The following is a 113,361-nucleotide window of genomic DNA, read 5'->3' as shown; positions in this document are numbered from 1 at the left end:
ACGGAGCAGATGAAGATGTTCCTGACCCGCATCGGCTTCAACTCCAAGGCGGTGGTGACCGGCGACATCACCCAGGTGGACTTGCCGCGCAGCACCAAGTCCGGTCTGCGCCACGCCCTGGAAGTGCTGCAGGGGGTCGATGGCCTGTCGTTCAACTTCTTCGAATCCAAGGACGTGGTGCGCCACCCCGTGGTGGCCCGCATAGTGCAGGCCTACGAGGCGTTCGACGCCCGGCAGGCGAGCGAGAAGAGCCCCCCCACTACCCGCAACGAGAACACCAGCAAAGAGAGTGCCCAATGAGCGTGACCCTGGATCTGCAGCTGGCCTGCGCCAGCACCGACGGCCTGCCGACCGAAGCCCAGCTGCAAGGCTGGCTCGATGGCACCATTCTGGGTTTCCAGGAGGAGGCCGAGGTGACGGTGCGCCTGGTGGACGAGGCGGAGAGCCGCGAGCTCAACCTCACCTACCGCGGCAAGGACAAGCCCACCAACGTGCTATCCTTCCCGTTCGAGGCTCCTCCCGGCATGGAACTCCCCCTGCTCGGGGATCTGGTGATCTGTCGCCAGGTGGTCGAGGCCGAGGCCCTCGAGCAGAACAAACCCCTCGAGGCCCACTGGGCTCACATGGTTGTGCACGGCAGTCTGCATCTGCTAGGTTATGACCATATCGAGGACGAGGAGGCCGAGGAGATGGAGCAGCTCGAACGCGACATCATGCAGGAGCTCGGCTTTGCGGATCCCTACCTCGACGACGACGTAGAAGAGTGACAGGCCGGTAAGGGGGTCACCGTCTTGAAACAGACAGCCGCCATCCTTATATCGGCAAGACAACATCCCGAATGTTCACACGAGTAACCAAGAGAGAAAATGACCGACGATCACCCTAGTACCGGCTCGCCGAAGAAAACCTGGCTCGACAAGCTCAGCCAACTCTTCCAGGGCGAGCCAAAAGACCGCAATGATCTGGTGGAAGTCATCGCCGATGCGGAAGAACGCGACCTCATCGATCAGGACACCAAGGACATGATCGAGGGCGTGCTCGAAATTGCCGAGCTGCGCGTGCGTGACATCATGATCCCCCGCTCCCAGATGGTGACCATAGAGAAGTCCCAGCCTGTGGACGACTTCCTGCCCGTCATCATCGAATCCGGCCACTCCCGCTTCCCGGTGATCAACGAAGACAAGGATCACGTGGAGGGCATCTTGCTCGCCAAGGATCTGCTGCCGTTCGGCTTCGGCGGCCATCACGCCAGCGAGCCGCTGCAGCTCGAGAAGATCCTGCGCCCCACAGTGATAGTGCCGGAGAGCAAGCGGGTCGATCGCCTGCTCAAGGAGTTCCGCGAAGAGCGCTACCACATGGCCATCGTGGTAGACGAGTTCGGCGGCGTCTCGGGTCTGGTGACCATAGAAGACATACTCGAACTGATTGTTGGCGAGATAGACGACGAGTTTGACGACATCGAGGATGAGCCGGAAGAGATCCGCCGCATCAGCAAACGAGTCTTCTCCGTCAGCGCGCTGACCGAGATCGAAGATTTCAACGACTTCTTCGGCACCCAGTTCAGCGATGAAGAGGTGGACACCGTGGGCGGCCTGGTGATGCATGCCTTCAGCCACCTGCCCAAGAAGGGCGAGGAGATAGAGCTGGACGGCTACCTGTTCAAGGTGATGCACGCGGACCGTCGCCGCCTGCAGCAGTTGCAGGTGAAGATCCCGGAGAATCACGCGGCGGCCCAGCCGGAGTCCTGATCCCGCGCTCCCCGCGCCGTCAATCAACGCCCCTGCTTTCAGGGGCGTTTGTCATTCTGCCGCCCCCACCCCCTCCCATTCCCCTGCTGCGCGCCCCTTCGACATCCGGCTGGCCGGGAGGCTCGCCGTTGGCGCGGTTTGCGGTTAAGATGTCGGCCATTCCACTTTTATTCAGCCCAATTCGAGCCCCGATCCCCCGTGAAATCGAAACTTCTGACAAGCCTGTTCGCCCTGGCCTCTGGCGCCATCGCCGTGCTGGCCTTCTCCCCTTTCGGCTACTGGCCTCTGGTGATCCTCTCCCTGCTCGGCCTCTATGCCCTGCTGGAGAAGGCCAACCCCAAGCAGGCGGCCTGGCGCGGCTTCGGCTATGCCATGGGGCTGTTTTTGCCCGGACAGTGGTGGATCCATGTCAGCATGACGGAGTTTGGCGGCATTCCGCTGCCGGCGGCCTTCGTGCTGCTGGCCGGCCTCTGCGCCTATCTCTCCCTCTATCCGACCCTGGCCTGCTGGGCCTTCGCCCGCTTCTTTGGCGGTCGCCACTGGAGCCGCTGGCTGCTCGCCTTCCCGGCACTCTGGCTGATGGCCGACTGGCTGCGGGGCTGGGTGATGACCGGTTATCCCTGGCTCTGGTTTGGCTACACCCAGATAGACGGCCCGCTCAAGGGCTTCGCTCCCATCCTCGGGGTGCAGGGCATCACCCTCGCCCTGCTGCTCACCACCTCCGCCCTCTGGCTCACCTGGCAGAGCCGCAAACCGGCCTGGCTTCTGCTGCCGGTCGTGCTGGTTGGCGCCGCCCAGGGGCTGATGCAGCTCAACTGGGTGACCCGGGGTGAGCCGGTCAAGGTGGCCCTGGTGCAGGGCAACATAGCCCAGTCCCTCAAATGGGATCCCGAGGCCTTGATCCCCACGGTGCGCACCTATCAGGATCTCAGTCGCGAGAACCAGGACGCCGACATCATCATCTGGCCGGAATCGGCGATCCCGGCCATAGAGAAGGAGATGGGCACCTATCTGGAGAGCCTGGACAAGGCGATGAAGGTGAACGACACCGGCCTGCTGGCGGGGATCATCCATTACGATCTGAAGCAGCAGCGCTTCTACAACACAGTGCTCGGCATGGGGGTGCAGGATCTGGACGGCAAGGAGTCCTATCACTACGAGCACAAGAACCGCTACTACAAGTACCACCTGCTGCCCATCGGCGAGTTCGTGCCCTTTGAAGATCTGCTGCGCCCCATAGCCCCCTTCTTCAACCTGCCCATGTCCTCCTTCAGCCGGGGTGACGAGGTGCAGCCGAACCTGATCGCCAAGGGGCTCAAGTTTGCCGCCGCCATCTGCTACGAGATCATCTTCCCGGACGAGGTGCGCCGCAACGTGCAGCCGGACACCGACTTCCTGCTGACGGTCTCCAACGACGCCTGGTTCGGCACCAGTATAGGCCCCTGGCAGCACATGGAAATTGCCCGGATGCGCGCCCTGGAGCTGGCTCGCCCGCTGCTGCGTGACACCAATACCGGCATCACCATAGTCACCGAGATCGACGGCAGCATCATAGGCCAGATCCCCCAGTTCGAGGCCGGGGTATTGCGTGCCGAGGTGCGTCCGGCCCACGGCTCTACTCCCTATCTGCGCTTTGGCAGCTGGCCCATGTACGCGCTGGCCGCCCTGCTGCTCGGACTGGCGCTGGTGCTGCGGCCCCGCGCCCACCCCTGGGCTCGCCAGCGTTAAGCCAGCCTGGCTCATATAAAAGAGGCGCCCCATGGGGCGCCTCTTCTCAATATAGCGATCTGACACTCTCTCCGAATCTGTTCACGAGCTGTGACGAGAGGTCGTCAGCAAGGTAAAGAGCAGCGCAGGAACCGGAGTGTATGTGAATACATGAGGATTCTGAGCAGCACATGAGCCTTGATCACGGCCTCGCAGTAAGATCGTGGGCAGGTTCTCAAGGGGAGAGCGGCTCCCGGTGATACTCGTCGGCCCCGCACTCCGGGCAGGTGCCAAGCTGCTGCGGGTGCAGCACAGTGTGGCGCCACTCGCAGTGATCGCACACCAGCACCCCCAGCCCCACCCAGTCGCCGGCCCGATAGACCCCCTTGTGTTCCAGCTCGTCCGCCAGCTCGCTCCACTCCACCTGGGCGCGGTCTGTCACGTCCGCCAGCCAGGACCACACTGTGTCTTTCAATGCCAGCATAAAGGCGGACTCGGGCACCTCGGCGCGACTCTCGTCATAGTTGCCGAGATCCCGCTTCACGTATTCTGCGATCAGCGCCAGCTCGTCCTGGGTCAGATCGCCGGCCGCCTCCAGATAGGCCTGTACCTTGGCGATCATCCGGTTGAGGCGTTCCCCCTGAAACTCTTCGGTCTCCTCCCACTGCTTCTTGAGCTGGGCGATGAAGGCTTCATACCCTTGTCGACGTTTGTCCATGGCCATTACTCCTCTGCTGAACCCTGATCGTGCCCGGCCTGAGCCGGAGACTGAGCCGTGCTGGCGGTGGTTGCCGCCCTCTGTCACCCTTGCTGCTCCGCGAAACCTCGATGCTGCCCGGGTCGGCCTGAGACTGGGCGGATGCTGGCGGTTGTTGCCGCCGCAGGATATGGGTATTCTATCGGGATTTCCCAGCTGATTTATCTATTCATTTCACAGATCCGGATGTCACCAATGCAAGAGCAATACGTTCCCCAATCCATAGAACCAGCAGTGCAAAAGCACTGGGATGCCAAGAAAACCTTCAAGGCCGTGGAGAAAGTAGACAAGGAAAAGTTCTACTGCCTCTCCATGTTCCCTTATCCGTCTGGTCGTCTACACATGGGGCACGTGCGTAACTACACCATAGGTGATGTGATCTCCCGTTATCAACGGCTCAATGGCAAGAATGTGCTGCAACCCATCGGCTGGGATGCCTTCGGTCTGCCGGCAGAAAATGCCGCCATCAAGAACGCCACTGCGCCGGCCCCCTGGACCTACGAAAACATCGAATACATGAAGAACCAGCTCAAGATGCTGGGTCTGGGTTATGACTGGGACAGAGAGCTGGCCACCTGCAAGCCGGACTACTACCGCTGGGAGCAGTGGTTCTTCACCAAGCTCTACGAGAAGGGTCTGGTCTACAAGAAGACCTCCTCCGTCAACTGGTGCCCGAACGACATGACGGTGCTGGCCAACGAGCAGGTGATCGACAACTGCTGCTGGCGCTGTGACACCCCGGTGGAGCAGAAAGAGATCCCCCAGTGGTTCATCAAGATCACCGACTATGCCGAAGAACTGTTGAACGACATCGACAATCTGGAAGGCTGGCCGGAGATGGTCAAGACCATGCAGCGCAACTGGATTGGTCGCTCCGAAGGGGTCAACATCAGCTTCAATATCGACGGTCAGGATGAGCAGCTGGAGGTCTACACCACCCGTCCTGATACCTTCATGGGCGTGACCTATGTAGGTATCGCCGCCGGTCACCCGCTGGCCGCACAGGCTGCCGCAACCAATCCTGAACTGGCCGCCTTTATCGAGGAGTGCAAGCACACCAAGGTCGCCGAGGCTGACATGGCGACCATGGAGAAGAAGGGCATGGCCACCGGCCTCTACGCCATTCACCCGCTCAATGGCCGCAAGGTACCGGTCTGGGTCGCCAACTTCGTGCTGATGAACTACGGCACCGGCGCCGTGATGGCAGTACCGGGTCACGATCAGCGTGACTTCGAATTCGCCACCAAATATGGCCTCGACATCAAGGCGGTGATCAAGCCGGCCGATGGCGAAGTGGACGTGAGCGCCGCCGCCTACACCGAGAAGGGCGTACTGTTCAACTCCGGCGAGTTTGACGGTCTCGACTTCCAGGGCGCGTTTGACGCCATCGCCAACAAGCTGGAAGCCCTCGGCCACGGCAAGCGTACCGTCAACTTCCGTCTGCGTGACTGGGGTGTCTCCCGTCAGCGTTACTGGGGTGCCCCCATCCCCATGCTGACCCTGGCTGACGGCACTGTGGTGCCGACCCCGGAAGATCAACTGCCGGTGCTGCTGCCGGAAGACGTGGTGATGGACGGCATCCAGAGCCCGATCAAGGCAGACCCCGAGTGGGCCAAGACCACCTACAACGGCCAGGAAGCCTTCCGCGAAACCGATACCTTCGACACCTTCATGGAGTCCTCCTGGTACTACGCCCGCTACTGCTCTCCGGACTACGACAAGGGCATGCTGGACCCGGCTGCTGCCAACCACTGGCTGCCGGTGGATCAGTACATCGGCGGCATAGAGCACGCCTGTATGCACCTGCTCTACGCCCGCTTCTTCCACAAGCTGCTGCGTGACGCAGGGCTGGTCAACAGCGACGAGCCGTTCAAGCGCCTGCTCTGCCAGGGCATGGTGCTGGCCGACGCCTTCTACTACAAGGACGAGAAGGGCGGCAACGTCTGGGTCAGCCCGACCGACGTCAAGGTGGAGCGTGACGACAAGGGTCGCATCACCAAGGCCGTGGATCTTGAGGGCCGCGAGGTGATCCACTCCGGCATGACCAAGATGTCCAAGTCCAAGAACAACGGCATAGACCCTCAGCTGATGGTGGAGCGTTACGGCGCCGATACCGTCCGTCTGTTCATGATGTTCGCCTCCCCGGCCGACATGACCCTGGAGTGGTCCGACTCCGGCGTAGAGGGCGCCCAGCGCTTCCTGCGTCGCCTGTGGCGCACCACCTTCGAGCACGTCTCCGGTAGCGCCGTTGCCGCGCTGGATGTGGCCGCCCTCTCCAACGAGCAGAAGGCGGTGCGCCGCGAGTTGCACAAGACCATCGTCAAGGTGAGCGACGACGTGGGTCGCCGTCAGACCTTCAACACCGCCATCGCCGCCATCATGGAGCTGATGAACAACCTGGCCAAGCTGGGCTCTGACGAGCAGGACCGCGCCCTGATGCAGGAAGCGCTGGAAGCCGTCGTCGTCATGCTCTACCCCATCACCCCGCACATCGGCTTCGAGCTGTGGAAGATGCTGGGCAAGGAAGGGGACATAGACGTCGCGGTCTGGCCGGTGGCGGATGAAGCCGCCATGGTCGAGACCGAGAAGCTGGTGGTGGTACAGATCAACGGCAAGATGCGCGGCAAGCTGACAGTGCCGGCCGAGATAAGCCAGGCCGACGTCGAGAAGCTGGCCATGGCCGATGCCTCGGTGCAGAAGTTCACCGAAGGCCTGACAGTGCGCAAGGTCGTCTATGTACCGGGCAAGCTGCTCAACATAGTCGCAAACTGAGATTGACCCGCACTCCCGCCCTCCTTCCCCTGTCGGGGGAGGAGGGCGGCAGGGTCTGAATCTATATGTGACGGCGGGCAAGCGCCCGCCGTTCTTCACTTGATGCAAAGAGGAATTCACATGGGCATGTCCCTCACTCGCTGGATTGCCATCATGCTGACGGGCCTGCTGCTGCAGGCCTGCGGTTTTCAGATGCGGGGAACCGCCATCCCCCCCGAGCTGATGACCATGAAGGTGGTCGGTGACAACAAGAGCGACTTCTATCGGCTGGTCACCACCCGCCTCAAGGCCTCGGGGGTGACCCTGGCGGACAAGGAGGGCATTCCGGTGCTGACCCTGTCCGGGGTACGCAGCAGCAGCCAGGTTGCCTCCGTCGACTCCATCGGCCAGGACCGCGAGTACCTGCTGGGTTACAGCACCCAGTTCACCGTATCCATGCCGGGCAAACCGACCCAGGTCTTCCCCATCACCTTCAACCGCAGCTTCCTGAACAAGCCGGATGCGGCGCTGGCCTCCTCCCGCGAGCAGGAGCAGCTTGGCAAGGAGATGCAGGAGCAGGCTGCCAATCTGGTGATCCGCCAGCTGAGCCAGGTCAAGTTCTGATGCGGGTATCCTGATGAGAATCTACCCCGAGCAGGTCGCCGACCTGGTGATCCATCAACCTGAGCCAGGTCAAGTTCTGATGCGAGTCTGCCCAAAGCAGTCTGCGGAACACCAACTCAACCAGGGCAAGTGCTGATGCGGATCTATCCCGAGCAGTTTGCGGACCATCTCAAGGCAGGGCTCAAGCCCTGCTATCTCGTTTTTGGTGACGAGCCGCTGCTCAAGCTCGAGGCCATAGACGCCGTGCGTCAGGTGGCCCGCAAACAGGGGTTTGATGAGCGCCACAGCTTCGTGGTGGAAGCCGGGCTGGACTGGAATCAGGTCTATGACGCCTGTCAGGCCATGAGTCTCTTCTCGGCCCGCCAGATCATCGAGCTGGAGCTGCCCGCCAAGGTCGACAAGGACTTGGCCGCCCGCATCACCGAGATCGGCAAGCAGCTGCATCCCGACCTGCTGCTGGTGCTCTCGGGGGGGCGTCTCAATCAGACCCAGATGAAGGCAGCCTGGTTCGACAAGCTGAGCCAGAGCGGCACCTATGTGCCGGTCAATCACCCCGAACCCCGCTTCTTCCCGCGCTGGATGAGTGCGAGGTTTCAACGCTTTGGCCTCAAGGCGCTGCCGGATGCGGTCAACTTCATGTGTCACGCCTTCGAGGGCAACCTGCTGGCCGCGAGCCAGGAGATAGAGAAGCTGACCCTGCTCGGCCCGCCCCAGCCCATCAGCGTCGCCTATCTGCAAGAGACCATCATACGCCACGCCCACTTCACTCCCTTCCAGCTCGTCGATACCCTGCTGGAGGGCAAGGTGAACCGGGCCCAGCGCATACTGCTGGCGCTGCGGGCCGAGGGTACCGAGCCCGGCATGCTGGCCTGGACCCTGTGCCGGGAGCTGGAGCAGCTCACCGAGCTGGCCCTGGCCGCCCGCGCCGGTCAGCCTCTGGTGGAACACTTCAGCCGGTTGCGCATCTGGCAGAGCCGCCAGCAGCTCATTCAGCAAGCCCTGACCCGGCTGCCCGTTGGCAAGATACAGCAGCTGTGGCAACTGATGGCCCGGCTGGATGACGCCCAGCGCAGGTTCGACACCGAGCAGGCCTGGCTGATGCTGCAGACCATAGCCCTGGGCTTTCGCGATGGCACGCCGCTGCCCCTGCTGGAGGCGGATCCATGCTGAGCGCCCCCATCGAACGCCAGGCCGGCCCCTTGGCCCCCGTCCATGATCTGACAGGGGGAGCCTCATGCTGAAGGCCCCTATCGGCATCCTGGGCGGCACCTTCGACCCCATCCACATAGGTCATCTGAGGCCCGCCATCGAGGCCCGCGACGCCCTGGGCCTGGCCGAGGTGCGCCTGCTCCCGAACCATATCCCGCCCCATCGCGCCAATCCCTTCTGCTCCAGCGAGCAGCGGCTCGCCATGGTCGCGCTGGCGGCGGCGGAGAACCCGGGCTTCGTGGTGGATGAGCGGGAGCTGCAACGGGACAAACCCTCCTGGACCATAGACACCCTCATCGAGCTCAAGCAGGAGCTGCCGGATACCCCTGTCTGTTTCCTCATGGGCATGGACTCCCTGCTCGGCCTGCCGAGCTGGCATCGCTGGCAGGAGCTGCTCGAACATGCCCACCTGGTGGTGAGCAAGCGCCCGGGCTGGCAACCGGATTACCCGAGCGAGGTGGCCAGCCTGCTGGCCCGCCACCAGACCCGGGATGTGCAGGATCTTCATCGACACCGTCAGGGCCATGTCTGGATCGCCGACAACCTGCCCATAGAGCTGTCGGCCACCCGGCTGAGGGCCCTGCTGGCGGCGGGGCAGGATCCCAGATACCTGCTGCCGGCCCCGGTCGCCGACTACATCCGGCGGCACCGGCTCTATCAACCATCGCCAAGCCGGTGAGCGGCGCCAAGCGGGTTTGTCAGCCGACACCCTGAGGCGCACCCGGCACGAGCTTGACTATTGTCCCGCCCGGTTGCGCACTATAGTGATCAACAGGGGCCTGCCTTGCCCATGGGTGGCGGCCCCGGATCCATTCCCCTTTGCCAGACTGGGAAACGGGAGTGACCATGATATAATCCGCCGCCCTCTGGCGCCGGAAGATAGGAGAAGACATTGCAAGGCCAAGAACTGCTCGCCTTTATCGTCGACAAGATCGATGACATGAAAGGCCGCGACATCATCACCCTGGATGTACGCGGCAAATCCAGCATCACGGACACCATGATCATCTGCTCCGGCAACTCCAATCGCCACGTCAGCGCCATTGCCCACAACCTGGCCAGTGAGGCCCGCCATGCGGGGCTCGACCTGCTCAGCGTGGAAGGTCAGCTCACAGGTGAATGGGTGCTGGTGGACATGGGTTCCGTCATCGTCCACGTGATGCAGGATGAGTACCGCGACTTCTACCAACTGGAGAAACTCTGGGGTGGCACCCAGGTGCAAGCGTAACGAACGATGAAGATCCAGTTGATTGCGGTGGGCACCAAGATGCCTGCCTGGGTAGAGCATGGCTTCGAAGAGTACCGTCGCCGTTTCCCGAAAGACATGCCGTTCGAACTCGTCGAGATAGGCGCGGGCAAACGGGGCAAGAATGCCGACATTCCCCGCATCCTGCAAAAGGAGGGGGAAGCCATGCTGGCCGCCGCCGGCCGCTCGCGCATCGTCACCCTGGACATTCCCGGCAAGCCCTGGACCACGGAGCAACTCGCCGTGTCGCTGGAGGCCTGGAAGCTCGATGGCCGGGATGTGGCGCTGCTGGTAGGCGGGCCTGAAGGCTTGTCCCCCGAGTGCAAGGCCGCCGCCGAACAGAGCTGGTCCCTGTCACCCCTGACCCTGCCCCATCCATTGGTGCGGGTGCTGGTGGCCGAGAGCCTCTACCGCGCCTGGAGCATTACCACCAATCATCCGTATCACAGGGAATGAGCCATGACCCCTTGGAACATCACTCCCTCATACACCCAGTACCACAGGGAATAGTCCATGTGGTACCCGCCCTTGCTCCCCGTCAGCCATAAGGTAACGGCATGCTGAAGAATCGCATCGAAATGCGCGATCACAGTGCCGAGGGACGTCTGTTCTTCCGGCGCACCCTGGTAGCCTACATCGGCATGGTCGTCCTCATGCTGGTGCTGCTGGGTAATCTCTACTATCTGCAGGTAGAGTCTTACGAAACCTATCAGACCCGTTCCAACGACAACCGGATCCGGGTCGTGCCGGTGGCACCGCCACGGGGCCTCATCTATGACGCCAACGGCGTGCTGCTGGCGGAGAACCGCCCCGTCTACAGCCTGGAGATAGTGCCGGAAGAGACCGAGGATCTGGAGAAGACCGCCGATGAGCTGATCACCCTGCTGGCCCTGCCGGAAGGGACCAAGGAGCGGTTCCTGGCCGAGGTGAAACGCCAGCGCCGCTTCAAGCCGGTGCCCCTGTTCGAGAAGCTGACCGAGTACCAGGTCGCCCTCTTCTCGGTCAACCAGCACAACTACCCGGGCGCCAGCATAGAGGCCTATCTCAAGCGCTACTATCCCTTTGGTGACACCCTGACCCATGCGCTGGGCTATGTGGCCAAGATCAACACCCGTGATGTGGAGCGCCTCGACAAGGAGGACAAGCTCGCCAACTATGCCGCCACCAAGGACATCGGCAAGCAGGGGGTGGAGAAGTTCTACGAGGATCAGCTGCACGGCGTGGCGGGCTACCAGGAGGTCGAGGTCAACAACCGCGGCCGGGTGGTGCGCACCCTCAAGTTCCAGCCGCCGGAGCCGGGCAAGGACATCTACCTCAACATCGACATCCGCCTGCAGTTGAAGGCGCAGGAGCTGCTGGCCGGCCGCCGGGGTGCCATCGTCATGATGGATCCCAATACCGGCGCCATCCTGGCCATGGAGTCGAGCCCGAGCTACGACCCCAACCTGTTCGTGACCGGCATCTCCAACACCAACTACTCGGCGCTGCTCAACGATCCGGCGCGCCCGCTGGTGAACCGCACCACCCAGGGCATCTATGCCCCCGCCTCCACCGTCAAGCCCATGATGGCGGTGATGGGGCTGAACGAGGGGGCCATCACCCCCAACTATCGCTACTTCGGCGGTCCCAGCTTCTCCATCCCGGGCACCACCAAGAAGTTTCGTGACTGGCGCCGCTGGGGCCATGGCTGGCTCGACGTCTATCGCGCCATCGAGGTGTCAGCGGACACCTACTTCTACGATCTCGCCTACCGGGTCGGCATCGACAAGATCCACGCCTACATGACCAAGTTCGGCTTCGGTCAGTACAGTGGCGTCGACCTCTATGAAGAGACCAAGGGGGTCATGCCGTCCCGCGACTGGAAGATGGCGCGCTGGCGTCAGCCCTGGTATCAGGGGGACACCATCTCCATCGGCATAGGCCAGGGCTACTGGAGCTCCACCCCGATCCAGCTGGCCAAGGCGATCAGCATACTGACCCAGAACGGTCACGACGTGACGCCGCACCTGCTCAAGAGCACCGCCTCGGTGGATGGCGTGGTCAACGCCCCCATCAACCCGAACGTGGCCATCGCCGCCAAGAGCGACACCTACTGGCAGGTGGCCAAGGACGGCATGTGGCGCGTCATCAACGGCCATGAGGGGACGGGACGCCGCGCCTTTGCGGGCACCCCCTACAAGGCGGCGGGCAAGTCAGGTACCGCCCAGGTGGTGGGCCTCAAGGAGAACCAGGTCTACAACGCGGCCACCACCAAGGTGGAGCACCGCGACAATGCCCTCTTCGTCGCCTTCGCCCCGTTCGAGGCCCCCAAGGCAGTGGTGGCCCTGGTGCTGGAAAACGCCGGTGGCGGCAGTGCCATGGGGGCGCCGGTCGCCCGCCACATGCTGGATGCCTACCTGCTGCCGCCAGAGCCCCAGCTGCCGCCGGCGCCCGACAAGCCGTCCACCCCTGGCCCGGATCAGCGCGAGGCTGTGCCCAATGAATAACGCCGCACTCTTGCCTCCCCTCCCGAGGCCATCCATGCAGAACGAGGTCTTCTCTCATGAGTAACTCCGCCCGTCAGCAGAGTATCTGGTACAAGCTGCACATCGACCTGCCGCTGCTGCTCGGCCTGCTGGCGCTGATGACCCTCTCCATGGTGGTGCTCTACTCCGCCTCGGGCCAGGACTTTGACTCCATAGTGCGCCAGCTGGTGCGTGGCGGCCTCGCCTTCGGCCTGATGATAGGCCTGGCCCAGCTGCCCCCCTCCCTCTATGCACGCTGGTCCGTGCCCCTGTTCACCCTGGTGGTGCTGCTGCTCATCGCGGTGGACGTGTTCGGCCATATCGGCAAGGGGGCCCAGCGCTGGCTGGACCTCGGCTTTATGAAGTTCCAGCCCTCGGAGGTGATGAAGCTCTCCATGCCCATCATGGTGGCCGCCTGGCTCAGCCGGCACTCCCTGCCTCCCAAGTTCAGCCATGTGCTGATCGCCCTGGTGATGGTGCTCTTGCCCACCCTGCTGATCGCCGCCCAGCCCGATCTCGGCACCTCCATCCTGGTGGCGGCCTCCGGCTTCTTCGTCATCTTCCTGGCGGGGATCAGCTGGTGGCTGATCGGACTGGCGGTCTTGCTGATCTGCGCCTTTATGCCGGTGCTCTGGTTCTTCCTGATGCACGACTACCAGCGCCAGCGGGTGCTGATGCTGCTCGACCCTGAGAAGGACCCCCTCGGGCGCGGCTACCACATCATCCAGTCCAAGATAGCCATCGGCTCCGGCGGCGTGTTCGGCAAGGGCTGGCTGCAGGGCACCCAGTCCCAGCTGGAGTTTTTGCCGGAGCGCCACACCGACTTCATCTTCGCGGTGTTCAGCGAGGAGTTCGGCCTGGTGGGGGTGGCCCTGCTGCTGGTCATCTATCTCTACATCATCAGCCGCTGCCTGTTTATCTCCATGCAGGCCCAGAACAGCTTCGAACGCCTGCTCGGCGGCGCCCTGACCCTCACCTTCTTCGTCTATGTGTTCGTCAACATGGGCATGGTGAGCGGCATACTGCCTGTGGTGGGGGTGCCCCTGCCCCTGGTGAGCTATGGCGGCACCTCCATGGTGACCCTGATGGCAGGCTTTGGCATCCTGATGTCCATTCAGACCCATAGAAGGCTACTGGCCTGATGAGATGGATATATTCTGCCTGTCGTGGAGGCCCCCTGCCGCAGGTGAGCTATGGCGGCACCTCCATGGTGACCCTGATGGCAGGCTTCGGCATCCTGATGTCCATCCAGACCCATAGAAGATTGCTCGCCTGATGAGATGGGGGTTCGGGATGCTGGCTGCCTGGTCGCTGACGGCGGTTGCGGCCCCGGAGCCACCCCAACTGGCGCAACTCGCCCTGCAGCACTCGGTGCCGCTGGCCGAGTTGCAGGCCGCCGCCGCCCAGGCGCGACTGCGTCAGGAGGTGCTCGACGCCATCAGCCGCCCCTGGGAGGCCAAGCCCTGGCATAGCTACCGACCGCTGTTCGTCACCCCGGAGCGGATCCGGGACGGGGTCGGCTTCTGGCAACGCCACGCCGCCACCCTGGCCAGAGCCGAGCAGCACTACCGGGTGCCCGCCGCCCTCATCGTCGCCATCATCGGTATCGAGACCTTCTATGGCCGCCAGATGGGTCGCCATCCGGTGCTCGACAGCCTCTATACCCTGGGGTTCCACTACCCCGCCCGTGAGGAGTTCTTCGCCAAGGAGTTCGCCCAGCTGGTGCTGCTTGCCCGGGAGGAGAAGTGGCCACTCACCTCTCTCAAGGGCTCCTATGCCGGCGCCATGGGCATGGGCCAGTTCATGCCCTCCAGCTATCGCCACTACGCCGTCGATTTTGACGGGGATGGCAAGCGGGATCTGTTTGCCAACCCGGCGGACGCCATCGGCAGCGTGGCCAACTACTTTGCCGAGCACCGCTGGCGCTGGGGGGAGTCTGTGGTGGAACCCGCCTTGATCGGATTGGCGCCAGTAGGTACCCTGCTGGGGCCCGAGCCCGAGCTCAAGCAACGCTGGGCCGAACTGGCCGCCGCCGGGATTGAACTCGCCACCCCGCTGGCACCGGACACGCCGGTGAAACTGCTGGCATTGGAGCAGGCCGATGGACCGGAATACTGGGTCGCGCGCCACAATTTTTATGTGATCACCCGCTACAACCGCAGCCCTCTCTATGCGATGGCGGTGCATCAACTCAGTCAAGCAATCCAGGACGCTTATGCATTACAGCCACAAACTTCTCCCCCTCACGCTGACCTTGTTGCTGGCCGCCTGTAGCAGCCAACCTGAGCAGGCTCCCCCGCCGCCGGTCCCGGTGCAGCCGGAAAAACCCCAGGTGATCGAGATACCGCAAGCCACAGGCGCCATCCCGCGCCCCGAGCCCATGAGCGAGAGCGGCAACCGGGACTACTGGATCGGCAAACAGAAGTACGAGGTGTGGCGCGACATCAAGCACTACAGCGAGGAGGGCACCGCCAGCTGGCTGTCCCAGGATCTCGATGGCAACAAGACAGCCAACGGCGACGTGCAGGACAGCACCCTGTTCAGCGCCGCCCACCGCAATCTGCCGCTGCCGAGCTATGTGCGGGTCACCAACCTGGACAACGGGCTTGAGACCATAGTGCGGATCAACGATCGCGGCCCCTTCGGCAGCGAGCGCCTGATCGATCTCTCCCATGCCGCGGCCAAACAGCTGGAGATGGTCGATGGGGGCGAGGCCAGGGTGCGGCTTGAGCTCATCAGCGATCAGCCGGATCAGATGGTCGAGATGGTGCCCATGATGCCGATGGCGCCCATGCAGCCGCCTGCCCAGGAGGCCGCCTTCCTGGGTGAGGCCCAGCCTGCGGCGGCTGCCACCGTCACCCCGGCCAAGGCCGCTCCCACGGCGGCTGCCACGGCGACCAGCACCCTCTCCACCCCCAAGGCCGCCAGCGGCCAGGGCAAGATGATCCAGGTGCTGGCCAGCGGCTCCCAACCCAGGGCCGAGGCCATGGGCAAGGTGATGACCCAGCGCTACGGCGTGCCCTACCAGGTGGTGGCCCACGACGCCATCTTCCGGGTGCTGCTGGGACCGGTCGCCGCCGATCAACAGGCAAGCCTGCTGGAACAGATCCGGCAGGGGGGGCTGGAGCAGGCCTTCATCGTTCCCTGATGGCAGGGCTCACAGAGTGAATCGTCACTCTCCCCCGGCGTCACGTCGTTTCCCGGCGTAACGCCGACAACCGATGGATAAAAAACCAGACCAGATGGCATGCCGGACTATGACCGCCCGGCACATCTGGTATAGTGGAGCCCGCTTTTTTTCAACTTGGGTAATCCCCATCCAGGCACCAGGAATTTCAAGATGTCCAAATTTGCCCGTTCCGTTATTCTGGCCTCCCTGCTAAGCGCGACCGCCCAGGCCAACCAGCCGGTACCGACGCCGGATTCGGCTCTGCCGACTGCCCAGCCGGTCCCCACCCTGAACAGCGCCCCCATGGTGGTGCCTGCCGCGCCGGAGATCTCCGCCAAGGCCCATATTCTGATCGACTACTTCTCCGGTCAGGTGCTGGCCGAGCAGAACGCCGACGAGCGCCTGCCCCCCGCCAGCCTGACCAAGATGATGACCTCCTACATAGTCGGCAACGAGCTGCTCAAGGGGAACATCAAGGGCACCGACATGGTGACCATCAGCCAGAACGCCTGGTCCAAGAACTACTCCGACTCCTCCAAGATGTTCATCGAGGTGGGCAAGCAGGTCTCCGTCGATGACCTCAACAAGGGCATCATCATCCAGTCCGGCAACGACGCCTGCGTCGCCATGGCCGAACACCTGGCGGGCAGCACCGACTCCTTCGCCAGCCTGATGAACGCCTGGGCCGCCAAGCTCGGCATGAAAGACTCCCAGTTCAAGAACCCCCACGGTCTGGATGCGGAAGGTCACTACAGTACCGCCCGCGACATGGCACGCCTGGGTCAGGCCCTGATCCACGATCAGCCTGAGGAGTACAAGATCTACTCCCAGAAATCCTTCGTGTTCAACGGCATCACCCAGCACAACCGTAACCGCCTGCTGTGGGATCAATCCCTGCAGGTGGATGGCATCAAGACAGGCCACGTCAGCCAGGTCGGCTACAACCTGGTCTCCTCCGCCACCAACAACGAGGGCATGCGCCTGATCGCCGTGGTGCTGGGCGCCAGCAGCGAAGGCTCTCGCGCCGCCGAGAGCAAGAAGCTGCTCACCTACGGTTTCCGCTTCTTCCAGAGCCTGACCCCCTACAAGGCGGGTACCGAGCTGGTGACCCAGAAGATCTGGATGGGCGACAAGTCCGAAGTGAAGCTCGGGGTCGATCAGGATGTCTCCGTGCTGGTCACCCGTGGCCAGGGCAACAACCTGAAGGCGGACTTCCAGCTCGAGAGCGAGCTGAAGGCCCCGCTGGCCAAGGGTCAGCGCGTCGGCACCGTGTTCCTCAAGCAGGGCGACAAGGAGATCAAGCAGGTTCCGCTGGTCGCCCTGGAAGAGGTGCAGGAAGGTGGCCTGATGAGCCGTCTGTGGGATTACCTGGTGATGCTGGTCGCCAGCTGGTTCAAGTAATCTACCGCACAATCCCGAGCAAGCAGCGGCGCCAACAGGCGCCGCTGCTGTCTTTGCCGCGCCGGGGCAGTGAATAACCCTGCAATCTGCAGGTTCCGCCGACGCTCCATTTGTGGTAAAAAGCAGCATTCCCACGTCCTGTCGACCTGGCGGGCCTTGATCCCGCGCCGGGCAATGCCCATATAAGATGGAGCCGTGCCCATGGTTGACGCGACTGGCGGCCCGAGTCCTTCGGCCAGACAAGATGCAAGATGAAGTCGTTTCGTGACGACGCTAAAGGTGAGTGAGATGAATACCAAGTTTGATGAGCTGCTGGAGTTCCCCTGCAAGTTCCCGTTCAAGGTGCTTGGGGTGGCCGATCCCGCCCTGCCGGATCAAGTGGTTGAAGTGCTGCAGCAACATGCCCCAGGTACTTACAGCCCGACCGTTCAGCCCAGCTCCAAGGGCAACTACCACTCGGTCCGCGTAACCGTGACTGCCCAGAGCAAAGAGCACATCGAAGCGATGTATCACGCCCTTGGCAAGATCGAGCTGGTGAAATACGTACTGTAATTTCTCTCTCGCCCCGCCATCGGGGCGAGCGATTATTTGCCATTCTGTTTTGCCGACGCAAGCGCCTGCCTGTGAGGAAAAGATGTCACCCCAGATCCCCGCCCAGCCACAACTGCTCGTCAGACACCTGGGTCGTCGCCCCTACCAGCCGGTATGGGACGCCATGAAGGCCTTCACCGACAGCCGCACCAGCGAGACGCCTGACGAGTTCTGGGTGGTGGAGCACGATCCCGTCTACACCCAGGGCCAGGCCGGCAAGGCCGAGCATCTGCTCGCCCCCGGTGACATCCCCGTGGTGCAAAGCGATCGCGGAGGCCAGGTGACCTATCACGGCCCCGGCCAGCTGGTGCTCTATGTGCTGGTGGACGTGCGCCGCAGCAAGCTCTCGGTGCGCGAGCTGGTGACCTGCCTGGAAACCGCCATCATCAACACCCTGGCCAGAAGCGACATCCAGGCCTATGCCAAGGCCGATGCCCCCGGCGTCTACGTGAAGAACGATCTCGGCATCGAGGCCAAGCTCGCCTCCCTGGGCCTGCGGATCCGCAAGGGCTGCTCCTTCCACGGACTCGCCCTCAATATCAACATGGACATGACCCCCTTCCTGCGCATCAATCCGTGCGGTTATGCGGGCATGGCCATGACCCAGACCAGCGCCCTGGGCGGCCCGCAGAGCGTGGCCGAGGCGCAATCCATCCTGGTGATGGAGCTGGCCAGCCTGATTGGCTATGAAACGATCACGAATACCGAAGAGGCAGCATGAGCAAGCCCATGCCGCGTGGCCATGAGGGCCCCGAGAGGACCCTGATGGCTATCAATCAGACAATAACAAACACCGAGAGTGAATCATGAGCAAACCCGTTCGTATGGAGCCGGGCGTCAAGCTGCGCGATGGCGACAAGATGGCCCTGATCCCGGTGAAATTCATGCCGGATCCCAACGAGGAAGTGCTGCGCAAGCCGGACTGGATGCGGATCAAGCTGCCGCCGTCGAGCCAGAAGATCGAGCACATCAAGAGCACCCTGCGCAAGAACAAGCTGCACTCGGTCTGTGAAGAGGCCTCCTGCCCCAACCTGGCGGAGTGCTTCAACCACGGCACGGCCACCTTCATGATCATGGGCGCCATCTGCACCCGCCGTTGCCCCTTCTGCGACGTGGCCCACGGCCGCCCGCTGGCACTGGATCCCGAAGAGCCGAAGAAGCTGGCGCTCACCATCAAGGAGATGGGGCTGAAATACGTGGTCATCACCTCGGTGGACCGCGACGATCTGCGCGACGGCGGTGCCCAGCACTTCGCCGACTGCATCAAGCAGATCCGCGAGCACAGCCCCCAGACCCGCATCGAGATCCTGACCCCGGACTTCCGCGGCCGCATGGAGCAGGCGCTGGAGGTGTTCCGCGAGACGCCGCCGGACGTGTTCAACCACAACCTGGAAACAGCACCGCGCATGTACCGGGTCGCCCGCCCGGGTGCCGACTACAAGTGGTCCCTGGAGCTGCTGCGCCGCATCAAGGAGATGCACCCTCATGTGCCGACCAAGTCCGGCGTCATGATGGGCCTTGGCGAGACCAACGAAGAGATAGTCCAGGTGCTCAAGGATCTGCGCGAGCACGGCGTCAACATGCTGACCCTGGGCCAGTACCTGCAGCCGAGCCGCCACCACCTGCCGGTGAAGCGCTACGTGCCGCCCGCAGAGTTCGACGAGCTGAAAGACGTCGCCATGGGGCTGGGCTTCTCCCACGCCGCATGCGGCCCCTTCGTGCGCTCCTCCTACCATGCGGATCTGCAGGCCAAGGGCGAAGAGGTCAAATAACCTCGCCCGAAAGAGGGGTTGAATAACCTCTCCTGCTAAAAGAAGAGCGCCCAAGGGCGCTCTTCTTGTTGAACATGTCAGACTCGACACTCCCGGCCAACCCCTTGGCTAATACCCAGTTCCGGGGTTAAGGTGGCGACTCCCTTTCCTTGAGTGAAGCTCCGATGCCAACCCCTATCGTTCGTCTGATCCCCATGGATGAGGCGGCTTTCCCCGCCTATCGCGACTACTTCATCGACGACTACGCCCAGGATCTTGCCAGCAATCACGGGCTGACCCTGGCCGATGCCCGCCAACAAGCCGAGGCTTCCTTGCTGCAACACCTGCCCCAAGGAGCCGCCACGCCGGGCCAGAGCCTGCTCTGCATCATCCCTGTGAGTGACAATGTCGGGAGCGCAGTCGCGACGACGGCGGGCATTGCCGGCTATCTCTGGCACAGCATCGACAGCGCCGCCCACACCACCTTTATCTATGACTTCTACACACTCCCGACCCATCGTGGACTGGGATATGGCAAGGCCGCCATGGCGGTGCTGGAGGCCGACTTGAAGTGCCTTGGCGTCAGCCAGATCAAGCTGAGAGTCGCCTATGACAATCCGAGGGCCAGAGCGCTCTACGAAGAGATCGGCTTTCACATCACGGGCTACAACATGGCCAAGACGCTGGCTTGATGGCTCCCGCCATCAACCCTCTTCCGCCATGCCGTGGCGAGCCGACGCTCAGAGCGAGATGCCGGAAAACGACATGAAGCCGAGCGACATCAGCCCCGCCACTATGAAGGTGATGCCGATACCGCGCAGCCCCTCTGGCACGTCCGAGTACTTCATCTTCTGGCGCAGGCCGGCGATGGCGACTATGGCCAGCAGCCAGCCTAGCCCCGACCCCGCCCCATAGACCACGGATTCGATGAAGTCGTAATCCCGCTGGGCCATGAACATGACGCCGCCGAAGATGGCACAGTGCACAGTCAACAGCGGCAGGTAGATCCCCAGGGCCTGATGGAGCGCCGGGAAATGCTTGTCCAGCACCATCTCCATCACCTGCACCAGGGCCGCCAGCACGCCTATGTAGATGATGAAATCGAGAAAGCTGAGATCAAATTCCCCGAGGAAGGTACTGTCCGGGCGCAGTATATGGCGGTAGATCAGGTTGTTGAGGGGAATGGCGATCACCATGACCACCAGCACCGTCATGCCAAGGCCGAAGGCAGTGTTGATGTTCTTCGACACCGCGAGGAAGGTACACATGCCGAGAAAGAAGGCCAGGGCCAGGTTTTCCACAAAGATCGACTGAATAAACAAATTGACGTAATAGTCCATGAAGGTTGCTCACCACTTGATTGTGCAAAGAGAGGGTCCGCCCCTGACCAGGGGCCAGCGGCAGGAACCGGATGACAGTCAGCACGGGCGCGATCGCAGATGACGGGGATCGGCGGATCAACAGACAGGGATCAGCGGCAGAGATGGCGTCGGCGTGTGCCCGGCGAGGGGAGCGACACTAGTCGCCGTGGCAGAAGCGAAATTGCAGGTGATGGCAGAGCAGTTGCCGCTGGTGCAGATGACCGAGGCAGTTCGGCCACTGCCTGAGGTAGATGAGGGGCAGGAAGAACAGCAGGCCGCAGAGCAGACCGAGGATCTCGTGCTGAAACCAGGCCAGCAGCATCTGGTAGAGATCCGGGTCCCTGGCCCCTTCCAGCCGCCGCCCCTGCTCGAAGCTGAGCCGCCACTGGGAGGCCGGAGGCAGGCTGAGGTTGTCGGCCAACCCAGGCGCGGGGGGCTCGTGCAGCTGCATCGAGGATGTCGATGTCCCCTGGGCCGACAGCGCGGACGCACTGACCCCTGCCGCGACAGAGGCGGCAAGCCACAGCAGGCAGGCGACGGCGAGCGCCATCGGCCAGCACAATGGTCGGCCAAGGGGTGGCAAGGGGACAGGCTCCTTGAAAAGGCAAGGGGTTGAACGGGGCCGAATATATCAAAATCCCTCCTTATATTGAATTTTGGCATCCAGTAGCCGGAAAAATTCGATACAAAAAACCTGCTTTCCCCACAAAGGGGGCATTTTACACCCTCAATGAAAACAGCGGAGAACGACTCCCGTCCTCGCCCCTTGAGCCCCATTCAGTGAGGGCATAGCCGCTCTTGCAACAAAAACGGCCACCCTTGGGTGACCATTTTCATTGCCGGGCATGGCGCCTGCCTTACTAGAGACCGGCGGCCTCCAGATGCTCCACCAGCAGCTGGACGCTGCGGTTGCCGCGCCACTCGTTGACGTCGAGCCGGTAGACCAGCCGCACCCGTTTCACCGAGGCATCGGGCCAGCGCTTGAGATCCACCCCGAAGGCGATGGCATCCACCGCATGGCCGGAATCCGTGGTCAGCATCATCTTGAGGTGTTTCTCCCCCACCAGCCGCTGCTGCACCAGCACGAACTCGCCGTCGAACAGCGGCTCGGGGAAGGCCTGGCCCCAGGGGCCGGAGGCACGGATGAGCTCCGCCAGCTCCAGACTCAGCTCGTCCGGCAGCAGCTCGCCGTCGGTGAGCAGCACCCCGGTCAGCAGCTCCGGCGTCACCAGCTCGGCGATGACGGCTTCAAACGCCCGGCCAAACGCCGCTATATTGGCCTTAGGCAGGGTCAGCCCCGCCGCCATGGCGTGGCCGCCAAACTTGCCCATCAGGCCCGGATGGCGGGTATCGAGCAGCTCCAGCGCATCGCGCAGGTGCACCCCGGGAATGGAGCGCCCCGAGCCCTTGAGCTCGGTGTCGCTGCTCTGCGCAAACGCAATCACGGGTCTGTAGTACTTCTCCTTGATCTTGGAGGCCACCAGTCCCACCACCCCCTGATGCCACTCGTCCCTGTGCAGCACTATGCCGCTTGGCACCTCGCCATCGCGAAACCGGATCTGCTCCAGGGTAGCGAGCGCCTCCTGCTGCATCCCCTGCTCTATCTCCTTGCGCTCCTGGTTGAGGCTGTCCATCTCGGCCGCAAGCTGGCGCGCCAGGTTGAGATCATCGCTCAGCAGACAAGCGACCCCGAGGGACATGTCATCGAGACGGCCCACCGCATTGAGGCGGGGCCCCAGGGCAAAGCCGAGATCGGCGGCGCACAGGCGGCGGCCATCGCGGCCCGACACGTCCACCAGCGCCTGGATGCCGGGGCGGCAGCGACCGGCCCGGATCCGCTGCAGCCCCTGATGGACCAGGATACGGTTGTTGCCATCCAGCGCCACCACGTCGGCGACCGTGCCGAGGGCCACCAGATCGAGATAGTCCGCCACATTGGGGGCGCGAATGCCCTGGCGCTCATACCAGCCGCTCTGGCGCAGATGGGTGTTGAGGGCCGCCATCAGATAGAAGGCCACCCCGACCCCGGCCAGGGATTTGGAGGGGAAGTCGCAGCCACGCTGGTTAGGGTTTACTATCGCATCGGCATCAGGCAGCTCCTGGCCCGGCAAGTGGTGATCGGTAACCAGTACCCGCATCCCGGCCGCCTTGGCCGCCGCCACCCCGGCAATGCTGGAGATGCCGTTATCCACAGTGATGAGAAACTCGGCGCCCCGGGCCACCGCCAGCTCGACGATTTCGGGGGTGAGGCCGTAGCCGAACTCGAAGCGGTTGGGCACCAGAAAATCGACGTGATGGCCCCCCATGGCCCGCAGGGCCAGCACGCACAGGGCCGAGCTGGTGGCGCCGTCGCAGTCGAAGTCGCCGACGATGAGGATCCGCTGCTGCGCCGTCAGGGCATCCGCCAGCAGGGGCACCGCCTGCTCCATGCCAAACAGCCGCTGGGGCGGCAGCAGCTGGCTGGCGCTGCGCTCCAGCAGGGCGGGATCCTCCACGCCGCGACTGGCGAAGATTTGACGAAGCAGAGGATGCAGGGTGGCGGGCAGATGGGAATCATCAACTCGCGGACGACGACGGATTTGCAGGGGCATTGATGTGATCCAGTATCTTGAGCAGTTGTTCAGGGCTCTGATATCCCCGCACCAGATCCCCGTTTGGCAGGACCCAGCTCGGTGACGCCTTGATCCCGAGCCACTGGCTCAGGCCGATATGATGGGCAAGGATCTCATTACATCCGGCCGCAGGCAAACGATCACTGAGACTGAGTTCACCCAGCAGGGCGGGATCGCACCAGAGCGCCTGCGTTTCGGCCAGCTCGGCGAAGGGGGCCGCCAGGGGCAGCAACTGCACGCTCACCCCCCTGGCCTGCAACTGGGGCAGATCGTCCAGCACGGCGTGACAGCGGCGACAGCCGAGATCGGTAAACAGGGTAACCTGGTAGCGCTCGTTCGGCGCCTTGAGCCAGAGTCGCGCCTCGCCTACCTGCGCCAGCGCCAGCCGACGTTGTTGCTGCTGGCTCAGGCGGGTGAGGTTTTGCATGTCGTGGGCCAGATCCAGCATGGAGCCCTGCAGCACATAGTTTCCCCTGGCATCGCTATAGAGCAGCCCCTGGGCTGTGCCCAGCAGATAGAGCCCGGGCACCGGGGTCTCGTCCACCAGGAAGACCTGCACCCCGAGGCGCTGCCCTATGGTCTGTTTCAACAGCTGGGGATCCATCCCCGCGCTGGCAGCAAAGGTGCACAGCAGCATCATTCCCAGCAGTAAATGTCGCACTTGATGACTCACCTGGCATGATTGAATGGATTCATAAGGTAACTCAGTGCACATCCTTGCCCCAACCTCTTAATTAGCGATTGATTAATAGCGTGGATCGCAAAAAAATCCCGATCTGACAGGTTGCCAATTGGGCTAAGGCCCAGCAAGCTAATCAGGACGACGGGAGACACCATGGTCATCCCTCTGTTTTATTGATGTTTTATCGTCCAAACAGCGATGTGGTCGCACCGCATCCTGTCCATTTTTTAGGGGGAAAAATGAGTCTGATTCAAGAGTTCAAGGCCTTTGCGGCCAGAGGCAACGTCATCGACATGGCGGTCGGTATCATCATAGGTGCCGCCTTTGGCAAGATAGTCTCCTCCTTCGTGGGCGACGTCATCATGCCGCCCATCGGCCTCATCCTGGGGGGGGTGGACTTCAGCGATCTGGCAGTCACCCTGAAGGCCGCCGAAGGTGACATCCCTGCCGTGGTCATCGCCTACGGCAAGTTCATCCAGACCATCATCGACTTTCTGATCATCGCCTTCGCCATCTTCATGGGGCTCAAGGCCGTCAACACCCTGCAGAAGAAGCAGGCAGAGGAAGCCCCTGCCCCGGCCGGCCCCACCAAGGATCAGGAGCTGCTGACCGAGATCCGCGATTTGCTGAAATCCCAGCAGGGGAAATAGACGCCATCTCCTGTCGTGCAGTGATGAAAAAACCGCCATTTGGCGGTTTTTTATTGGCGGAGGCACGGGTCAGGCCCGGGGATGGTGCTCCCCATGGAGCGCCTTGAGCCGCTCGTTGGCCACGTGGGTGTAGATCTGGGTGGTGGAGAGATCCGCGTGCCCCAGCAGCATCTGCACCACCCGCAGATCGGCGCCGTGGTTGAGCAGATGGGTGGCGAAGGCGTGGCGCAGGGTGTGGGGGGAGAGCTCTCCCCTGATCCCCGCCCGCTGGGCATAGAGCTTGATGCGATGCCAGAAGGTCTGGCGGGTCATCATCCTGGCCTGCTTGGAGGGGAAGACCACGTCCGAGCTGGTGCCCCCCAGCAGCAAGGTGCGGGCCTCCCGATAGTAACGCTCCAGCCAGTGGACCGCCTCCTCCCCCATGGGCACCAGCCGCTCCTTGTTGCCCTTGCCCACCACCCGCACCAACCCCTGGCGCAGGCTGACATGCTCGGCGGTGAGCCCCACCAGCTCGGAGACCCGCAGCCCGGTGGCATAGAGCAGCTCGAGCATCGCCTTGTCCCGCAGCTCCAGCGGGTCGTCCACCAGGGGCGCCGTCAGCAGTGCATCCACCTCGGCCTCGCTGAGATCCGAGGGCAGCTTCTTGGGCAGCTTGGGGCCCTCCAGCAGCACTGTCGGATCGTCGCCGCGCAATTTTTCCCGATTGAGATACTGATAGAAGCGGCGCAGGGCCGAGAGGAAGCGGGCCGTGCTGCTCGCCGCAAACTGCTTGTCCACCCGCCAGGCAAGGTAGTGCTGGATGTCGTCCATCCCCGCCAGCAGCAGGGAGCCACCCTGGCCGTCGAGCCAGAGGGCAAACTTTTCCAGATCCGTGCGATAGGAGCTGACGGTGTTGTCGGACAGCCCCCGCTCCAGCCAGAGGGCATCCAGGAAGGGCTCGATAAGGGGATGGTTGTGCACGGCAGGGGCTGGCTTGGTCATGGGGTGTCGGTCTTGGGCAAACGGTGGCCCATTGTAGCCTGCCAGGCCGGCGCGCACATCAGGGGCTTGCGCTTCCCCGGCAGGCATACCAGGCGGTGAAGCGCGAGGGGCAATCTGCTAGACTGGCGCCCTCACTCGGGCGGTCCGGCCCCATGGTTGCCCGACACCCCCTTGCCTACTGCGATCAAGAGAAGAGCGATGAAGATAGGTTTGTTTTACGGCTCAACCACCTGCTACACCGAGATGGCCGCCGAGAAGATCCGCGCCCTCATTGGCCCCGAGCTGGTTGATCTCCACAACATCAAGGATGTGCCCCTGGCCCGCATGCAGGAGTACGACATCCTGATCCTCGGCATCTCCACCTGGGACTTCGGCGAGCTGCAGGAAGATTGGGAATCCCGCTGGGAAGACATCAAGGATGTGCCTCTGGAAGGACGCATCATAGCCCTGTTCGGCATGGGCGATCAGCTGGGGTACGGCGAGTGGTATCAGGATGCCCTCGGCCTGTTGCACGATCAGCTGGTGCCCAAGGGGGTCAGGCTGGTGGGTTACTGGCCCAACGAGGGGTACGAGTTCGATGCCTCCAAGGCGCTGATCGACGATGGCCGCCACTTCGTCGGCCTGGCTCTCGATGACGCCAACCAGTACGACCAGACCGAATCCCGCATCGAGCAGTGGGTCGATCAGATTCTGAATGAGATCCACGAGCTGCTGTGATCCAGGTAGCTTGCATGTTCGATGACCCCTTGAATGCGGAGCGACTATGGCCATCATCTTGTCGACGGCCCGGCTCCCTCATCGCCCCTCGAAAGCGGCGTTGATCTCCCCTGCCGGCAGCCGGCCACACTGGCTGCCGGGCGCAGTTATCGCACCGATTTTCTCGTTCGGTATCATCGCCTGACGCTATAGCGACTTTTTGCTGCTGGTCTGCAACAATGCAACCGACACCCCATAACACAATCAGAACGGGTGTCGGAAGCAAACAGGAAACAGACCAGAAAAGGAAATTCTATGACCTCACTCTCCCTGTTGGCCCCCTCCATAGCCCGCGACGTGCTCGATCACGCCCTGCGGCTGGGTGCCGACTTCGCCGAGCTGTTTGTGGAGCGCAAGCGCCGCAGCCAGCTCAGCCTGCTCTCCAGCCAGATAGAGAACATCAGCGGCGGCCTCGATTTTGGCATAGGCGTTCGCCTGTGCTACGGCCACAAGGTGCTCTACGGCTACACCAACCTGGCCAGCCGCGACGAGCTGCTGCGCATCGTCAGCCTGCTGGCGGCCAAGGACAGGCGTGACCCCGTGGTCACCGCCACTGCCTTCGATTTCACCCCCATCACAGACCGCAATCCGGTGGCCCTGCCGCTCTCGGCCGACAAGCAGCTGGAGCAGAAGATTGCCTATCTGCATGCCATGGATGCGGTGGCCCGCGCCGAGAGCGGCAAGGTGAGCCAGTTCTCCGGCAACGTGCTGGGCTGGGAGCAGGAGGTGGAGATCTTCAACAGCGAAGGGCTGCAGGTGAGCGATCGCCGCCACTACAACCGCATCATGGCCCAGACCATAGCGGTGGAAGGGAGCGAGCAGAGTGTGGGCTACGAGGCCCCCGGCGCCCTGATGGGCTGGGAGCATGCCGAGCGCATAGACCCGCGGGAGCTGGCCCTCACCGCCACCCGTCAGGCGCTGGTGAAGCTGGGCGCAGCCCCCTGTCCGAGCGGCACCCTGCCGGTCATCATGGAGAGCGGCTTTGGCGGCGTCATCTTCCACGAGGCCTGCGGCCACCTGCTGGAGACCACCTCGGTGGCCAAGAAGGCCTCGGTGTTCCACGACAAGATGGGCCAGCTCATCGCCAATCCGGCGGTCAGCGCCGTGGATGAAGGCTTGCAGAGCAACGCCTGGGGCTCCATCAACGTCGATGACGAAGGGATGGCGACCCAGCACACCCAGCTCATCAAGGATGGGGTGCTGACCGGCTTCCTGGTGGACAGAATGGGCGCCATCAAGACCGGCCATGCCCGCACCGGCTCAGGAAGGCGCGAGTCCTACAAGTTCGCCCCCACCTCCCGCATGCGCAACACCTATATCGAACCGGGCAGCCACAGCCTGGACGAGATGCTGGCCACCGTCGAGCACGGCATCTACGCCAAGAAGATGGGGGGCGGCTCGGTGCAACCGGGCACAGGCGAGTTCAACTTCAACGTGCAGGAGGCCTACCTCATCGAGCATGGCAAGATAACCCGGCCCCTCAAGTCGGCGACCCTGATCGGCACAGGCCCGCAAGTGCTCAAAGAGATCTCCATGGTGGGGCGCAATCTGGCCCTGGCCGCCGGCATGTGCGGCTCAGTCTCCGGCTCGGTGCCCACCTCTGTCGGCCAACCCGCCTTGAAAGTTGACAAGATCCTGGTAGGAGGGAACGCCTGATGAGCACACTCGATATGAATCAACTGCTCAGCCGCCTGCTGGAGAAGGTCGCCGACCTCGATGCCGAGGCGGACATCATCGCCAATCAGGACAAGGCCTTCTCCCTCAAGGCCGACAAGGGGGAACTCGGCGAATACAAGGTCACCAGCAGCCAGCAGCTCGGCATTCGCCTGATCAAGGAGGGTCGGGTCGGCATCGCCTACTCGGAGTCCCTCGATGAGCTGGCGCTGGATGCCATGCTGCAGGATGCGCTCGATGCCAGCCGCTTTGCCAAGGTGGACGCGGATCAGCGCATCTCGGTTGCCGGCAGCCGGATCAGCACCGACTGCGCCGAGATAAACCAGCCCGATACCACGGCGGTGGAGGAGAAGATAGCCCTGGCCCTGCGCCTCGAGGCGGATATGCTGGCGCAACCTGATGTGACCGGCGCCCCCTACAACAGCTTCTTCGAGGGGGAGAGCCGCCTCTGGCTCGCCAACAGCCTGGGCAGCCTCTGCCAGCACAGTGAATTCAGCGTCGGTTGCTATACCTCGGCGCTGGTGGAGCGGGATGGCCGCCAGTCGATGCACTCGCAAGGACAATATGGCCGCCGCTTCGACGAGCTGGATAGCCAGACCCTTATCGAACAGATCTACGCCGTGGCCCATGACCTGCTGCCGGGGGAAGCGGTGCCGAGCGGTCGCTACAGCGTCCTCTTCAGCACCAACTGCTTCGCCAGCCTGTTTGGCTGCTTCCAGGGGGCGCTGTCGGGCAAGTGGGCCCAGCAGGGGATCAACCCCTGGCGCAGCAAGGTGGGGCAAAGCGTGGCGTCCCGCTGGCTCACCCTGGAGAGCCGGGCCTATATGCCGGGAGGCATGAACATCAAGGCGTTCGATGGCGAAGGGGCAGCCACCTCGGATCTGCTGCTCATTGGCGAGGGGGAGCTCAAGACCCTGCTCCACAACAGCGCCACCGCCCGCCACTTTGGGGGGGTGAGCAATGGCTCGGCGGCCCGCAGCGCCCGCAGCGCGCTGGATGTGACCGCCCGCCACCTGGTGTTTGGCACAGGTCCTCACAGCGAGGGCGAGGTGCAGAGCGGCGACTATCTGGAGCTGGTCAAGCTGGACGGCCTGCACTCCGGTGCCGATGCGGTGAGCGGTGACTTCTCGTTTGGCGCCTCGGGCTTCCTGTGCCGCGATGGGGTGCGGCTCCAGCCGGTGCGCGGCATCACGGTGGCGGGTAACTTCTACCGCCTGCTCGGCGAGCTGGAAGCGGTCGGCAATGTGCTGCACCACAGCGATGGCAAGGGCTTCTATGCCCCCCTGATCCGTTTCGGTGGCTTGAATGTCGCAGGCAAGTGACAACCAAGGGATGACAAGGAGTGCCATGCTCCTCCATCCATCCGTTTCGGTGGCTTGAATGTCGCTGGCAAGTGACTGTATCTAGTGAGAAACGCAGTTATCTTCCCCACCCAAAAGCGGCGCCATCAGGCGCCGCTTTTTCATTGATGGCGTCCCTGTTCGGCCACTCCTACCCTCAAAGAGCCACCGACCGCATCGGTCGGGAACCGCTGGAGAATACGAAGATGGACAACACCCTGGTCTGGGCCGACATTCCGACACGGGATCTGGATCGCGCCATGGACTTCTACTCGGCCCTGCTCGATGTGCAGGTCACCCCCATACAGGAGGAGGAGATGCGGTTTGCCATGCTACGCCACGATGGCAGCAACGCGGCGGCCTGTCTCGGCCCCATGGACAAATACCACCAGCCCGGTGGCGCCGGTCCCCTCATCTATCTCTCCCTGGGTGACAGGTTGCAGGAGGCTGAGCAGCTGGTTCCCCGGCTCGGCGGACGGGTGCTCGAACCCCTGCATTCCATCGGCAGCGGCCACGGCTCCCGGGTCATCATAGAGGATACCGAAGGCAACTGGCTGGCCCTCTATGCCCCGCCCTCCCCTTGAGCCATATAAACAATAACGGCGACCCTGGGGTCGCCGTTATTGTTACCGAGCGTCTCGCAGAAGCGATCAGGCTTCAGGATTGAGGCGAGTCGGCATGCCGGTACGCTGTTCCAGCACCTGCTTGACCACATTGGAGTCGCTGTCCATGTGGGCGATGAAGCGGGTGGTGGCCGGAGTCATGGGGAGCGGCACAGAGGCGGTGGAGTTGAACTCCTCCTCGGTGCGCGACAGCGGCTCGTGCACTTCCATGTAACGACCGCCATCCGGCTCGACCGTGGTCTTGACCGGCTGGTTGACGAACTGGACGCGGGTACCGACCGGCACGTTGTCGAACAGGTACTTGATGTCATCGGCGCGCAGACGCACGCAACCGCTGCTCACCCGCAGACCTATGCCGAAGGTGGCGTTGGTGCCGTGGATGGCATAGAGGTTGCCGATATAGAGGGCGTGCAGGCCCATGGGGTTATCCGGACCGGCCGGCCAGACCGCGGGCAGTGTCTTGCCCTGGGCGGCGTAGCGACGACGGATGTTCTCGGTCGGGGTCCAGGTCGGGTTGGCGCGCTTGCGCTCTACCTTGGTGATCCAGTTCTCCGGGGTGTTGACCCCCAGCTGGCCGATGCCGATGGGCAGCACCTGCACCACGTTCTTGCCTTTCGGGTAGTAGTAGAGACGCATCTCGGCCACGTTGATGACGATCCCCTCGCGCGGTGCATTCGGCAGGATCAGCTGATGCGGAATGGTCAGCTTGCTGCCCGGCGTTGGCAGATAGGGGTCGACGCCCGGGTTCGCTTCCATGATGTTGGTCAGGCCCAGCTGGAAGTCGGCGGCGATCTGCTCCAGCGGACGGTTGTCTGCGGGCACCACGTATTCCTGGTTCTCACCGATCAGACGGCTGTTGGCGGCTGGCAGCGCGTATTCAACGGCGGCGGCCTGCTGGCTGACCAGGGTCAGAGTGCAAAAAAGGGCCGAAGCGGCAATGCGAAGGGGATTCATAAAATTCCTGTATGGTTTCCTGTACCTGTTGGCCTGAAGCCGGTTCATCCTCGGTCTGTCCCTTGTCACGAGTAGCGCTCGCCCGAGGCCAATACCGAGCGCGCATTCTTTCCCGAGTCGGACAAAATTTCAACTTGAAGAGGGGGCTTTTTCGCGGAAAAGATCCATTCTCCCCCCAACAATCGACCGTATCGGGTGCCTGTCAGCCTAACATCGCCAATCTGAGCGCAAAATGAACATGCATCCGGCCCGCCACCCTAGCCCCAAATTGCATGATGGCGCCGTCACGAGTACAATCTCGCACCCCTTTTATCAGGAGTATCGAGTCATCTCGTGCTCTGGGTGTACCTCATCGGGTGGCCGTGCGTCGAGTACGGTCGCACCATGCCGATGACCCTATACGGCGCCATCAGGTGGCGCCGTCCTGATTTGCAATCAGACAGAAAGAGTCCAACATGTTCAGACCAGAATTGCTCTCCCCCGCCGGGACCCTCAAGAATATGCGTTACGCCTATGCCTATGGCGCCGACGCCGTCTATGCGGGCCAGCCGCGCTACAGCCTGCGGGTGCGCAACAACGAATTCGATCACGAGAATCTGCAGCTCGGCATCAACGAGGCCCATGCACTGGGCAAGCAGTTCTATGTGGTGGCCAACATCCAGCCCCACAACTCCAAGCTCAAGACCTTCATCCGCGACATGCGCCCCGTGGTAGACATGAAGCCGGATGCGCTCATCATGTCCGACCCCGGTCTCATCATGATGATGCGCGAAGCCTTCCCGGACATGCCCATCCACCTCTCGGTGCAGGCCAACGCGGTCAACTGGGCCACGGTGAAGTTCTGGCATCAGATGGGCCTGACCCGCGCCATCCTGTCGCGCGAGCTGTCTCTGGACGAGATCGAAGAGATCCGCATGCAGGTGCCGGAGATGGAGCTGGAAGTCTTCGTCCACGGGGCGCTGTGCATGGCCTACTCGGGCCGCTGCCTGCTCTCCGGTTACATCAACAAGCGAGACCCCAACCAGGGCACCTGCACCAACTCCTGCCGCTGGGAGTACAAGGTGCACGAGGGCAAGGAAGATGACGTGGGCCAGATTGTCCACCGTCAGGAGCCCATCGCCGTGCGCCCGGACAACACCTTAGGCCTCGGCAAGCCGAGCGATGCCCTGGTGCTGCTGGAAGAGTCCAACCGCCCCGGTGAATACATGACGGCGTTCGAGGACGAGCACGGCACCTACATCATGAACTCCAAGGATCTGCGCGCCGTCGAGCACGTGGAGCGCCTGACCAAGATGGGCGTGCATTCGCTGAAAATCGAAGGCCGCACCAAGTCCTTCTACTACTGCGCCCGTACCGCCCAGGTCTATCGCAAGGCCATCGACGATGCGGTCGCCGGTCGCCCGTTCGATCCGACCCTGATGGGCACCCTCGAGAACCTGGCCCACCGTGGCTACACCGAGGGCTTCCTGCGTCGTCACAACCACAGCGAGTACCAGAACTACGACTACGGCTACTCCGTCTCCGACACCCAGCAGTTCGTCGGCGAGATCACCGGTCGCCAGGGCGACATGGTGGAAGTGGAAGTGAAGAACAAGTTCCTGGTGGGCAACAGCCTGGAGCTGATGACGCCGCAGGGCAATGTCAGCTTCAACCTGGAGCAGATGCAGAACCGCAAGGGCGAGCTCATCGACACAGCGCCAGGCAACGGCCACGTGGTCTATGTGCCGGTCCCGAAAGAGATCGACATCAACTACGGCATACTGCTGCGCAACCTGGGCGATCGTCAGGACACCCGCCAGCCCCACTCGGCGGCCTGAGATGGCGCTGCTCATCACCGACAAGTGCATCAACTGTGACATGTGCGATCCCGAGTGTCCGAACCAGGCCATCAGCCTGGGGGACAAGATCTACGAGATAGATCCGGATCGCTGCACCGAGTGCGTCGGCCACTATGAGAAGCCCACCTGCATCAGCGTCTGCCCTATCGATTGCATCATCTGGGATCCCGCCCACGTGGAGACCGAAGAGCAACTGATGGACAAGTTTGTGCTGATGCACAGGCAGTAAACCGGCATCAGCGTCTGCGCCTTGTTGACTGCATCCTCCGGGATCCCGCCCATGTGGAGACCGAAGAGCAGCTGATGGACAAGTTTGTGCTGATGCACAGGCAGTAATGCCGGACCTGCTGGTCACCCAGAAATAGAAAAAGCCGGGCATGCCCGGCTTTTTCTATTGCGCTGCCCTTCCCTCAGGGTTTGACCAGTTTTTGCAGCGCCTCAAGCTCGCGCTGGGCCTCCAGCAGCTCGGCCTGGGACTCCTCCAGCTTGACCTGCTTCTTGGCGATCTTGTCCGGCTTGCCCGAGACCCGGGCGCTCTGCAGATCCGCCAGGCGCTCCTCCACCTCTTGCTTCTGCTTGGCCACCTTCTCTTGCTGCTCCTCGAGGAGCCCGGCATCGGTGCAATGGGCCTCGATGTTGCGCAGGGCCTGCTCCAGGCCCGCCACCTGCTGCGCGTTATCGTGCGCCCGGGCGAAGCTCAGCTGCTCGGTCACCGCCTGATGCCTGGCCTTGCAGCCGACGTTTTCACTGCCATAGGCCTGTCCGGCCAACAGCAATAATCCTATTCCGGCAATCTTCCACATAACGACCTCTTTGCTCTGTCATACTGGATGGCCGCCTATGAAACCTGACTCATCTCCCGAGGTCAAGGCACAGGGAAAGGGCTACGACAGAGTTTGCACTGGGTCATGCCGCCGCCAAGCTGGCGACGCTACAATGCCCCTTTCAACCCGGAGAGTCCCATGAAGCAAGAGATCCTCATCATCGCCAACGGCGCCCCCTATGGCAGCGAGTCCCTGTTCAATGCCCTGCGTCTGGGGATAGCCCTCAACGAGCAGGAAGGCGTCATCCTGAAGATATTCCTGATGTCCGATGCCGTCGGCGCCGCCCTGGCGGGCCAGTCCCCTGCCGAGGGTTACAACCTGCGCCAGATGCTGGAGATCCTGCTGGCACAGGGCACCGTCATCCGACTGTGCAAGAGCTGCACCGACGCCCGTGGCATCAGCTCCCTGCCACTTATCGAGGGCATAGAGATAGGCACCCTGCCCCTGCTGGCCCAGTGGACCCTGGCGGCCGACAAGGTGCTGACCTTCTAGGGATCAGGGCTCGGCCCGGACCAGCGCAGGGCGTGAGGTCCGGGTACTCAGGCCATAGAGCATCAGGATCGCCAGGCAGAGCAGCGCCATGCAGCCATAGAGCCAGCTGCCCCCCCAGTTGGCCAGGATCCAGCCCCCCAGCAGGGCACCGATGGCGATCCCGAGCCCGGACATGGAGGCCGCCCCGAAGTAGCTGCCCTTGAGGTGCTCCGGTGCCATCTGATCGACCAGCACATTGAGCAGCGGGAACAGGATGCACTCGCCGACGCTCAGCAGGATCACCGCCACTATCCAGTGCAACCAGATGGCGGTATCCCCGAGCGCGAACTGCAGCTGGGCGCTGAGGAAGAAGGCGACCCCGAGCTGCAGTCGGCGCTTGATAGACCAGTTGGCGGTCAGGTGCAGCAGCGGGAACTGCAGGATCACTATGGTCAGCGCATTGGTGCTCACCAGCCAGCCGATGAGGCGCTCCACTTCCGGGGTACCGGCTCGGGTCAGATACTGGATGAGCGGTGATTCGAACTGGGCATAGACCAGCATCAGCAGCATGTTGGCCATCGTCAGCAGCAGGAAGCCCCTGTCCTGCCAGAGCACCCGCAGCACGGCGCGCATGCCCGGACCGGCGGCATGGCTTGGCTGACAGGCGGCCAGTCGAAAACCGACGAAGAAGATGAAGCCGAGCAGCAGATAGCTGGCACTGAGCAACAGGAAGGTCTCCTGCCGAGCGCTCAGGCCGTAGCTGACCCCGAGCAGGGGACCTATGGCCGCCCCCAGGTTGAGCAGAAAGTAACGCAGGTGCAGCGCCAGCTCGCGGGCTTTGGGCTCGGCCAGGCTATCGGCCATCAGCGCCTTGCCCGGCGAGTCGATGAGCCCGTAGGAGAGCCCGCTGCCGATCACCCCCATCGCCAGCCAGATCACCTGATGGGAGAGGCCGAGCAGGGCGACGCTCAGGGCGGACACCAGGCAGCCAAACAGCAGTATGTTGCGCCTCCCCCACTTGTCCGACAGCCAGCCGCCATAGAAGCTGACCAGGGTGGAGAGGGCCGCCGTGGCCCCCAGGATGAGGCCGATCAGGGTCGCCGAAAGCCCATAGTCGCGGTAGAGCAGGATGGAGAGAAAGGGCCAGACCATGAAGAAGGTGGTGCGCACCATGAAGGTGCCCAGGATGACGATCCAGACCAGCGGGGGAAACTGCCTGAGATAGGCCCATGACATGCTGCACTTCCTTTTGACAACGTGACAGCGAGTCGTCTCTTATAGCAACTGGCGCCAAAAGGAACAAGGCATCTTCTCCCTGGTCCCCTCAGGCAGACAGGCACAAAAAAGCCGACCCTGAGGTCGGCTTTTCACAGAGCGGATGCCTTATTCGGCAGCCGGCTCTTCGGCAACGGCCACGTCGGCAACCGGGGCGGCGGCTTCGGTCGGTGCATTCGCTTCCTTGATGGAGAGACGCACACGGCCTTGACGGTCCACTTCCAGTACCTTCACCTTCACAACGTCACCGATCTTCAGGAAGTCGGCCACGTTCTGCACGCGGGCATCGGTGATCTGGGAGATGTGTACCAGACCGTCTTTACCCGGCAGGATATTGACGAAGGCGCCGAAATCGGCCAGACGCACAACCTTGCCTTCATAGATGCGGTTCACTTCGATCTCGGCGGTGATGGCCTCGATGCGACGGATGGCTTCCATGGCGGCTTCGTTGGCAACGGCGGAGATGCGGACTGTACCGTCATCATCCAGCTCGATGTTGGTGCCGGTCTCTTCGGTCAGGGCACGGATCACGGAACCGCCCTTGCCGATGACATCCTTGATCTTCTCAGGATTGATCTTGATGGTGTGGATGCGCGGGGCGAAATCGGAGATCTCGGCACGCGGCGCCTGGATGGCTTCGTCCATGACCTTCAGGATGTGCAGGCGAGCGCCACGAGCTTGCTTGAGGGCAATCTCCATGATCTCTTTGGTGATGCCTTCGATCTTGATGTCCATCTGCAGCGCGGTGATACCCTGGGTAGTACCGGCTACCTTGAAGTCCATGTCGCCCAGGTGATCTTCATCACCCAGGATGTCGGACAGCACGACGAAACCTTCTTCTTCCTTCACCAGACCCATGGCGATACCGGCAACGGAGGCCTTGATCGGCACACCCGCGTCCATCAGCGCCAGGGAGGAACCACAGACGGAGGCCATGGAGGAGGAACCGTTGGATTCGGTGATTTCAGACACCACGCGTACCACGTACGGGAACTCGGCGGCGCTCGGCATCACGGCAGCAACGCCGCGCTTGGCCAGACGACCATGACCGATTTCACGACGCTTGGGGCTGCCCATCATGCCGGTCTCGCCGACGCAGTACGGCGGGAAGTTGTAGTGCAGCATGAAGCGGTCGGCACGGTGGCCAGCCAGCTCGTCGATGTTCTGGGCGTCACGCTCGGTACCCAGAGTCGCAACCACGATGGCCTGAGTCTCACCACGGGTGAACAGGGCGGAGCCGTGAGCACGGGGCAGGATGCCGGTGCCGACAGACAGGGCGCGGATCATTTCCGGATCGCGACCATCGATGCGCGGCTCGCCACGGACCACACGGCCACGGACGATGCGGCTTTCCAGGCTGTGGAACTCTTCGCCGATCTTCTTGGCATCTTCTTCCACGCCGGAGGCGATGACTTGCTCAACCACACGGGACTTGATGGCACCGATGGCGGCGTAACGCACGGCCTTCTCGGTGATGCGGTAGGCTTCACCCAGTTCGGCGGTGGCCAGCTCGGCAACCTTGGCTTTCAGCGCTTCGTTGACGGCAGGCGGGGTCCAGTCCCACGGCTGGGTACCCACGTCGGCGGCGAATTCGTTGATGGCGTTGATCACCACCTGCATCTGCTCGTGGCCATAGACCACGGCGCCCAGCATCACCTCTTCGGAGAGGATGGCCGCTTCGGATTCCACCATCAGCACGGCGTTGGCGGTACCGGCAACCACCAGATCCAGATCGCTCTGGGGCAGTTCGGTGGTGGTCGGGTTCAACACGTACTGACCGTTCATGTAACCCACGCGGGCAGCAGCAATCGGGCCGCCGAACGGGATACCTGAGATGGCCAGGGCAGCAGAGGCACCGATCATGGCTACGATGTCTGGGGACACGGCCGGGTTCACGGACATGACGGTGGCAACCACCTGAACCTCATTGAGGAAGCCTTCCGGGAACAGCGGACGAATAGGACGGTCGATCAGGCGGGAGATGAGGGTCTCACCTTCGCTCGGACGGCCTTCACGACGGAAGAAACCACCCGGGATACGACCAGCAGCATAGGTACGCTCCTGGTAGTTGACGGTCAGCGGGAAGAAATCACGGCCGTGATCGGCCTCTTTCTTGCCGACGACGGTCACAAATACGCAGGTATCGTCCATGCTGACCATAACGGCCGCAGTGGCTTGACGGGCCATCACACCGGTTTCCAGGGTGACGGTGTGTTGACCGTACTGGAATGACTTTACAATAGGATTCACGTGAATTTCCTTTTTACAATTTGGCGCTTTAAATTCGCGTGCAAGTATACTTGATTCGCATCAAAAGGTAAGCGGTGGCGCGCATTCTGTGAGGCAGGCAACGGTTTGCCGCGCGATAAAAATGATCCATAAAAAAGGGGAACCTCACGGTTCCCCTTTTTCGCGAAATCTGATGGTCGATTAACGACGCAGACCCAGCTTGGCGATCAGAGCAGCGTAACGCTGAACGTCTTTACGCTTCAGGTAGTCCAGCAGCTTACGACGCTGGGAAACCATGCGCAGCAGACCGCGACGACCGTGGTGATCCTTGGAGTGCTCCTTGAAGTGACCTTGCAGATGGTTGATCTGGGCAGTCAGCAGGGCAACCTGCACTTCGGGGGAACCGGTGTCGTTGGCGCAACGAGCGTTGTCAGCAACGATGGAAGCTTTGATCTCAGCATTTAGAGACATGGTATTACTCCAGTAGAGTGTTTAAAGGTTCACAGCCAATCTCTAATTCAGCCGTGAAATGAGGGCGGTATCATAATCGCAGCCGCCCCTTTTCGCAACGATAAAGAGGGGCGAGTTGCACTCCCCCTGGCCGGTGAGCCAGAGCGATACCGCCAGAGGATCACTCCTCGTTGTTATCGTCGTGATAACGCACCAGTCGCTTGGGGGCGACCCGCCCTTCGTCGTCGATTTCGCCGACGCCGATGAACTCGCGCTCAGGACCGACCGTCATGCGGACCTGGCCGCTTTGCGGCGCACCTGCCACCTGCACGGCCTGGCCCTGGTTCACATAGGCGGCCACGGCCGTCAGCATGTTCACCTCGGGCAGGGACGCCACTGCGGTATCCATCGGCAGCAGCAGGGGATCCAGCTGCTCCCGCGGCGGGATGCTCTCGGCCTTGGCCTGCTCGAAGATGCACTCGAGCTGATCCAGGGTCAGCATCCTGTCATAGGGATAGCTGGCCACCTGGGTGCGACGCAGCTGGGTGACGTGGGCGCCACAGCCCAGCACTTCGCCGAGATCGTCCACCAGAGAGCGGATGTAGGTGCCCTTGCTGCAATGCACCTCGAGGCGCACCTCATCCCCTTCGAAGCTCAGCAGTTTGAGCTCGAATACGGTGATGGGGCGAGCTTCCCGCTCGATCTCTATGCCTTCACGGGCGTACTCGTAGAGCGGACGACCGTTGTGCTTGAGGGCGGAGTACATGGACGGCACCTGCATGATGGGGCCACGGAACTGGTCCAGCGCCTCGATCAGGGTACCCACGGCCACGTTCACCGGACGGGTGGAGACCACCTCGCCGTCGGAGTCGCTGGTGTTGGTACGCTCGCCCAGCTTGGCGGTCACCTCATAGCGCTTGTCCGCCTCCAGCAGATACTGGGAGAACTTGGTGGCCTCACCGAGGCAGATCGGCAACATGCCGGTCGCCAGGGGATCCAGGGCGCCGGTGTGGCCGGCCTTGGCCGCGTTGTAGATCCGCTTGACCTTCTGCAACACATCGTTGGAAGTCAGACCGGTCGGCTTGTCCAGCAGCAGGATACCGTGTACGTCACGGCCCTTGAAACGACGTCTTCGAGACATCTCAGGCTTTGTCCTCAGTAGTATCATCCGGTGCGGCTTCGTCTTCTTCACGACCGGCTTCGGTCATGCGACGCTTGTCTTCACGCACAGTGTTGGTCACCAGGTTGGAGAGGCGCATCCCCTCGACCAGGGTCTGGTCGTAGTAGAAACGCAGCTCAGGCACCACCCGCAGACGCATGGCGCTGCCAAGCAGGCTGCGAATGTAACCGGCCGCCTCGGTCAGGCCCTTGAGCCCTTCCGCGATACGCTCGGCGTCATTCTCCAGCTGCAGGAAGGTGACGTAAATCTTGGCATAGTTGAGGTCCTTGGAGACTTCCACGTCGGAGACGGTCACCATGCCGATGCGCGGGTCTTTCACCTCGCGCTGCAGGATCAGCGCGATTTCACGCTGGATCTGCTGCCCGACCCGACGGGTCCGGCTGAATTCTCTGGCCATATTCTATCCTGCGATAAAAGGGGGCCGCAGCCCCCTATTTTGTCTAACTGTCGGCTTACAGAGTCCGTTGAATTTCAATGGTCTCGTAAACTTCGATCTGGTCGCCTTCGCGTACGTCGTTGTAGTTCTTGACCGCGATACCACACTCGTAACCGTTGCGGACCTCGTTGACGTCATCCTTGAAGCGACGCAGGGATTCCAGCTCGCCTTCATAGATAACCACGTTGTCACGCAGAACGCGAATACGGTTGGAACGCTTGACCACACCTTCGGTGACCATACAGCCGGCAACGGCGCCGAACTTCGGTGACTTGAAGACGCTACGGACTTCAGCCAGACCGATGATCTCCTGACGATATTCAGGAGCCAGCTTGCCGCTCATGGCCTGCTTCACTTCGTCGATCAAATCATAGATGACGGAGTAGTAACGCAGATCCAGGCTCTCGGACTCGATGACCTTGCGCGCAGAAGCGTCGGCACGGACGTTGAAGCCCACCAGGATGGCGCTGGAAGCAGCCGCCAGGGTAGCGTCGGTTTCGGTGATACCACCTACGCCGGAACCCACGATCTTGACCTTGACTTCGTCGGTAGAGAGCTGCACCAGCGCATCGCAGATAGCTTGCACCGAACCCTGTACGTCGGCCTTGATCACCACGTTCACTTCGGACACTTCGCCCTCGGTCATGTTGGCGAACATGTTCTCCAGCTTGGCCTTCTGCTGGCGAGCCAGCTTGACGTCGCGGAACTTGCCTTGACGATAGAGTGCCACTTCACGGGCCTTCTTCTCGTCACGTACAACGGTGGCTTCATCACCAGCAGACGGCACCCCGGACAGACCCAGGATTTCCACCGGCAGGGACGGGCCCGCTTCCTTGATCTCGCGACCCAGTTCGTCACGCATGGCACGGATACGACCGTATTCCAGACCGCAGAGCACGATGTCGCCCTGGCGCAGGGTACCTTCTTGTACCAGCACGGTGGCAACCGGACCACGACCCTTGTCCAGGAAGGATTCGATCACGACGCCGCTGGCCATGCCATCGACAACCGCTTTCAATTCCAGTACTTCGGACTGGATCAGGATGGCTTCCAGCAGGTCGTCGATGCCTTCGCCAGACTTGGCGGAGACGTGAACGAACTGGCTGTCGCCACCCCAGTCTTCGGACATGACGTTGTAACGGGCCAGCTCGGTCTTGACACGATCCGGATCCGCTTCGGGCTTGTCGATCTTGTTGACCGCAACCACGATGGGCACTTCTGCCGCCTTGGCGTGCTGGATGGCTTCGATGGTCTGCGGCATGACGCCGTCATCGGCAGCAACAACCAGAACGACGATATCGGTCGACTTGGCACCACGAGCACGCATGGAGGTAAACGCAGCGTGACCCGGAGTATCCAGGAAGGTGATCATGCCACTGTCGGTCTCGACGTGGTAGGCACCGATGTGCTGGGTAATACCACCGGCTTCGCCAGCGGCAACCTTGGCTTTACGGATGTAATCCAGCAGCGAGGTCTTGCCGTGGTCGACGTGACCCATGATGGTCACGACTGGCGCGCGCGGCTTGGCTTCGGAGGTCTCGTCACGATCGGACAGTACCGCCTCTTCCAGCTCGTTCTCGCGACGCAGCAATACCTTGTGACCCATCTCCTCGGCGACCAGCTGAGCGGTCTCCTGATCGATCACCTGGTTGATGGTCGCCATGGCGCCCATCTTCATCATCGCCTTGATGACTTCGACACCCTTGACGGCCATCTTGTTGGCCAGCTCGGCCACTGTGATGGTCTCGCCGATGACGACGTCACGGTTCACCACGGCGGCAGGCTTGTTGAAGCCGTGCTTCATGGCATTGGGCATGGCGACCTTGCCGCGCTTGCCTTTGCGAGCACGGGGGTTGCGGGAGTCACGGTCGTCTTCGCGGCGAGTGGCCTTTTTCGGGGCCTTGACTGCTGCAGCAGCCGTGCGACGACTGGTCTCTTCCTTCCGGTCCAACTCGTCTTCTGCGGCTTGCGCATGCTTGTTGGTGGTCAGATGGTAGTCACTGCTCTCTTTGGCACGAGCAGCTTCTTCTTCAGCCCAGCGAGGGCCGTTCTGTTCCGCCATGACGCGAGCCTCTTCGGCTTTCTTCGCGGCGAGTTCTTCTGCTTTTTGCAAAGCGGTTTGTTCCTGTTGGCGCTTCAGTTCTTCTGCTTCGCGCTTGGCCATCTTTTCTGCCTCTTGCTGAGCTGTGCTAGCGGCTACTTTGGCGGGCTGTGGAGCCTGTCGAGCCTTTGATTGTGCCTCGATCCGCGCCTTTTCCTCAGCTTCACGACGAGCCTGCTCAGCCTCACGGCGAGCCTTCTCTTCAGCATCGAGACGGGCCTTGTTTTCGGCCTCGTGACGAGCTTTTTCTTCTGCTTCCAAACGCGCTTTTTCCTCGGCTTCCGCCTGACGCTGTTCATCTTCCAGCGCCGAGCGTTTTACATAGGTGCGAGTCTTGCGCACTTCAACCTGCACTTCCTTATTCTTGCCGCCAGTCCCTTGAACACTCAGAGTGCTCTTGGTCTTGCGCTGCAAAGTCATGCGGGCTGGTGCGGTGATCTCGTCACCTCCATGCTGTTTTTTCAAGTGAGCCAGCAGAGTCTGTTTCTCAGACTCGCTGACGAGGTCGTCGGCCTTGCTCTTGCTGATACCGGCATCGACAAACTGCTGGAGAAGACGATCAACCGGCGTGTCGATGTCAGTGGCAAGTTGTTTGACTGATACTTCTGCCATTCATTTTCCTCCGTTTGATCTTATTCAGACTGCTCTTCTCCGAACCAACAGATATTGCGAGCAGCCATAATCAGCTCACCGGCTTTCTCAGCGGTCAGCTCTTCAATGTCGGCAAGGTCGTCGATACCTTGCTCTGCCAAATCTTCCAGGGTGCCGACGCCGCGAGCGGCCAGGGCATACGCCATTTCACGGCCAAGGCCGTTGAGATTGAGCAGTTCTTCGGAAGGCTCTACGCCGTCGAAGGATTCTTCTTTGGCCAGGGCCTTGGTGGTCAGGACATCCTTGGCACGCTTGCGCAGCTCTTCCACCATGTCTTCGTCCAGACCGTCGATGGCCAGCAGCTCATTGACGGGTACGAAGGCGATCTCTTCCAGGGTGGAGAAACCTTCTTCCATCAGCAGACCGGCGAAATCGTCGTCGATGTCCAGCGCGCTGGTGAACAGGGTCAGGATGCGATCGTTCTCGGCCTGGTGCTTGGCACGCATGTCCTCGACGGTCATGACGTTCAGCTCCCAACCGGTCAGCTGGGAGGCCAGACGCACGTTCTGACCGTTGCGACCGATGGCCTGGGCCAGGTTGGCAGCTTCCACGGCGATGTCCATGGTGTGGTTGTCTTCATCAACGATGATGGAGGCTACATCGGCAGGCGCCATGGCATTGATCACGTATTGGGCAGGGTTGTCATCGTACAGCACGATGTCGGCACGCTCACCACTCAGCTCGGCGGAGACGGCCTGAACGCGGGCACCGCGCATGCCGATACAGGCACCGATCGGGTCGATACGACGATCGTTGGTCTTGACCGCGATCTTGGCGCGGGAACCCGGATCACGGGCGGCGCCCATGATTTCGATCATCTCTTCGCCGATTTCCGGCACTTCGATGCGGAACAGCTCTTTCAGGAAGTCCGGGCTGGAGCGGCTGACGAACAGCTGGGAACCACGGGCTTCCGGGCGGACGGCATAGAGCAGGCCACGGATGCGGTCACCGGGACGGAAGGTCTCACGGGGCAGCATGTCGTCGCGGAAGATCACGGCCTCGGCATTGCTGCCCAGATCCAGGATCACGTTGTCGCGGTTGCTCTTCTTGACCACGCCGCTGATGATGGTGCCTTCCTTGTCCTTGAACTGGTCAACGACTTGGGAACGCTCGGCCTCGCGCACTTTCTGCACGATAACCTGCTTGGCGGTCTGGGTGGTGATGCGGTCGAAGGTCACAGAGTCAATCTGGTCTTCAACATAGTCGCCGATCTGGATATCCGGCTGCTCGATCTGAGCGGCTTCGAGAGTGATTTCCCCGTACGGGTTCTCCATGGAAGCCTGATCGGCCACCACGACCCAACGGCGATAGGTGTCGTAGTCACCGGTCTTGCGATCGATCTCGACCCGAACTTCAATCTCGCCTTCGTATTTTTTCTTGGTCGCAGTCGCCAGCGCAGTCTCCAGAGCCTGGAAAATCTTCTCGCGGGGGACAGCCTTCTCGTTGGACACAGCGTCAACGACCAGCAAAATCTCTTTATTCATATCCGATAGCCTCGTTAACCAAAGTTCGGCACTATGTTCGCTTTTTGGATATTGGTGAAAGCCAACACCTCGTCCTTACCATCTACTGTCAGGGTGACCATGTCCCCCTGCACAGCTTTGATTACGCCTTTGAACTTGCGGCGGTTGTTTGTTGCCATCCGAAGCGAAACCGCCGCCTCTTGGCCAACGTATTTTTCGAACTGGGCAACCTTGAACAGCGGACGATCCAGGCCCGGGGAGGAAACCTCGAGGTAATACTCCTCGGTGATGGGATCTTCAACGTCCATGATGGCGCCAACCTGGCGGCTCACCTCGGCACAGTCTTCCACCGTCACGCCTTGCTCTGAGTCGATGAAGACGCGCAAGGTCGAGTGCTTACCCGCACGGATAAACTCGACACCCCAAAGTTCAAAACCCAAGGCAACGACCGGAGCCTCGAGCAGATCGGTCAAACGTTGTTCCAACGTAGCCAAAGTCACCCTCCGAAAAACAAAAAAAGGGCATATAGCCCAGATAGATATCGATTCAGAGTAAATCGCACATAACAAAAAGCCCCGATGTCAAATCGGGGCTTGGCGCTTTACCCTGATTGTCGCCTCGCAGCGACCGCCTTCCTGAGCGTAGGAAATGCGTGAAATTTGGTTGCGGGGGCCGGATTTGAACCGACGACCTTCGGGTTATGAGCCCGACGAGCTACCATGCTGCTCCACCCCGCGTCCGAAATCGTGCGAGATTATAGCCAGATCATTCTCTTCATACAAGACTGAGTGACTATAATACACCCGGTTACCCGGGCTCACTGCTTAATTGGTGCCGTGGGCGGGACTCGAACCCGCACACCCTAGAGCACTACCCCCTCAAGATAGCGTGTCTACCAATTCCACCACCACGGCAAAAACTCTTTACTCGGGAACGTCAGTGTCTTTCTTCACTGGCGCTTTGGTCTGCTCAACTTGCTGAGTCTGTTGCAGATTTTCCCATTCGCTACCCTGTTTTACCTTGTTGCTTGACATGGATCCAAGCACCAGGCTGATCAAAAAGAACAGAGTGGCCAAAATTGCAGTTGTGCGGGTCAGGAAACTGCCTGAACCACCGGAGCCGAATACAGTATTCGATGCCCCTGCGCCGAAGGAGGCGCCCATATCAGCCCCTTTACCTTGCTGAATCATCACCAGACCGATCAGAGCCAGTGACACCAGCAGATAAACGACTAAAAGAATCTCGTACATTTAACTTGCACCCTTTGCCGCTTCAACAATTCCTAAAAACGCATCGCTATCGAGGCTTGCTCCACCTATCAGTCCGCCATCAATGTCGGGCTGGGCAAACAAATCTCTCGCGTTGGTCGGCGTCACGCTCCCACCATAGATGATTCTGACTTTCTCACCTATTACCGGAGTATCCTCCGCCAAGCGACCACGAATAAAGGAATGAACCTCTTGTGCCTGCTCGGGTGTGGCGCATTTACCTGTACCTACAGCCCAAATCGGCTCGTAGGCGATGATAGCATTATCGAAAGCCATCGCGCCATTTTTCTCTATGACAATATCCAGCTCTTCGGCGATCACCTCGAAGGTTCTTCTCGCCTGCCTCGCAGCACCTGACTCCCCCAGACAAAGGATGGGAATCAAACCTGCCGCTCTGACTGCCGCAAACTTCTCTGCGACGATAAAGCTGGTCTCACCAAAGAGACGCCTGCGCTCGGAGTGCCCAACCAGTACGTATCGGCACCCAGCCTCGACCAGCATCTCACACGAGACTTCACCCGTATAAGCGCCTTGTCGGTGCTGGCTCACATTCTGAGCCCCCAACCTTATCGCCTTCTGCTCATCGAGCAGTCGTGCGGTAAAGTCGAGATGCACATGGGAAGGACAGAGAACAACATCTACATCATCACCAACACCCTTCAGGCATTGACTCGTAAACTGCTCTAACTGCGACCTACTACCGTGTAACTTCCAGTTGGCTGCTACAAACGGCTTGCGATGTCCCATCGGCAACTCCCTTGCGAAAGCGGGGCTGATAATATCCAGAGGATGATCAGCTGACAAGTGCTATTTTCAAATTTTCGAATCGTTTGAACAAGATACAACCATGGCGGTTAAAAAACCGCCATGGTTGCTCATTAAAACGCCGATTCGACCTGTTGGGCGATGCGTTGTGCCATGTCACGCACCTGTTGCTCATGCTCCCCTTCCACCATCACCCGGATCAGGGGCTCGGTGCCGGATTTGCGCAGCAGGACACGGCCACGGCCACCCAGTTCCTGTTCCACCTTGGCCACTTCCTGCTGTACGGCTTCGGCCGCCAGCGGATCCTTGCCCTCGGCAAAACGTACGTTCACCAGTACCTGGGGGAACTTGCTCATACCGGAGCGCAGCTTGGCCAGCGGCATCTCCGCAGAGCACACCGCCGTCAGCACCTGCAGGGCGGCGACTATGCCATCCCCTGTGGTGGTCTGATCCAGGCAGATGATGTGACCCGAGTTCTCGCCACCGATGCGCCAGCCCTTCTCGTTCATCATCTCGAGCACATAGCGGTCACCCACCTTGGCACGGGCAAACGGAATACCGAGCGTCTGCAATGCCAGCTCCAGGCCCATGTTGGCCATCAGGGTACCGACTACGCCGCCCTTGAGGCGACCGTTGCGCAGGGCATCGCGGGCGATGATGTAGAGGATCTCGTCCCCGTCGATGATGTAGCCAGTGCTGTCTACCATCACCAGGCGATCGCCGTCACCGTCGAAGGCGACACCGAGATCGGCCTTGCACTCCAGCACCTTGGCGGCCAGCGCCTCAGGTGCGGTAGAGCCCACCCCATCGTTGATGTTGAGGCCATCCGGGCTGCAACCGATGGCAATCACCTCGGCGCCCAGCTCGCGAAACACTGAGGGAGCTATGTGATAGGTGGCGCCATGGCCGCAATCCACCACCATCTTCACCCCTTCCAGGCTCAGATGGGTGGGGAAGGTGCTCTTGCAGAACTCGATGTAACGGCCGGCGGCATCGTCGATGCGCTGCGCCTTGCCAAGTTCGGCGGACTCCACGCACTTGAGCTCGTGATCCAGCTCGGCTTCGATGGCCAGCTCCACCTCATCGGGCAGCTTGGTGCCGTCGGCGGAGAAGAACTTGATGCCGTTGTCGTAATAGGGGTTGTGGGAGGCGCTGATGACGATGCCAGCCTCGGCACGGAAGGTGCGAGTCAGGTAGGCCACCGCCGGCGTCGGCATGGGGCCCATCAATATGGCCTTGAGGCCCGCAGCGGAGAGGCCCGCTTCCAGCGCCGATTCCAGCATGTAGCCGGAGATCCGGGTGTCCTTGCCGATCAGCACCTTCTTGGTGCCCTTCTTGGAGAGCACCTTGCCGGCGGCCCAGCCCAGCTTCATCACGAAATCCGGGGTGATCGGGTATTCACCCACCTTGCCGCGCACACCGTCTGTGCCGAAGTACTTTCTGGTCATTGTCTGTTCTCGTTATTTTATCTGGATACGAAATCTTGTCCCGTCATGGTCATCCAGCCTACGCGCAGCGCGTCCATGGTGGCTCGCACGTCGTGCACCCGAATGATCCTGGCGCCATGTTGCAACCCGATCAGGGCGCAGGCCAGGCTGCCGGCCAGCCGCTCATCAACGGGGCGGCCAAGCAGATTGCCTATCATAGACTTTCGCGACATCCCCACCAAGAGCGGCAGACCGTAATCCAGCAACTTCTGCTGCTCGGCCAGTAACTGGTAGTTGTGTGCCACCGTCTTGCCAAAGCCATAACCCGGATCCAGCAGCAGGTGCTGGCGCCGGATCCCGGCATCCAGGCAAGCGGCTATCCGCTCGTCGAAGAAGGCCCTCACCTCCCCCAGCAAGTCGTCGTAATGCGGCTCTGCCTGCATGGTTCTCGGCTGCCCCTGCATGTGCATCAGGCACACGGGCACGTCAGCCTCTGCCGCGGCAGCCAGGGCACCGGGCTCGAGCAGGGCCCTCACGTCATTGATGAGGTGAGCGCCTGCCGCGCAGCCCGCCCTCATCACGGCAGCCTTGGAAGTATCGAGGGAGATCATCACATCCAGCTCCTGGACCATCCGCTCGACCACGGGGATGACCCTGTCCAGCTCCTCCTGCTCGCTCACATCGGGGGCGCCGGGGCGGGTCGACTCGCCGCCGATGTCGATGAGGGTGGCCCCCTCCTCCATCATCTGGCGGGCATGGGCCAGGGCCAGTTCAAGCGGCTTGAAGCGCCCGCCATCGGAGAAGGAGTCCGGCGTCACGTTGAGGATCCCCATGACGTGGGGACTGTCCAGAGAGAGGCTGCGCCCCTTGCTGATTAGTTGCATCTTTACATCTACCTGTCACAAGAAAATCTGGGTATCGCATAAAGAAAAACCCCGGGCAAGCCCGGGGTCTGGATCATGAAAGCTTATTTGGCCGGCACATCGTTCGCCTTGTCGATGTCATTGCGCGGTGCGCTGTTGTCATCGGCCTGCGCCTTGACCTCTGGCTCGCTGCTCACGCTGGCGCCGCCTTGCGGGGTGTCACCGTGCTCATCGTGCCAGTTGCTGGGAGCACGGACCTCACGACGGGCCATCAGATCGTCGATCTGCTTGGCATCTATGGTCTCGTACTTCATCAAGGCATCCTTCATGGTGTGCAGCACATCCATGTTGTCCTGCAGGATCTGCTTGGCACGAGCATAGTTGCGATCGATGACCTGCTTGACCTCGGCATCGATGACGCGCGCGGTATCGTCGGACATGTGCTTGGCCTTGGCCATGCTGCGACCAAGGAAGACTTCACCGTCTTCTTCGGCATAGAGCATGGGGCCCAGACGCTCGGACATACCCCACTGGGTCACCATCTTGCGGGCGATGTCGGTGGCACGCTCGATGTCGTTGGAAGCACCGGTCGATACCTTCTCGGCACCGTAGATCAGCTCTTCCGCCAAACGACCGCCATACAGGCTGGAGATCATGGACTCCAGATGCTGCTTGGAGTGGCTCCAGCGATCCTGCTCCGGCAGGTACATGGTCACCCCAAGGGCACGGCCACGGGGAATGATGGAGACCTTGTAGACGGGATCATGATCCGGCACTACCCGACCGATGATGGCATGGCCGGCTTCATGATAAGCGGTCATCTCCTTCTCGGAGTCTCTCATCACCATGGAGCGACGCTCCGCACCCATCATGATCTTGTCCTTGGCCTTCTCGAACTCCAGCATGGAGACCACACGACGGCTCTCACGGGCGGAGAACAGGGCGGCTTCGTTGACCAGGTTGGCGAGATCGGCGCCGGAGAAGCCCGGGGTGCCACGTGCAATCACTGCGGCATTGACGTCATCCGCCAACGGAACCTTGCGCATGTGCACCTTCAGGATCTGCTCACGACCGCGGACATCCGGCAGACCGACCACGACCTGACGGTCGAAACGACCCGGACGCAGCAGCGCGGGATCCAGCACGTCTGGACGGTTGGTCGCGGCGATGACGATGACGCCTTCATTGCCTTCAAAACCATCCATCTCGACCAGCATCTGGTTCAGGGTCTGCTCACGCTCATCGTGGCCACCACCCAGACCGGCGCCACGCTGACGACCGACCGCATCGATTTCATCGATGAAGATGATGCAGGGGGAAGACTTCTTGGCCTGCTCGAACATGTCGCGCACCCGGGAGGCACCGACACCCACGAACATCTCGACGAAGTCGGAACCCGAGATGGTGAAGAAGGGCACCTTGGCCTCACCCGCGATGGCCTTAGCCAGCAGGGTCTTACCTGTACCGGGCGGGCCGACCAGCAGCACGCCGGTGGGGATCTTGCCGCCCAGTTTCTGGAACTTGGTCGGATCACGCAGATAGTCGACCAGCTCTTTGACCTCTTCCTTTGCCTCGTCACAACCCGCCACGTCGACGAAGGTGGTCTTGATCTGATCTTCACTCATCAGGCGAGCCTTGCTCTTGCCGAACGACATGGCACCCTTGCCACCGCCGCCCTGCATCTGACGCATGAAGAAGACCCAGACACCGATCAGCAACAGCATCGGGAACCAGGAGATGAAGATGGACGTGATCAGAGACGGCTCTTCCGGCTTCTCACCCATCACCTTCACGTTGTGGTTGAGCATGTCGTTGAGCAGTTGGGGATCCGGCGCAGGGATGATGGTAGTGAAACGTTCACCGGTGCGCTTGACGCCATTAATGACCTTGCCATCCATCCGCACTTCACGGATCTGCTCTTGGGTCACTTCTTTCACGAAGCTGGAATAGTCCAGCTGGCGACTGGTGGTATCGCTGGGGCTGAAGCTATTGAATACCGACATCAGCACGACGGCGATGACCAGCCACAGGATTAGGTTTTTCGCCATGTCACTCAAATCAATGACCTCGCAGACTGACAGTTAACGATGAGGGTTAGGGTACTACAGTTTAAAACCGGTAGCCACAATGTAGACTTCTCGTGAACGGGCACGGGAGGAGTCTGGTTTACGAATCTTGACGACAGAGAAAAGTCTACGAATTTCATTGAGATAGGCATCAAACCCCTCCCCCTGGAATACCTTGACCACGAAACTGCCATTACTGCGCAGGACCTGATTGCACATGTCCAGCGCCAGCTCGATCAGATACATGGAGCGAGCCTGATCCACCTGCTGGGTCCCGCTCATGTTGGGCGCCATGTCAGACATGACCACATCAACCTTGTCCGGGCCCACTCGTGCCAGCAAGGCGGCAAGCACAGTTTCCTCCCGAAAGTCCCCTTGCAGGAAATCGACACCGGCAATGGAATCCATCGGCAGAATATCGCAAGCAATCACTCGCCCCTTGTCACCCACCTGATCGATGGCAAACTGGGACCAGCCACCGGGGGCCGCCCCCAGATCCACCACCGTCATGCCCGGCTTGAGCAGTTTGTCCTTGCCCTGGATCTCATCGATCTTGAACACGGCACGGGAACGCAGTCCCAACTTCTGGGCTTTTTTGACGTAATGATCGTCAAAATGTTCTTTTAACCAGCGGGTTGAACTGGGGGAATGTTTTTTCTGGGTCATGATTGTCGACTTTAAAAAACCACAAGGGTTATTAGTATTAAGGGCTAAGTGGGGGTAGAATACGCCCCTTTCAACCCTGACTTATGAAGAAATTGCCATGATTCTCAACAATAAACAGAAACAGTACCTCAAGGGCCTAGCCCACAGCCTCAAGCCGGTCGTCCTGCTGGGACAACACGGCCTGACCGAAGGGGTGCTGGCCGAGATCGATCTGGCGCTGAACCACCACGAGCTGATCAAGGTTAAGGTGTCGTCTGAAGATCGTGAGATGAAACAGCTGGTGATGGAAGCCATCGTCCGTGAGACAGGCGCCATCAAGGTACAGAGCATGGGCCATGTACTGACCATCTATCGTCAGGCCACAGAACCCAAGATCCAGTTGCCCCGCAAGTAACAGGAAAGAGCGTTCGCTCTTTCCTTCATTTCTCTTCTTCCCAAGTCGCTTGCCAAAATAGTCGTCAGGCCCTTAACCTGCGATGAATACTTGCGGACACCCACTATGGACAAGCATCAGATTCTCACCGACGAGGAGCTGGCTATGCTGCAGGACTTGGGAAACGCAGAGGACATGGCCGCCGGCCAGTTCCTGCGAGGCAACCTGAGTCTTCCCCTACAGAGCCTGTTGCAACGGGCCAGCCCCTTGACGATCGAGGCCCGTATCGCCGGCCATCAACTGCGTTTTCCGCTGCATTGTACCCTGGCGGCGGAAGGCCACACCGAGCTGCGTATCGCCGCCCCCACCATCACAGAGCTGGGCTCCCCTCACCTGCGCGCCTGGCGACTCGATGAGAAAGCCGTCCTGCACACCAGCGATGCCGAGTATGAGGTGCACAGCCTCTCCCTCGGCGGTCTCATCGTGGCCGGTTTGCCACCGACTCTGACCAAGGGCGATCGGCTGCACGGCACCCTCGGCATCGAGGGATTGCCTCCCCTGGCACTGAGCGGCACCCTCATAAGGCATGTCCAGTCCCACCAGAAGCACCATGACTGGGCCTTGCAATTCCAGTTGGACAAGGGAGATCAGGAGCAACTGCGGGACTGGCTCTTCCAACGTCATCAGGACGCCTTCGTCCAGACCTATCAGGGGGACTAAATGCAACAGGGGAGCCGGGCTCCCCTGTCTCTTCACCGCCCCTCATCGTCAGAGGTAGGCGACTTCCAGAATTTCGTACTCAACATCGCCAGCCGGTGTCTTGACGATGGCCACGTCGTCCACTTCCTTGCCGATCAGGGCACGGGCAATGGGCGAGTTCACGGAGATCATGTTCTGTTTGATGTCCGCCTCGTCGTCACCCACGATGCGGTAGACCACTTCCTCTTCCGTTTCGCTTTTCAGCAGAGTCACGGTCGCACCGAAGATGACGCGGCCATTGTTGGCAATCTTGGTGATATCGATCACCTGGGCATTGGAGAGCTTGCTCTCAATTTCCTGAATGCGGCCTTCACAGAAACCTTGCTGCTCGCGAGCGGCATGGTATTCGGCGTTTTCTTTCAGATCACCATGTTCACGGGCATCAGCAATCGCTTCGATAATCTGGGGACGCAGCTCGCTCTTCAGATAGTCGAGCTCTTGACGCAGCTTTTCAGCGCCGCGAACAGTCATCGGAGTATGATTCATAGTCGAAACCTGGGTTGCTTGAAAAAGAGAAGCTGCGGCAATCAAAGAGAGCCGCAGCTATCGGTTCGGATGAGGCATCTTAATATGAAGCCGCCACAAAATCCATGTCAGCCCCTGCGAGCGGGATCGCGCTTTGAATGACCAGAGGCCTGCCGGGAGGCTGAAGAAAATCGAGAGGATGAGGCGAGCGGAGGCAGCCACGGCGACCTTGACCCTGGCTGCAATATTTTCGTTTTGGTTGTCTGATCAGGCTCACCACCGCATCGAGCCTCGCCTTGCCTAGGTGAAATCCTGCTTGCAGACACGTTTCCATGCCTTGCTGGCGATCATAGGCCGGAGGGGATCAAAAGGCAGACCAACATCAAGCCAGCGTGCAAAACCACCTCAGTACCTGGTGTCGTAATAGCTGTAAATGCTCTTTTCCCAAGAGGTATCTGCCATGTTGGGCCAGTGGTCGCTATCAAAACCCGGGGCATTCTTCATGCGTTCCTCTGTGGTATCCATGATGAAGCGCTTGTTTTCAGTATCGACCTTCAGGGCACTCCAGGGTACGGCAAACAGCTTCTCGCCGAGACTGAGGAAACCGCCGAAGGAGAGCACCGCATAGCACACCTTGCCGTTTTCGATATCCAGCATGAGCTCCTTGATGCTGCCCAGCTTTTCACCTCTCGGGTCGTACACATCGTCGCCACTGAGCGTGCTGGCGCTGAGTACTCTTGACCCAAGACGGCTGGATGGAATGATATTGTTCATTTGATACTCCTGACATTGTTGGAAGAAAGAGTGAGGGGAAAGAGCGTTGGCAGAACGCTCACCAACGCGGTGACGTTTTATTTCCCCTTTCTGGCGTCCCTGCGCTCTTCTTTTCTATCGTCGGGGGCCGCCTGGTGTTTGCCGGCGGACACTGGAATCGCCCCCTTTGATTCCTTATCGTCCTTACCCTTGCCTTTGGTCTCTTCAGTACGACCCTTGAGTTGGTCCTTGTTCATGATGAACTCCTGATAGTCAGTTGGATGAGGGGTGCGAGAAGCAACAAGGGATCCCGCACCAACCATCGTGAGAATAAGCCGCACACAACAGGGGGTCTGTACGTTGACCCACATAGAGCACGGGCCCGGCACCTGACCAATGGCTCGCTGATGCTGCGTTAAATCAGAGCACCACTTGCTCGACCCCCTCCCCCGGCTACCGCCGGCAAGGCCCCGAGGCGACACAACCCGCCGACAGGAGAGGCTGAGTGTCAGGCATCAAGATGAAGCCCCATCCAGATGTCAGAACCAAGGGAGCCTGCAGCTCCCCGGCCTGTGCCTGCCCCCTTTTCTCTGCCATGTCTGCGGTTCAGCGACGTGCCCCGGGTGAGGGGCGCCAGTTGCCCGCGGCGTCGGCACAGAAGCTGGCCAGGCGCTGCACGACCTGCTGAACGGCACTATTGGCCGCCATCACGCCGCCGTAGGGATTGGCCTGCGGTGCTGGCACTGTCTCGTCGAATTCGCGCCAGGCCAGCACCTGGCGGCTGTCGCTGTCCACCAGGTAGGCCCGCAGCGTGAAGCGGGTACGGCTGGGTGATCTGTCGAACTCCTGCTGCAGGCGGATGATTTCGACATCGAGGCGCAGATCCCCCGCAGCCGGGCTGGGAGCCAGGACGACGGCGCGAAAGGCCCCCGTGCCCTCGAGTGCGGCGACAATGCGTGGGGCTATCATCCGAGCGGGCGTATCGATCCATTCACTGTGCGCGAAATACTCCAGCTGATAGGGCTCGCGAACATAGATGATCCGCTGGCTGTCGAAACCGGGGGCGGCACGTGGTGGGTTGACGATCAGCGTAGGCGCGGCGCCCAGTCTGGCCGCTGCGGCCTTGGCCGGGGGGGATGCACCCACCCCGGAGAGCGAATAGAAGGCCGGTGGCGGCACCTTGGTCGCATCGAACATGCTGCAGGCAGTGGGCAGGAGCAGCAACAGCGCAGTGATGGCGAGCCGGGTGAAGGGAGGTGGTGGCTGGCGGATCATGGCTGTTTCCCTCCTTCGGATGATTCTCCGGGGCCATCCGGCACCGGCTTGCGGCCAAACAGGAGTCCGGAGGGATTGCGTTCGGTCTGCTCGCTGAGGCGGCGCAGCGAGGTCGTCAGCACGCTGAGCTCGCCGAGCAGGCGTTCCAGCTGTGGCAGGGTCTCCGCCGTGAAGCGGTTGATGTCGCTGCCGACCGCGTTGAGGGTCTTGCCTGCGCTGGCACTGGTGCCGGCGATCTCATTGCCCATCTTCTCGACGGCATCCGCCGCCCGCCCGATACGCGCGATCAGGGGGGCGAGCTCGTGGCTCGCGCTTGCGCTGTTTTTCATCACCCTGGCCGCATCCTTCAGGCCGGCATCTATGCTCTCGTTGCGCTCGGCCAGGGTATGCGCCACCCGGGCAATGTCGGTCAGGGTGCTCTGGAAGGCCGCCTGATTCTCCGGACCGAGCAGGGCGTTGAGGCTGTTCGAGGTACTGTCCAGCTTGGCCAGCACGCTGGTGAGGACGTTCTCGAGGCGAGCAGCAAGCGATGGATGGGTGCGGATCACCGGATACTGATAGCCAGGGGTGGCCTGCAACAGGGGCATGTCGCTGGCCCCGCCGCTCAGCTCGACGTAGGCGATGCCCGTCAGGCCCTGTGTCTTGAGCACGGCCACAGTGTCCTGCCTGATCGGCGTGCCTCGCTCGATGGCGAACAGCAGATTGACCTGCTCGGGATTGGTCGGATCGAGCCGTATCTGCCTGACCCTGCCGACATCAACACCGTTGTATTTGACCGGTGCATTGAGATTGAGGCCGGCGACCGACTCCTCCGAGATCGCCAGATAGAGATCGTATGCCTTCTGGAAAGCCCCTCCCGAGGCGAGCCAGAGGATGACGGCCACCAGCAGGGTGCCGAGGATGACGACAAAACCCCCTACCAGGGCGTAACTGACCTTGGTTTCCATCATGTCCCCTCGCTGCGTTGCTCGGCGGCCCGCCCTCGCGGGCCCTCGAAGAATGGCCGGATTGCCGGCAGATCCATCTCTGCCAGCGCTGTCATCGACCCTATCCCCTGCACCTTGCCGTCACCGAGCACGGCGACGCGGTCGGCCACCTGCCACAGCAGATCGAGATCGTGGGTGATAAGGACTATGGTCAGGCCGAACAGATCGCGTAACTTGCGGATCAGGCTGTCAATCTCGCCAGCGCTCTCGGGGTCCAGACCTGCAGTCGGCTCATCGAGAAAGAGCAGTTCGGGATCGAGGGCCAGGGCACGTGCCAGCGAAACGCGCTTTAGCATGCCGCCGCTCAGCTCGGCCGGGTACTGATCACCCACGACCGGCTCCAGGCCGCTCATCGCCAGCTTCCTGTCAGCGATGTCGTCGATCAGCCCTTGTGCGAGTTCGGTGTGCTCACGCAGCGGCAGACCCACGTTTTCCCTGGCGGTCAGGGAGCCGAACAAGCCGCCACTCTGAAACATGACGCCCCAGCGCTGGCGCAGGGCAAGGGCGTCGGCGTCTTCGATGTTGGCGAGATCGACCCCGAGCACCCGGATCGAGCCCGACTCGGGTTGCTGAAGCAGGATGATCTCCCGCAGCAGGGTCGACTTGCCCGATCCCGAGCCGCCGATCAGCGCGAAGATCTCGCCGTGGTTGACCACCAGATCGATCCCGTCATGGACCACATGCTCGCCAAAGCGCGTCATCAACTGGCTGATGATGATGGCCGGGGTGACACTGCCATCTGGCGCCTTCATCTCAGAGATCCAGGGCGCTGAAGGCAACCGAGAAGAGCGCATCGGCCACTATCACCATAAAGATGGAGTGGACGACGCTGCGCGTGGTCTGCCGTCCGATGCTGTCGGCTCCTCCCTTGGTTTGAAACCCCTGGAAGCAGCCAACGGTCACTATGATGGCGGCAAATACCGGCGCCTTACCGATGCCGATCAGCAGATCCGTGACGCTCACCGTCTTGACGAAGCGATCGAGGAATTCGGCCGTGCCGACGTCCAGCTGGATGTGCGCCATCAGCATGCCCCCCAGGACGCCGAAGAGATCGGCGAAGAGGGTGAGCAAGGGGAGAGTGATCAGGAGAGCGAGCGCCTTGGGCAGCACCAGCATGTCGAGTGGTGCAATGCCTATGGTGCGCATGGCATCGATCTCCTCGGTCACCGCCATGGTGCCAATCTGCGCCGCGTAGGCGGAACCGGAGCGGCCGGCGACTATGATGGCGGTGATCAGCGGAGCAAACTCTCGCAGCATCGAAAGCGCGACCAGATCGACGACAAAGATGTTGGCGCCATAGAGGCGCAGCTGCGCGGCCCCCTGATAGGCGACGACGATGCCGAGCAGAAAGGAGAGCAAACCGACGATGGGCAGGGCATCGACACCTGCGCTGCGGATGTTGTAAAGAATTGGGCGCCAGCGAATCCGTGTCGGATGGGCCAGCCAGCCACCCAAGGCGAAGGTGCACTCGCCGATGAAGGCGAGCAGGGCGCAGCCTTGTGCCAGCAGGGTCACCGTGCCCTGACCCAGGCTTTCCAGGCGGGACAGAGGCCGGGGTAGAAATGTGGGCCCCGGAGCGGCCTCCTGAGCCAGGGCATCGAACAGCCTGGCGAACTCCGGGCGCAGTTGGTGCAATTCGACGCCGGCCGCACCATCACGCAGCCGGCGCAGCAGTGTCTGCAGGATCCAGGCCCCGGCCGTATCGAGGGCCTCGATACCAGAGGCGTCGATGACCCAATGCTCTCCGGCCGGGACGGCAAGGGAGTCGAGCTCGCTTGTCAGACTGCCCATACCCAGCGCAGTCCAGGATCCCGACAACGCCAGCGCCTGTGGCGTCGCCCGGCTCATGGCAGCCGGTGTGGTGGTCGGTTTCAAGGCTGGCCACCCTGACGACGGAGTAGCAACCCCGAACAGGCGACCTGCCTAAGGGCCCCCATCGACCGATGGCGGTAGCCACACAGGCAGCGTGCAGGATCCGCAGGGTCAAGGGTTCCCCTGCAGGGCAGGGTGCCAGGGCCTGAGGGCTCGTCGGGTGTTTGCCTAGCGGTCGGTCTCGACCTTGATGTCATTCTTGACAGAGGTCACCCCCTCGACGCCCATGGCAATCGCGACGGCCTTGTCCAGCGCCGCCTGATCCACCGCGCCGCCACTCAGGGTGACCTCCCCGGCATCATCGGTATCGACATGGATATTGACCAGGCTGGACATCTGCTCGGCCGCAAGCCCCGCCTTGATCTTGGTGGTGATGACCGAGTCCTCGACATATTCCAGCGTCGAGGACTCCATGGTCGTCGATTCAGATGGCATCGACTGCGCGGCATCGGTGTCGTCGGTGAGCCCGGCGCCGTGGCTGGCTAACGGGAGCAACAGCAGTCCGGTGAGGAGCAAGCTGGCACTGAAGATATGGTTCATGGTGGTTCCTTCCTGGAGGGCTGAAAAAACGCACATCCGGCAGCCCGGGTGCTATCCATTCGCCGTGACGAAGATGTAACACGGGGCAGCGCGCAGTTCTGTACGGCATCGTACATAACGCGGGAGGTCTACAAGGCCACGGGGGAGCGGCATGAGATCAGGGGGGAGATGATAGCGCATTGCCGCGCGACAGGCGGCGCATTGGGAGTGACTGATGGGCGGGCGAACCGCAGAGGCGCGGTTCAATCGGCCACTGTTCTCACCCAATTTGCCTGAACATGCGGCGAGCGGAGGCCCTATGCTAGGCGACTCCGACTCAACAGAAAAAGAGAAGCAGCGGTTATCGGAGACAACCGCTGCCAGCGGGATCGCGCTTTCTTGCGAACGCTACTTGGGATCAGCCACGCCGATAGGGGCAGATACCGTCGGTTTGCCCTGCATGATGGCGATCTCCACCCGCCGGTTCATGCGCCGGTTCTCCGGGCTGTTGTTCGGCACCAGCGGTTGGGAGTCCGCCATTCCCTGCACCACCAGGCGGTTGCCGTCAAAGCCGGGCACCTTGATCATCTGGTGGGCCACCGCCACCGCCCGCTGGGACGAAAGCTCCCAGTTGGACTGGAACAGCTCGTCTTCGGTGGCGACGTCATCGGTGTGACCGGAGACGGTGATCTCCCCGGGCACATCCTTGAGCAGGGTCGCCACTTTACGGATCACCGGCCAGAACTGGGGCTGCAGGAAGGCGGAACCCGCCGGGAACGCCGCCTTCTCGCGGATGCGAATGATGATCTGCTGACCCAGCGCCTCTATCTCTATGGCCCCGTCCTGGATCTGGGCCTGCATCTGCTCGGCCAGCGCCTTGGCCAGTTCGTTGGACTGCGCCTGCGCCTTCTGGGCCTGCTGGGCGGTGTCACCACCGCTCTGCTGACCCTCGGTCTTGTCATGGCCCCCCGCCTGATCCGCATCCCCGGGCTGAAAATCCAGCTCGGTCTGGGTCATGTCGATGGTCTGCTGCATGATGGTGTCGATGGGGGTCGGTTCGGGCCGGCCAGGGCGAAACTCCTGAGCGATGACCGAGGTCCCCTTGGGAATATCCTTCACCTCCAGGATGTTCTGCACCCCGAATGCCTTCTCCATGGAGCCGGCGATCTGCTTGAACTTCTGCACATCCATCTCCGCAAAGGAGAGCAACAGCACGAAGAAGCACATCAACAGGGACATGAGATCGGCGAAGGTACCCATGTAGCCCGGCAGGCCGGGAGGCGGACACTTGCACTTTGCCATGGGGCCTCCTAGTCGAGCCCGTTGTTGCGTTTGGACTGGTTGAGGTAGTTCTGCAGCATGGCCTGGATCACGCGAGGATTCTGGCCGTCCTGGATGCCCATGATGGCGTCGAGGATCAGGGTGCGGCTCAGTTGCTCCTCGCCGCTGCGCAGCTCCAGCTTGTCGGCGATGGGAATGGCCACCATGTTGGCTTCGATGGCGCCATACAGGGTCGTCAGCAAGGCCACCGCCATGGCCGGGCCTATGGACTTGGGATCACTCATGTTCGCCAGCATGGCCACCAGCCCCACTAGCGTACCTATCATCCCCATGGCGGGGCCGAGATCACCCAGGGAGCGAAACACCTTGATGGCGATGACGTGGCGCTCCGAGGTCAGCTCTATGTCTTTTTCCATCACGGCGCGCACCACATCGGCGTCATGGCCGTCCACCAGCATGTCGATGCCCTTCTTCATGAAGGCATTGGGGATCTCCGCCGCTTCCAGCGCCAGAAAGCCCCCCTTGCGGGCCGCGTCCGCCAGCTCCACCGCCTTGGCAATCAGGTCATCGAGCTTGTCGCCCTTGTACATGAAGGCCTTGCCCGCGACCTTGAACGCCATCAGGAACTGGCTGAGGTTGAACTTCATCATGCAGATGAAGAGGGAGCCCAGTATGGTGATATAGACCGAGGGCATATCCACATACATGTTCATGGGGCCACCCAGCAGCATGCCGTACACCACGACCCCAAATCCCAGCACTATGCCTATCAGACTGCCTAAATCCACATCCCTACTCCTGTCGCCGAACTTGCCATTTATTTATATTGCGTTGAATTTTCTGCTATTGCGCCCCTGGCAGCAAGCCCGGCACGCCTTCATAACACGTCGGCAATAGATGGATGCCAGCCCCTTGTTATCGGCCGCGGTCAGGATAGTTTGAGGGCGGCACACTTTTCTGCCTCCCCCCTGTGCCCGGTCGATGTTAAGATGAGCCGTTTTTTTCAATCCCCGAGGATGGACATGGCCAGTAAAAAAATCGACCGTCTGAGTTTTGATGCCACCCTGGAAGAGCTGGAAACCATAGTGCATCAACTCGAACAGGGGTCGCTCCCCCTCGAGGAAGCACTCAAACAATTCGAACAGGGCATCCATCTGGTGCGGGCCGGCCAGCAGAAGCTGGAGCAAGCCGAGCAGAAGATCCAGATCCTCCTGACCCAGGCCGACGGCAGCGAACAGGCGGTTCCCTTTCGATCAGAGCAAGGAGAGGAGTGAGTGACCCTGGACGATTTCTCCCGCCTGCACCGGCGCCGCATCGACGACTGCCTCTCGGCACAGCTTGAGGCTCTGCCCGCCATGGCGCCGCGCCTGCGGGACGCGATGAGATACGGCCTGCTGCTCGGCGGAAAACGGGTACGCCCCTTCCTGGTCTACGCCGTGGGCGAGATGCTGGGGGTGCCAAGCGAGCGCCTCGACGGTCCCGCCGCCGCTGTGGAGTGCATTCACGCCTACTCCCTGCTGCACGACGATCTGCCCGCCATGGACAACGACGATCTGCGCCGCGGCCAACCGACAGTGCACAAGGCGTTCGATGAAGGCACCGCCATCCTGGCCGGTGATGCCCTCCAGACCCTGGCATTCTCCATACTGGCGGACCATCCCCTCCCCGACGAGCTGCTGGCCAACCGGGTACGTATGCTGAGCGCCCTGGCCCGCGCCTCCGGTTATCTCGGCATGTGCGGCGGTCAGGCGCTGGATCTGGAGGCCGAAGGCCGCCGGATCAGCCTGGCCGAGCTGGAGCAGGTGCACCGCCACAAGACGGGAGCCCTCATCGAGTGCGCCGTCACCCTGGGGGCCCTGTGCAAGGCCGATGTGGCGCCTGCCACCCTGGCCGCGCTGCAAACCTATGCCGCCGCCATCGGGCTCGCCTTCCAGGTGCAGGATGACATCCTCGACATCACGGGCGACACCGCGACCCTGGGCAAGCCGCAAGGTTCGGATCTGGCGCAGGAGAAGAGCACCTATCCGGCCCTGCTCGGTCTCGACCCTGCCCGTGAGCTGGCTCGCGAACTGCATGACAAGGCCTTAACAGCCCTGCAATCCTTGCCCTACAATACCGACATTCTGGAAGCGTTTGCCGATTACATCATCGAGCGAACCCACTAAACGCTGGATAACAGTAACAATATGAGCGTTGATATTAGCGATTTCCCCAACCTGGCCCTCGCGGATACGCCGGTCGAGTTGCGATCCCTGCCCAAAGAGCGGCTACCCATTCTATGCGAAGAGCTGCGCGAGTATCTGCTGCGCTCGGTGAGCCGCTCCAGCGGCCACTTCGCCTCCGGCCTTGGCACAGTCGAGCTGACGGTGGCGCTGCATTACGTCTACAACACCCCCTTCGATCGCTTGGTGTGGGACGTGGGCCATCAGGCCTATCCCCACAAGATCCTGACCGGTCGGCGCGAGCGCATTCACACCATTCGCCAGAAAGATGGCCTGCACCCCTTCCCCTGGCGGGAAGAGAGCGAGTACGACGTGCTCAGCGTGGGCCACTCCAGCACCTCCATAGGTGCTGCCCTCGGCATGGCGGTTGCCGCCGAGAGCGAGGGGCTGGGCCGCAAGGTTGTGGCCGTCATAGGTGACGGCGCCATCACGGCCGGCATGGCGTTCGAGGCCCTCAACCACGCCGGCGACGTCCACAAGGACATGCTGGTGGTGCTCAATGACAACGAGATGTCCATCTCCGAAAACGTCGGGGCACTCAACAACCACCTGGCCAGGCTGATGTCCGGCAAGCTCTACACCACCATCCGCGAAGGCGGCAAGAAGGTGCTGGCGGGGCTGCCGCCGGTCAAGGAGCTGGCCAAGCGGGCCGAGGAGCACCTCAAGGGCATGGTGGTGCCAGGCACCCTGTTCGAGGAGTTCGGCTTCAACTACATAGGCCCCATCGACGGCCACGACATCCACGCTCTGGTCGAAACCCTGCGCAACATGCGCAACCTCAAGGGTCCCCAGCTGCTGCACGTCAAGACCAAGAAGGGCAAGGGCTACGAGCCTGCCGAGAAAGACCCCATCGGTTACCACGCCGTGCCCAAGTTCAACCCGGACGAGTGCGCCCTGCCCAAGAGTGGCGGCGGCAAGCCGACCTTCTCCGCCATCTTCGGCCAGTGGCTGTGCGACATGGCCGCCAGGGACGAGCGTCTGATCGGCATCACCCCCGCCATGCGCGAGGGCTCGGGGCTGGTCAAGTTCAGCCAGCAGTATCCGGATCGCTACTTCGACGTGGCCATCGCCGAGCAGCATGCGGTCACCTTCGCCGCCGGCCTTGCCATCGCCGACAAGAAACCCGTGGTCGCCATCTATTCAAGCTTCCTGCAACGGGCCTATGACCAGCTGATCCACGACGTGGCGCTGCAAAACCTGCCGGTGCTGTTCGCCATAGACCGCGCCGGTCTGGTGGGTGCCGACGGCCCTACCCATCAGGGGGCGTTCGACATCAGCTTCCTGCGCACAGTGCCGAACATGGTGGTGATGACGCCGTCCGACGAGAACGAGTGCCGCCAGATGCTCTACACCGGCTATCAGTGCAACCAGCCCGCGGCGGTGCGTTATCCCCGTGGCAGCGGCTGTGGCACCGAGATCCAGAGCGAGATGACAGCGCTGGCACTCGGCAAGGGTCGCGTCATTCGTGATGGCAAGGGTACCGCCATACTGGCGTTTGGCACCCTGCTGCATCAGGCTTGGGCCGCCGCAGAGGCGCTGGACGCCACCCTGGTGGACATGCGCTTCGTCAAGCCCATGGACGAGTCGCTGGTGCTCTCCCTTGCCGCCTCCCACGATCAGTTTGTCACTCTCGAGGACAACGCCATCATGGGCGGGGCCGGTTCTGCGGTGAACGAGCTGCTGATGCGTGCCAAGCAGTGCAAACCTGTGCTCAACCTCGGTTTGCCGGATCGCTTCGTGGAGCAAGGTACCCAGGAGGAGATCTATGCCCAGCTGGGGCTGGATGCCACGGGCATCCAGGCCAGCATAGAGGCCTGGCTGCAAGCCTGATCAAGCGGTTAACGCGATCAAACAAAAGAAGGGCGCCTGATGGCGCCCTTCTTGTTATCCATTATTTCAAACCTGTGCACACACTGTCGCGAGAAGGGCGTCAGCAAGGTTACAAGCTGCTCAGGAACCGGAGCGTATAGACATACGTGAGCACTCTTTGGTTCCACATAAGCGAGCAGCACATGAGCCTTGATCACGCCCTCGCAGTAAGTGTGAGGACAGGTTTTTATCAGCCCTTGTAGATCTTGGGGTTGAACACATCCCGCAGCCAGTCACCCAGTAGGTTGATGACCAGCACCAGCACCACCAGGCAGATGCCCGGGAAGGCGGTGATCCACCAGGAGCCGGAGAAGATGTAGTTGAAGCCCACGCTGATCAGCGACCCCAGCGACGGCTGATCCACCGGCATGCCCAGACCGAGGAAGGAGAGTGCCGCCTCGCTCATGATGGCGTTCGCCACCTGCACAGTGGAAATGACCAGGATGGGCGACAGGCAGTTCGGCAGTATGTGGCGGAACATGATGCGCGGGGCACGGAACCCCATCACCTGGGCCGCTTCCACATACTCCTTCTTCTTCTCCGCCAGCACGGAGGCGCGTACCGTCCGGGCGTACTGGGGCCACTCGGCGATGCCGATGATCACCACCAGCATCAGGATGGCGAACTTAGAGTAGAACTCGGAGCCAAAGGTCGCCTGGAAGATGGCGGAGATGATGATGGCCACCATCATGGTGGAGAACGACAGCTGCACGTCGGCAAAGCGCATCAGCAGGTTGTCGATGCGACCACCGAAGTAACCGGCGATCAGGCCGATGACGATGCCGAGCACCAGCTGCAGGCCGACGGCGAACAGGCCTATGGTCAACGAGATGCGGGCGCCATAGAGGATGGTGCTCCAGATGTCCCGTCCCTGGTTGTCGGTACCGAGCCAGAAGCGCGCCTCGCCCCCTTCCAGCCAGGAGGGCGGCAGCTCCGCATCCATCAGATCGAAGCTGGTCTGGTCATAGACGTTGTGCGGTGCCAGCCAGGGCGCCAGCAGCGCCGCCAGTACGAACACCACGAACACCGCAAAGCTGAACATGGCTACCTTGTCCCGCAGGAAGTAGTAGACGATGTCAGAGTTCTTGAATCGCGCCCAACGGCTTGGGCTTGCAGTTACAGCGTTAGTCATCTGTTACCCCTTGGCGGTCAGGTTGACGGTCGGGTTGATGAACCCGTAGAGCAGGTCGACCAGGGTATTGGTCACCACGAAGATAAGGCCCACGAAGATGACGTAAGCGGTGATCAGCGGGGTATCGACCCTGTGGATCGCCTCGAGGAACAGGAAACCCGTCCCCGGCCACTGGAACACGCTCTCGGTCAGTATGGTGTAGGCCACCATGGTGCCGATCTGCACGCCGCCGACTGTGATGACCGGCAGCATGGTGTTTTTGAGGGCGTGGCTGTAGTAGACCTTGTTGTTGTCCAGCCCCTTGGCACGGGCGAACTTCACGTACTCGGAGGAGAGCTGCTCCAGCATCTCGGAGCGTACCAGCCGGATGAACAGCGGCAGCATGATGGAGGAGAGGGACACCGCAGGCAGGATCAGGTGCTTGATACCGTCCCAGGTGAAGAAGCCCGACTCCCAGCCCAGCAGGTTGTAGGTCTCGCCACGACCATAGGCCGGCAGCCAGCCCAGCTGGATGGAGAAGAGGTACATCAGCATGATGGCGGTCAGGAAGACCGGGATCGAGATGCCGATGCTGCTCACCGCCATGATGAGCTTGGTCAGGAAACTGCGTGGTCTTATCGCCGAATAAACCCCCAGCGGAATGGAGACCACGACGATGATGAGCGCGGCAGCAAACACCAGCTCAAGGGTAGCCACCAGCTTGTCGAGGATCACCTCGAGGGCCGGTCGCTTGAAGAAATAGGAGGTGCCCAGATCCCCTTGCACCGCGTTCTGCAAGAAGCGGCTGTATTTCACCAAAAAGGGATCGTTGAGGCCCATTTTGTCGCGCAGCTCCTGGCGCACGGACTCGGAGACGGATTGTCCCACCAGCTCGCGCAGCGGATCCCCCAGGTTGTCCTGGATGGAGAAGGCGACCAGGCTGATGACGAACATCACTATCACGGCCTGATAGAACCGTTTCAGCAGGAATGTAAACATGCTTGTCCTTCTACGTGGCCTGTGTCTTGGCACAGGCTTCTGTTAATGACGGGGCACCCATGGGCACCCCGCCAGGTCCTTCCTTAGCGCTTCACTTACTTGTTGACCACCAGGTCACCCAGGTAAGGGAAGTTCATCACGTTGACCACAGGCTTGATGTCGACGTTCTTCTTGGCACCGTAGGCCAGGTCTTCCCAGTGCAAGGGCACGTAGGCAGCGTCGTCGATCAGCATGGCTTCCACCTTCTGCAGGATGGCGGCACGCTTGGCCGGATCAGTTTCGGTGTTCGCTTCCATCACCATCTTGTCAGCTTCTGCGTTGGCATAACCGCCGCAGTTGTACTGACCCATGCCGGTCTTGGCATCCTTGGTGAAGGTCAGGAACTCGAAGAAGTTCGCACTGTCTTCGGTGTCGGAGTGCCAGCCGATCAACTGCATGTCGGAGGCGCACTTGTCAAACTCGGGCCAGTACTGGGCAACCGGCATGGTCTTCAGATCCACCTTGATGTTGATCTTGGACAGCATGGCGGAGACGGCCTGGGCGATCTTGACGTCGTTGACGTAGCGGGCAGCCGGGGAGATGAAGGTCATCTTGAAGCCCTTCTCGTAACCGGCTTCCTTCATCAGCTCCTTGGCCTTGGCCAGATCATACTGGGGCTTGAGCGCCTCGTTGTAACCGGCATAGCCTTTCGGGCTCAGCTGGCCAGCGGGGGTACCGAAGCCCTTGTTGATCTTGTCGACAATGCCCACCTGGTTGATGGCGTAGTTGATTGCCTGACGCACGCGCTTGTCTTTGAGCGCCGGGTTGGTGTTCTGGTTCAGCTCGATGATGATGGCGCGGGTACCGGACAGGGTCACCAGCTGGGAATCCTTGCCGTTCTTCACTCGCTCCAGATCGTTCGGGGCAACCGGGTAGATCATGTCCACATCACCACCCAGCAGGGCGGCTACGCGGGTCGCGTCTTCCTTGATCGGCACCACTGTCAGGTTCTGGACGTTGCCCTTGGAGGCCTTGTCCCAGTAGTTGGCGTTGCGGGCATACTCCAGCTTCACGCCCTGCTCGCGGAACTTGACGCTGAACGGACCAGTACCGGAAACATGGGTAGAGGCATAGGAGTCGCCGTTCTTGACGATGGCGGCCTTGTCCTTGCCGGCTTCATCCTTGCCGCTGTAGAACTTGGAGTCCATCGGGAAGATGTAGGTAACGGTCTGCAGCACCAGCGGGAACGGCTTGGCGGTGACGAGATCCACGGTGAAGTCATCCACCTTCTTGGCTTCGGCGATGGGGTCGAAGATCGCCTTGAAGTCCGGGGAGGCCTTCAGACGGTTGACTGTCCATACCACGTCATCGGCGGTGAAGTCGTTGCCGGAGTGGAACTTGACACCCTTGCGCAGGTGGAAGCGGACGGTCTTGTCGTCGATGCGCTCATACTTCTCGGCCAGACGCGGCTCGAATTGCAGATCCTGGGTGTAACGCATCAGGGGATCGAACACCAGGTGAGACATCTCCAGGGTCTGACCGGAGAGCTGCTCCTGCGGGTCCAGCGAGGTGGCGTCAGAGGCGACGGCAACCTTGATGTCGGCGGCAGAAACGTTGAACGCGAGACCAGCGGCGAACAGCGCCATGGCGATCTTGGATAATCCTTTCTTCATGTCTTTCTCCATGCTTTTGGCTTTTTATTGACAGACAAACCGGCGAACCGGTGCTTTCCTAGCTTGCGATTTCCAGCCCCTCGCGGGACATTCCCTTAAATTCCGGCATGAGGGAGATCAGCTTGCGGCTGTACTCATGCTCGGCATTGGTAAACAGTTTTTCGGTCTCCGCGACCTCCACCAGGTGGCCGTGCTGCATCACGCCGATGCGATCGCACATCTGGCGGATGACCGGCAGATCGTGGCTGATGAACAGCATGGTGAGCCCAAGCTCCTGCTGCAAATCCTTGAGCAGGTTGAGGATCTGGGCCTGCACCGAGACATCCAGCGCCGAGGTGGGCTCGTCGCAGATGAGGAAGCGCGGCCGGGTCGCCAGGGCGCGGGCGATAGAGATACGCTGGCGCTGACCACCTGAGAACTCGTGGGGATACTTGACCCCGGCCCCGCGGCCGAGGCCGACGTGATCCAGCAGATCGCTCACTATGCCCTGGATCTGGCTCTCGCTGCTCGCCAGTTTGTGGAAGCGGATCGGCTCGGCGATGATGTCACGCACCTTCATGCGCGGGTTCATCGAGGAGTAAGGGTTCTGGAACACCATCTGCATCTGGCGGCGCAGCGGGCGGCGCTCATGCTCACCCTTGAGCGCGGTGAGGTCGATCCCCTCGAAGAAGATCTTGCCGGTATCGGGCGGATAGAGGCCTGTGATGGCACGGGCTATGGTGGATTTGCCGGAGCCCGACTCCCCCACCAGACCGAAGGTCTCCCCTTCGAAGATCTCGAAGCTGATGTTGTTACAGGCACGCACGTACTGGCGACGACTCGGGAAGATGGAATCCTTGGTGACGAACTTCAGATCCACGTTCTCCACCCGCAGCAGGGCACCTTCATAGCTGCGCTCGTCCTGACTCTGGCCGAGCCAGTGGGTCTTGAGATCTATGCTGAGATCCGGCGCACCGGCATCCTCGATATAGGAGACCAGCGGGAAACGCACCAGCTTCACATCCGAGCGGGGCACCGCCGAGATGAGGCTGCGGGTATAGGGGTGGCTGGGGCGACCCAGCACCTGTTCTGTGGTGCCGAACTCCACCAGATCCCCGCGATACATGACAGCCACCTTGTCGGTGACGTTGGAGACCACGCCCATGTCGTGGGTCACCAGCATGCAGCCCACCTGACGCTCCTTGCAGAGGTTGCGGATGAGCTGGAGGATCTGGTCCTGAATGGAGACATCCAGCGCCGTGGTCGGCTCATCGGCGATGATGAGCTCGGGATCCCCCGACAGCGCTATGGCGATGACCACCCGCTGGCGCATGCCACCGGAGAACTGGTGTGGATACTGCTTGATGCGGATTTCCGGCTGCGGTATCCCGACCGCCCCCATCAGCTCGAGGGCCTTGGCAAAGGCGGCCTCGCGATTGAGATCGGTATTGGCCAGTATGGTCTCCACCAACTGCTGTTCAACGGTGAACAGCGGATTGAGGGAGGTCATGGGATCCTGGAAGATGAAGCCGATACGGGAGCCACGGATGGCCCGCATCTCGTTCTGGCTCTTACCGGAGATGAGCTCGCCGTTGAGGTAGATATCGCCACGGGCGATGCGACCGGGCGGGCTCAACAGATCGATGACGGCATTGCCTATGGTGGACTTGCCGGCACCTGATTCACCGACCACACCGACGATCTCGCCTTTTTCCACGGAAAAAGAGAGATCCTTGACCGCGGCCAGCACCCCATAGCGGGAGGGGTACTCGATCCGCAAGTTTTTCACTTCGAGCAAGGACATGGTTACCTCTGCGGGGGACATCCGTCCCAAATAATTCGTCCGTAAATCAGCCGCAGATGCTGGTTGTGCCTTGGTACTTATGTTGAGAGCTTGTCTTGTGTAATAAACGCTCAATCCATGAGGCAGCCAAACCAGCGATCCGGGCGGGTTTTTTGCATTTTTTTGGAATAACCCGCGAGTAAGTTAGTCGGTTTGCCCGCGGGTGTAAATGATCCAGTTATACAATTTCGCAATACTTTGCGCAGATAACGCACTCGTCATTGGCGCAAAATGTCGATAAATATCACATTAACAGAGATTGTGATGGCAATGCGAGTGATTAGCTTATTTAAATTTCAACAAAGATGTAACAAGCAATCGAATCCACTATTCAACACAGACTACGCGGCTTCGAATGAGTAGTGAATATTTATGTGAAATGATTTTTTAACGGCAGCATATCTGGATGAAGGAAAACTAAGCAGAGATAAATAGGGTCAACTCAGAATGATCTGCCAGAGCCCAGCGCGCCGTCACCGGACAAGCCGGGGGGATTGCATACAAAAAGGCGCAGTCCCATCAAGGAACTGCGCCTGAAGCTTAATTGTATGGAAAGAGCGGGCAGGCAGAGGATGACACTGCGCGGCATCGAGGGCCAAGCCCGCCGTGACCGCCGACCCCGCCTTACCAGCAGGCCAGCAACTGCATGCAGAGCAGGGCGAACAGACCGGCGATGAGGTCATCCAGCATGATGCCGAGCCCGCCATGGATACGGCGATCGAACCAGGAGATGGGCCAGGGCTTGAGCACGTCGAACAGCCGGAACAGCACGAAGCCGGCCAGCACCCACTCCCAGCCGGCGGGCGCCGCTATCATGGTGACGCCGAAACCTATCACCTCGTCCCAGACGATGGCACCGTGATCCGGCATGCCGATGGCATCGGTGGCCGCCTGGCAGATGCGAATGCCCGCCACGAACCCCACCGCCAGCAGGGCGATGAACCAGGGGGTCGGCAGACCGCTCACCAGCAGGTAGAGCGGAATGGCTACCAGGGTCCCCATGGTGCCCGGTGCCCTGGGGGAGAGACCGGCACCAAAGCCCAGCGCCAGGCAGTGGAGCGGGTTCTTCAGGCTCAGGCCTTTCAGCTCGGGCCTTATCTTGAAAAAGCTCATGCGAAGTGATCCCAGCCCTTGAGATGAAGCTCGACCGGCTGCTCATCCTGCACATAGTCGATGCCGGGGTCGCCGGCCTGGATGCGGCCGATGCGGGTGAACCTGACGCCGCAGTTGGCCAGCGCCGTGTCCAGGGCACCGTGATGCTCTTGTGGCACAGTGAAGCAGAGCTCGTAGTCATCGCCACCGGCCAGCGCCAGCTGCCAGGCATCCCGTGCGGGCACGGCGTCCTGCAACACGGGCGAGAGGGGCAGCAGGTCCAGATCTATCTGGGCCCGCACGCCGGACGCCTTGAGGATATGACCGAGATCGGAAGCCAGGCCGTCGGAGAGATCCAGCGCGCTGCTTGCCAGCCCGCGCAAGGCCTGACCGGCCAGGATGCGGGGATGGGGATGATCGAGCCTGGGCAGCACGGCCGCCAGCTGGTTCTCGTTGAGGGTGCGTTTGCCCAGCAGATGGGAGAGGGCCAGGGCCGCATCCCCCAGGGTGCCGGTGACATAGATGCCGTCCCCTACCCTGGCGCCGCTGCGCATCAGGGCACGGCCGGTCGGCACGGATCCCTTCACCGAAACGGTGATGGAGAGTGGCCCGCGGGTCATGTCCCCCCCCACCAGGGCCACATTGTAATATTCGGCGAGCTCGAGGAACCCTTCCGCAAAGCCCGCGACCCAGGCCTCGTTGACGGCGGGCAGGGTCAGCGCCAGGGAGACCCAGCGCGGCTCGGCCCCCATGGCGGCAAGATCGGAGAGGTTGACCGCCAGCGCCTTGTAGCCCAGATCCACCGGATCCATGTCCGGGAAGAAGTGCACGCCGCTCACCAGGGTATCCGTGCTCACCGCCAGCATGGTATCGGCGGGCAGGGTCAGCAGGGCGCAGTCATCCCCTGGGCCCATCACCACGTCCTTGCGGGCGTGGGGGACCTTGAAGTACTTCTCAATCAGCTCAAATTCACCCATACAGTAAAAAGCCAGCGGTTAAGCTGGCTCCTCTCTTAGATGCTGTTGATGCGCTTGCTGCGACATAGTGATCAAGGCTCATCTGCTGCTCGGGCTCCTCATGTATCTCTATACACTCCGGCCCCTGCGCTGCTCTTCACCTTGCTGACGACTTCTCGCGACAGAGCATCTATCAGCACTGAATGCTGATGGACGGCGGGATCAACGCTTGGGCAGCGTCTTGATCACCTTGTCCAGTACACCGTTGACAAACTTGTGGCTGTCATCGGCGGCGAAGGCTTTGGCCAGCTCGATCGCTTCGTTGATCACCACGCGCGGCGGCACATCATCACGACGGGTCAGCTCGTAGGTCGCCAGACGCAGGATCGCCTTGTCCACCATGTCCACTTCTTCCAGCGGACGGGAGAGGAAAGGTGAGAACACCTTGTCCAGCTCGTTGCAGTGGACCGCTACCCCGAACAGCAGATCGCGGAAATAGCTCAGGTCCACACCCTTGGTGTCCTGATCGATCTTGAACTGCTCTTCGATGTCGCCCACGTTGGCCTGGGTCATCTGCCACTGGTAGATGGCTTGGGTGGCGCAATGGCGGGCCTTACGGCGCTCGGACGGTTTCAATGTACTTCTCCTCGTTACACGTCCAGCTGTTTCAGGACGTTGATCATTTCGAGCGCGCTCAGTGCAGCCTCTGCACCCTTGTTACCCGCCTTGGTACCGGCGCGCTCGATGGCTTGTTCAATATTTTCAGTGGTCAGTACGCCGAAGGCGACGGGAATTTCATACTCCATCATCACCTGGGCCAGCCCCTTGCCGTTCTCGCTCGCCACCAGTTCGAAGTGATAGGTGCCGCCACGGATGACGGTACCGAGCGCGACTATGGCGTCGTATTGACCGCTCTTGGCCAGCTTCTTGGCTGCCAGGGGAATTTCGACGGCACCCGGCACACGCACCAGGGTGAGATTGCTGTCCTGGACCTGGCCTTGACGCTTCAGCACGTCCAGCGCGCCGTTCACCAGGCTGTCATTGATGAAGCTGTTGAAACGGGCAACGACAATAGCAACACGCGCCTCGGGAGCGGCGATATTTCCTTCGATAATCTTCATTGGAAATCCTGTCTCTGTGCAATCAATAGGGGCCGGGGCCAAAAGTGCACGCATTCTAGCACAACAGAGCCGCGACAAAAAACCATGGCCGCAACGTGCGGCCATGATAGTCATTCAAGCCAGCAGGGACTTGTTCGCCGACGTACTCCACCACCTCAAGGCCGAAGCCGCGGGAAGAGGGGGATATTTCATCGAGCGAGTACCAAAGCGCTTACTCGCCGACGTATTCCACCACTTCCAGACCGAAACCGCCTAGGGCATGGTATTTCTTCGGCGAGCTCAAGAGGCGCATCTTGCCGACCCCGAGCGCCTTGAGGATCTGGGAACCCACACCGACCCGGCGCGAGGTGCCCTGCCACTTGGCCCCTTCCGGTGCCAGTCCCTTGTCGGCGGCTTCAAAGCCTTTGACCCGGGCCAGCAGCTCGGCGCCCTGGGCTTCGGCCCCCAGGATCACCAGCACACCGCCCTCTTCGGCGATGCGGGCCATGGATTTGGGCAGCGGCCAGCTGCGGGCGCTGTGGCGATCCGTCAGCAGCAGATCGCTCAGCACGTCGTGCAGATGGACCCGCACCAGGGTCGGCTGGTCGGCTTTCACCTCGCCTTTCTTGAGGGCGAAGTGCACCTGGTTGTCTATGGTGTCGCGGAAGGTGACCAGATCAAATTCCCCGAACTCGGTGGGCAGCTTGCACTCGGCCACCTTCTCCACCGTGGTCTCGTGCTGGTTGCGATACTCGATGAGGTCGGCGATGGTGCCGAGCTTGATGCCGTGCTGCTCGGCGAAGACCTCAAGGTCGGGACGGCGCGCCATGGTGCCATCCTCGTTGAGGATCTCGACGATGACGGAGGCCGCCTCGTATCCGGCCAGACGGGCCAGATCGCAGCCCGCCTCGGTATGGCCGGCACGGGTCAGCACGCCGCCATCCTGCGCCATCAGCGGGAAGATGTGGCCAGGCTGCACCAGATCGGCAGCCTTGGCGTTCGGTGCGACGGCGGCCTGTACGGTGACGGCGCGATCGGCGGCTGAGATGCCGGTGGTCACCCCCTCGGCCGCTTCTATGGTCACGGTGAAGGCGGTGGAGAACTGGGCGTTGTTCCTGTCCACCATCAGCGGCAGCGCCAGCTGCTTGCAGCGATCCCGGGTCAGGGTCAGGCAGATCAAGCCCCTGCCGTAACGGGCCATGAAGTTGATATCCTCCGGACGGACACAGGAGGCGGCCATGATGAGGTCCCCTTCGTTCTCCCTGTCTTCGTCATCCATCAGGATCACCATCTTGCCTGCCTTGATATCGGCAATGATTTCCTGGGTTGTGCTCAGCGCCATGGGCTACTCCATCAACATGCTTGGGGAATTGAGCCTGCCGGCTCGGCTTGATACTGCATCATTGTGTGCTAGATGGGGGCGCGGGGCCCCATTTCAATCGGAGCGGGATCACAGAACCGTATTTTGCCCGCTCGCCTGCCTGTCAGATAAACCCGGATCGGGCCAGGGTCTCCAGGGTCAGGCTGGATCCGCCCTGCTCCTGCGCCCTGCCCTGCATCAGTCGCTCCAGATAGCGGGCGATTTGATCCACCTCCAGGTTCACCCTGTGGCCCGGTTTCCAGCGGGCTATGGTGGTCTCCTGCGCGGTGTGGGGCACTATGGTCAGGCGAAAGAGATCCCCCTGCACGGCGTTGACCGTCAGACTGATGCCATCCACCGCAATCGACCCCTTCTCGGCTATGTAGCGAGAAAGTTCCTGTGGCGCCTGGATCCAGTACTCGATGGCGCGGCCGCTGCTGGACTTGCTCTTCACCTCGCCTATGCCATCCACGTGGCCCGAGACCAGGTGGCCACCGAGGCGGGAGCTCGGCATCAGCGCCTTCTCGAGATTCACCGGATCCCCCACCTTGGCCTCGGCAAAACCGGTGCGAGAGAGGGTCTCAAGGGAGACGTCGGCGGTGTAGCTCTTGTCCCCCAGGGCCACCACGGTCAGGCAGACGCCGTTGGTGGCGATGGAGTCGCCCAGCTTGACGTCGCCAAAGTCCAGGGTCGGTGCATGGACGGTGAGGGCCATGTCATCCCCCTGGCGGCGCAGGGCAGCCAGGGTGCCCATGGCTTCGATAATTCCGGTAAACATGCAGATCACCTTGATGATGACGGGGCCGAACCGGCCCCGATAGACAGTGAAAAATCAGGCAATTTTCGCTGTGATGCGAATATCCTGCCCCACCAGGCGCACATCCTTGAGCTGGAGCTTGGGGGCCTGGAACAGCTTGGTCAACTCCGGCAGGTGGAACAGGCCGCGCCCCTCATCCCCCAGCAGCTTGGGGGCCTGATAGAGCACCAGCTCGTCCACCAGCCCCTTGGCCAGCAGGGCGCCGCACAGCCTGGGGCCCGCCTCCACCAGCACAGAGTTGATGTTCTGCTTGGCCAGCAGCATAAAGAGGCTCACCAGATCCAGCTTGCCATCCAGCAGCGGCAGGGTCAGCTGCTGCACCCAGGCAGGCCAGTCCCCGTCGACCTTGTGACGGGCCAGCAGCACGGGGCTCTCGCTCTGGAACAGGGGCAGGTCCGGGGTGAGCCGGTTCTGGGAATCGACGATGACCCGCAGCGGCTGGCGCAGGGTCTCCCTGGGATAGCTTGCCTTGACAGAGGCCGGCAACTCGTCCCAGCGCACGCTGAGGGAGGCGCCGTCGGCCAGCACAGTCTCGGCGCTGGAGAGCACAGCATCGTGGCGGGCACGCAGCCGCTGCACGTCGCGACGCGCCTCCGGGGAGGTGATCCACTGGCTCTCGCCACTCGCCATGGCGGTGCGACCATCGAGGCTGGCACCGAGCTTGACAGTCACCTGCGGGAAGGCGGTGCGCATCCGCTTGAAGAAGCCCGGATTGAGGGCCTCGGCCTCGGCGCTGAGCAGGCCGAAGTCGGTCTTGATGCCCGCCTCGGAGAGCATGCGCAGGCCGCGCCCCCCCACCTGGGGATTGGGATCCACCATGGCCGCCACCACCCGGGTCACCCCGGCCTTGATCAGCGCCTCGGCGCAGGGGGGGGTGCGACCGTGATGGGAGCAGGGCTCCAGGGTCACATAGGCGGTGGCGCCGCGGGCCTCTTCACCGGCGGCATGCAGGGCATAGACCTCGGCATGGGGTTCACCGGCACGCTGGTGCCAGCCCTCCCCCACCACAACGCCGGCCTTCACCAGCACGGCGCCCACACAGGGATTGGGGGCCGTGGTGTAACGGCCGCGGCGGGCCAGTTCGAGGGCCCGACTCATCCATTGGTAATCATCTTGACTAAACATCTGGGCTCCCGTTCAAAGCGAGAAAATGGGCGTTGTAGGTTCGATTAGCGCAGCGAGATCGGACGTTGAGAAAGCTTGTTTCTCCAGCTTGGCGATCTCTTCACCGCTTCTTGTCATAAACAAGGCGGATGTCCTCGAAGCTGCGATAGGTGGAAACGAAGCGGATATCGCCTTGCCCACCCGATAGCATTACTTCTCCAGCTTGGCGATCTCTTCACCGAATTCGCGGATGTCCTCGAAGCTGCGATAGACGGAGGCGAAGCGGATATAGGCCACCTTGTCCAGGCTCTTGAGCTCATCCATCACCAGGTTGCCCACCAGCTGGGAGGCGACTTCGCGCTCGCCGGTGGCACGCAGCCGGGACTTGATGTGGTTGACCCCCTTTTCGATGGCCTCCATGCTCACCGGCCGCTTCTCCAGGGCCCGCAGTATGCCGGCCCGCAGCTTGTCTTCATTGAAGGGCTCGCGGGAGCCGTTGGACTTGATGACTCGGGGCATCACCAGCTCGGCCATCTCGAAGGTGGTGAAGCGCTCGTGGCAGAGCAGGCATTCACGACGGCGGCGCACCTGATGGCCTTCTGCCACCAGACGGGAGTCGATCACCTTGGTATCAACGGCACTACAGAAAGGGCAATGCATCTGACCTCCGGCGTTAACGGAAAAGGCACCTGCCCCGCAGGGTCAGGATCTTGGCCGGCCAGTGTAGCACGGCCATCCAAAGCCGGTAAAAGCCCAGAAAAAACAATGCCACCCGCAGGTGGCATTGGGGCTGAAATGACGCCGGCTCAGTTGTCGTAGGGCAACAGATCCGGATCGCAATCCACATAGTCGGGAGCCGGATCTTGCTCAAACTGTACCGCCCCTATCTGGGTAGCCCCTTGCATCAGGGCCTTGCTCACCCTGTGCATGCCATCCATCACCCGTCCGGCACTGTCCAGTATGATGGGATAGGCGAGATCGGCGGCCAGCATCAGCTGGCAGTGTTCTATGATGCTGCGCACAGTGGGTTTCACGCTGCCATGCCCGTACCAGTGCACGCTGTCCAGTTCGGCAATCTGCGAGAGCGGCACGGCTTGCACCGGCAGCTCACGGCTCAGCCTCACCAGCCTGCGCACATCCCACGCCAGCAGCCCCTCGGGCGCCGGGCGAAAGTGATACTGGGGGCGGATGGACGAGATAGCCTCCTCGTCGGCGATCCGGATCTGACTGGTCATCATGTCTCCTCTTGCTGTTGCTAAACACGGACTGTTGCATCAGTGCACAGCCCATGGGCCGCGATAGAAAAAACAATGCCACCCGCAGGTGGCATTGGTCTCAAACCAGACTGTCTGGCCGATCAGGCATAGACAGGGAAACGGCGGCAGATGTCCAGCACCTTCTCGCGAACTGTGGCCAGCACGGCGTCGTTGTCGTGGTTGTCCAACACGTCGCAGATCCAGTTGGTCAGCTCGATGGACTCGGCTTCCTTGAAACCACGGCGGGTGATGGCCGGGGTACCGATCCGCACACCCGAGGTGACGAACGGAGAGCGCGGGTCATTCGGCACCGAGTTCTTGTTGACGGTGATGTTGGCCTTGCCAAGAGCGGCGTCGGCTTCTTTACCGGTCAGCTCGCGACCGATCAGATCCACCAGCATCAGATGGTTGTCGGTACCGCCGGAGACGATCTTGTAGCCGCGCTCCATGAAGGTGGCGGCCATGGCCTTGGCGTTTTTCACGACCTGGGCCTGATAGGTCTTGAACCCTGGCTCCAACGCTTCCTTGAAGGCCACGGCCTTGCCGGCGATGACGTGCATCAGCGGGCCACCCTGACCACCCGGGAAGACGGCGGAGTTCAGCTTCTTGTACAGATCTTCGTCGTCAGCGGCGGAGAGGATCAGACCACCACGGGGACCGGCAAGGGTCTTGTGGGTGGTGGAGGTGACCACGTGGGCGTGGGGCACCGGGTTCGGGTAGACGCCTGCGGCAATCAGACCGGCCACGTGAGCCATGTCGACGAACAGGTAAGCACCGATCTTGTCGGCGATTTCGCGCATGCGGGCCCAGTCGACAATGCCGGAGTAGGCGGAGAAGCCACCGATCATCATCTTCGGCTTGTGCTCAACGGCCAGGCGCTCCATCTCGTCATAGTCGATCTTGCCGGACTCATCGATGCCGTAGGGGATGATGTTGTACAGCTTGCCGGAGAAGTTGACGGGGGAGCCGTGGGTCAGGTGACCACCGTGGGCCAGGTTCATGCCCAGCACTGTGTCGCCCGGCTGCAGCAGGGCCATGTAGACGGCGCTGTTGGCCTGGGAACCGGAGTGCGGCTGCACGTTGGCATAGGTGGCACCAAACAGTTCCTTGGCGCGCTCGATGGCCAGGGTTTCGACCACGTCGACGTACTCGCAACCGCCGTAGTAACGCTTGGCCGGATAGCCTTCAGCGTACTTGTTGGTCAACTGGGAGCCCTGGGCTTCCATGACGCGGGGGCTGGTGTAGTTCTCAGACGCGATCAGCTCGATATGTTCTTCCTGACGACGGGTTTCGTCTGTGATGGCCTGCCACAGCTCTGGATCATAGCCGGCGATGGTCATGTCACGTTTCAACATCCGTTTATCTCCTGAAAATCGTTTGCGCGATAGGTGAAGTGGGCCCGCGCATTGTAACGTGAGCTGGATCAAAGAGACAGTCCAACCACCCAAAAACTTGTTTATAAAATGTAAAATACGTCGCAATTTTCGAAGCCGGACGCCCCTCTTCCCCCTTGCCTCTCGCGGGCCCCGTACGCCCTGCGCCGGCTCAGCCCCTCCTCAGGCGCCCGATGCTCCTGCCTGACCCGCCCTCCGAGTCTTCCCCAGTGAAGGGCAAAAACCAGAGCCAGATCATGGATATAGCATTTACTAACAGATAACATCTTTAGACAGCACAGCGGTTGCGAAGCCTGGCGAGCGGCCATGGGCTGGCAACGGCAGGGCCCTTTGGCGCACAGGGTCACACCAGAGCCCTGCATTTGCCTCTCTCACCACAAGGGGGAACTCCACCATGGATCATCTGATGCTGTTTGTGATTGTCGCTGTCTTTGCCATCTTCTATTGGGTCTACTACACCGGCAGTCGCAAGGGCGCCTGCACCACTAGCTGGGAGGCGCTGCCCACCCGGGCGCAGTACCTGGCGGCCCACCCCGAGGCCGTCGATGGCGATATCATCTTCTGCATCCATTGCGGCCACCATCAGCAGCTCGAGGTGGGGGTGGTGCACCAGGCCGACTACCGGCGCCAGCACATCTGCCCCCGCTGCAAGCAGGCGCTCTATAGAGACGAGGAGCAGGAAGAAAGCGGCGGAGAAACCGTCGGCAGCAGGCCAGGCTGAGGATCATGCCTGGGTTGGCAGCTGCCTCTCCTGCCACGCCTTGAGCGTCGCCACCGCCGCCTCAAACTCCCCGGCCAGCCCCGCAGGATCACCCTCCCCCGCCTCCAGGGCGGCACACTGCGCGGCAAAGTCATCCAGCCCGAGTGCCAGGGCACTGCCCTTGAGCTTGTGGGCCATCCCCTTGCGCTCTTCCCCCTCGCACCGCACCAGCGCGGCCACCAGGGCCGCCCCCTGGGATTCAAACAATCCGATGAGCTGACGGATGCGCTGGCTGCCGAGCAAGGCCAGATCCGCGTCCAGCACTGGGTTGGCGGCCTGGGGGGCGGGCGGGTTGACGGTGCCCTCCCTCGCACCCGACGGAGCCTGCGTCGTCTCTCCCTGGAACTGCCGGTCTATGGCGCTGGCCAGCGCCGCCAGGCGCACCGGTTTGCCGACAAAGTCCGCAAAGCCCGCCTCCAGACAGAGACGGATATCCTCGGGGTACATCTGGGCCGAGATGGCGATGGCGGGCAGGGGGCGCTCATGCACCTCCTCGCTGATGGCAGCCAGATCCTCGCGCAGGGTCAGACCATCCATGTCCGGCAGATTGATGTCGAGCAGCGCCAGATCGAAACCCCGCTCTGTCACCCGCGCCAGGGCCGAGCGCCCGTCTTCCGCCAGGGTGACACTGTGGCCTAGGCGCACCAGCATGCCCTGCGCCACCAGCCGGTTGATCTCGTTGTCCTCCACCAGCAGGATGTCGCGAGACTGGCCGAGATGCAGCGGCTGAGCCGTGGCCGGCAACTGGGCGGCCGAGCGTTGCAGGGGCAGGCTGAAGCTGAAGCGGCAACCCTCCCCGGGCCGGCTGGCAAGGCACAGCTCCCCCCCCATGGCGGCCACCAGCTTGCGGCTGATGGCAAGCCCGAGCCCTGTGCCCCCCTGGTGCCCCATGTCCCGCTTGCGCTGGCGGAACGCCTCGAACACCGCCTCCTGCTCATGCTCCGGAATGCCGGGGCCGGTATCGCTCACCACGAACAGGATGCAGGGCTCGGCGCAGGGGCCACCGCATGGGAGGGGGCTCACCTCGAGGCAGATCCGCCCCCTGGCGGTGAACTTGACCGCGTTGCCCAAGAGGTTCCCGAGCACCTGGCGCAGCTTGCCCAGATCCCCTTCCACCACGGGGGGCAGGGCGGGGGCATATTCCAGCACCAGGGCCACTCCCCTGGCCTCTGCCTTGGGCCTGAACAGGGCGCTCAGCTCATCCACCAGCTGATGCAGCGGGAAGGGTTCCCGGCGCGCCTCCAGGTGGCCCGCCTCAATCTTGGAGTAATCGAGGATGTCGTTGAGGATCTCCAGCAAGGATTCGCCGCTGTGCTCTATGGCGGCCAGATAGCGCCGCTGGGTCTCGTTGAGATGGGTATCCTCCAGCAGGGTCAGGCCCCCCAGAATGCCGTTCATGGGGGTGCGAATTTCATGACTCATGGTGGCGAGGAAGACCGACTTGGCCCTATTGGCCTGCTCCGCCTCGGCGCGGGCCAGGCGCTGGTTCTCCACCTCTTCGTTGAGGCGCAGGTTGGCATGGCTGAGCTGGCGGGTGCGCTCCACCACCCGTGACTCCAGCTCCCGCTGGTAGCGACCCAGCTCGACCGCATTGTCACGAAACACCTGCAGGGCACGCCCCAGCTCCGCCAGCTCGTCACTACCCGCCCCGACGATCGGGTCCAGGGGGGCCAGATCCCCTCGCGCCAACCGGCTCATCCCCGCCACCGCGTGTTGCAGCGGCCAGACGATGCGGCCGTAGACCATGCGCCACATCAACAGCATCAGCAGCACCAGGGTGAGCAGGCCTATCCCCATCAGGGCCTGCTCCAGCAGCTTGAGACGCTGGCTCAGGGCCTGCTGACTCTCTCCCAGGGAGTCGCGGGCACGGTTGACCAGGTCACCCACCTGCTGGTTGAGGCTGCTCATCAAGGCCTCATTGGCGCTGGCCAGCACCCGCAGCGCCTCCCCCTTGCCGAGCCAGTCGCTACGCAGCTGCACCAGCTTGTCGCTCTGCGCCAGCACGGAGAGGGCCTGCTCCACCCCCTGGCGGCGGGCCGGATCCGTCACTGCCCCTGCGCGCAGCTGCAATATCGCCAGCTCCCGCTGTCCATCCCGCAACAGCGCCAGCAAGCGATCCTGCCGCTCGCCGCGCCAGATCTCCTCGATGCGCTGCTGCTGCATCAGGGTTCTGTGACGCAGCTCAGTCATCTGCTCCAGCCAGTCGAGATCCTGCTCCAGCAACCTGTCTATCGCCGCGGCGGCGGCGCGCCCCTGCAAGGGGTAGAGGGAGCCGAGCCCCGCCACCATCACGGTTTCGGCATTCTCCATCTGGCTGCGGGCAAGCTCGGCCACCTCGCTGGCCGCGGCCACCAGGCGAGCGCGCAGGGCGTCACCTTGCGCCATCAGGGTCAGGCGCTCCCCCACCAGCCAGCCCTGCTGCCCCAGGTTGCCTATGATGGCCTGGCTCAGGGGATGGAGCTGCTCCTGCACCTGCCTCTCCCCCTCACCGCCGAGCTGGGCCAGCAGGCGCTGCATCTGCTGCCCCTGCAGGGTGAGCAAGCGCCCCTGATGCTCCCGCTCCGCCTCGCTGGTCGCCGTGGCCAGCAGATGGGACGCGCTCTGGATCTCGCCGCTCAGGCGCGCCAGGGTACGGGCCCGCTCCTGATCGGCCAGGGTCTGCTGCACCCCCTGCTCCAGCTGGCGCAGGTGGGTGAGCCCAATCCACCCGAGCAGGGAGGCGCTCAGGGTCAGCAGCGCCATCAGGGAGAAGGCCAGCAGCAGCCTGCCTCCCAGGCCGGAAAAGATTCTCACGCTCAGCACCTTGGTTGTGGCCGGCTTTGACCGGATAATGTGGGCCCACACTTTAACAAAACCCCGGGTCATGCGAAGCGTCTATCTCTCCCTGTTGCTCATGCTGCTCCCTGGCCCCCTGCTCGCCTTCGAGGTGGATCACTGGCCCGGTGGCGCTTTCAGCGGCCAGCCGGTGCGCCAGCAGTGGCCGGAACCCGTCGCTGCAACCAAACCCCTGACCCTGTGCGCCCTCTATCCCCATCTGCGGGACGCCTACTGGCTGTCGGTCAATCAGGGCATGGTGGAAGAGGCGACACGGCTGGGGGTCAGCTTGCGGATCCACGAGGCGGGAGGCTACGGTGCCCTGGCCGAGCAGCGCCAGCAGTTGCAGCAGTGCCTGAGGGAGGGGAGCGACGCCATCCTGCTCGGCGCCGTGAGTCATGAGGGACTGAGGGAGGCAATCACCGCCAGCCCGCTGCCGGTCTTCGGCCTGGTCAACGATCTGCCCGCTGGCCTGGTGCAAGCCAAGGTGGGCGTCTCCTGGTATCAGATGGGCTGGCAGATGGGGCACTGGCTGGCACTGCGTCACCCGGCGGGCAGCCAACCCGTCTCGGTGGCCCTGTTCCCGGGCCCCAAGAGCAGCGGTGGCAACAACGTGGTCGAGCCCGGCTTTGCCGATGCCATCCGGGGGAGCGCCATCAAGCTGGTGACCACGGCCCGCGGCGACAACAGCCGCGAGATCCAGCGCACCCTGGTGCAGCAGACCCTGGCCCGCCACCCGGACCTCGACTATCTGGTGGGGGGGGCTATTGCCGCCGAAGTGGCGGTCAACGAGCTGGCGCAGCGCCATCTCGACAGGCCCCGAGTGCTGAGTACCTACTTCAGTCACGGGGTGCAGCGCGGCCTGCTGCGGGGCAAGATGCTGGCGGCCAACAGCGATCAGATGCGGCTGCAAGGCCGTCTAGCCGTGGCCCAGGCCGTCTGCCTGCTACAGCATCCCGAGGCGAGCGAGCAGCAGTGCCCGCGGGTGATGGGGCCACCCATTCTGACCCTGGATGGGCCCCTGGCCGACACCGGCGACTCCCTCTCCGATGGGGCTTTTCGCCCCGTCTACCGGGTCGGGGCCGCCCCCGCAGACCATTAGCCCCGCCAGCTGACTCAGGGGGCCAGCTCGCCGGCAAACAGATAGCCTTCCCCGTGGACGGTGACAAAGAGCTGGGGATCCCGGGGATCCAGCTCCATCTTGCCCCGCAGCCGCCGGATCAGCACGTCTATGGTGCGATCGCTCGGGCCATCGCCACGGTGGCTGATGAGGGTCAGGATCCGCTCCCGGCTCAGCACCCGCCCGGGGTGGGCGACGAAGGCCACCAGCACCTCGTATTCGGCCTTGGTCAGGCGCACCGCCACCCCGTCCTTGCTGAGCTGGCGGCGGGGAATATCAAAGCGCCAGGGGCCGAAATAGACAGCGTCGTCGAGGGGCTCGGCGACCCGGGTGGCAGGCGCCGCCAACGAGATCCGCCACAGCAGGTTCTTGACCCGCACCAGCAGCTCCCGCAGCTCGAACGGCTTGGTGACATAGTCATCGGCCCCCATCTCCAGGCCGACTATCCGGTCCACCGCATCGCTGCGGCCGGTGACCAGAATAATCCCGACAGTGCTGCGCGCCCTCAGCTCGCGGGTCAGCAGCAGGCCATCCTCCCCCGGCAGGTTGATGTCCAGCATCACCAGATCGACCGTCTGATCCGCCAGCACGGCGCGCATCTCCTGGCCATTTTCCACCGCCGTCACCCGATAGCCCTCCCGCTCGAAATAGCCGGTCAGCTTCTCACGGGTAACCGCATCATCTTCAACAACCAGAATGTGGTAGCTCATGGGCAGGGTTCACGAAGGTCGACAAGGGAGGATTATTCTATTCACATTTTGTCATAAATACCCCTATTTCGTTAATTTGTGGCGGCAACCCTGTTCACAGCCTCTCCCTATCATGGCCCTCATCAAAAAGTCATGATGATGAGAGACAGCTATGAAAAAACTGTGGCACTTCCTGCGCACACCCAGCCGCCGCTGGTCGGTGCTGGCGCTGCTTCTGGCCGGCATCGGGGTCACCCTGGCCGGTACCGTCGGCCTGCATTACGGCTTCGAGAAGACCAGCAGCCTCGAGTTCTGCATCTCCTGCCACTCCATGAAGGACACCGTCTATCCGGAGTACAAGGAGTCCATCCACTTCAAGAATGCCTCCGGGGTACAGGCTGTCTGTACCGACTGTCACCAGCCGAAGGACTTTGTCGGCAAGGTGGCCCGCAAGATGGAGGCGGCCAACGACCTCTATCAGGAGTACATAGGCCACAGCATCGACACCCAGGAGAAGTTCGAGGACAGGCGCCTGCACCTGGCCGAGAAGGTGTGGGCCCGGATGAGCAGCCAGAACTCCAAGACCTGCAAGTCCTGCCACAGCTACGACAACATGGATCACGCCAAGCAATCCCCCGCCGCCGCCCTGGCCATGAAGGATGCCGCAGCGAAGAACATGAACTGCATCGAGTGCCACAAGGGCATTGCCCACGAGCTGCCCAACATGGCGGGGGGCTTCAGGGCCACCTACGCCACCCTGGCCAGCGAAGCCCAGCAGGCGCCAGCCGGCGACACCCTCTACACCCTGGGTGAAAAAGACCTCTATGCCAGCGAGCAGAGCACTGAGCCGGTCGGCAAGCTGCTGCCCGCCTCCCGCATCGACGTGGTGGCCCGCAGCGGCGATCGCCTGCAGGTGACCATTGAGGGCTGGCGCGAGCGCGAAGGCAAGGGCCGGGTGCTGAGCGAATACATGGGCAAGCGGGTCTTCGTGGCCACAGTCCGAGACGAGCTGAAAGCGAACGAGAAAGTGCTCAAGCAGGAGACCGACAGCGCCACCCATATCCAGTGGGAGCAGGTGCAGGTGCAGGCCTGGGTCGATGGCAAGGGGCTCGAGCCCTCCCTCAAGCCCATCTGGGATTACGCCGGCGAGATGTACAAGTCCACCTGCAACTCCTGCCACGGCGCGCCGGACCCGGCTCACTTCACCGCCAACGGCTGGATCTCGGGGCTCAAGGCGATGTCTGCCTACTACCGCCTCAGCAAGGAAGAGGAGCGCACCCTGCTCAAGTACCTGCAAAACCATGCCGCCGACACCGGCGGTCAGGGCAGCCACTAATTCCGGATTCGAGTTCCGGATCCGAGAGAGGAACAACAAGATGATCAATATTTCCCGTCGTGGTTTTCTGGGTGGCTTGCTGGCCAGCGGTGCCTCTGCCCTGATCGGCCCCTCCCTGCTCGGTCGTGCCGTGATGGCCGCCGAGTCCGGCGAAAAACTGGTGCAGTCCGGCTCCCACTGGGGCGCCTTCCGTGCCCGGGTCGTCGATGGCCGCTGGCTCGAGACCCTGCCGTTCGAGCATGACAAACACCCCACAGAGATGCTCAAGGCCTTGAGTGAAGTGGTCTACAACCCCTCCCGCATCCGCTACCCCATGGTGCGGCTGAACTGGCTGCGCAAGGGCCACCAGTCCGATACCAGCGAGCGCGGCCAGAACCGCTTCGTGCGGGTGACCTGGTCCCAGGCGCTGGACTTTTTCTATCACGAGCTGGAGCGGGTGCAGAAAACCCATGGCCCGAGCGCCCTCTATGCCGGTCACTCCGGCTGGCAGTCGGTGGGCAAGCTGCACTCCGCTGGCGCCATGCTGGGGCGTGCCATGAACCTGCACGGCACCTATCTGGCCAAGGCAGGTGACTACTCCACCGGCGCCGCCCAGGTGATCCTGCCCCACGTGGCAGGGGCCATGGAGGTGTACGAGCAGCAGACCTCCTGGCCGCTGGTGCTGGAGCACAGCAAGACCATCGTCATCTGGGGGTCTGACCCCATCAAGAACCTGCAGGTGGGCTGGCTGGTGCCGGATCACAGCGTCTACGACTACTGGGCAGAGCTCAAAGAGAAGGTGGCCAAGGGCGAGATCCGGGTCATCAGCATCGATCCGGTCAAATCCAAGACCCAGAAGTACCTCAACTGCGATCAGATAACCCTGAATCCGCAGACCGACGTGCCGCTGATGCTGGGCATAGCCCACAGCCTCTACAGCGAGAAGCGTCACGACGAGGCCTTCCTCAAGAACTACACCACAGGTTTTGACAAGTTCCTGCCCTACCTGCTGGGCACCAGCGACGGTCAGGTGAAGGATGCCGAGTGGGCCGCCGCCATCTGTGGCGTCCCTGCCGAGACCATACGCGAGCTGGCCCGCGCCATGACCAGTGGCCGCACCCAGCTTATCGGCGGCTGGTGTGTGCAGCGCATGCACCACGGCGAGCAGTACGCCTGGATGCTGGTGGTACTGGCCTCGATGATTGGCCAGATCGGCCTGCCGGGGGGCGGTTACGGCTTTGGCTGGCACTACAACGGGGCGGGCACCATCACCTCCAGCGGCCCCATCATGTCCGGTTTCAGCTCTGTCATTCCCGGCGTCAAACCGCTCCACGACGGCGACTGGAAGGGTTACTCCAAATACATTCCGGTGGCCCGTTTCGTCGACTGCATCCTCAATCCGGGCAAGACCATCGCCTTCAACGGCCAGACCATCACCTACCCCCACATGAAGATGGCGGTGTTCTGCGGCAACAACCCCTTCCACCACCAGCAGGATCGCAACAAGATGGTGGCGGCCTGGCGCAAGCTGGAAACCGTGGTCAGCATCGATCACCAGTGGACTGCCAGCTGCCGCTTCGCCGACATAGTGCTGCCCGCGACCACTACCTATGAGCGGGATGATATCGAGCAGTGGGGCTCCCACTCCAACGCGGGCATTCTGGCCATGTACAAGGTGGTGGAGCCGCTGTTCGAGGCGCGGGATGACTACGATATCTTCGCCGATCTCTGCCGTCGCTTCGGTCGCGAGGCCGAGTTCACCGGCGGCAAGAGCAAGCTGGAGTGGATCCAGAGCATCTATGACGACGCCCGCCTGCAGGGTCGCGGCATCGGCATCCGTCTGCCCCGTTTCAGCCAGTTCTGGCACGGCGAAGGCTTCGTCACCTTCCCGGCGGGCCAACCCTGGGTGCGTCACGCCTCGTTCCGTCAGGAGCCGGATCTGGAACCCCTCGGTACCCCGTCAGGCCTTATCGAGATCTATTCCAAGACCATAGCCGACTACGGCTATGGGGATTGCCCGGGCCACCCGGTCTGGATCGAACCCTACGAGCGCTCCCACGGCGGGCCGGGCAGCGCGCGTTTCCCGCTGCACCTGCAATCCTGCCACCCGGACAAGCGGCTGCACAGCCAGCTCTGCTCCTCCGATAATTACCGCGCCACTTACACGGTACAGGGTCGCGAGCCCGTCTACATGAATCCGCAGGATGCCAACTCCCGCGGCCTCAAGGACGGGGATCTGGTGCGGGTGTTCAACGGTCGTGGTCAGGTACTGGCCGGTCTGGTGGTGAGCGAGGACTACGCCCCCGGCGTCGTCAGGATCCAGGAGGGGGCCTGGTATGGCCCGCAAGAGGGCGGCAAGGTCGGCACCCTCTGTACCTATGGAGATCCCAACGTACTGACCGCCGACATCGGCTCCTCCAGCCTGGCGCAGGCCACCACGGCCCACACAGCACTGGTGGAGATCGAGAAGTTCAGTGGGCAGGCGCCCGCCGTCACCGCCTTCGGCGCACCTGAGTCGGCCAAGGGCATAGACCCCATGTTCCCGGCACTCTGACCCCGGGGGGACGAAAGCGCCCCCTTGAGTTTCCTTTATTTTTAAAGTCGTTAGAATCGGGAGCCATCAAGGCTCCCGATTGCCATCCACGGAGGAAAAATGCAGGAATTTATGGCTACCAGCGAACGCCGGGCCCAACTCTACTGGTGGTTCTCCACCCTGTTTGCCGCCGAACTCAGTGATGAGCAGATCGCCGAATATGACACCTATGACGTGCGAAGCTTCCTGAAAAGCCTCTCCACTCTGGATCCCATGCGCGAGGCCGTGGCCGAGCTCAATGACGCCATCGCCCGCCTGCTGGTGCGCACCGATCGCCAGCTGGAGCTCGCCGCCGATTTTGCCGGCCTCTTCCTGGTGGATCCCAAGCAGGGGGCCCTGCCCTACGAGTCCCTCTACCGGGGCGATGCCAAGCTGCTGATGCAGGCCCCCATGGCCGAGATGCAGGCCCGCCTGGATCGCCTCGGCATCAATGTCAGCGACAAGTACAAGGAGCCCGCCGATCACCTGGCCATAGAGCTGGATCTGATGGGCAACCTCATCATACACGCGGCGGAAGCGACCACGGCCGCCCAGCGGGAGAGCTGGCTCGGGGAGCAGGAAGCCTTGCTGCACGAACATCTGCTGGCCTGGTTCCCGCGCTTCGAGGCCGCCTGCCGCGCCGCCGACCAGTTTGGCTTCTACGGCGCCAGCGCCCGGCTGCTGGGGGTCTTCCTCACCATGGATGCCAACTACCTCAGCCTGGTCAAGCCGGCGCAGTCTGCCGACTAAGCCTCGCATGAAAACAGCCCTGCTTCTGATTGCATGCTGGCTGCTGGCCCTGATCCCGCTGGATCAGGGCCTGACCCCCCTCGCCGTCCTGCTGTTTCACCCGGACAGGGAACTGTACGGCGCCGCCCAGCTCACCGGCTTTGCCGGTATCCTGCTCACCCTCTACCTCGCCAATCTCGGCGTCGAGGTGGTGCTGCGCCGCCGCTTCCAGATAGCGGGCATGCTGACCCTGCTGGTGGCCTGGATAGACTTCATCAACAGCAGCGGCAGCGAGTCGCACTTTCTGCTGCTCTACCTGCTGGCCCTGCCGTTCCACCTGCTCGGCTGGCTGGTACTGGTGCGCGGCATTCAGGCATTCGGCCGCCAGAAAGGCTGACATCCCGTTGATTTAACATCACTCCCAGACTTTTTCTCCCTCTTGAAACTTCCTGCCATACTGACACAGTCGTCTAAATGACAAAGAAATCAATTCAGGAGCCTCCATGGAAAAAGTGCTACCCGAATCGGTTCAGACACTGCATTTGTCAGGCCCGTTATCCCTTCATGAATGGCAACAACTGTTCGAGCTGGCACCCTTTGGGATAGGGGTCTTCGATCGTGAATTCAGGTGCCGTGGCGTCAACGGTATCTTCACCGAGCTGAGCGGTCTGGCCCAGGGGGATCACCTCGGCAAGACGCTGTTCGACATCACGCCGGCCCAGGCCCCCATGCTGCTCCCCCGGCTCAAGCAATTGCTCAATGGCGTCCCCCGGGCCGAGCTGGATCTGGGCTGCATCCATGTCTCCCGCCCCGGCGGGCCGAGGCGCTGGCAGATGAGCTGCAGCCCCCTGGTGGATGCCGCTGGGATCTTCAATGGCATCTTCCTCATCGCCCGCGATCTCACCCAGGATCCCCGCGCCTATCTGGGCGTGGCCCGCTTCACCGGGGAGATCCAGGAAACCAGCAGCCAGCACGCACAGCGGCTCTACCAGGCGGAGGCCAGGCTCCACCACCTCTCCTATCACGACCCCCTCACAGATCTTGGCAACCGCAACCTGCTGCAGGAGCGGCTCGAACTGGAGATAGAGACGGCCCGCTTGAACAAGCAGGCCCTCGCCCTGCTGTTCATCGATCTCGACGGCTTCAAGCTGATCAACGACAACCTGGGGCACAGCGCCGGGGATCTGCTGCTCAAGCTGCTGGCACAGCGCATCCGCCACAGCCTGCGCCCGGGGGATCTCGCCACCCGGCTCGGTGCAGACGAGTTCCTGGTGCTGCTTCCCGACATCCGGCAGCCCCAGGACCTGGTGGAGCTGATCGAGCGGCTGCAACACAGGCTCCACGATCCGGCCGACATAGGGCAGGAGCGGGTGAGGCTCTCGGCCAGCATAGGCGTCGCCCTCTACCCGGAGCATGGCCTGACCCCGGACGGCCTCATCAGTGCGGCGGACAATGCCATGCATGAGGCCAAGCGCCGGGGCCGCAACGGCTATCTGTTCTACTCTCCCGACATGATGACCCAGATGAGGGAGCGGATGGCCCTGGAGCAGGGGCTGATCAAGGCCATGGAGCAGCAGCAGTTCCGCCTGCTGTACCAGCCCATGACGGATCTGGCCAATGACAGCCTCAGCGGCCTCGAGGCCCTGGTACGCTGGCAACACCCGAGCGAGGGCATGATCTCTCCCGCCCGCTTCATTCCGGTGGCCGAGGAGTGCGGCCTGATAGAGCAGTTGGGGGAATGGGTGATGCGCACCGCCTGCCAGCAGGGACAGCGGTGGCTGGCGGAAGGGTTCGCCGTGCCCAGGTTGTCCGTCAATGTGTCGGTCAGGGAGATGCGCTCCCCCGACTACGTGGACAGGGTCACCGCCATCCTGGCGCAGACCGGCTTCCCGGCAGAGCGGCTGGAGATAGAGGTCACCGAGAGCATCATCCAGAGCGTGGATCAGAGCCTGAGTCTCTTTACCCGCCTCAAGGCGCTGGGAGTGCAGATCGCCATCGACGACTTTGGCACCGGCTTCTCCTCCCTGAGCCTGCTCAAAAGCCTGCCCATAGACCGCATCAAGATAGACAGGGCCTTCGTGCAGGCGCTGCCCGACGACAAACACAGCCGGGAGCTGTGCCGCACCATAGTCAGCCTGGCCGACAGCCTCGGCATGGCGGTCACGGCGGAAGGCATAGAGACCCAGCCCCAGCGCCAGTTCTTGCAGTCTCTGCGCTGCGAGGAGGGCCAGGGCTACCTGTTCAGCCACCCCCTGTCAGAACCCCACATGACCTCCATGCTCGCCCCCCAGCGGTGACAATGGCCGCCTCAAGGGATCCAATGAAGAAGGGAGCAGCAGGCTCCCTTCTCTTTATTCCCTTCAGCTTGCTCCCGTCAGGGCCCGCTCACAGGCGCCCTTCCTCCTCTCGTCGCTATCCAAAAGTCTAATTGCCCTCCCGTGCCAAAGGTATAAGTTGTTACTCAATCATTACAAAAATGTATTCACAGGAGTGAGAGATGAGCGAGAGCAAGGTCTATCCGGTCAAGGCCCACATAGGTAGCGACGCCCTGCTGGACAAGGAAGGTTATGAAGCCATGTACCAGGCGTCGGTGCAGAACCCGGACGCCTTCTGGGGGGAGCAGGGCAAGATCCTCGACTGGATGACCCCCTACACCCGTGTCAAGAACACCTCCTACGATCCGGGCCACGTCTCCATCAAATGGTACGAGGATGGCCTGCTCAACGTGTCGGCCAACTGCCTGGATCGCCATCTCGCCGAACGGGGTGACAAGGTCGCCATCATCTGGGAAGGGGACAACCCGGCCGAGGATCGCAAGCTGACCTATCGCGAGCTCCACGGCGAGGTGTGCAAGTTTGCCAACGTGCTCAAAGCCCAAGGGGTCAAGCGCGGCGACATGGTCTGCCTCTACATGCCCATGGTGCCGGAGGCGGCCATCGCCATGCTGGCCTGTACCCGCATCGGCGCCGTGCACAGCATCGTCTTCGGCGGCTTCTCGCCGGAAGCCCTCTCGGGTCGCATCATAGACTCGGGCTCCTCCATCGTCATCACAGCCGACGAGGGCCTGCGCGGCGGCCGCCCCATCCCCCTCAAGAAGAACGTGGATGAGGCGCTCACCCACCCGGATACCCGGGTCAACAAGGTGATCGTCCTCAAGCGCACCGGCGGCAAGGTCGCCTGGCATGACCACAGAGACATCTGGTGGCACGACGCCGTCGCCGCTGCCAGCCCGGATTGCCCGCCCGAAGCCATGGGCGCCGAGGATCCCCTGTTCGTGCTCTACACCTCGGGCTCCACCGGCAAGCCCAAGGGAGTGCTGCACACCACGGGCGGCTACCTGGTCTATGCCGCTCTCACCTTCAAGTACGTGTTCGACTATCACGAAGAGGACATCTACTGGTGTACCGCCGACGTGGGCTGGGTCACCGGTCACTCCTACCTGGTCTACGGGCCGCTCGCCAACGGCGCCACCACCCTCATGTTCGAAGGGGTGCCCAACTACCCGGCCACCAACCGCATGAGCCAGGTGGTGGACAAGCACCAGGTCAGCATCCTCTATACCGCACCCACCGCCATCCGCGCCCTGATGGCCAAGGGCAAGGAGGCCATCGAAGGCACCTCCCGCGCCAGCCTGCGCATCATGGGATCTGTGGGGGAACCCATCAACCCGGAAGCCTGGGAGTGGTACTACCGCACCATAGGCGACGAGCGCTGCCCCATAGTCGACACCTGGTGGCAGACCGAGACCGGCGGCATCCTGATCAGCCCCCTGCCCGGCGTCACCGCCCTCAAGCCCGGCTCCGCCACCCGTCCCTTCTTCGGGGTGCAGCCGGCCCTGGTGGACAACCTGGGTGAGCCGCTGGAGGGTGCCACCGAGGGCAACCTGGTGATCACCGACTCCTGGCCGGGCCAGATGCGCACCGTGTTCGGCGATCACGAGCGCTTCGAGCAGACCTACTTCTCCACCTTCCCCGGTCGCTACTTCACCGGCGACGGTGCCCGTCGCGACCAGGATGGCTACTACTGGATCACGGGGCGGGTGGATGATGTACTGAACGTCTCCGGCCACCGCATGGGTACCGCCGAAATTGAATCGGCCCTGGTGGCCCACCCCAAGATAGCCGAGGCGGCCGTGGTGGGCGTCCCCCACGAGATCAAGGGTCAGGGCATCTACGCCTATGTCACCCTGATCGCCGGGGAGGAGCCGAGTCGCGAGCTGCATAAGGAAGTGAAGGAGTGGGTTCGCAAGGAGATAGGCGCCATCGCCACCCCGGATGTGATCCACTGGGCCGAAGGGTTGCCCAAGACCCGTTCCGGCAAGATCATGCGCCGGATCTTGCGCAAGATTGCCACCGGCGAGACCGACAGCCTGGGGGATATCTCCACCCTGGCGGATCCAGGTGTGGTGGACAAACTTATCCGCGAGAAGTCGGAAGCGGCCTGAGTCCTCTCCCACCTCTCTCGACAAAGCCGGCCTTGTGCCGGCTTTGTCGTGTCTGGAAAGCCTGAAGAGGCGGGCATTGCGGCAGAGCGGCTCCGCGCACCAACATGCTTAATAAATGGCCAGATGTAGAGATTAGACCAGTAAAATGCTGCTAATTTTCACGAAATCAATATAATTGCGAAATCTGTGTGCCAGGGCACACCGAATTGTGCAGAAAGTGGCTAGATTTTTGGTGGTCCACAGATAGCTGATAGATAGCAGCATTATCATCGAGGATGTACTCAATATGTCGCAACATCACCGAATTCTCCTGCTCAACGGTCCCAACCTGAATCTGCTGGGCAAGCGGGAGCCGGGAATCTACGGCAGCAAGACGCTCGATGAGATCGTCGCCGATCTGAGCCAGTACGCCAACGAACTCGGTGTCACCCTGGAACACCTGCAATCCAATGCCGAACATGAGTTGGTCGGCCGCATCCATCAGGCCATGGGCCAGGTGGATTTTATCATCATCAACCCGGCCGCCTTCACCCACACCAGCGTCGCCCTGCGCGATGCCCTGCTGGGCGTGGCCATCCCCTTTATCGAGGTTCACCTGTCAAACGTTCATGCCAGGGAACCCTTCCGTCATCACTCCTATCTGTCTGATGTCGCCAAGGGGGTCATTTGTGGGCTGGGTGCCGATGGCTACCAATTCGCTTTAACCGCGGCCGTGCATCAATTGCGCGCGGCTTGATAATCACTGATCAGATAAAGAAGAAAGAGAATGCTAATGGATATCCGCAAAATCAAGAAGCTGATTGAACTGGTTGAAGAGTCCGGCATCGCCGAGCTGGAAATCTCCGAAGGGGAAGAGTCCGTTCGCATCAGCCGTAATTTCTCCGGCCAGGTTAGCGTTGCCCCGCAGATGATGATGCAGCCGGCACAGGTTCAACAAGCCGCCGCTCCGGTCACCGCTGCCGCCCAGGCCGCCGCTCCTGCTGCCGATGCCGCCCCGAGTGGCCATCTGATGCGCTCCCCCATGGTGGGCTCCTTCTACCGCTCCTCCAGCCCGGAAGCCAAGCCGTTCGTGGAAGTCGGTCAGCACGTCAATGTCGGCGACACCCTGTGCATCGTCGAAGCCATGAAAATGATGAACCAAATCGAGTCTGACAAGGCCGGTGTGATCAAAGCGATCCTGGTTGAAAATGGTCAGGCCGTCGAATTTGACGAGCCGCTGTTCATCATCGAATAAGGGAAGACGCCACCCATGTTGGACAAAGTAGTCATCGCCAACCGCGGTGAAATTGCCCTGCGGATCCTGCGTGCCTGCAAAGAGCTCGGGATCAAGACAGTGGCCGTTCACTCCACTGCCGATCGGGAGCTCAAGCATGTGCTCCTGGCCGACGAAACCATCTGTATCGGCAAACCCGCCAGCGGTGAGTCCTACCTCAATGTGCCGGCCATCATAGCCGCCGCCGAGGTGACCGGGGCCGTCGCCATCCACCCGGGCTACGGCTTCCTCTCCGAGAACGCCGACTTTGCCGAAGTGGTCGAGAAATCCGGCTTCATCTTCATAGGCCCGCGCGCCGAAACCATTCGCCTGATGGGTGACAAGGTTTCCGCCATCGAGGCGATGAAGAAGGCAGGCGTACCCTGCGTACCCGGCTCCGACGGCCCGGTGGACAACGATGCCAAGCGCAACGCCACCATCGCCAAGCGGATCGGCTACCCCGTGATCATCAAGGCCGCCGGTGGCGGTGGTGGTCGTGGCATGCGCGTGGTGCGCAACGAGTCAGAGCTGGCCGCCGCCATCGCCCTGACAAAATCCGAAGCGGGCCAGTTCTTCAAGAACGACATGGTCTACATGGAGAAATACCTGGAGAACCCGCGCCACATCGAGATCCAGGTGCTGGCAGACGGTCAGGGTACCGCCCTCTATCTGGGTGAGCGGGACTGCTCCATGCAGCGCCGTCACCAGAAGGTGGTGGAAGAGGCGCCGGCTCCCGGCATCACCGAAGAGATGCGCAAGTTCATCGGTGAGCGCTGCGTGCGCGCCTGTCTCGAAATCGGCTACCGCGGTGCCGGTACTTTCGAGTTCCTGTACGAGAACGGCGAGTTCTACTTCATCGAGATGAACACCCGGATCCAGGTCGAGCACCCGGTCACCGAGATGGTCACCGGCGTGGATCTGATCAAGGAGCAGCTGCGCATCGCCGCCGGTCAGCCCCTGTCGATCACCCAGCAGGACATCCGCATCCGTGGCCATGCCATCGAATGCCGGATCAATGCCGAAGATCCGGCCACCTTCATGCCGTCTCCAGGTCTCATCCAGCGCTTCCACGCGCCGGGTGGTCTGGGCGTGCGTTGGGAATCCCACATCTATGCGGGTTACAAGGTGCCGCCCTACTACGACTCCATGATCGGCAAGCTGATCTGTTACGGCGAGAACCGTGACATCGCCATCGCCCGCATGCGTCACTCTCTCGACGAGCTGGTGGTGGAAGGGATCAAGACCAACATCGCCCTGCAAAAAGAGATCATGAAGGACGAGAACTTCCAGCACGGTGGTACCAACATCCACTACCTGCACAAGAAGTTGGGTCTGTAAGAGGTGCCAGGACCCGATAACTTGCCGCACGGTGGCATTAACAGCCACCATCTGCACAAGAAGTTGGGTCTGTAAGGACTCTTCAACAGAGATTGTCCGGTCCCTCCGGATCGGCAACGAAAAAAGGGCCATGGCGACATGGCCCTTTTTTGTTATCCTTGCGCCCCTCAAAATTGTCGGAGGCCAAGGTGAATCGTTTCGCGCTCGCCCGTCGGGAAGCAGCCCTCTGTCTGTTGCTGACCCTGCTCTATTTCGTTGCCTGGTATGGCACCGCTTATTTCATCCCGGAAGAGCTGGAACTCTGGGATATGCCGCTCTGGTTCCTGCTCAGCTGCATGCTGATGCCACTGCTGTTTATCGGCCTGTGCGCGCTCATGGTGGACCGCCTGTTCATCGACATACCTCTCGACACCGAGGAGCCTCCCCATGAATCCTGAGCCGCGCTGCGAATCCATGACGGACCACCGGTTTACCGACGTCTCGCTGGACACCCAGGAGTCCCCCCATGAATCTTGAGTTGATGCTTCCGCTCGTCATCTACCTGGTGCTGGTGCTGGGGGTCGGCTTCTGGGCAGGTCGCCACCGCGCCGGTGGTGACTTCGTGCAGGAGTACTTCATCGGCAACCGCAGCATGGGCGGCCTGGTGCTGGCCATGACGCTAGTGGCCACTTACACCTCGGCCTCCTCCTTTATCGGCGGGCCCGGGGCCGCCTACAAGATAGGCCTGGGCTGGGTGCTGCTGGCGATGATCCAGCTGCCCACCGTCTGGCTCACCCTGGGGGTGCTTGGCAAGAAGTTCGCCATCATAGCCCGTCGGGTCAATGCGGTGACCATCAACGACATGCTGTGGGCCCGCTACCGCAGCAAGTGGGTGGTGGTGCTGGGCTCGGTGACCATCATCCTCGCCTTTATCGCCACCATGGTGGTGCAGTTCATCGGCGGCGCCCGCCTGCTGGAAACCGCCACCGGCCTCAGCTACCAGCAGGGACTCTTCCTGTTTGCCAGCTGCGTGCTGCTCTACACGGTGATCGGCGGCTTTCGCGCCGTGGTGATGACGGATGCCCTGCAGGGCATCATCATGCTGATAGGCACGGGTGCCCTGCTGGCGGGGATACTGATTGCCGGTGACGGCCTGCCGAACCTCATCCACCAGCTCAAGGTGATAGATCCCAAGCTGGTGAGCCCGACCGGCGCCGGTGACATGCTGACCCAACCCTTCATGCTGAGCTTCTGGATCCTGGTCTGCGTCGGTGTGGTGGGGCTGCCCCACTCCGCCCTGCGCTGCTTCGGCTACCGCGACAGCAAGGCGCTGCACAGAGGCATCCTCATCGGCACCGTAGTCAGCGCCCTGCTGATGCTGGGCATGCACCTGGCCGGCGCCCTGGGCCGCGCCATCCTGCCCGGCATGGACAGCCCGGACAAGATCATGCCCTCCCTGATGATGGAGGTGCTGCCCCCCTGGCTGGCGGGGGTCTTCCTGGCGGCCCCCATGGCGGCCATCATGTCCACTATCGACTCCCAGCTGATCCAGGCCTCGGCGACCCTGGTCAAGGATCTCTACCTCAACTACCTCAATCCTCGCCAAGAAAAGCTGGAGGTGCGCATTCCGCGCCTCTCCCTGCTCTGCACCCTGATCCTCGGCACCCTGGTACTGCTGGCGGCGCTGCAGCCGCCAGAGATGATCATCTGGCTCAACCTGCTCGCCTTCGGCGGCCTGCAGGCGGTCTTCCTCTGGCCCCTGGTGCTCGGCCTCTACTGGTCGCGGGCCAATGGCCCCGGGGCGCTGGCCAGCATGGTGTCAGGCATTGTCTGCTACGGGGCCTTGAGTCAGTGGGGGATCAAGCTGGCCGGCCTGCACGCCATAGTGCCCAGCCTGGGGCTCGGGCTGGTGGCCTTCATTCTGGTCAGCCTGCTGACCCCGCCCCCGGATCAGTCGGTTCGCCGATTGTTTGATCAGAAATAAGAAAGGGGCCAATAAAGGGACTCGCACCTATTCCCAAATGGGTGCGAGTGGGTAAAATGTGCGCCACGTCACAAAATGCCGCGCCCTTATGCCAGTCCAGAACGCCAGAAAGATCCTGACCCAGTCCCTGCAACGGCTCGGTTATGCCCTGTTGCTGCCCGTTTCCATTCTGCCGCTGGCGGCCCTGCTCTATCGGCTCGGCCAGCCGGACGTGCTGGATCTGGCGGTGCTCTCCCTGGCCGGACGCGCCCTCTTCAGTCAGATGCCGCTCATCTACGCGGTGGCCATCGCCTTCGGGCTGAGCCGACAGGGGCAAGGGGCGCAAGCCCTGGCTGGCGCTGTCAACTTCCTGCTGCTGAGCTCGGCACTCGCCACCCTGCAGCCCGGCCTGCATGCGGACATGATCTGCGGCCTGCTGGCGGGCCTGACCACCGCCATGGTCTGCTCCTGGACCCGCAGCCTCTCCCTCCCCGGCTGGCTGCGACCGCTGCAGGAGGAGCTGCCCGGCCTGCTGCTCTCGGCCCTGGCCAGCCTGTTGCTGGTTGTACCCCTGGCCCTGCTCTGGCCCCTGCTGGAGCAAGGCATCACACTGCTCGCCTCCGATCTCCTCACCACGCCGTTTGGCGCCTTCTGCTACGGCGTGCTGAACCGGCTGCTGATCCCCCTCGGCTTGCACCAGGTGCTGGGCAGCCTGATGGGGCTGGGGGAGAGCAACCTGCAGGCGCTCTCCGCCGCCCAGCCGCTGCACGAGGGCTATGTGGCGGGTCTCTATCCCGTCATCATGTTTGGTCTGCCCGGCGCCTGCTTTGCCATCTGGCTCCATCGCCAGCGGATGCGGCGCCTGCCGCAGGGGGGCTTGCTGCTCACCCTGGCACTCACCTCGGCCCTGGTGGGGATCACCGAACCCATCGAATTCCTGTTCGCCTTCACCGCCCCCTGGCTGTTCCTGGCCCATGCCCTGCTGACCGGGCTGTCGCTGGCCATCTGCAGCGGGCTCGGCATCCAGGTGGGCAGTTACTTCTCCGCCGGGCTGCTGGATCTGGTGCTCAGTTACGGCTCAGGTGAGCACAGTTTCTGGCTCATTCCCCTCGGCATACTGTTCTTCGTCATCTATGCCCTGGTCTTCTCCCGGTTGCTTGAATACGCCCCCCTCAGCCTGCCGAGCAAGCCCATCGCCGAGGATCTGCCCCAGCTCGCGGCCGTGGCCCCCACGGATCCGCAGATGCTGGCCATCCAGTACCTCAAGATGCTGGGGGGCATGGACAACCTGCAGGCCATGAGCGTCTGCCTGACCAGGCTCAGCCTGCGGGTGCGGGAGATGGCGCTGGTGGATCAGTCCCATCTGGCCAGGCTCGGCTGCCTCTCCTGGATAGTCCTGAATGACCATCAGCTAGTGCTGGTGCTGGGCCCCAACGCCGGCCTCATCGAGGGGCAGATCCGCATGCTGGCAGAGCGCCAGTCGGTCCCCCTCGGTCTCGAGCCCGGTCAGGCCCCCCTCAGCCAGCACCGCTGATCAGGCAAAGGGCAGCCGCTCGGCGACGAAATCCATCAGGCTGCGCAGGGCGGGCGCCAGGTGCTCGCGGCTCGGATAGATGAGGTAGAAGGGATTCGGCGGTATGGGGTGAGCCGGCAGCACCTTCAGCAGGCGCCCCGCCGCCAGATCCTCCCGGCAGACGTGATCCGGCAACAGGGCGATACCCCCCTCGTGGAGTGCCAGCTCCCTCAGCGCCAGCAGGCTGTTGCTGAGGCAGGCACCCTGAGGTCGCCAGCCCCCCTCCTGCAGTGGCCACACTGGCAGCACCCCATGCACCAGGCAGGCATGGCCTCCCAGCTCCGTCAATTGTTGCGGCGTGCCGTGGCTCGCCAGATAACCCGGGGCCGCCACCAGATGGCGCGCCACCTGGCCGATGCGCCGGCAGATGAGGCTGGAGTCTTTCAGCGGAGCCGCCCGCAGCGCCAGATCGTAACCCTCTCCCACCAGATCCAGCTGCTCGTCACTCAAGGTCAGTTCCAGTACCACCTCGGGGTAGAGGGCGCGAAACTGGGCCAGGATCCGGCCAAGCAGCAGGGTGCCCGTGGCCTCGGGGGCTGTGATCCGCACCCGGCCCGCCGGGGCCGAGCGCAACCTGGCCATGGCCAGATTGGCGCTTCTCGCCAGGGCCAGCAGGGACTGGCAATGCTCCACATAGACCTCTCCCTGGGGGGTCAGGCTCAGTCTGCGGGTGGTGCGCTGCAACAGCCGCACCCCGAGCCGGGACTCGAGGCGCGAGATCTTCTGGCTCACCGAGGACTTGGGCATGCCGAGCACCTCGGCCGCCCCGGTAAAACTGCCCTGCTCCACCACAGTAGCGAACAGCCCCATCAACTCCAGTTCGACATTGTTCATATATGCAAACAGTCTGTCCCAATTACCCATCTTAATCTGAATAATCAACCAGACTAGACTCTCTGGCAATCCCACTCATACCGATTTGAAAGGAACTGCCATGAAAGCCATCGCACTCACCCATTATCTGCCAAGCGATCACCCCCACTGCTTCATCGAGACCGAGCTGCCGGATCCGACCCCGGGCCCGCGGGACCTGCTGGTACGGGTCAAGGCCACCTCCATCAATCCGGTTGACACCAAGGTGCGCGCCCCCAAGGCCAAGGTTGAAGCCACGCCCCGCGTGCTGGGCTGGGATGCCGTGGGGGAAGTGGTGGCCGTCGGCCACGAGGTGACCCTGTTCAAGGCGGGGGACAGAGTCTGGTATGCCGGCGACATCAGCCGCCCCGGCAGCAACAGTGCCCTGCAACTGGTGGATGAGCGCATCGCCGCCCTCGCCCCCAAGACCCTGAACGACCTGGAAGCCGCCGCCTTGCCGCTGACCGCCATCACCGCCTGGGAAACCCTGTTTGAGCGCATCGGCCTCACCAGCGAAAGCGAGGGGCGACTGCTTATCATAGGCGGCGCCGGTGGCGTCGGCTCCATCGCCATCCAGCTGGCCCGCCAGCTCACCAGGATGGAGGTGATCGCCACCGCCTCCCGGCCTGAAACCCGTGACTGGTGCCTGGCCATGGGCGCCCACCAGGTAGTGAGTCATCACAAGCTGCAAGAAGAGCTGGCCGACCTTGGCATCAGCCAGCTCGATGCCATCTTCTGCACCAATGCCACCGAGCAGCACTGGAACGCCATGGCGAGCCTCATTCGCCCCTTCGGCCACATCTGCACCATCGCCGAGTCCAGCGAGCCCTGGGATCTGGGTCTGCTCAAGGCCAAGAGCGTCACCTTCAGCCAGGAGTTCATGTTTACCCGCTCCCTGTTCCAGACCCCGGACATGATAGAGCAGCACAAGCTGCTCGGCCGGGTCGCCGCCTTGCTTGACCAAGGGGTGCTCAAGAGCACGCTCACTCGTACCCTGCCCGAACTGACCCCGGCCAGCCTGGCACAGGCCCATCGCGAACTGGAAGCAGGCCGCATGGTGGGCAAGCTGGTGATCGACATGAGCGGCTTCGCCCGCTGAGATCCCCAGCCGCCAGGGATCCCCACAGCCATGCAACCTATTCCCTTATAGGTAAAAAATGCACCATCATGGGGTGAGATCACCAGTGACAAGCCCCAAGAGTGCACAGCCCCGCCGCCAATCTGCGCCCCTCGCGGGGCCTTCCCCCCGAAAAATCATAAAAAAGAGGCCATCCCGCCGGGATGGCCCTCAAAACCTGAACGTTGGGGTAACAATCACACACATATCCTTATGCAGGACATGTATAACTTTGCAGATTGCGTGCCAATGTCTGCATTTACCCGCAAAATGACCGTTTTTCGGCGCACCGGCATAAAAAAAGCCACCCTAAGGTGGCTGAAAAAGATGACGGAACTTCATAGAGCAAAGCATTCAGCGGGAACAAGTTGCTTCCCGTCACCCAGTAAGGAATACATTAACCGTGCCAACTTGGCAGAGTTGCCTTCCTTCCCCATCCCATCATGGGCAAACCACGACAGCACAGGCCCATGATGATAGAATCCCGCGGTTTCACATTTATGAAGAGTCGACCCCATGCCCTGGATACAAATTCGAATCAACGCCACCGCCAAGACCGCGGACAAGGTGAGCAACATGCTGCTGGGGCGTGGAGCCCAGGCGGTGACCTTTATGGATGCCCAGGATGTGCCCGTTTACGAGCCGCTGCCTGGTGAAACGCCGCTCTGGGGCGAGACCGAGGTGATGGGGCTGTTCGATGCCGAAACCGACCCGGCGCCCACCATCGCCTTCTTCCAGCAGATCTTCGGGGAAGACGTGGGTTACAAGGTCGAGCAGCTGGAAGACAAGGACTGGGTGCGCGAGTGGATGGATCACTTCCACCCCATGCAGTTCGGCGAGCGCCTCTGGATCTGCCCGAGCTGGCGCGACGTGCCCAACCCTGATGCGGTCAACGTCATGCTGGATCCGGGCCTGGCCTTCGGTACCGGCACCCACCCCACCACGGCGCTCTGCCTGCAGTGGCTGGACGGGCTGGATCTGGCCGGCAAGACTGTGGTCGACTTCGGTTGCGGCTCCGGCATCCTCGGCATCGCCGCCCTGAAACTGGGCGCCGCCCGTGTTATCGGCATCGACATAGATCCGCAGGCTATCCAGGCCAGCCACGACAACGCCGAACGTAACGGCGTCGCCGGCCAGATCGAGCTCTATCTGCCTGCCGACCAGCCGCAAGACGTCGAGGCCGACGTGGTGGTGGCCAACATACTGGCCGGCCCGCTGCGCGAGCTGGCACCGCTCATCGCCGGCCACGGCAAGCCCGGCAGCCTGATGGCGCTCTCCGGCGTGCTGGAGAGCCAGGCCCCGGAGCTGGAGACCATCTACGGTCAGTGGTTCGAGATGGACCCGACCGCGGTGAAGGAAGAGTGGTGCCGCCTCTCAGGCCGCAAGCACGACTGATTGCAAGAGGCCAACACTGCGGTCGCAAGCACGGCTGATTGCAAGAGGCCATCACTGTGGCAACACTGCGGCCGCAAGCACGACTGATTGCAAGAGGTCATCAGTGTGGCAACATTGCGGTCGCAAGCACGGCTGATAGCAGTGTCATCCTGCAGAACAACAAGGGCACCCCAGGGTGCCCTTGTTGTTTCCGGCGCCAGCTGCGCGCCCTTTCGCCCACTCTGGGGAGAGCTTCACGCTTCTCTGCCTCTCGATGACTTATCCTCTCTTCCTCCATTCCATTGAGGCCCAGCCATGACCCAATACGAAAAGATGCTAGCCAGCCAGCCCTACAACTGCATGGCCCCCGAGCTGGATCTCCTGCGCCGGGAGACGGCGCGCCGCTATCGCAGCTTCAATCGCGCGGAAGAGGAGGAGCAGCTGGCGCTGCTCAAAGATATCGTCGGTGAGCTGGCATCAGGGGCCTTCATCTGCCCGCCCCTCTACTGCACCTATGGCCGCCACATCCACCTTGGCGAGCGCAGCTACATCAACATGGGGGCCACCCTGCTGGACAACGCGCCTATTCGCATCGGCGCCGACGTCATGATAGGGCCGAACGTACAGATCTATACCGCCGCCCACGCCCTGGACGCCGATGAGCGCATCCAGGGGGTAGAGACGGCGCTGCCGGTCACCATAGAAGACAGGGTCTGGATCGGCGGTGGCGCCATACTGCTGCCTGGGATCACCATAGGGCGGGAGGCCATAGTCGGCGCAGGCGCCGTGGTGACCAGAGACGTCCCGGCCGGAGCCCGGGTGGTGGGCAACCCGGCCCGCATCCTGCCCGCCAGGACCAGGATCCCAGTGACCGAGAGCCAGGGGCAAAAATTCCCATCAACATAAAGCCCGATATCATCAAGGCCCGTGAGACTGTAAACAGATGCCGGCCAGAGGCGCAGAGGGGCTGGGGCAGAACACCGCCCATAAAAATAAAGCCCAATGTCATAACGACGTTGGGCTGTAAAAAGGTGCTACGGAATTGCGACTCTCATCGCAGAAAATTAGAAGGGGTCACCTTCTAAACTGGCAATGGGATAATAACGGGGCGCAAACGTTTTACATAGGGTAATCAACCAGGATTGAGAACAGCCTCTCACTATTCAAAAAATTCCCAGGCAAGCCCGAACTCCCCCTTGGCAAGTTTCCATTTATCAGTACAGCCTGCCATCATTTTGGGGTAAATAAAAAAGCCCTGAATAATCAGGGCCTTTCTGCACTGTCGCTGGCTTAGAAGCGACGCACGAAGTCAGCTACCGGCAACTCGCGCAGCTTGCGCGCCTCCAGCATGGGGGTGCCCAGGTAGAGGAAGCCCACCAGTTGATCGTCCGGTGCCAGCCCCAGCCCCTGACTGATCACCTCGTCGAAGATGAACCAGCCGGAGCGCCAGATGCCGTTGAACCCCTGTGCCTGGGCCGCCATCTGCATCGCCATCAGGGCGCAGCCGGCAGAAAGCTCCTGCTCCAGCCTGGGCACCTTGGGGTGTGCCTGATAGCGGGTCGCGACGGCCACCACCAGGGGCGCTCGCAGGGGCGCCTCACTGCACTTCTTGATGCTCTCGTCGTCCTCGCCCCGGGCGCGGGCAGCGTCCGCCAGCAGGGCCCCCAGTCGCTCGCGCCCCTCCCCTTCAAACAGGATGAACTGCCAGGGGGTCAGGGTGCCGTGATCCGGTGCCCGCAGGCCGGCCTTCAGAATATTGTCGAGCACCTCGCCACTCGGGGCCGGGGTGGTCAGACGGCCACAGGAGTGGCGGTTGAGTAACAGGGAGAGGGCATCCATGGTCAGTTCCTTATCAGGGGGCAATGATGGCGCTACCTTAGCACAGCCCGAAGGGGAGCACAGCCGGGGCTGGCACGCGCCACCAATAGAAACCCCCTGATAGTCAGGGGGTTATCATCATGCTGTCAGCCAAGGCCTGGGCGCTAGATAACGGACGCCAGCTCGGCCCCCTGGCGGATGGCCCGCTTGGCGTCGAGCTCCGCCGCCACGTCGGCACCGCCTATGATGTGCACCGGCTTGCCCGCCGCCTGCAGACCGGCCTGCAGCTCCCGCAGGGGCTCTTGTCCGGCGCAGATGATCACCTGATCCACCGGCAGGCACTGCCTGGCCTCACCCACCTGGATGTGCAGCCCCTCGTCGTCGATGCGCAGGTATTGCACGCCGGAGAGCATCTGCACCTTGCGGTTCTTGAGCACGGTTCTGTGGATCCAGCCTGTGGTCTTGCCCAGGCCATCCCCCACCTTGCTCTCCTTGCGCTGGAGCAACCAGATCTGGCGCTCGGGAGCGTCTATCTCGGGCTTGATCAGGCCGCCGCGCTCACCCAGGCTCTTGTCGATGCCCCACTCCCTGAGCCAGTGATCGCGATGATGATCCGCGCTCCCCTCCGCCTTCTTCTCCACCAGGAACTCGGCCACGTCGAAGCCGATGCCGCCAGCCCCGATCACCGCGACCTTCTGGCCCACCGGCTTGCCATCGCGCAATACATCGAGGTAGTTCAATACCTTGGGATGCTCGATTCCTGGGATGTTGGGGGTGCGCGGGCGTATGCCGGTGGCGAGGATCACCTCGTCAAAACCGCCGCCAAGCAGGCTCTCTGCGCTCTGGCGCTGGCCGAGATAGAGCTCGACGCCGCACTTCTCCAGCCGCCTGGCGAAGTAGCGCAGGGTCTCGTGAAACTCCTCCTTGCCCGGGATCTGCTTGGCGAAGTTGAACTGGCCGCCTATGGTCGGCGCCTGATCGAACAGGCTCACCTGATGGCCACGCTCGGCGGCGTAGCAGGCGAACGCCAGCCCGGCCGGCCCGGCCCCCACCACCGCCAGCTTCTTGGGCTGGGGCACCCGGCCAAACGTCAGCTCGGTCTCGAAACAGGCGCGGGGATTGACCAGGCAGGAGGCGCGTTTTTGCTTGAACACGTGATCGAGGCAGGCCTGGTTGCAGGCGATGCAGGTGTTGATCTCGTCCGCCCGGTTCTCGGCGGCCTTGATGACAAACTCGGGATCCGCCAGGAAGGGGCGCGCCATGGAGACCATGTCCGCCTCCCCCTGCGCCAGGATGCGCTCGGCCACCTCGGGGGTGTTGATGCGGTTGGTGGTGATAAGCGGCACTGTGAGGTGCTTTTTCAGCTCGGCGGTCACCCAGCTGAAGGCGCCCCGCGGCACGCTGGTGGCTATGGTGGGGATGCGCGCCTCGTGCCAGCCGATGCCGGTGTTGATGAGGCTAACCCCGGCTTGCTCCAGCGCTTTCCCGAGCGCGATCACCTCCTCCAGGGAGGAGCCCTTCTCCACCAGATCCAGCATGGAGAGACGGAAGATGATGATGAAGTCGGTGCCGACCCGCTCGCGAATGGCCCGCACTATTTCCAGCGGGAAGCGCATGCGGTTTTCGCTGCTGCCGCCCCAGCCGTCGCTGCGCTGGTTGGTGCGCTCGCAGATGAACTGGTTGATGAGATAGCCTTCCGACCCCATCACCTCGACCCCGTCATAGCCCGCCGCCTTGGCGAGGGCCGCGGTCGAGGCGAAGTCCCGTATGGTGCCACGGATCTGCCGCTCGCTCATGGCCCGCGGCTTGAACGGAGAGATGGGAGCCCTGATGGCGCTTGGCGCCAGGCTGAACGGATGGTAGGCATAGCGACCGGCATGGAGGATCTGCAGGGCTATCTTGCCCCCCTCCTGATGCACGGCGCCGGTCACCTTCTTGTGCTTGGCGACCTGCCAGGGGAAGCTGAGCTGGGAGCCATGGGGCACCAGGCGCCCCCGCAGATTCGGCGCTATGCCGCCGGTGACTATGAGGCCGACACCGCCGCGAGCGCGCTCGGCATAGAAGGCGGCCAGCTTGTCAAAGCCCCCCTTCTCCTCCTCGAGGCCGGTATGCATGGAGCCCATCAGCACACGGTTTTTTAGCTGGGTAAAACCGAGATCCAGGGGGGTCAGCAGCGTTGGATAAAGGCTCATGACGCACTCCTTTTCGAGGCAGACGCACAGGATGCCGCCAGCACATGGTGACGCAAGAGGGGACAGCGGGGGGTCGGCAACGTCGGGTAGCGGCTCACAGGGCCTCCAGTTAATTTTTTGTTATCAAATTGAGACTAGAGTAAAGAATCGAAAATCCTTTTTCAAACAAATGTTTGGACATTTTTTCAGCGAACAACCGTATCCCGAAGCCAGGGGGAGCGATCACGGCCAAGCGAAAATGGCAATTGGCGGGTCAACTGGTTAATAATGCCCTTCTCTACCCATTAACAGGGCGTTAGCACGGCTATGTCTATTTTCAAAGGTCTGGGGTGGCTGTTTCGCAGCCTCTGGCGTCTGCTCAACTTTACCCGCTTGATGCTGGTCAATCTGCTGTTTCTCATCGTCGTGCTGGTCATCGCCTTCAGCCTCAACCAGAGCGAGACCCCCAGCACCCCCATAGAGGGCGCCCTCACCCTCAATCTCGCCGGCGTGCTGGTGGAGCAACGCACCCAAACCGATCCGACGGTACAGCTGCTGAGACAGATGGAGAAAAGCGACGATCAGCCCAGTGAAATCGTCCTCTCCGACCTGCTGTGGGCCATCAAGAGCGCGGGAGATGACGATCGCATCAAGGCGCTGGTGATCAAGCCCCAGGGACTGCAGGGGGCCAGCCTCTCCAAGCTACAGGAGGTGGCGAGCGCCATAGACGCATTCAAGGAGAGCGGCAAGCCGGTCATCGCCATGGCCGACTACTACAGCCAGGGCGCCTACCTGCTCGCCGCCCATGCCGATCACGTGCTGCTCAACCAGAGCGGCGCCGTGCTGATCGAAGGCTTTGGGGTCTACCAGACCTACTTCAAGTCGGCGCTGGAGAAGCTCAACGTCACCCCCCATGTGTTCAAGGTCGGCACCTACAAGTCCTTCGTCGAGCCCTATACCCGTGACGAGATGTCCCCCGAGAGCAAGGAGGCGAACCAGCACTGGCTGGATCAGCTGTGGCAATCCTATGTCACCGACGTGGCCGAGCAGCGGGAGATAGAGCCGGATGCGGTCGCGCCAGACAAGGATCACTTCCTCGAGCTGCTGCGCAAGGCCGGTGGCAATGCCGCCAGCTACGCCCTCGACAACGGTCTGGTGGATCAGCTCGCCACCCGCGACGAGATGACCCAGGCGGTCATCAAGGAGGTGGGCGAGAGCGAGGATCACGGCTGGAAAGGGGTCGGCCTGAAAGAGTATCTGGCCGCCATCCCCGAGCAATATCCCCAGAGCGGCAAGGATGAGGTGGGTCTCATCACCGCCAGCGGCGCCATCATGGACGGGATCCAGCCGGCCGGCACCATAGGCGGTGACAGCCTCTCCGAGCTGCTGGCCGAGGCCCGCCGCGACGACCAGATCAAAGCCGTGGTACTGCGGGTCGACAGCCCGGGGGGCAGCGCCTTCGCCGCCGAGCAGATCCGTGCCGAGCTGCTGGCCCTGAAACAGGCGGGTAAGCCGGTGGTCATCTCCATGGGCAGCTACGCCGCCTCGGGGGGTTACTGGATCTCCGCCGATGCGGACAAGATCTTCGCCTCCCCCACCACACTCACCGGCTCCATCGGGGTGTTCGGCATGTTCGCCACCATCGACAAGGCGCTCTCCCAGTACGGGGTGCACACCGACGGCGTCGGCACCACAGACTTCGTGGGAGTCGGGCTGACCCGGGCCCTGCCGGAGCACGTCGGTCAGGCCATCCAGCTGAGCGTGGAAGACACCTATCAGCGCTTCGTCGGTCTGGTCGGCAAGGGCCGTGGCCTGAGCCCGGAAGAGGCGGAGAAAGCCGCCGAAGGCCGGGTCTGGACAGGTCAGGATGCCAAGGAGCTGGGGCTGGTGGACGAGTTCGGCAACCTGGACGACGCCCTCAAGGCCGCCGCCGAGCTCGCCAACCTCAAGAGCTGGCAGGTCACCCCCATAGCGCCGGAAGAGTCGGCAAGGGACAAGTTCCTGCGCGAGCTGTTTGACAGCAGCGCCCAGGCGCTGGCCCCGCACCTGCAAAGCTGGCTGCCCGCAGGATTGGGCCAGGCGCTGGTGGAGATGAACCGCAGCCTGGACCCGCTGACCCGCTTCAATGACCCGCAAGGCACCTACGCCTTCTGCCCGGTCTGCGTGCCCTGAGCCTGACAGTGTGCCGAAAACAAATAAACCGCCGAATGGCGGTTTATTTGTCTTGATAACGCCTTGCTGTCAGCTCAGCAACCCGGCCTCTGCCCAGTGCTGCAATTCGGCCAGCACCCGGGTCTCGCGCACCGTCCACTGGGGGCAGGGGCCGGCCAGCTGGGTCTTGTTGGTCTGCAGGGCCTCTTCCAGGGCGAACCAGCCCGGGGTGAAGCCAAGACGTACCTCGTAGGGCTGGGGGTGCGGCTCGCACCAATCCTCCCCCACCTGGCAGAGGTAATAGAAGGAGCGGATGCAGTAGGCGTCGTAGTCGGCCTCGCGGGCGGCGCGAAACTCCCGGGTCTGCCCGAGCAGCAGACCCACGGCCACCAGCTCGGCGCCGCACTCTTCCCGCAGCTCCCGGGCCAGGGCCGTATGGTGGCACTCCCCCGCCTCTATGCCGCCCCCGGGGAACATGAGATCCCCGTTGACGCGAGAATGCACCAGCAACAGTTCATCCCCGCGCATCACCACGGCCCTGACCGTGGTCCGCTCGAGCACCCTCCCCTCGCAGGGAACCTGACCATGGACGAGGCGGATGTCGAAGGCATGGGCCCACTCGGGGGCGCCGGATGGCAGCGGTATCATGGGGCCTGGTAGCTCCCGGCTCTAAGCGCCTCGACTATGGTGGCGGCCGCCTGATCCAGCCTCTCCTGCTGCTCCTTGCCGATGGCATGGTAGATCCCGAGGCGGGTGGACGAGACCTCGGGGGTCTCCTGAAACGACTCGCTCACCTTGCCCCACTGATAGGCCAGATCAAACGCCTTCTGCCCCATGTAGAGGGTGCTGAGGGCGGTGAGGATCCGGCTGTTGACCTTGTCCCCTTCCCCATAGAGGGAGAGGGCGTGATGCATCAGGCCGATGGCCTTCTGGGGCTCGCTCTTGGCATAGATGCCCCCCAGGGCCAGCTGCAACTCCGGCTCCTCGAGGGCGGGGGTGCCTTCCAGCGCCAGGAAGCTGGCACGGGCCGCTGGATTGGTGTTGTTGGTCCAGTGCCAGAGCAGCAGATAGGGATCCTGGGAGCCACGGGTCTGGGCATCCAGCTGCTCCAGCTGAGCGCCGGCGGCCAGCATGCCCTCCACCCTGGGGCTCTTCTGCTCGCGGGCCCGCTTGTATTCGATGTTGGTGGAGTGTTCGGCGCACTGGAGGTAACGCTCCAGGTCACGCATCAGCTCGTACCTGTGCCTGTCCGTGCCCTCCTCCTGGAGGTAGTAGCGGGCGCGGATGACATCGCTGCGCTCATGGCGACACCAGCCGTCGTCCACCAGATCCGCACAGAGCGCCGGAGACTGGGTGCAGATGTTGTGGATCCTGTCGTCATCGCAGGCCATCAGCGTCAGACAACAGGCGAAGGGGAGCAGTAACGGACGCTGTGAGAATAGGGTCATGGTTCACATCTGGTTGGTAACAATCGCAACCCGCCCTGGCCACCGCCAACTAGCAAACAGGCTACATATCCATTACAATGCGCGCGCCGTATAAGGCCGCGACTGCAGAATAATATAACGAAACCGTCAGCCCTACACTGATCTGCATTCGACGAATTTCAATTTGCCCAGGCAACTTGCTTCAACAACGTGAAATAAAGGATCTGGTTAATGACCCACGAGCACTACTTGCAGGCGTGGCAGGAGAGCCAGGAGCTCGCCGAAGCCATGCAGCCCTTGATTGGTCGCCTCTACCGACAGCAAGGGATAGAAATCACCCTCTACGGGCGCCCCCTGCAGAACGCCTCCACCATCGACATCCTCAAGGCCCACAGGGTCGTTCGCCGCCACCAGGGCACTCCCCTCCCCATCCAGCAAAGCTTCCCCCTGCTCCAGGCCATGGTCGCCCTGAACCCGACCGCCGCCGAAGTCGATCTCGGCAAGCTGGCGGTGGGTTACTGGCAGGATCACCAGGATGAAGCCGGCATAGACGACTACCTGCGTGCCAAGCTGGCCCCGGCCCTGAACCGCAATTCAGTGCCCGCCCCGACCGACGTGGTGCTCTACGGCTTTGGCCGCATCGGCCGCCTGCTGGCCAGGCTGCTGATCGAGCGCACCGGCGCTGCCAACTCCCTGCGCCTGCGTGCCATAGTCGTGCGCGGCGGTCGCGAGGGGGATCTGGAGAAACGCGCCAGCCTGCTGCGCCGCGACTCTGTGCACGGTCCCTTCAACGGCTCCATCGAGGTGGATAACGAGCGCAGCGCCATCATCGCCAATGGCACCTTCATCCAGGTGATCTATGCAAACAGCCCTGCCGACATCGACTACACCGCCCATGGCATCGACAATGCGCTGATCGTCGACAACACCGGGGTCTGGCGCGATGAGGCGGGTCTGTCCGAGCACCTCAAGGCGCGCGGCGCCGCCCGGGTGCTGCTGACCGCCCCCGGCAAGGGGGAGATGAAGAACGTGGTGTTCGGGGTCAACCACGAGGTGATAGGCCCGGATGACAAGATCATCTCTGCCGCCTCCTGTACCACCAACGCCATCACCCCCGTGCTCAAGGTGATGCAGGACAAGTACGGCATCCGCCACGGCCATGTGGAGACGGTGCACTCCTATACCAACGATCAGAACCTGATCGACAACTATCACAAGGGCGAGCGCCGCGGTCGCAGCGCAGCCCTCAACATGGTGATGACCAGCACAGGCGCCGCCAAGGCGGTGGCCAAGGCGCTGCCCGAGCTCAAGGGCAAGCTGACCGGCAACGCCATCCGGGTGCCGACCCCCAATGTGTCGCTGGCCATCATCAACCTGTCGCTGGAGCAGGGCACGGACCGGGAGAGCCTGAACGCCTATCTGCAGCAGATGGCCCTGAGCTCGGCCCTGCATCGCCAGATCGACTTCAGCGCCAGCACAGAGCTGGTCTCCTCCGACATGGTGGGTTCGCGCTTCGCGGGCATAGTGGACTCCCAGGCCACCATAGCCGAGGGGGATCACTGCGTGCTTTACGTGTGGTATGACAACGAGTTCGGGTACAGTTGTCAGGTGGTGCGGGTGATGGAGCAGATGGCTGGCGTGGTACGCCAGGATCTGCCTGCCTGATCCCTTCATGGCTCAATTTGCAAGGAGAGGCCGATGTCGTTTCAACAGGTGATAGGGCAGATGCCCAAAGAAGTGTACGAGCGGCTCAAGACCGCGGTCGAGCTGGGCAAGTGGCCGGACGGCCAGCCCCTCACCGAAGAGCAGAAGGCCACCTCGCTGCAGGCCGTGATGGCCTGGCAGGCGATGCACCTTGCCGATCCCGAGCACATGAACATAGGCCGCGACGGCGAAATCGTGATGAAGAGCAAGAGCGAGCTCAAGCGCCAGTATCGCGATGAGGAAGAGATAGTCAGGATCGACCTCAGTCACTGATACAGAGCCGGGATACCGCTGCACTGCGGCGCACAGCAAAGAGGGGAGCCAATATGGCTCCCCTCTTTATCTCATTCTTCGAACACACTACCGAACCCTATAACCGTCATTCCGCACCTGATTTTGCTATTTTCAGTGCTTGACGGCGATCGGCCGTTCTGATCTATTACTCTCTTTTGCAGGTAGATCATCATGGCCGCACCCGCTATCTCGATCCGTAACCTCGATCACCTTGGTTTGGTCGCCGCACTCTGCCAGGAACTGGGCATTGCCCGCATGATCGATGCCTTGCTCCCCAAAACCCCGCCTTTCAAGGTCTCACATGGTGAAGCCTTGGTCGCCATGATAGTGAACGGCCTCGGCTTTCACAGCAGCACCCTGCACATGTTCCCGCAATTCTTTGCTAACAAGCCGGTTGAGCGCCTGATTGGCCCCGGGATCTGTGCTGATGACCTCAATGATGATGTGCTCGGTCGCTGTCTCGATGCCCTCTTTGAGGCCGATGTCAGCGCCTTGTATCAGGTGATGGCGGCGCAAGTTGTCGAGCGGCTGGGGCTCAAAAGCACCGCAGTGCACCTCGATATTACCAGCTTCCACGTCGATGGCGCCTATGACTGTGCCGATGGGGATCTGGTCGGTAAGCTGCAACTGGTGCGTGGTTATAGTCGTGATCACCGGCCAGAGCTGAATCAAGTGATCCTTGAGCTCATCTGTGAAAATCAGGCTGGCCTACCTGTCTATATGCAGGCCCTGAGCGGCAATAGTAATGACACCAAAGCCTTTGCCCAGACCGTTCGTCGCCATTTGAGCAGTCTCAAGGCCGCGCAGGAGTGCCGTTATCTGGTCGGCGATGCCGCACTGTACTGCGCCGATACCTTGCAATTACTGGCGCAACAGCAGCAACTATTTGTGACCCGGGTGCCCGTCACTCTCAATGAGGCAAAGCAGGCCGTGGCAACCATAGGTGCACAACCGCTGACCGCTCTGGGCAATGGCTATCATGGCCGTTGGCAACACGCGAATTATGCCGGGGTCGCGCAACGTTGGTTGCTGGTGCGCAGCGAACAAGCCAGCCACCGCGAGCAGCAGACATTGGCCAAAAACCTGCTCAAAGACAGTACCCGCGAGCTCAAAGCCTTCGCCAAATTGTGTGCCCGACGCTTTGCTTGTGAGGCGGATGCCCAAGCTGAGTTGAGCTGTTTTACCGCCAGCTTGATGCTGCTGCAACTGGATGCCGAAGTGGTAGGTGAACCCGTTTATACAGGACGTGGCAGACCCAAGCGTGGCGAAGAGCCAATTGGCCATCAGTTTCAAATCACTGGGTTGGCGGCAACTAGCCTGGCCTGCGTTGAAGAGGCCCGCAACCAGACCGGGGTGTTCATCCTGGCGACCAATGACCACAGCGATACGCTGACCATGGCCGAACTTTTGGCCACCTATAAAGCGCAGCAGAATGTCGAACGGGGCTTTCGTTTTCTCAAGAGCCCGGAGTTTTTAACCTCCTCACTGTACCTGAAAAAGCCGGAGCGGATTGAAGCGTTGCTCATGGTGATGACCTGTAGCCTGATGATTTACGCAGCGTTGGAGCACCGGATCCGGCAGGGATTAGTGGAGCAGAATCGCAGTGTGGCGGATATGAAAAAGAAACCGACCCAGCAGCCGACGGCCCGTTGGATCTTTTTGCGCTTTGGTGGCATCCATGAATATCGACTGGGAGAAGCTCCGCCACAAGTAACGGAGCTAACAGGAGACCAGCAGATCATTTTGGAGGTATTGGGTGAGCGCTATCGGCAAATTTATTCCTAAATCAGGTGCGGAATGTCGG

The 113,361-nt window shown here is 62.0% G+C and carries 107 protein-coding genes, 2 tRNA genes and 1 pseudogene (1 of these 110 only partly in view); 55 read left to right on the top strand and 55 right to left on the bottom strand.

The features are described 5' to 3' along the window. From AB5Y91_RS12360 to lnt, 4 genes are all read left to right on the top strand, one after another. Positions 1–300, top strand: the end of a protein-coding gene (locus AB5Y91_RS12360; RefSeq protein WP_234675944.1) for a PhoH family protein. The gene continues 759 nt to the left of window position 1, outside the view; 300 of the gene's 1,059 nt are visible here — the last part of the coding sequence; its start codon lies beyond the left edge, outside the window; it ends in the stop codon at positions 298–300. Then, positions 297–767 (top strand): rRNA maturation RNase YbeY, encoded by a 471-nt coding sequence (gene ybeY, locus AB5Y91_RS12355; RefSeq protein WP_234675943.1) that lies wholly within the window; start codon positions 297–299, stop codon positions 765–767. The genes AB5Y91_RS12360 and ybeY overlap by 4 nt, the downstream gene beginning before the upstream one ends. A gap of 99 nt (positions 768–866) precedes the next feature. After that, positions 867–1,748: a CNNM family magnesium/cobalt transport protein CorC gene (gene corC / locus AB5Y91_RS12350; protein ID WP_005329827.1), complete on the top strand. Its 882-nt coding sequence runs from the start codon at positions 867–869 to the stop codon at positions 1,746–1,748. A gap of 198 nt (positions 1,749–1,946) precedes the next feature. Then, the gene (gene lnt, locus AB5Y91_RS12345; RefSeq protein ID WP_234675942.1) at positions 1,947–3,476 is read left to right on the top strand and encodes an apolipoprotein N-acyltransferase; all 1,530 of its coding nucleotides are present in this window, start codon (positions 1,947–1,949) and stop codon (positions 3,474–3,476) included. Positions 3,477–3,690: 214 nt separating this feature from the next. Here the strand turns inward: lnt and AB5Y91_RS12340 are convergent, their stop codons facing one another. Continuing rightward, on the bottom strand, positions 3,691–4,173 hold the full coding sequence (locus AB5Y91_RS12340; RefSeq protein ID WP_043129079.1) for a zinc ribbon-containing protein: 483 nt from the start codon (positions 4,171–4,173) through the stop codon (positions 3,691–3,693). 234 nt (positions 4,174–4,407) lie between these two features. Between AB5Y91_RS12340 and leuS the strand changes: the two genes are divergently transcribed. The 16 genes from leuS (at position 4,408) to AB5Y91_RS12260 (ending at position 20,150) form a co-directional block, all read left to right on the top strand. Continuing rightward, positions 4,408–6,984, top strand: coding sequence for a leucine--tRNA ligase (gene leuS / locus AB5Y91_RS12335; protein WP_368169912.1), 2,577 nt, complete (start codon positions 4,408–4,410; stop codon positions 6,982–6,984). Positions 6,985–7,104: 120 nt separating this feature from the next. Then, positions 7,105–7,587: an LPS assembly lipoprotein LptE gene (lptE, locus tag AB5Y91_RS12330; protein ID WP_041205225.1), complete on the top strand. Its 483-nt coding sequence runs from the start codon at positions 7,105–7,107 to the stop codon at positions 7,585–7,587. Between the two features lie 135 nt (positions 7,588–7,722). After that, the gene (gene holA / locus AB5Y91_RS12325; protein ID WP_139744187.1) at positions 7,723–8,757 is read left to right on the top strand and encodes a DNA polymerase III subunit delta; all 1,035 of its coding nucleotides are present in this window, start codon (positions 7,723–7,725) and stop codon (positions 8,755–8,757) included. A 64-nt stretch (positions 8,758–8,821) separates the two neighbouring features. Continuing rightward, the gene (gene nadD, locus AB5Y91_RS12320) at positions 8,822–9,475 is read left to right on the top strand and encodes a nicotinate-nucleotide adenylyltransferase (RefSeq protein WP_368169911.1); all 654 of its coding nucleotides are present in this window, start codon (positions 8,822–8,824) and stop codon (positions 9,473–9,475) included. A gap of 213 nt (positions 9,476–9,688) precedes the next feature. Beyond that, entirely contained in the window at positions 9,689–10,024 is a 336-nt protein-coding gene (gene rsfS / locus AB5Y91_RS12315; RefSeq protein WP_025326094.1) for a ribosome silencing factor, read from the top strand. 6 nt (positions 10,025–10,030) lie between these two features. Beyond that, positions 10,031–10,498: a 23S rRNA (pseudouridine(1915)-N(3))-methyltransferase RlmH gene (gene rlmH, locus AB5Y91_RS12310; protein ID WP_005329815.1), complete on the top strand. Its 468-nt coding sequence runs from the start codon at positions 10,031–10,033 to the stop codon at positions 10,496–10,498. Between the two features lie 101 nt (positions 10,499–10,599). Beyond that, positions 10,600–12,528, top strand: coding sequence for a penicillin-binding protein 2 (gene mrdA / locus AB5Y91_RS12305; protein WP_106887593.1), 1,929 nt, complete (start codon positions 10,600–10,602; stop codon positions 12,526–12,528). A gap of 56 nt (positions 12,529–12,584) precedes the next feature. Next, positions 12,585–13,688: a rod shape-determining protein RodA gene (gene rodA, locus AB5Y91_RS12300; protein WP_025326091.1), complete on the top strand. Its 1,104-nt coding sequence runs from the start codon at positions 12,585–12,587 to the stop codon at positions 13,686–13,688. After that, a complete protein-coding gene (locus AB5Y91_RS12295; RefSeq protein ID WP_163136354.1) occupies positions 13,688–13,822 on the top strand; it encodes an FtsW/RodA/SpoVE family cell cycle protein in 135 nt (44 codons plus the stop codon). Before rodA ends, AB5Y91_RS12295 begins: the two co-directional genes overlap by 1 nt. Next, positions 13,822–14,820 (top strand): lytic murein transglycosylase B, encoded by a 999-nt coding sequence (gene mltB, locus AB5Y91_RS12290; RefSeq protein WP_368169910.1) that lies wholly within the window; start codon positions 13,822–13,824, stop codon positions 14,818–14,820. Before AB5Y91_RS12295 ends, mltB begins: the two co-directional genes overlap by 1 nt. After that, the gene (locus tag AB5Y91_RS12285; RefSeq protein WP_368169909.1) at positions 14,762–15,694 is read left to right on the top strand and encodes a septal ring lytic transglycosylase RlpA family protein; all 933 of its coding nucleotides are present in this window, start codon (positions 14,762–14,764) and stop codon (positions 15,692–15,694) included. The genes mltB and AB5Y91_RS12285 overlap by 59 nt, the downstream gene beginning before the upstream one ends. A gap of 192 nt (positions 15,695–15,886) precedes the next feature. Beyond that, positions 15,887–17,116, top strand: coding sequence for a D-alanyl-D-alanine carboxypeptidase family protein (locus AB5Y91_RS12280; protein WP_106887597.1), 1,230 nt, complete (start codon positions 15,887–15,889; stop codon positions 17,114–17,116). A 288-nt stretch (positions 17,117–17,404) separates the two neighbouring features. Beyond that, entirely contained in the window at positions 17,405–17,668 is a 264-nt protein-coding gene (ybeD, locus tag AB5Y91_RS12275) for a DUF493 family protein YbeD (protein ID WP_025326087.1), read from the top strand. Positions 17,669–17,750: 82 nt separating this feature from the next. Then, positions 17,751–18,428 carry a lipoyl(octanoyl) transferase LipB gene (gene lipB / locus AB5Y91_RS12270; RefSeq protein WP_111910370.1) on the top strand — a complete coding sequence of 226 codons (678 nt, stop codon included), beginning with the start codon at positions 17,751–17,753 and terminating at the stop codon, positions 18,426–18,428. A gap of 85 nt (positions 18,429–18,513) precedes the next feature. Then, positions 18,514–19,479, top strand: a complete 966-nt coding sequence (lipA, locus tag AB5Y91_RS12265) for a lipoyl synthase (protein ID WP_025326085.1) — start codon at positions 18,514–18,516, stop codon at positions 19,477–19,479. A gap of 164 nt (positions 19,480–19,643) precedes the next feature. After that, positions 19,644–20,150, top strand: a complete 507-nt coding sequence (locus AB5Y91_RS12260; protein ID WP_168234536.1) for a GNAT family N-acetyltransferase — start codon at positions 19,644–19,646, stop codon at positions 20,148–20,150. A gap of 48 nt (positions 20,151–20,198) precedes the next feature. Here the strand turns inward: AB5Y91_RS12260 and nqrE are convergent, their stop codons facing one another. The 4 genes from nqrE to AB5Y91_RS12240 all read right to left on the bottom strand — a co-directional run bounded on the left by nqrE (position 20,199) and on the right by AB5Y91_RS12240 (position 24,092). Continuing rightward, positions 20,199–20,798 carry an NADH:ubiquinone reductase (Na(+)-transporting) subunit E gene (gene nqrE, locus AB5Y91_RS12255; protein WP_042649628.1) on the bottom strand — a complete coding sequence of 200 codons (600 nt, stop codon included), beginning with the start codon at positions 20,796–20,798 and terminating at the stop codon, positions 20,199–20,201. Between the two features lie 178 nt (positions 20,799–20,976). After that, a complete protein-coding gene (locus tag AB5Y91_RS12250) occupies positions 20,977–21,369 on the bottom strand; it encodes a hypothetical protein (RefSeq protein ID WP_162520058.1) in 393 nt (130 codons plus the stop codon). A gap of 310 nt (positions 21,370–21,679) precedes the next feature. Continuing rightward, positions 21,680–23,410, bottom strand: coding sequence for a single-stranded-DNA-specific exonuclease RecJ (gene recJ / locus AB5Y91_RS12245; protein ID WP_368169908.1), 1,731 nt, complete (start codon positions 23,408–23,410; stop codon positions 21,680–21,682). After that, positions 23,376–24,092, bottom strand: coding sequence for a disulfide isomerase DsbC N-terminal domain-containing protein (locus tag AB5Y91_RS12240; protein WP_368169907.1), 717 nt, complete (start codon positions 24,090–24,092; stop codon positions 23,376–23,378). The genes recJ and AB5Y91_RS12240 overlap by 35 nt, the downstream gene beginning before the upstream one ends. Before the next feature lie 260 nt (positions 24,093–24,352). Between AB5Y91_RS12240 and mscL the strand changes: the two genes are divergently transcribed. Further along, entirely contained in the window at positions 24,353–24,763 is a 411-nt protein-coding gene (gene mscL / locus AB5Y91_RS12235; protein WP_111910374.1) for a large-conductance mechanosensitive channel protein MscL, read from the top strand. 69 nt (positions 24,764–24,832) lie between these two features. Here mscL and xerD read toward each other — a convergent pair whose 3' ends face one another. After that, on the bottom strand, positions 24,833–25,744 hold the full coding sequence (gene xerD, locus AB5Y91_RS12230; protein WP_106887603.1) for a site-specific tyrosine recombinase XerD: 912 nt from the start codon (positions 25,742–25,744) through the stop codon (positions 24,833–24,835). A 198-nt stretch (positions 25,745–25,942) separates the two neighbouring features. Here xerD and fldB point away from each other — a divergent pair, with 198 nt between their 5' ends. The 4 genes from fldB to AB5Y91_RS12210 all read left to right on the top strand — a co-directional run bounded on the left by fldB (position 25,943) and on the right by AB5Y91_RS12210 (position 30,098). Continuing rightward, positions 25,943–26,461: a flavodoxin FldB gene (gene fldB, locus AB5Y91_RS12225; RefSeq protein WP_025326077.1), complete on the top strand. Its 519-nt coding sequence runs from the start codon at positions 25,943–25,945 to the stop codon at positions 26,459–26,461. A 294-nt stretch (positions 26,462–26,755) separates the two neighbouring features. Beyond that, positions 26,756–28,156, top strand: coding sequence for a TldD/PmbA family protein (locus AB5Y91_RS12220; RefSeq protein ID WP_111910376.1), 1,401 nt, complete (start codon positions 26,756–26,758; stop codon positions 28,154–28,156). After that, the gene (locus AB5Y91_RS12215) at positions 28,156–29,496 is read left to right on the top strand and encodes a TldD/PmbA family protein (RefSeq protein WP_368169906.1); all 1,341 of its coding nucleotides are present in this window, start codon (positions 28,156–28,158) and stop codon (positions 29,494–29,496) included. Before AB5Y91_RS12220 ends, AB5Y91_RS12215 begins: the two co-directional genes overlap by 1 nt. 224 nt (positions 29,497–29,720) lie before the next feature. Continuing rightward, on the top strand, positions 29,721–30,098 hold the full coding sequence (locus AB5Y91_RS12210) for a VOC family protein (RefSeq protein WP_368169905.1): 378 nt from the start codon (positions 29,721–29,723) through the stop codon (positions 30,096–30,098). Positions 30,099–30,164: 66 nt separating this feature from the next. Here AB5Y91_RS12210 and AB5Y91_RS12205 read toward each other — a convergent pair whose 3' ends face one another. Next, positions 30,165–31,091 carry a L,D-transpeptidase family protein gene (locus AB5Y91_RS12205; RefSeq protein WP_005326662.1) on the bottom strand — a complete coding sequence of 309 codons (927 nt, stop codon included), beginning with the start codon at positions 31,089–31,091 and terminating at the stop codon, positions 30,165–30,167. A gap of 455 nt (positions 31,092–31,546) precedes the next feature. Between AB5Y91_RS12205 and yegQ the strand changes: the two genes are divergently transcribed. The 3 genes and pseudogenes from yegQ to AB5Y91_RS12190 form a co-directional block, all read left to right on the top strand. After that, the gene (gene yegQ / locus AB5Y91_RS12200; RefSeq protein ID WP_033130937.1) at positions 31,547–32,908 is read left to right on the top strand and encodes a tRNA 5-hydroxyuridine modification protein YegQ; all 1,362 of its coding nucleotides are present in this window, start codon (positions 31,547–31,549) and stop codon (positions 32,906–32,908) included. 1 nt (position 32,909) lies between these two features. Then, complete coding sequence (locus AB5Y91_RS12195) at positions 32,910–33,158, top strand: YfhL family 4Fe-4S dicluster ferredoxin (protein WP_025326072.1); 249 nt, start codon at positions 32,910–32,912, stop codon at positions 33,156–33,158. A 23-nt stretch (positions 33,159–33,181) separates the two neighbouring features. Next, positions 33,182–33,265: pseudogene (locus tag AB5Y91_RS12190) on the top strand (ferredoxin); the annotation flags it as partial. A 74-nt stretch (positions 33,266–33,339) separates the two neighbouring features. Here AB5Y91_RS12190 and AB5Y91_RS12185 read toward each other — a convergent pair. Beyond that, positions 33,340–33,732 (bottom strand): DUF1090 domain-containing protein, encoded by a 393-nt coding sequence (locus AB5Y91_RS12185; protein ID WP_368169904.1) that lies wholly within the window; start codon positions 33,730–33,732, stop codon positions 33,340–33,342. Between the two features lie 159 nt (positions 33,733–33,891). Here AB5Y91_RS12185 and AB5Y91_RS12180 point away from each other — a divergent pair, with 159 nt between their 5' ends. Next, positions 33,892–34,245: a DsrE/DsrF/TusD sulfur relay family protein gene (locus AB5Y91_RS12180; protein WP_106887609.1), complete on the top strand. Its 354-nt coding sequence runs from the start codon at positions 33,892–33,894 to the stop codon at positions 34,243–34,245. A 3-nt stretch (positions 34,246–34,248) separates the two neighbouring features. Here the strand turns inward: AB5Y91_RS12180 and AB5Y91_RS12175 are convergent, their stop codons facing one another. The 16 genes from AB5Y91_RS12175 to rlmE all read right to left on the bottom strand — a co-directional run bounded on the left by AB5Y91_RS12175 (position 34,249) and on the right by rlmE (position 51,064). Continuing rightward, complete coding sequence (locus AB5Y91_RS12175) at positions 34,249–35,460, bottom strand: MDR family MFS transporter (protein ID WP_368169903.1); 1,212 nt, start codon at positions 35,458–35,460, stop codon at positions 34,249–34,251. Positions 35,461–35,607: 147 nt separating this feature from the next. After that, positions 35,608–37,749 carry a polyribonucleotide nucleotidyltransferase gene (pnp, locus tag AB5Y91_RS12170; protein WP_106887611.1) on the bottom strand — a complete coding sequence of 714 codons (2,142 nt, stop codon included), beginning with the start codon at positions 37,747–37,749 and terminating at the stop codon, positions 35,608–35,610. Positions 37,750–37,929: 180 nt separating this feature from the next. After that, positions 37,930–38,199, bottom strand: coding sequence for a 30S ribosomal protein S15 (rpsO, locus tag AB5Y91_RS12165; protein ID WP_005326646.1), 270 nt, complete (start codon positions 38,197–38,199; stop codon positions 37,930–37,932). 160 nt (positions 38,200–38,359) lie between these two features. Beyond that, positions 38,360–39,319, bottom strand: a complete 960-nt coding sequence (truB, locus tag AB5Y91_RS12160; RefSeq protein ID WP_163154249.1) for a tRNA pseudouridine(55) synthase TruB — start codon at positions 39,317–39,319, stop codon at positions 38,360–38,362. Between the two features lies 1 nt (position 39,320). Next, entirely contained in the window at positions 39,321–39,755 is a 435-nt protein-coding gene (rbfA, locus tag AB5Y91_RS12155; RefSeq protein ID WP_005326642.1) for a 30S ribosome-binding factor RbfA, read from the bottom strand. Positions 39,756–39,810: 55 nt separating this feature from the next. Then, complete coding sequence (gene infB / locus AB5Y91_RS12150) at positions 39,811–42,507, bottom strand: translation initiation factor IF-2 (RefSeq protein WP_106887613.1); 2,697 nt, start codon at positions 42,505–42,507, stop codon at positions 39,811–39,813. 20 nt (positions 42,508–42,527) lie between these two features. Further along, on the bottom strand, positions 42,528–44,030 hold the full coding sequence (nusA, locus tag AB5Y91_RS12145) for a transcription termination factor NusA (protein ID WP_106887614.1): 1,503 nt from the start codon (positions 44,028–44,030) through the stop codon (positions 42,528–42,530). Between the two features lie 14 nt (positions 44,031–44,044). Further along, on the bottom strand, positions 44,045–44,503 hold the full coding sequence (gene rimP, locus AB5Y91_RS12140; protein WP_106887615.1) for a ribosome maturation factor RimP: 459 nt from the start codon (positions 44,501–44,503) through the stop codon (positions 44,045–44,047). A gap of 166 nt (positions 44,504–44,669) precedes the next feature. After that, positions 44,670–44,746, bottom strand: a tRNA-Met gene (locus AB5Y91_RS12135). Positions 44,747–44,838: 92 nt separating this feature from the next. Further along, positions 44,839–44,923: transfer RNA gene (locus tag AB5Y91_RS12130), tRNA-Leu, on the bottom strand. Between the two features lie 9 nt (positions 44,924–44,932). Beyond that, entirely contained in the window at positions 44,933–45,259 is a 327-nt protein-coding gene (secG, locus tag AB5Y91_RS12125; RefSeq protein ID WP_025326063.1) for a preprotein translocase subunit SecG, read from the bottom strand. Next, a complete protein-coding gene (gene tpiA / locus AB5Y91_RS12120; RefSeq protein WP_163154251.1) occupies positions 45,260–46,024 on the bottom strand; it encodes a triose-phosphate isomerase in 765 nt (254 codons plus the stop codon). It abuts the gene before it with no gap. 131 nt (positions 46,025–46,155) lie between these two features. Next, on the bottom strand, positions 46,156–47,490 hold the full coding sequence (gene glmM, locus AB5Y91_RS12115; protein ID WP_106887617.1) for a phosphoglucosamine mutase: 1,335 nt from the start codon (positions 47,488–47,490) through the stop codon (positions 46,156–46,158). Positions 47,491–47,507: 17 nt separating this feature from the next. Next, positions 47,508–48,353: a dihydropteroate synthase gene (gene folP / locus AB5Y91_RS12110; RefSeq protein WP_111910383.1), complete on the bottom strand. Its 846-nt coding sequence runs from the start codon at positions 48,351–48,353 to the stop codon at positions 47,508–47,510. An 83-nt stretch (positions 48,354–48,436) separates the two neighbouring features. Continuing rightward, the gene (ftsH, locus tag AB5Y91_RS12105) at positions 48,437–50,389 is read right to left on the bottom strand and encodes an ATP-dependent zinc metalloprotease FtsH (protein ID WP_111910384.1); all 1,953 of its coding nucleotides are present in this window, start codon (positions 50,387–50,389) and stop codon (positions 48,437–48,439) included. Between the two features lie 45 nt (positions 50,390–50,434). Beyond that, a complete protein-coding gene (gene rlmE, locus AB5Y91_RS12100; RefSeq protein ID WP_005326622.1) occupies positions 50,435–51,064 on the bottom strand; it encodes a 23S rRNA (uridine(2552)-2'-O)-methyltransferase RlmE in 630 nt (209 codons plus the stop codon). A gap of 97 nt (positions 51,065–51,161) precedes the next feature. Here rlmE and yhbY point away from each other — a divergent pair, with 97 nt between their 5' ends. Next, a complete protein-coding gene (yhbY, locus tag AB5Y91_RS12095) occupies positions 51,162–51,458 on the top strand; it encodes a ribosome assembly RNA-binding protein YhbY (RefSeq protein ID WP_025326057.1) in 297 nt (98 codons plus the stop codon). A 105-nt stretch (positions 51,459–51,563) separates the two neighbouring features. Further along, a complete protein-coding gene (locus AB5Y91_RS12090; RefSeq protein WP_111910385.1) occupies positions 51,564–52,157 on the top strand; it encodes a PilZ domain-containing protein in 594 nt (197 codons plus the stop codon). A gap of 48 nt (positions 52,158–52,205) precedes the next feature. Here AB5Y91_RS12090 and greA read toward each other — a convergent pair whose 3' ends face one another. From greA to pomA, 10 genes are all read right to left on the bottom strand, one after another. Beyond that, positions 52,206–52,682, bottom strand: a complete 477-nt coding sequence (gene greA / locus AB5Y91_RS12085) for a transcription elongation factor GreA (protein ID WP_041205192.1) — start codon at positions 52,680–52,682, stop codon at positions 52,206–52,208. A 384-nt stretch (positions 52,683–53,066) separates the two neighbouring features. Next, entirely contained in the window at positions 53,067–53,435 is a 369-nt protein-coding gene (locus AB5Y91_RS12080; protein ID WP_106887621.1) for a PRC-barrel domain-containing protein, read from the bottom strand. Between the two features lie 77 nt (positions 53,436–53,512). After that, positions 53,513–53,671 carry a hypothetical protein gene (locus AB5Y91_RS12075; protein WP_163147005.1) on the bottom strand — a complete coding sequence of 53 codons (159 nt, stop codon included), beginning with the start codon at positions 53,669–53,671 and terminating at the stop codon, positions 53,513–53,515. A 349-nt stretch (positions 53,672–54,020) separates the two neighbouring features. After that, positions 54,021–54,689 carry an ABC-type transport auxiliary lipoprotein family protein gene (locus AB5Y91_RS12070; protein ID WP_168234526.1) on the bottom strand — a complete coding sequence of 223 codons (669 nt, stop codon included), beginning with the start codon at positions 54,687–54,689 and terminating at the stop codon, positions 54,021–54,023. Then, a complete protein-coding gene (locus AB5Y91_RS12065; protein WP_368169902.1) occupies positions 54,686–55,639 on the bottom strand; it encodes an MlaD family protein in 954 nt (317 codons plus the stop codon). The genes AB5Y91_RS12070 and AB5Y91_RS12065 overlap by 4 nt, the downstream gene beginning before the upstream one ends. Beyond that, positions 55,636–56,427 (bottom strand): ABC transporter ATP-binding protein, encoded by a 792-nt coding sequence (locus AB5Y91_RS12060; RefSeq protein ID WP_368169901.1) that lies wholly within the window; start codon positions 56,425–56,427, stop codon positions 55,636–55,638. Before AB5Y91_RS12060 ends, AB5Y91_RS12065 begins: the two co-directional genes overlap by 4 nt. Before the next feature lies 1 nt (position 56,428). Then, positions 56,429–57,550: an ABC transporter permease gene (locus AB5Y91_RS12055; RefSeq protein ID WP_368169900.1), complete on the bottom strand. Its 1,122-nt coding sequence runs from the start codon at positions 57,548–57,550 to the stop codon at positions 56,429–56,431. A gap of 165 nt (positions 57,551–57,715) precedes the next feature. Continuing rightward, positions 57,716–58,087, bottom strand: coding sequence for a BON domain-containing protein (locus AB5Y91_RS12050; RefSeq protein ID WP_368169899.1), 372 nt, complete (start codon positions 58,085–58,087; stop codon positions 57,716–57,718). Positions 58,088–58,474: 387 nt separating this feature from the next. Continuing rightward, complete coding sequence (locus tag AB5Y91_RS12045) at positions 58,475–59,368, bottom strand: flagellar motor protein MotB (protein WP_025326043.1); 894 nt, start codon at positions 59,366–59,368, stop codon at positions 58,475–58,477. An 8-nt stretch (positions 59,369–59,376) separates the two neighbouring features. Then, positions 59,377–60,135 carry a flagellar motor protein PomA gene (gene pomA / locus AB5Y91_RS12040; RefSeq protein ID WP_106887625.1) on the bottom strand — a complete coding sequence of 253 codons (759 nt, stop codon included), beginning with the start codon at positions 60,133–60,135 and terminating at the stop codon, positions 59,377–59,379. A 234-nt stretch (positions 60,136–60,369) separates the two neighbouring features. On the opposite strand from pomA, the gene xseB reads away from it, so the two are divergent. The 3 genes from xseB to dxs are packed head-to-tail and all read left to right on the top strand — an operon-like array spanning position 60,370 to position 63,399. Continuing rightward, complete coding sequence (gene xseB / locus AB5Y91_RS12035; protein ID WP_025326041.1) at positions 60,370–60,621, top strand: exodeoxyribonuclease VII small subunit; 252 nt, start codon at positions 60,370–60,372, stop codon at positions 60,619–60,621. Further along, complete coding sequence (ispA, locus tag AB5Y91_RS12030; RefSeq protein WP_111910390.1) at positions 60,622–61,512, top strand: (2E,6E)-farnesyl diphosphate synthase; 891 nt, start codon at positions 60,622–60,624, stop codon at positions 61,510–61,512. Between the two features lie 21 nt (positions 61,513–61,533). Then, positions 61,534–63,399 (top strand): 1-deoxy-D-xylulose-5-phosphate synthase, encoded by a 1,866-nt coding sequence (dxs, locus tag AB5Y91_RS12025; RefSeq protein ID WP_368169898.1) that lies wholly within the window; start codon positions 61,534–61,536, stop codon positions 63,397–63,399. A gap of 229 nt (positions 63,400–63,628) precedes the next feature. On the opposite strand, the gene AB5Y91_RS12020 is transcribed toward dxs, so the two are convergent. The 14 genes from AB5Y91_RS12020 to glyA form a co-directional block, all read right to left on the bottom strand. Continuing rightward, positions 63,629–64,570: an ABC transporter permease gene (locus AB5Y91_RS12020; RefSeq protein WP_025326038.1), complete on the bottom strand. Its 942-nt coding sequence runs from the start codon at positions 64,568–64,570 to the stop codon at positions 63,629–63,631. Positions 64,571–64,573: 3 nt separating this feature from the next. Next, a complete protein-coding gene (locus AB5Y91_RS12015) occupies positions 64,574–65,548 on the bottom strand; it encodes an ABC transporter permease (protein WP_106887628.1) in 975 nt (324 codons plus the stop codon). Between the two features lie 95 nt (positions 65,549–65,643). Then, the gene (locus tag AB5Y91_RS12010) at positions 65,644–67,200 is read right to left on the bottom strand and encodes an ABC transporter substrate-binding protein (RefSeq protein WP_106887629.1); all 1,557 of its coding nucleotides are present in this window, start codon (positions 67,198–67,200) and stop codon (positions 65,644–65,646) included. A gap of 58 nt (positions 67,201–67,258) precedes the next feature. Then, complete coding sequence (locus AB5Y91_RS12005; RefSeq protein WP_106887630.1) at positions 67,259–68,983, bottom strand: ABC transporter ATP-binding protein; 1,725 nt, start codon at positions 68,981–68,983, stop codon at positions 67,259–67,261. Positions 68,984–69,646: 663 nt separating this feature from the next. Beyond that, positions 69,647–70,135, bottom strand: a complete 489-nt coding sequence (locus tag AB5Y91_RS12000; protein WP_368169897.1) for a phosphatidylglycerophosphatase A — start codon at positions 70,133–70,135, stop codon at positions 69,647–69,649. Further along, complete coding sequence (thiL, locus tag AB5Y91_RS11995) at positions 70,132–71,091, bottom strand: thiamine-phosphate kinase (RefSeq protein ID WP_111910394.1); 960 nt, start codon at positions 71,089–71,091, stop codon at positions 70,132–70,134. The genes AB5Y91_RS12000 and thiL overlap by 4 nt, the downstream gene beginning before the upstream one ends. A 201-nt stretch (positions 71,092–71,292) precedes the next feature. Continuing rightward, on the bottom strand, positions 71,293–71,706 hold the full coding sequence (gene nusB, locus AB5Y91_RS11990; RefSeq protein ID WP_025326032.1) for a transcription antitermination factor NusB: 414 nt from the start codon (positions 71,704–71,706) through the stop codon (positions 71,293–71,295). A gap of 14 nt (positions 71,707–71,720) precedes the next feature. Beyond that, the gene (gene ribE / locus AB5Y91_RS11985) at positions 71,721–72,191 is read right to left on the bottom strand and encodes a 6,7-dimethyl-8-ribityllumazine synthase (protein ID WP_106887633.1); all 471 of its coding nucleotides are present in this window, start codon (positions 72,189–72,191) and stop codon (positions 71,721–71,723) included. A 211-nt stretch (positions 72,192–72,402) separates the two neighbouring features. Then, on the bottom strand, positions 72,403–73,512 hold the full coding sequence (ribBA, locus tag AB5Y91_RS11980; RefSeq protein WP_163136400.1) for a bifunctional 3,4-dihydroxy-2-butanone-4-phosphate synthase/GTP cyclohydrolase II: 1,110 nt from the start codon (positions 73,510–73,512) through the stop codon (positions 72,403–72,405). Between the two features lie 142 nt (positions 73,513–73,654). Continuing rightward, positions 73,655–74,308 (bottom strand): riboflavin synthase, encoded by a 654-nt coding sequence (locus AB5Y91_RS11975; RefSeq protein ID WP_106887635.1) that lies wholly within the window; start codon positions 74,306–74,308, stop codon positions 73,655–73,657. 54 nt (positions 74,309–74,362) lie between these two features. Continuing rightward, positions 74,363–75,472: a bifunctional diaminohydroxyphosphoribosylaminopyrimidine deaminase/5-amino-6-(5-phosphoribosylamino)uracil reductase RibD gene (gene ribD / locus AB5Y91_RS11970; protein WP_368169896.1), complete on the bottom strand. Its 1,110-nt coding sequence runs from the start codon at positions 75,470–75,472 to the stop codon at positions 74,363–74,365. Positions 75,473–75,661: 189 nt separating this feature from the next. After that, positions 75,662–76,111: a transcriptional regulator NrdR gene (gene nrdR / locus AB5Y91_RS11965; RefSeq protein WP_025326027.1), complete on the bottom strand. Its 450-nt coding sequence runs from the start codon at positions 76,109–76,111 to the stop codon at positions 75,662–75,664. 146 nt (positions 76,112–76,257) lie between these two features. Further along, positions 76,258–76,686 carry a hypothetical protein gene (locus tag AB5Y91_RS11960; protein WP_368169895.1) on the bottom strand — a complete coding sequence of 143 codons (429 nt, stop codon included), beginning with the start codon at positions 76,684–76,686 and terminating at the stop codon, positions 76,258–76,260. A gap of 122 nt (positions 76,687–76,808) precedes the next feature. Further along, positions 76,809–78,062 carry a serine hydroxymethyltransferase gene (glyA, locus tag AB5Y91_RS11955; protein ID WP_106887638.1) on the bottom strand — a complete coding sequence of 418 codons (1,254 nt, stop codon included), beginning with the start codon at positions 78,060–78,062 and terminating at the stop codon, positions 76,809–76,811. A 433-nt stretch (positions 78,063–78,495) separates the two neighbouring features. On the opposite strand from glyA, the gene AB5Y91_RS11950 reads away from it, so the two are divergent. Then, positions 78,496–78,822, top strand: a complete 327-nt coding sequence (locus tag AB5Y91_RS11950) for a hypothetical protein (protein WP_163154276.1) — start codon at positions 78,496–78,498, stop codon at positions 78,820–78,822. 3 nt (positions 78,823–78,825) lie between these two features. Here the strand turns inward: AB5Y91_RS11950 and torS are convergent, their stop codons facing one another. Continuing rightward, complete coding sequence (torS, locus tag AB5Y91_RS11945) at positions 78,826–81,654, bottom strand: TMAO reductase system sensor histidine kinase/response regulator TorS (protein ID WP_368169894.1); 2,829 nt, start codon at positions 81,652–81,654, stop codon at positions 78,826–78,828. Between the two features lie 70 nt (positions 81,655–81,724). Here torS and torT point away from each other — a divergent pair, with 70 nt between their 5' ends. Then, the gene (gene torT, locus AB5Y91_RS11940; protein WP_368169893.1) at positions 81,725–82,777 is read left to right on the top strand and encodes a TMAO reductase system periplasmic protein TorT; all 1,053 of its coding nucleotides are present in this window, start codon (positions 81,725–81,727) and stop codon (positions 82,775–82,777) included. A gap of 14 nt (positions 82,778–82,791) precedes the next feature. Here the strand turns inward: torT and torR are convergent, their stop codons facing one another. Next, positions 82,792–83,505 (bottom strand): two-component system response regulator TorR, encoded by a 714-nt coding sequence (gene torR / locus AB5Y91_RS11935; protein WP_368169892.1) that lies wholly within the window; start codon positions 83,503–83,505, stop codon positions 82,792–82,794. A gap of 151 nt (positions 83,506–83,656) precedes the next feature. Between torR and torC the strand changes: the two genes are divergently transcribed. From torC to AB5Y91_RS11875, 12 genes are all read left to right on the top strand, one after another. Next, complete coding sequence (gene torC, locus AB5Y91_RS11930) at positions 83,657–84,820, top strand: pentaheme c-type cytochrome TorC (protein WP_368169891.1); 1,164 nt, start codon at positions 83,657–83,659, stop codon at positions 84,818–84,820. 40 nt (positions 84,821–84,860) lie between these two features. Further along, on the top strand, positions 84,861–87,353 hold the full coding sequence (gene torA, locus AB5Y91_RS11925) for a trimethylamine-N-oxide reductase TorA (RefSeq protein ID WP_368169890.1): 2,493 nt from the start codon (positions 84,861–84,863) through the stop codon (positions 87,351–87,353). 99 nt (positions 87,354–87,452) lie between these two features. Then, a complete protein-coding gene (gene torD / locus AB5Y91_RS11920; RefSeq protein ID WP_163154286.1) occupies positions 87,453–88,121 on the top strand; it encodes a molecular chaperone TorD in 669 nt (222 codons plus the stop codon). Positions 88,122–88,128: 7 nt separating this feature from the next. Next, positions 88,129–88,497, top strand: a complete 369-nt coding sequence (locus AB5Y91_RS11915) for a hypothetical protein (protein WP_106887645.1) — start codon at positions 88,129–88,131, stop codon at positions 88,495–88,497. 106 nt (positions 88,498–88,603) lie between these two features. Continuing rightward, on the top strand, positions 88,604–90,397 hold the full coding sequence (locus tag AB5Y91_RS11910) for an EAL domain-containing protein (RefSeq protein WP_368169889.1): 1,794 nt from the start codon (positions 88,604–88,606) through the stop codon (positions 90,395–90,397). Positions 90,398–90,597: 200 nt separating this feature from the next. Next, on the top strand, positions 90,598–92,544 hold the full coding sequence (gene acs, locus AB5Y91_RS11905) for an acetate--CoA ligase (RefSeq protein WP_111910404.1): 1,947 nt from the start codon (positions 90,598–90,600) through the stop codon (positions 92,542–92,544). Between the two features lie 286 nt (positions 92,545–92,830). Then, positions 92,831–93,280 carry a type II 3-dehydroquinate dehydratase gene (gene aroQ, locus AB5Y91_RS11900; protein WP_005326561.1) on the top strand — a complete coding sequence of 150 codons (450 nt, stop codon included), beginning with the start codon at positions 92,831–92,833 and terminating at the stop codon, positions 93,278–93,280. A gap of 36 nt (positions 93,281–93,316) precedes the next feature. After that, a complete protein-coding gene (gene accB, locus AB5Y91_RS11895) occupies positions 93,317–93,778 on the top strand; it encodes an acetyl-CoA carboxylase biotin carboxyl carrier protein (protein ID WP_368169888.1) in 462 nt (153 codons plus the stop codon). A 15-nt stretch (positions 93,779–93,793) separates the two neighbouring features. Then, positions 93,794–95,134, top strand: coding sequence for an acetyl-CoA carboxylase biotin carboxylase subunit (accC, locus tag AB5Y91_RS11890; RefSeq protein ID WP_005326556.1), 1,341 nt, complete (start codon positions 93,794–93,796; stop codon positions 95,132–95,134). A gap of 188 nt (positions 95,135–95,322) precedes the next feature. After that, the gene (locus AB5Y91_RS11885; RefSeq protein WP_041204435.1) at positions 95,323–95,571 is read left to right on the top strand and encodes a YhdT family protein; all 249 of its coding nucleotides are present in this window, start codon (positions 95,323–95,325) and stop codon (positions 95,569–95,571) included. A 68-nt stretch (positions 95,572–95,639) separates the two neighbouring features. Then, on the top strand, positions 95,640–97,097 hold the full coding sequence (panF, locus tag AB5Y91_RS11880; RefSeq protein WP_139745186.1) for a sodium/pantothenate symporter: 1,458 nt from the start codon (positions 95,640–95,642) through the stop codon (positions 97,095–97,097). Between the two features lie 88 nt (positions 97,098–97,185). Next, positions 97,186–98,610 (top strand): PTS transporter subunit EIIC, encoded by a 1,425-nt coding sequence (locus AB5Y91_RS11875; protein WP_368169887.1) that lies wholly within the window; start codon positions 97,186–97,188, stop codon positions 98,608–98,610. Here AB5Y91_RS11875 and AB5Y91_RS11870 read toward each other — a convergent pair whose 3' ends face one another. After that, the gene (locus AB5Y91_RS11870; protein WP_368169886.1) at positions 98,611–99,483 is read right to left on the bottom strand and encodes a LysR family transcriptional regulator; all 873 of its coding nucleotides are present in this window, start codon (positions 99,481–99,483) and stop codon (positions 98,611–98,613) included. 100 nt (positions 99,484–99,583) lie between these two features. Between AB5Y91_RS11870 and AB5Y91_RS11865 the strand changes: the two genes are divergently transcribed. The 3 genes from AB5Y91_RS11865 to AB5Y91_RS11855 all read left to right on the top strand — a co-directional run bounded on the left by AB5Y91_RS11865 (position 99,584) and on the right by AB5Y91_RS11855 (position 102,898). Continuing rightward, the gene (locus AB5Y91_RS11865) at positions 99,584–100,600 is read left to right on the top strand and encodes a zinc-binding alcohol dehydrogenase family protein (protein WP_368169885.1); all 1,017 of its coding nucleotides are present in this window, start codon (positions 99,584–99,586) and stop codon (positions 100,598–100,600) included. A 534-nt stretch (positions 100,601–101,134) separates the two neighbouring features. Further along, on the top strand, positions 101,135–102,013 hold the full coding sequence (gene prmA, locus AB5Y91_RS11860; protein WP_368169884.1) for a 50S ribosomal protein L11 methyltransferase: 879 nt from the start codon (positions 101,135–101,137) through the stop codon (positions 102,011–102,013). A gap of 294 nt (positions 102,014–102,307) precedes the next feature. Then, the gene (locus tag AB5Y91_RS11855) at positions 102,308–102,898 is read left to right on the top strand and encodes a sugar O-acetyltransferase (RefSeq protein WP_368169883.1); all 591 of its coding nucleotides are present in this window, start codon (positions 102,308–102,310) and stop codon (positions 102,896–102,898) included. Positions 102,899–103,282: 384 nt separating this feature from the next. On the opposite strand, the gene AB5Y91_RS11850 is transcribed toward AB5Y91_RS11855, so the two are convergent. Both AB5Y91_RS11850 and AB5Y91_RS11845 read right to left on the bottom strand, forming a co-directional pair. After that, complete coding sequence (locus AB5Y91_RS11850) at positions 103,283–103,831, bottom strand: NAD(P)H nitroreductase (RefSeq protein ID WP_368169882.1); 549 nt, start codon at positions 103,829–103,831, stop codon at positions 103,283–103,285. Positions 103,832–103,974: 143 nt separating this feature from the next. Continuing rightward, entirely contained in the window at positions 103,975–106,002 is a 2,028-nt protein-coding gene (locus AB5Y91_RS11845; RefSeq protein WP_171275591.1) for an NADPH-dependent 2,4-dienoyl-CoA reductase, read from the bottom strand. Positions 106,003–106,308: 306 nt separating this feature from the next. On the opposite strand from AB5Y91_RS11845, the gene sppA reads away from it, so the two are divergent. Then, positions 106,309–108,153: a signal peptide peptidase SppA gene (gene sppA / locus AB5Y91_RS11840; protein WP_368169881.1), complete on the top strand. Its 1,845-nt coding sequence runs from the start codon at positions 106,309–106,311 to the stop codon at positions 108,151–108,153. Positions 108,154–108,222: 69 nt separating this feature from the next. On the opposite strand, the gene AB5Y91_RS11835 is transcribed toward sppA, so the two are convergent. Together AB5Y91_RS11835 and AB5Y91_RS11830 are read right to left on the bottom strand one after the other, a co-directional pair. Then, positions 108,223–108,780: an NUDIX domain-containing protein gene (locus AB5Y91_RS11835; RefSeq protein ID WP_368169880.1), complete on the bottom strand. Its 558-nt coding sequence runs from the start codon at positions 108,778–108,780 to the stop codon at positions 108,223–108,225. Continuing rightward, positions 108,777–109,523, bottom strand: coding sequence for a DUF2989 domain-containing protein (locus AB5Y91_RS11830; protein ID WP_368169951.1), 747 nt, complete (start codon positions 109,521–109,523; stop codon positions 108,777–108,779). Before AB5Y91_RS11830 ends, AB5Y91_RS11835 begins: the two co-directional genes overlap by 4 nt. Positions 109,524–109,790: 267 nt before the next feature. On the opposite strand from AB5Y91_RS11830, the gene AB5Y91_RS11825 reads away from it, so the two are divergent. The 3 genes from AB5Y91_RS11825 to AB5Y91_RS11815 all read left to right on the top strand — a co-directional run bounded on the left by AB5Y91_RS11825 (position 109,791) and on the right by AB5Y91_RS11815 (position 113,342). After that, positions 109,791–111,224 (top strand): glyceraldehyde-3-phosphate dehydrogenase, encoded by a 1,434-nt coding sequence (locus tag AB5Y91_RS11825; RefSeq protein ID WP_368169879.1) that lies wholly within the window; start codon positions 109,791–109,793, stop codon positions 111,222–111,224. 33 nt (positions 111,225–111,257) lie between these two features. Beyond that, positions 111,258–111,536 carry a YeaC family protein gene (locus AB5Y91_RS11820; protein ID WP_025326001.1) on the top strand — a complete coding sequence of 93 codons (279 nt, stop codon included), beginning with the start codon at positions 111,258–111,260 and terminating at the stop codon, positions 111,534–111,536. 192 nt (positions 111,537–111,728) lie between these two features. Further along, the gene (locus tag AB5Y91_RS11815) at positions 111,729–113,342 is read left to right on the top strand and encodes an IS1634-like element ISAs25 family transposase (RefSeq protein WP_010674210.1); all 1,614 of its coding nucleotides are present in this window, start codon (positions 111,729–111,731) and stop codon (positions 113,340–113,342) included. Positions 113,343–113,361: the final 19 nt, after the last annotated feature.

It is taken from the genome of Aeromonas sp. R4-3, assembly GCF_040908275.1.
Classification (GTDB): Bacteria; Pseudomonadota; Gammaproteobacteria; order Enterobacterales; family Aeromonadaceae; genus Aeromonas; species Aeromonas rivipollensis.
The sequence above is the reverse complement of the archived record's forward strand: the minus strand, read 5'-3'. Positions and strand labels throughout refer to the sequence as shown.

Excerpts from the sequence above, each read along its gene's own strand:
- AB5Y91_RS12065 (WP_368169902.1), bottom strand. The coding sequence starts at position 55,639 with ATGATGGAAACCAAGGTCAGTTACGCCCTGGTAGGGGGTTTTGTCGTC.
- AB5Y91_RS11865 (WP_368169885.1), top strand. The coding sequence starts at position 99,584 with ATGAAAGCCATCGCACTCACCCATTATCTGCCAAGCGATCACCCCCAC.
- secG (WP_025326063.1), bottom strand. The coding sequence starts at position 45,259 with ATGTACGAGATTCTTTTAGTCGTTTATCTGCTGGTGTCACTGGCTCTG.
- AB5Y91_RS11855 (WP_368169883.1), top strand. The coding sequence starts at position 102,308 with ATGACCCAATACGAAAAGATGCTAGCCAGCCAGCCCTACAACTGCATG.
- lipB (WP_111910370.1), top strand. The coding sequence starts at position 17,751 with ATGTCACCCCAGATCCCCGCCCAGCCACAACTGCTCGTCAGACACCTG.
- fldB (WP_025326077.1), top strand. The coding sequence starts at position 25,943 with ATGAAGATAGGTTTGTTTTACGGCTCAACCACCTGCTACACCGAGATG.
- nusA (WP_106887614.1), bottom strand. The coding sequence starts at position 44,030 with ATGAATAAAGAGATTTTGCTGGTCGTTGACGCTGTGTCCAACGAGAAG.
- AB5Y91_RS12045 (WP_025326043.1), bottom strand. The coding sequence starts at position 59,368 with ATGGCAAAGTGCAAGTGTCCGCCTCCCGGCCTGCCGGGCTACATGGGT.
- AB5Y91_RS12220 (WP_111910376.1), top strand. The coding sequence starts at position 26,756 with ATGACCTCACTCTCCCTGTTGGCCCCCTCCATAGCCCGCGACGTGCTC.
- torR (WP_368169892.1), bottom strand. The coding sequence starts at position 83,505 with ATGAGCTACCACATTCTGGTTGTTGAAGATGATGCGGTTACCCGTGAG.
- recJ (WP_368169908.1), bottom strand. The coding sequence starts at position 23,410 with ATGCCCCTGCAAATCCGTCGTCGTCCGCGAGTTGATGATTCCCATCTG.
- AB5Y91_RS12015 (WP_106887628.1), bottom strand. The coding sequence starts at position 65,548 with ATGTTTACATTCCTGCTGAAACGGTTCTATCAGGCCGTGATAGTGATG.
- AB5Y91_RS11910 (WP_368169889.1), top strand. The coding sequence starts at position 88,604 with ATGGAAAAAGTGCTACCCGAATCGGTTCAGACACTGCATTTGTCAGGC.
- leuS (WP_368169912.1), top strand. The coding sequence starts at position 4,408 with ATGCAAGAGCAATACGTTCCCCAATCCATAGAACCAGCAGTGCAAAAG.
- AB5Y91_RS12340 (WP_043129079.1), bottom strand. The coding sequence starts at position 4,173 with ATGGACAAACGTCGACAAGGGTATGAAGCCTTCATCGCCCAGCTCAAG.
- AB5Y91_RS11815 (WP_010674210.1), top strand. The coding sequence starts at position 111,729 with ATGGCCGCACCCGCTATCTCGATCCGTAACCTCGATCACCTTGGTTTG.
- AB5Y91_RS12060 (WP_368169901.1), bottom strand. The coding sequence starts at position 56,427 with ATGAAGGCGCCAGATGGCAGTGTCACCCCGGCCATCATCATCAGCCAG.
- panF (WP_139745186.1), top strand. The coding sequence starts at position 95,640 with ATGAATCTTGAGTTGATGCTTCCGCTCGTCATCTACCTGGTGCTGGTG.
- lipA (WP_025326085.1), top strand. The coding sequence starts at position 18,514 with ATGAGCAAACCCGTTCGTATGGAGCCGGGCGTCAAGCTGCGCGATGGC.
- AB5Y91_RS11960 (WP_368169895.1), bottom strand. The coding sequence starts at position 76,686 with ATGACCAGTCAGATCCGGATCGCCGACGAGGAGGCTATCTCGTCCATC.
- accB (WP_368169888.1), top strand. The coding sequence starts at position 93,317 with ATGGATATCCGCAAAATCAAGAAGCTGATTGAACTGGTTGAAGAGTCC.
- torA (WP_368169890.1), top strand. The coding sequence starts at position 84,861 with ATGATCAATATTTCCCGTCGTGGTTTTCTGGGTGGCTTGCTGGCCAGC.
- AB5Y91_RS12250 (WP_162520058.1), bottom strand. The coding sequence starts at position 21,369 with ATGGCGCTCGCCGTCGCCTGCCTGCTGTGGCTTGCCGCCTCTGTCGCG.
- torD (WP_163154286.1), top strand. The coding sequence starts at position 87,453 with ATGCAGGAATTTATGGCTACCAGCGAACGCCGGGCCCAACTCTACTGG.
- holA (WP_139744187.1), top strand. The coding sequence starts at position 7,723 with ATGCGGATCTATCCCGAGCAGTTTGCGGACCATCTCAAGGCAGGGCTC.
- AB5Y91_RS12280 (WP_106887597.1), top strand. The coding sequence starts at position 15,887 with ATGTCCAAATTTGCCCGTTCCGTTATTCTGGCCTCCCTGCTAAGCGCG.
- AB5Y91_RS12175 (WP_368169903.1), bottom strand. The coding sequence starts at position 35,460 with ATGTCATGGGCCTATCTCAGGCAGTTTCCCCCGCTGGTCTGGATCGTC.
- sppA (WP_368169881.1), top strand. The coding sequence starts at position 106,309 with ATGTCTATTTTCAAAGGTCTGGGGTGGCTGTTTCGCAGCCTCTGGCGT.
- corC (WP_005329827.1), top strand. The coding sequence starts at position 867 with ATGACCGACGATCACCCTAGTACCGGCTCGCCGAAGAAAACCTGGCTC.
- AB5Y91_RS11875 (WP_368169887.1), top strand. The coding sequence starts at position 97,186 with ATGCCAGTCCAGAACGCCAGAAAGATCCTGACCCAGTCCCTGCAACGG.
- lptE (WP_041205225.1), top strand. The coding sequence starts at position 7,105 with ATGGGCATGTCCCTCACTCGCTGGATTGCCATCATGCTGACGGGCCTG.
- prmA (WP_368169884.1), top strand. The coding sequence starts at position 101,135 with ATGCCCTGGATACAAATTCGAATCAACGCCACCGCCAAGACCGCGGAC.
- AB5Y91_RS12295 (WP_163136354.1), top strand. The coding sequence starts at position 13,688 with ATGAGATGGATATATTCTGCCTGTCGTGGAGGCCCCCTGCCGCAGGTG.
- acs (WP_111910404.1), top strand. The coding sequence starts at position 90,598 with ATGAGCGAGAGCAAGGTCTATCCGGTCAAGGCCCACATAGGTAGCGAC.
- AB5Y91_RS12005 (WP_106887630.1), bottom strand. The coding sequence starts at position 68,983 with ATGTCCTTGCTCGAAGTGAAAAACTTGCGGATCGAGTACCCCTCCCGC.
- AB5Y91_RS12050 (WP_368169899.1), bottom strand. The coding sequence starts at position 58,087 with ATGAACCATATCTTCAGTGCCAGCTTGCTCCTCACCGGACTGCTGTTG.
- AB5Y91_RS11915 (WP_106887645.1), top strand. The coding sequence starts at position 88,129 with ATGAAAACAGCCCTGCTTCTGATTGCATGCTGGCTGCTGGCCCTGATC.
- greA (WP_041205192.1), bottom strand. The coding sequence starts at position 52,682 with ATGAATCATACTCCGATGACTGTTCGCGGCGCTGAAAAGCTGCGTCAA.
- AB5Y91_RS12185 (WP_368169904.1), bottom strand. The coding sequence starts at position 33,732 with ATGTGGAAGATTGCCGGAATAGGATTATTGCTGTTGGCCGGACAGGCC.
- AB5Y91_RS11835 (WP_368169880.1), bottom strand. The coding sequence starts at position 108,780 with ATGATACCGCTGCCATCCGGCGCCCCCGAGTGGGCCCATGCCTTCGAC.
- mscL (WP_111910374.1), top strand. The coding sequence starts at position 24,353 with ATGAGTCTGATTCAAGAGTTCAAGGCCTTTGCGGCCAGAGGCAACGTC.
- AB5Y91_RS11870 (WP_368169886.1), bottom strand. The coding sequence starts at position 99,483 with ATGAACAATGTCGAACTGGAGTTGATGGGGCTGTTCGCTACTGTGGTG.
- rodA (WP_025326091.1), top strand. The coding sequence starts at position 12,585 with ATGAGTAACTCCGCCCGTCAGCAGAGTATCTGGTACAAGCTGCACATC.
- AB5Y91_RS11950 (WP_163154276.1), top strand. The coding sequence starts at position 78,496 with ATGGATCATCTGATGCTGTTTGTGATTGTCGCTGTCTTTGCCATCTTC.
- ybeY (WP_234675943.1), top strand. The coding sequence starts at position 297 with ATGAGCGTGACCCTGGATCTGCAGCTGGCCTGCGCCAGCACCGACGGC.
- ribBA (WP_163136400.1), bottom strand. The coding sequence starts at position 73,512 with ATGGCGCTGAGCACAACCCAGGAAATCATTGCCGATATCAAGGCAGGC.
- torC (WP_368169891.1), top strand. The coding sequence starts at position 83,657 with ATGAAAAAACTGTGGCACTTCCTGCGCACACCCAGCCGCCGCTGGTCG.
- torT (WP_368169893.1), top strand. The coding sequence starts at position 81,725 with ATGCGAAGCGTCTATCTCTCCCTGTTGCTCATGCTGCTCCCTGGCCCC.
- truB (WP_163154249.1), bottom strand. The coding sequence starts at position 39,319 with ATGTCTCGAAGACGTCGTTTCAAGGGCCGTGACGTACACGGTATCCTG.
- AB5Y91_RS11850 (WP_368169882.1), bottom strand. The coding sequence starts at position 103,831 with ATGGATGCCCTCTCCCTGTTACTCAACCGCCACTCCTGTGGCCGTCTG.
- AB5Y91_RS11975 (WP_106887635.1), bottom strand. The coding sequence starts at position 74,308 with ATGTTTACCGGAATTATCGAAGCCATGGGCACCCTGGCTGCCCTGCGC.
- AB5Y91_RS12080 (WP_106887621.1), bottom strand. The coding sequence starts at position 53,435 with ATGAACAATATCATTCCATCCAGCCGTCTTGGGTCAAGAGTACTCAGC.
- AB5Y91_RS12010 (WP_106887629.1), bottom strand. The coding sequence starts at position 67,200 with ATGAAGAAAGGATTATCCAAGATCGCCATGGCGCTGTTCGCCGCTGGT.
- xerD (WP_106887603.1), bottom strand. The coding sequence starts at position 25,744 with ATGACCAAGCCAGCCCCTGCCGTGCACAACCATCCCCTTATCGAGCCC.
- accC (WP_005326556.1), top strand. The coding sequence starts at position 93,794 with ATGTTGGACAAAGTAGTCATCGCCAACCGCGGTGAAATTGCCCTGCGG.
- AB5Y91_RS12090 (WP_111910385.1), top strand. The coding sequence starts at position 51,564 with ATGGACAAGCATCAGATTCTCACCGACGAGGAGCTGGCTATGCTGCAG.
- AB5Y91_RS12215 (WP_368169906.1), top strand. The coding sequence starts at position 28,156 with ATGAGCACACTCGATATGAATCAACTGCTCAGCCGCCTGCTGGAGAAG.
- ribE (WP_106887633.1), bottom strand. The coding sequence starts at position 72,191 with ATGAAGATTATCGAAGGAAATATCGCCGCTCCCGAGGCGCGTGTTGCT.
- rbfA (WP_005326642.1), bottom strand. The coding sequence starts at position 39,755 with ATGGCCAGAGAATTCAGCCGGACCCGTCGGGTCGGGCAGCAGATCCAG.
- AB5Y91_RS12000 (WP_368169897.1), bottom strand. The coding sequence starts at position 70,135 with ATGAGCTTTTTCAAGATAAGGCCCGAGCTGAAAGGCCTGAGCCTGAAG.
- rlmH (WP_005329815.1), top strand. The coding sequence starts at position 10,031 with ATGAAGATCCAGTTGATTGCGGTGGGCACCAAGATGCCTGCCTGGGTA.
- AB5Y91_RS12285 (WP_368169909.1), top strand. The coding sequence starts at position 14,762 with ATGCATTACAGCCACAAACTTCTCCCCCTCACGCTGACCTTGTTGCTG.
- yhbY (WP_025326057.1), top strand. The coding sequence starts at position 51,162 with ATGATTCTCAACAATAAACAGAAACAGTACCTCAAGGGCCTAGCCCAC.
- infB (WP_106887613.1), bottom strand. The coding sequence starts at position 42,507 with ATGGCAGAAGTATCAGTCAAACAACTTGCCACTGACATCGACACGCCG.
- AB5Y91_RS12180 (WP_106887609.1), top strand. The coding sequence starts at position 33,892 with ATGAAGCAAGAGATCCTCATCATCGCCAACGGCGCCCCCTATGGCAGC.
- nrdR (WP_025326027.1), bottom strand. The coding sequence starts at position 76,111 with ATGCATTGCCCTTTCTGTAGTGCCGTTGATACCAAGGTGATCGACTCC.
- rlmE (WP_005326622.1), bottom strand. The coding sequence starts at position 51,064 with ATGACCCAGAAAAAACATTCCCCCAGTTCAACCCGCTGGTTAAAAGAA.
- rpsO (WP_005326646.1), bottom strand. The coding sequence starts at position 38,199 with ATGTCTCTAAATGCTGAGATCAAAGCTTCCATCGTTGCTGACAACGCT.
- AB5Y91_RS11820 (WP_025326001.1), top strand. The coding sequence starts at position 111,258 with ATGTCGTTTCAACAGGTGATAGGGCAGATGCCCAAAGAAGTGTACGAG.
- AB5Y91_RS11825 (WP_368169879.1), top strand. The coding sequence starts at position 109,791 with ATGACCCACGAGCACTACTTGCAGGCGTGGCAGGAGAGCCAGGAGCTC.
- yegQ (WP_033130937.1), top strand. The coding sequence starts at position 31,547 with ATGTTCAGACCAGAATTGCTCTCCCCCGCCGGGACCCTCAAGAATATG.
- glyA (WP_106887638.1), bottom strand. The coding sequence starts at position 78,062 with ATGTTGAAACGTGACATGACCATCGCCGGCTATGATCCAGAGCTGTGG.
- AB5Y91_RS12260 (WP_168234536.1), top strand. The coding sequence starts at position 19,644 with ATGCCAACCCCTATCGTTCGTCTGATCCCCATGGATGAGGCGGCTTTC.
- tpiA (WP_163154251.1), bottom strand. The coding sequence starts at position 46,024 with ATGGGACATCGCAAGCCGTTTGTAGCAGCCAACTGGAAGTTACACGGT.
- dxs (WP_368169898.1), top strand. The coding sequence starts at position 61,534 with ATGAGCGTTGATATTAGCGATTTCCCCAACCTGGCCCTCGCGGATACG.
- ribD (WP_368169896.1), bottom strand. The coding sequence starts at position 75,472 with ATGTTTAGTCAAGATGATTACCAATGGATGAGTCGGGCCCTCGAACTG.
- mrdA (WP_106887593.1), top strand. The coding sequence starts at position 10,600 with ATGCTGAAGAATCGCATCGAAATGCGCGATCACAGTGCCGAGGGACGT.
- xseB (WP_025326041.1), top strand. The coding sequence starts at position 60,370 with ATGGCCAGTAAAAAAATCGACCGTCTGAGTTTTGATGCCACCCTGGAA.
- folP (WP_111910383.1), bottom strand. The coding sequence starts at position 48,353 with ATGCAACTAATCAGCAAGGGGCGCAGCCTCTCTCTGGACAGTCCCCAC.
- AB5Y91_RS12195 (WP_025326072.1), top strand. The coding sequence starts at position 32,910 with ATGGCGCTGCTCATCACCGACAAGTGCATCAACTGTGACATGTGCGAT.
- AB5Y91_RS12020 (WP_025326038.1), bottom strand. The coding sequence starts at position 64,570 with ATGACTAACGCTGTAACTGCAAGCCCAAGCCGTTGGGCGCGATTCAAG.
- ybeD (WP_025326087.1), top strand. The coding sequence starts at position 17,405 with ATGAATACCAAGTTTGATGAGCTGCTGGAGTTCCCCTGCAAGTTCCCG.
- nqrE (WP_042649628.1), bottom strand. The coding sequence starts at position 20,798 with ATGGACTATTACGTCAATTTGTTTATTCAGTCGATCTTTGTGGAAAAC.
- thiL (WP_111910394.1), bottom strand. The coding sequence starts at position 71,091 with ATGGGTGAATTTGAGCTGATTGAGAAGTACTTCAAGGTCCCCCACGCC.
- AB5Y91_RS12070 (WP_168234526.1), bottom strand. The coding sequence starts at position 54,689 with ATGATCCGCCAGCCACCACCTCCCTTCACCCGGCTCGCCATCACTGCG.
- AB5Y91_RS12075 (WP_163147005.1), bottom strand. The coding sequence starts at position 53,671 with ATGAACAAGGACCAACTCAAGGGTCGTACTGAAGAGACCAAAGGCAAG.
- AB5Y91_RS11830 (WP_368169951.1), bottom strand. The coding sequence starts at position 109,523 with ATGGCCTGCGATGACGACAGGATCCACAACATCTGCACCCAGTCTCCG.
- AB5Y91_RS11845 (WP_171275591.1), bottom strand. The coding sequence starts at position 106,002 with ATGAGCCTTTATCCAACGCTGCTGACCCCCCTGGATCTCGGTTTTACC.
- aroQ (WP_005326561.1), top strand. The coding sequence starts at position 92,831 with ATGTCGCAACATCACCGAATTCTCCTGCTCAACGGTCCCAACCTGAAT.
- AB5Y91_RS12210 (WP_368169905.1), top strand. The coding sequence starts at position 29,721 with ATGGACAACACCCTGGTCTGGGCCGACATTCCGACACGGGATCTGGAT.
- nadD (WP_368169911.1), top strand. The coding sequence starts at position 8,822 with ATGCTGAAGGCCCCTATCGGCATCCTGGGCGGCACCTTCGACCCCATC.
- mltB (WP_368169910.1), top strand. The coding sequence starts at position 13,822 with ATGAGATGGGGGTTCGGGATGCTGGCTGCCTGGTCGCTGACGGCGGTT.
- AB5Y91_RS12205 (WP_005326662.1), bottom strand. The coding sequence starts at position 31,091 with ATGAATCCCCTTCGCATTGCCGCTTCGGCCCTTTTTTGCACTCTGACC.
- glmM (WP_106887617.1), bottom strand. The coding sequence starts at position 47,490 with ATGACCAGAAAGTACTTCGGCACAGACGGTGTGCGCGGCAAGGTGGGT.